The 114,505-nt window shown below is 72.8% G+C and carries 96 protein-coding genes, 1 pseudogene and 1 riboswitch (1 of these 98 cut by a window edge); of the genes and pseudogenes, 24 read left to right on the top strand and 73 right to left on the bottom strand.

Annotation, left to right across the window (positions count from 1 at the left end; all coding sequences use genetic code 11):
- The 4 genes from ACSLTV_RS18035 to ACSLTV_RS18020 form a co-directional block, all read right to left on the bottom strand.
- Positions 1-3,607 carry the 5' portion of a hypothetical protein gene (locus ACSLTV_RS18035; RefSeq protein WP_435612464.1) on the bottom strand. Its footprint begins 1,127 nt before the window's first position, so only the first 3,607 of its 4,734 coding nucleotides appear in the window; it begins with the start codon at positions 3,605-3,607; its stop codon lies off the left edge, out of view.
- A gap of 84 nt (positions 3,608-3,691) precedes the next feature.
- Positions 3,692-4,570, bottom strand: a complete 879-nt coding sequence (locus tag ACSLTV_RS18030; RefSeq protein WP_432157161.1) for a hypothetical protein — start codon at positions 4,568-4,570, stop codon at positions 3,692-3,694.
- 31 nt (positions 4,571-4,601) lie between these two features.
- On the bottom strand, positions 4,602-6,128 hold the full coding sequence (locus tag ACSLTV_RS18025; protein WP_432137591.1) for a hypothetical protein: 1,527 nt from the start codon (positions 6,126-6,128) through the stop codon (positions 4,602-4,604).
- A 117-nt stretch (positions 6,129-6,245) separates the two neighbouring features.
- Positions 6,246-6,944, bottom strand: a complete 699-nt coding sequence (locus tag ACSLTV_RS18020; protein ID WP_432137590.1) for a GntR family transcriptional regulator — start codon at positions 6,942-6,944, stop codon at positions 6,246-6,248.
- 176 nt (positions 6,945-7,120) lie between these two features.
- On the opposite strand from ACSLTV_RS18020, the gene ACSLTV_RS18015 reads away from it, so the two are divergent.
- The 4 genes from ACSLTV_RS18015 to ACSLTV_RS18000 all read left to right on the top strand — a co-directional run bounded on the left by ACSLTV_RS18015 (position 7,121) and on the right by ACSLTV_RS18000 (position 10,858).
- Entirely contained in the window at positions 7,121-8,425 is a 1,305-nt protein-coding gene (locus ACSLTV_RS18015) for an MFS transporter (RefSeq protein ID WP_432137589.1), read from the top strand.
- Between the two features lie 179 nt (positions 8,426-8,604).
- On the top strand, positions 8,605-9,363 hold the full coding sequence (locus ACSLTV_RS18010; RefSeq protein ID WP_432137588.1) for a LamB/YcsF family protein: 759 nt from the start codon (positions 8,605-8,607) through the stop codon (positions 9,361-9,363).
- Entirely contained in the window at positions 9,360-9,992 is a 633-nt protein-coding gene (locus ACSLTV_RS18005; RefSeq protein ID WP_432137587.1) for a 5-oxoprolinase subunit B family protein, read from the top strand. Before ACSLTV_RS18010 ends, ACSLTV_RS18005 begins: the two co-directional genes overlap by 4 nt.
- Complete coding sequence (locus ACSLTV_RS18000; RefSeq protein ID WP_432137586.1) at positions 9,989-10,858, top strand: biotin-dependent carboxyltransferase family protein; 870 nt, start codon at positions 9,989-9,991, stop codon at positions 10,856-10,858. The genes ACSLTV_RS18005 and ACSLTV_RS18000 overlap by 4 nt, the downstream gene beginning before the upstream one ends.
- Before the next feature lie 91 nt (positions 10,859-10,949).
- Here ACSLTV_RS18000 and ACSLTV_RS17995 read toward each other — a convergent pair whose 3' ends face one another.
- From ACSLTV_RS17995 to ACSLTV_RS17980, 4 genes are all read right to left on the bottom strand, one after another.
- On the bottom strand, positions 10,950-12,110 hold the full coding sequence (locus ACSLTV_RS17995) for a glycosyltransferase (protein ID WP_435612463.1): 1,161 nt from the start codon (positions 12,108-12,110) through the stop codon (positions 10,950-10,952).
- Positions 12,107-13,240, bottom strand: coding sequence for a glycosyltransferase family 4 protein (locus tag ACSLTV_RS17990; RefSeq protein ID WP_432137584.1), 1,134 nt, complete (start codon positions 13,238-13,240; stop codon positions 12,107-12,109). Before ACSLTV_RS17990 ends, ACSLTV_RS17995 begins: the two co-directional genes overlap by 4 nt.
- Before the next feature lie 179 nt (positions 13,241-13,419).
- On the bottom strand, positions 13,420-14,838 hold the full coding sequence (locus tag ACSLTV_RS17985) for a HEAT repeat domain-containing protein (RefSeq protein ID WP_432137583.1): 1,419 nt from the start codon (positions 14,836-14,838) through the stop codon (positions 13,420-13,422).
- Between the two features lie 336 nt (positions 14,839-15,174).
- The gene (locus tag ACSLTV_RS17980; protein WP_432137582.1) at positions 15,175-15,567 is read right to left on the bottom strand and encodes an ankyrin repeat domain-containing protein; all 393 of its coding nucleotides are present in this window, start codon (positions 15,565-15,567) and stop codon (positions 15,175-15,177) included.
- A 263-nt stretch (positions 15,568-15,830) separates the two neighbouring features.
- Between ACSLTV_RS17980 and ACSLTV_RS17975 the strand changes: the two genes are divergently transcribed.
- Both ACSLTV_RS17975 and ACSLTV_RS17970 read left to right on the top strand, forming a co-directional pair.
- Positions 15,831-16,025, top strand: a complete 195-nt coding sequence (locus tag ACSLTV_RS17975) for a hypothetical protein (RefSeq protein ID WP_432137581.1) — start codon at positions 15,831-15,833, stop codon at positions 16,023-16,025.
- Positions 16,026-16,092: 67 nt separating this feature from the next.
- Positions 16,093-17,706, top strand: a complete 1,614-nt coding sequence (locus ACSLTV_RS17970) for a hypothetical protein (RefSeq protein ID WP_432137580.1) — start codon at positions 16,093-16,095, stop codon at positions 17,704-17,706.
- Positions 17,707-17,911: 205 nt separating this feature from the next.
- Here ACSLTV_RS17970 and ACSLTV_RS17965 read toward each other — a convergent pair whose 3' ends face one another.
- Positions 17,912-19,411, bottom strand: coding sequence for a PLP-dependent aminotransferase family protein (locus ACSLTV_RS17965; RefSeq protein ID WP_432137579.1), 1,500 nt, complete (start codon positions 19,409-19,411; stop codon positions 17,912-17,914).
- Between the two features lie 34 nt (positions 19,412-19,445).
- Between ACSLTV_RS17965 and ACSLTV_RS17960 the strand changes: the two genes are divergently transcribed.
- The 4 genes from ACSLTV_RS17960 to ACSLTV_RS17945 all read left to right on the top strand — a co-directional run bounded on the left by ACSLTV_RS17960 (position 19,446) and on the right by ACSLTV_RS17945 (position 23,034).
- Positions 19,446-20,189 carry a YczE/YyaS/YitT family protein gene (locus tag ACSLTV_RS17960; RefSeq protein ID WP_432137578.1) on the top strand — a complete coding sequence of 248 codons (744 nt, stop codon included), beginning with the start codon at positions 19,446-19,448 and terminating at the stop codon, positions 20,187-20,189.
- Positions 20,186-20,953: a glycerophosphodiester phosphodiesterase gene (locus ACSLTV_RS17955; protein ID WP_432137577.1), complete on the top strand. Its 768-nt coding sequence runs from the start codon at positions 20,186-20,188 to the stop codon at positions 20,951-20,953. The genes ACSLTV_RS17960 and ACSLTV_RS17955 overlap by 4 nt, the downstream gene beginning before the upstream one ends.
- A 42-nt stretch (positions 20,954-20,995) precedes the next feature.
- Positions 20,996-22,381, top strand: a complete 1,386-nt coding sequence (locus ACSLTV_RS17950) for an MFS transporter (RefSeq protein ID WP_432137576.1) — start codon at positions 20,996-20,998, stop codon at positions 22,379-22,381.
- Positions 22,382-22,659: 278 nt separating this feature from the next.
- The gene (locus tag ACSLTV_RS17945) at positions 22,660-23,034 is read left to right on the top strand and encodes an RNA polymerase-binding protein RbpA (protein WP_010357981.1); all 375 of its coding nucleotides are present in this window, start codon (positions 22,660-22,662) and stop codon (positions 23,032-23,034) included.
- 184 nt (positions 23,035-23,218) lie between these two features.
- Here the strand turns inward: ACSLTV_RS17945 and fxsA are convergent, their stop codons facing one another.
- The 4 genes from fxsA to ACSLTV_RS17925 all read right to left on the bottom strand — a co-directional run bounded on the left by fxsA (position 23,219) and on the right by ACSLTV_RS17925 (position 27,381).
- Positions 23,219-23,788, bottom strand: coding sequence for an FxsA family membrane protein (gene fxsA, locus ACSLTV_RS17940; RefSeq protein WP_435612462.1), 570 nt, complete (start codon positions 23,786-23,788; stop codon positions 23,219-23,221).
- Positions 23,789-23,862: 74 nt separating this feature from the next.
- On the bottom strand, positions 23,863-24,675 hold the full coding sequence (locus ACSLTV_RS17935) for a polyprenol monophosphomannose synthase (RefSeq protein WP_432137574.1): 813 nt from the start codon (positions 24,673-24,675) through the stop codon (positions 23,863-23,865).
- Positions 24,676-25,270: 595 nt separating this feature from the next.
- Positions 25,271-26,872, bottom strand: a complete 1,602-nt coding sequence (locus ACSLTV_RS17930) for an amidohydrolase (RefSeq protein ID WP_432137573.1) — start codon at positions 26,870-26,872, stop codon at positions 25,271-25,273.
- 68 nt (positions 26,873-26,940) lie between these two features.
- On the bottom strand, positions 26,941-27,381 hold the full coding sequence (locus tag ACSLTV_RS17925) for an Lrp/AsnC family transcriptional regulator (RefSeq protein ID WP_432137572.1): 441 nt from the start codon (positions 27,379-27,381) through the stop codon (positions 26,941-26,943).
- A gap of 228 nt (positions 27,382-27,609) precedes the next feature.
- Between ACSLTV_RS17925 and ACSLTV_RS17920 the strand changes: the two genes are divergently transcribed.
- Positions 27,610-28,053: a hypothetical protein gene (locus tag ACSLTV_RS17920; RefSeq protein ID WP_435612461.1), complete on the top strand. Its 444-nt coding sequence runs from the start codon at positions 27,610-27,612 to the stop codon at positions 28,051-28,053.
- 558 nt (positions 28,054-28,611) lie between these two features.
- On the opposite strand, the gene ACSLTV_RS17915 is transcribed toward ACSLTV_RS17920, so the two are convergent.
- The 3 genes from ACSLTV_RS17915 to ACSLTV_RS17905 form a co-directional block, all read right to left on the bottom strand.
- Positions 28,612-29,784 (bottom strand): acyl-CoA dehydrogenase family protein, encoded by a 1,173-nt coding sequence (locus tag ACSLTV_RS17915; RefSeq protein WP_432137570.1) that lies wholly within the window; start codon positions 29,782-29,784, stop codon positions 28,612-28,614.
- A gap of 165 nt (positions 29,785-29,949) precedes the next feature.
- Positions 29,950-30,609: a TetR/AcrR family transcriptional regulator gene (locus ACSLTV_RS17910; protein ID WP_435612460.1), complete on the bottom strand. Its 660-nt coding sequence runs from the start codon at positions 30,607-30,609 to the stop codon at positions 29,950-29,952.
- Positions 30,610-30,749: 140 nt separating this feature from the next.
- Positions 30,750-32,198 carry a peptidase C39 family protein gene (locus tag ACSLTV_RS17905; protein WP_435612459.1) on the bottom strand — a complete coding sequence of 483 codons (1,449 nt, stop codon included), beginning with the start codon at positions 32,196-32,198 and terminating at the stop codon, positions 30,750-30,752.
- Between the two features lie 377 nt (positions 32,199-32,575).
- Between ACSLTV_RS17905 and ACSLTV_RS17900 the strand changes: the two genes are divergently transcribed.
- Together ACSLTV_RS17900 and ACSLTV_RS17895 are read left to right on the top strand one after the other, a co-directional pair.
- Entirely contained in the window at positions 32,576-33,196 is a 621-nt protein-coding gene (locus ACSLTV_RS17900) for a uridine kinase family protein (protein ID WP_435612472.1), read from the top strand.
- Between the two features lie 386 nt (positions 33,197-33,582).
- Positions 33,583-35,451, top strand: coding sequence for an AAA family ATPase (locus ACSLTV_RS17895; protein ID WP_432137567.1), 1,869 nt, complete (start codon positions 33,583-33,585; stop codon positions 35,449-35,451).
- 54 nt (positions 35,452-35,505) lie between these two features.
- On the opposite strand, the gene ACSLTV_RS17890 is transcribed toward ACSLTV_RS17895, so the two are convergent.
- The 9 genes from ACSLTV_RS17890 to ACSLTV_RS17850 form a co-directional block, all read right to left on the bottom strand.
- Positions 35,506-36,588, bottom strand: a complete 1,083-nt coding sequence (locus ACSLTV_RS17890; RefSeq protein WP_432137566.1) for a hemolysin family protein — start codon at positions 36,586-36,588, stop codon at positions 35,506-35,508.
- Entirely contained in the window at positions 36,585-37,910 is a 1,326-nt protein-coding gene (locus tag ACSLTV_RS17885) for a hemolysin family protein (protein WP_432137565.1), read from the bottom strand. The genes ACSLTV_RS17890 and ACSLTV_RS17885 overlap by 4 nt, the downstream gene beginning before the upstream one ends.
- 200 nt (positions 37,911-38,110) lie before the next feature.
- A complete protein-coding gene (locus tag ACSLTV_RS17880; protein ID WP_432137564.1) occupies positions 38,111-38,566 on the bottom strand; it encodes a PH domain-containing protein in 456 nt (151 codons plus the stop codon).
- Positions 38,567-38,581: 15 nt separating this feature from the next.
- On the bottom strand, positions 38,582-39,430 hold the full coding sequence (hisG, locus tag ACSLTV_RS17875) for an ATP phosphoribosyltransferase (protein ID WP_432137563.1): 849 nt from the start codon (positions 39,428-39,430) through the stop codon (positions 38,582-38,584).
- Positions 39,431-39,475: 45 nt separating this feature from the next.
- Positions 39,476-39,748, bottom strand: coding sequence for a phosphoribosyl-ATP diphosphatase (locus tag ACSLTV_RS17870; protein WP_406205959.1), 273 nt, complete (start codon positions 39,746-39,748; stop codon positions 39,476-39,478).
- Positions 39,749-39,782: 34 nt separating this feature from the next.
- Positions 39,783-40,268, bottom strand: coding sequence for a 6,7-dimethyl-8-ribityllumazine synthase (gene ribH / locus ACSLTV_RS17865; protein ID WP_432137562.1), 486 nt, complete (start codon positions 40,266-40,268; stop codon positions 39,783-39,785).
- A 40-nt stretch (positions 40,269-40,308) separates the two neighbouring features.
- The gene (locus ACSLTV_RS17860; protein WP_432137561.1) at positions 40,309-41,622 is read right to left on the bottom strand and encodes a bifunctional 3,4-dihydroxy-2-butanone-4-phosphate synthase/GTP cyclohydrolase II; all 1,314 of its coding nucleotides are present in this window, start codon (positions 41,620-41,622) and stop codon (positions 40,309-40,311) included.
- A complete protein-coding gene (locus ACSLTV_RS17855) occupies positions 41,619-42,260 on the bottom strand; it encodes a nicotinamide mononucleotide transporter family protein (RefSeq protein WP_432137560.1) in 642 nt (213 codons plus the stop codon). Before ACSLTV_RS17855 ends, ACSLTV_RS17860 begins: the two co-directional genes overlap by 4 nt.
- Positions 42,257-42,862, bottom strand: coding sequence for a riboflavin synthase (locus tag ACSLTV_RS17850; protein WP_432157170.1), 606 nt, complete (start codon positions 42,860-42,862; stop codon positions 42,257-42,259). The genes ACSLTV_RS17855 and ACSLTV_RS17850 overlap by 4 nt, the downstream gene beginning before the upstream one ends.
- A 146-nt stretch (positions 42,863-43,008) precedes the next feature.
- Positions 43,009-43,139, bottom strand: a riboswitch (FMN riboswitch).
- A 175-nt stretch (positions 43,140-43,314) separates the two neighbouring features.
- Here ACSLTV_RS17850 and ACSLTV_RS17845 point away from each other — a divergent pair.
- From ACSLTV_RS17845 to ACSLTV_RS17835, 3 genes are all read left to right on the top strand, one after another.
- Positions 43,315-45,693, top strand: a complete 2,379-nt coding sequence (locus ACSLTV_RS17845) for a chitinase C-terminal domain-containing protein (RefSeq protein WP_435612458.1) — start codon at positions 43,315-43,317, stop codon at positions 45,691-45,693.
- Positions 45,694-45,768: 75 nt separating this feature from the next.
- Positions 45,769-46,656, top strand: coding sequence for an RNA polymerase sigma-70 factor (locus ACSLTV_RS17840; protein ID WP_432137557.1), 888 nt, complete (start codon positions 45,769-45,771; stop codon positions 46,654-46,656).
- A gap of 111 nt (positions 46,657-46,767) precedes the next feature.
- The gene (locus ACSLTV_RS17835) at positions 46,768-47,511 is read left to right on the top strand and encodes an SDR family oxidoreductase (protein ID WP_432157173.1); all 744 of its coding nucleotides are present in this window, start codon (positions 46,768-46,770) and stop codon (positions 47,509-47,511) included.
- Between the two features lie 204 nt (positions 47,512-47,715).
- Here ACSLTV_RS17835 and ACSLTV_RS17830 read toward each other — a convergent pair whose 3' ends face one another.
- Complete coding sequence (locus ACSLTV_RS17830; RefSeq protein ID WP_435612457.1) at positions 47,716-49,182, bottom strand: ROK family transcriptional regulator; 1,467 nt, start codon at positions 49,180-49,182, stop codon at positions 47,716-47,718.
- Between the two features lie 280 nt (positions 49,183-49,462).
- On the opposite strand from ACSLTV_RS17830, the gene ACSLTV_RS17825 reads away from it, so the two are divergent.
- Positions 49,463-50,674 carry an MFS transporter gene (locus ACSLTV_RS17825; RefSeq protein WP_435612456.1) on the top strand — a complete coding sequence of 404 codons (1,212 nt, stop codon included), beginning with the start codon at positions 49,463-49,465 and terminating at the stop codon, positions 50,672-50,674.
- Here ACSLTV_RS17825 and ACSLTV_RS17820 read toward each other — a convergent pair.
- Positions 50,634-51,095 (bottom strand): acyl-CoA thioesterase, encoded by a 462-nt coding sequence (locus ACSLTV_RS17820; protein ID WP_435612455.1) that lies wholly within the window; start codon positions 51,093-51,095, stop codon positions 50,634-50,636. The genes ACSLTV_RS17825 and ACSLTV_RS17820 overlap by 41 nt on opposite strands.
- Positions 51,096-51,406: 311 nt before the next feature.
- Between ACSLTV_RS17820 and ACSLTV_RS17815 the strand changes: the two genes are divergently transcribed.
- A complete protein-coding gene (locus ACSLTV_RS17815; protein ID WP_432137615.1) occupies positions 51,407-52,093 on the top strand; it encodes a DUF5995 family protein in 687 nt (228 codons plus the stop codon).
- Between the two features lie 58 nt (positions 52,094-52,151).
- On the opposite strand, the gene ACSLTV_RS17810 is transcribed toward ACSLTV_RS17815, so the two are convergent.
- From ACSLTV_RS17810 to ACSLTV_RS17800, 3 genes are all read right to left on the bottom strand, one after another.
- Positions 52,152-53,864, bottom strand: a complete 1,713-nt coding sequence (locus tag ACSLTV_RS17810; RefSeq protein ID WP_432137552.1) for a flavin monoamine oxidase family protein — start codon at positions 53,862-53,864, stop codon at positions 52,152-52,154.
- A gap of 45 nt (positions 53,865-53,909) precedes the next feature.
- On the bottom strand, positions 53,910-54,698 hold the full coding sequence (locus ACSLTV_RS17805; protein ID WP_432157175.1) for a carbon-nitrogen hydrolase family protein: 789 nt from the start codon (positions 54,696-54,698) through the stop codon (positions 53,910-53,912).
- Positions 54,699-54,934: 236 nt separating this feature from the next.
- Positions 54,935-56,212, bottom strand: coding sequence for an MFS transporter (locus ACSLTV_RS17800; protein WP_432137550.1), 1,278 nt, complete (start codon positions 56,210-56,212; stop codon positions 54,935-54,937).
- Between the two features lie 308 nt (positions 56,213-56,520).
- On the opposite strand from ACSLTV_RS17800, the gene ACSLTV_RS17795 reads away from it, so the two are divergent.
- A complete protein-coding gene (locus tag ACSLTV_RS17795; RefSeq protein WP_432157177.1) occupies positions 56,521-56,979 on the top strand; it encodes a hypothetical protein in 459 nt (152 codons plus the stop codon).
- A 199-nt stretch (positions 56,980-57,178) separates the two neighbouring features.
- Here the strand turns inward: ACSLTV_RS17795 and ACSLTV_RS17790 are convergent, their stop codons facing one another.
- The 5 genes from ACSLTV_RS17790 to rpe form a co-directional block, all read right to left on the bottom strand.
- On the bottom strand, positions 57,179-57,631 hold the full coding sequence (locus ACSLTV_RS17790; RefSeq protein WP_432137548.1) for an Lrp/AsnC family transcriptional regulator: 453 nt from the start codon (positions 57,629-57,631) through the stop codon (positions 57,179-57,181).
- 17 nt (positions 57,632-57,648) lie between these two features.
- Positions 57,649-59,109, bottom strand: a complete 1,461-nt coding sequence (locus tag ACSLTV_RS17785) for an amino acid permease (protein WP_432137547.1) — start codon at positions 59,107-59,109, stop codon at positions 57,649-57,651.
- A gap of 379 nt (positions 59,110-59,488) precedes the next feature.
- Positions 59,489-60,931 (bottom strand): GuaB1 family IMP dehydrogenase-related protein, encoded by a 1,443-nt coding sequence (locus ACSLTV_RS17780; protein WP_432137546.1) that lies wholly within the window; start codon positions 60,929-60,931, stop codon positions 59,489-59,491.
- 435 nt (positions 60,932-61,366) lie between these two features.
- The gene (locus ACSLTV_RS17775) at positions 61,367-62,410 is read right to left on the bottom strand and encodes a sugar-binding transcriptional regulator (RefSeq protein ID WP_432137545.1); all 1,044 of its coding nucleotides are present in this window, start codon (positions 62,408-62,410) and stop codon (positions 61,367-61,369) included.
- A 78-nt stretch (positions 62,411-62,488) separates the two neighbouring features.
- Positions 62,489-63,175, bottom strand: coding sequence for a ribulose-phosphate 3-epimerase (gene rpe, locus ACSLTV_RS17770; RefSeq protein ID WP_432137544.1), 687 nt, complete (start codon positions 63,173-63,175; stop codon positions 62,489-62,491).
- A gap of 149 nt (positions 63,176-63,324) precedes the next feature.
- Here rpe and ACSLTV_RS17765 point away from each other — a divergent pair, with 149 nt between their 5' ends.
- Entirely contained in the window at positions 63,325-65,463 is a 2,139-nt protein-coding gene (locus ACSLTV_RS17765) for an MMPL family transporter (protein WP_432137543.1), read from the top strand.
- Positions 65,464-65,537: 74 nt separating this feature from the next.
- Here the strand turns inward: ACSLTV_RS17765 and ACSLTV_RS17760 are convergent, their stop codons facing one another.
- Positions 65,538-66,965, bottom strand: coding sequence for an RsmB/NOP family class I SAM-dependent RNA methyltransferase (locus ACSLTV_RS17760; protein WP_432137542.1), 1,428 nt, complete (start codon positions 66,963-66,965; stop codon positions 65,538-65,540).
- A gap of 120 nt (positions 66,966-67,085) precedes the next feature.
- Entirely contained in the window at positions 67,086-68,018 is a 933-nt protein-coding gene (gene fmt, locus ACSLTV_RS17755) for a methionyl-tRNA formyltransferase (protein WP_432137541.1), read from the bottom strand.
- A 249-nt stretch (positions 68,019-68,267) separates the two neighbouring features.
- Here fmt and ACSLTV_RS17750 point away from each other — a divergent pair, with 249 nt between their 5' ends.
- Complete coding sequence (locus ACSLTV_RS17750; RefSeq protein ID WP_432137540.1) at positions 68,268-68,810, top strand: hypothetical protein; 543 nt, start codon at positions 68,268-68,270, stop codon at positions 68,808-68,810.
- Positions 68,811-69,521: 711 nt separating this feature from the next.
- Here the strand turns inward: ACSLTV_RS17750 and ACSLTV_RS17745 are convergent.
- From ACSLTV_RS17745 to pyrR, 14 genes and pseudogenes are all read right to left on the bottom strand, one after another.
- Positions 69,522-71,624 (bottom strand): annotated as a pseudogene (locus ACSLTV_RS17745) (primosomal protein N'); the annotation flags it as partial.
- Between the two features lie 108 nt (positions 71,625-71,732).
- The gene (metK, locus tag ACSLTV_RS17740; RefSeq protein ID WP_432137539.1) at positions 71,733-72,956 is read right to left on the bottom strand and encodes a methionine adenosyltransferase; all 1,224 of its coding nucleotides are present in this window, start codon (positions 72,954-72,956) and stop codon (positions 71,733-71,735) included.
- 239 nt (positions 72,957-73,195) lie between these two features.
- Positions 73,196-74,398 carry a bifunctional phosphopantothenoylcysteine decarboxylase/phosphopantothenate--cysteine ligase CoaBC gene (gene coaBC / locus ACSLTV_RS17735; protein ID WP_432137538.1) on the bottom strand — a complete coding sequence of 401 codons (1,203 nt, stop codon included), beginning with the start codon at positions 74,396-74,398 and terminating at the stop codon, positions 73,196-73,198.
- A gap of 101 nt (positions 74,399-74,499) precedes the next feature.
- Entirely contained in the window at positions 74,500-74,772 is a 273-nt protein-coding gene (gene rpoZ, locus ACSLTV_RS17730; RefSeq protein ID WP_009187588.1) for a DNA-directed RNA polymerase subunit omega, read from the bottom strand.
- A gap of 52 nt (positions 74,773-74,824) precedes the next feature.
- The gene (gene gmk / locus ACSLTV_RS17725) at positions 74,825-75,382 is read right to left on the bottom strand and encodes a guanylate kinase (RefSeq protein ID WP_432137537.1); all 558 of its coding nucleotides are present in this window, start codon (positions 75,380-75,382) and stop codon (positions 74,825-74,827) included.
- Positions 75,383-75,442: 60 nt separating this feature from the next.
- Positions 75,443-75,766 (bottom strand): integration host factor, encoded by a 324-nt coding sequence (locus ACSLTV_RS17720; protein WP_003977346.1) that lies wholly within the window; start codon positions 75,764-75,766, stop codon positions 75,443-75,445.
- Positions 75,767-76,054: 288 nt separating this feature from the next.
- Positions 76,055-76,918 (bottom strand): orotidine-5'-phosphate decarboxylase, encoded by an 864-nt coding sequence (pyrF, locus tag ACSLTV_RS17715; protein WP_432137536.1) that lies wholly within the window; start codon positions 76,916-76,918, stop codon positions 76,055-76,057.
- Positions 76,915-78,021 carry a quinone-dependent dihydroorotate dehydrogenase gene (locus ACSLTV_RS17710; protein WP_435612454.1) on the bottom strand — a complete coding sequence of 369 codons (1,107 nt, stop codon included), beginning with the start codon at positions 78,019-78,021 and terminating at the stop codon, positions 76,915-76,917. Before ACSLTV_RS17710 ends, pyrF begins: the two co-directional genes overlap by 4 nt.
- A gap of 79 nt (positions 78,022-78,100) precedes the next feature.
- Complete coding sequence (gene carB, locus ACSLTV_RS17705; protein ID WP_432137534.1) at positions 78,101-81,418, bottom strand: carbamoyl-phosphate synthase large subunit; 3,318 nt, start codon at positions 81,416-81,418, stop codon at positions 78,101-78,103.
- Positions 81,411-82,568 carry a glutamine-hydrolyzing carbamoyl-phosphate synthase small subunit gene (gene carA / locus ACSLTV_RS17700; protein WP_432137533.1) on the bottom strand — a complete coding sequence of 386 codons (1,158 nt, stop codon included), beginning with the start codon at positions 82,566-82,568 and terminating at the stop codon, positions 81,411-81,413. The genes carB and carA overlap by 8 nt, the downstream gene beginning before the upstream one ends.
- Positions 82,565-83,143: a hypothetical protein gene (locus ACSLTV_RS17695; RefSeq protein WP_435612453.1), complete on the bottom strand. Its 579-nt coding sequence runs from the start codon at positions 83,141-83,143 to the stop codon at positions 82,565-82,567. The genes carA and ACSLTV_RS17695 overlap by 4 nt, the downstream gene beginning before the upstream one ends.
- Positions 83,140-84,426 (bottom strand): dihydroorotase, encoded by a 1,287-nt coding sequence (locus ACSLTV_RS17690; RefSeq protein ID WP_435612452.1) that lies wholly within the window; start codon positions 84,424-84,426, stop codon positions 83,140-83,142. Before ACSLTV_RS17690 ends, ACSLTV_RS17695 begins: the two co-directional genes overlap by 4 nt.
- Before the next feature lie 4 nt (positions 84,427-84,430).
- Positions 84,431-85,426, bottom strand: a complete 996-nt coding sequence (locus tag ACSLTV_RS17685) for an aspartate carbamoyltransferase catalytic subunit (protein ID WP_432157181.1) — start codon at positions 85,424-85,426, stop codon at positions 84,431-84,433.
- Positions 85,427-85,519: 93 nt separating this feature from the next.
- Complete coding sequence (gene pyrR, locus ACSLTV_RS17680; RefSeq protein ID WP_432137529.1) at positions 85,520-86,092, bottom strand: bifunctional pyr operon transcriptional regulator/uracil phosphoribosyltransferase PyrR; 573 nt, start codon at positions 86,090-86,092, stop codon at positions 85,520-85,522.
- Between the two features lie 311 nt (positions 86,093-86,403).
- Here pyrR and bldD point away from each other — a divergent pair, with 311 nt between their 5' ends.
- Positions 86,404-86,904: a transcriptional regulator BldD gene (gene bldD, locus ACSLTV_RS17675; protein ID WP_432137528.1), complete on the top strand. Its 501-nt coding sequence runs from the start codon at positions 86,404-86,406 to the stop codon at positions 86,902-86,904.
- Between the two features lie 42 nt (positions 86,905-86,946).
- Here bldD and nusB read toward each other — a convergent pair whose 3' ends face one another.
- The 18 genes from nusB to ACSLTV_RS17585 all read right to left on the bottom strand — a co-directional run bounded on the left by nusB (position 86,947) and on the right by ACSLTV_RS17585 (position 105,795).
- Positions 86,947-87,381 carry a transcription antitermination factor NusB gene (nusB, locus tag ACSLTV_RS17670; protein WP_435612451.1) on the bottom strand — a complete coding sequence of 145 codons (435 nt, stop codon included), beginning with the start codon at positions 87,379-87,381 and terminating at the stop codon, positions 86,947-86,949.
- A gap of 2 nt (positions 87,382-87,383) precedes the next feature.
- Positions 87,384-87,950, bottom strand: coding sequence for an elongation factor P (efp, locus tag ACSLTV_RS17665; RefSeq protein ID WP_006131211.1), 567 nt, complete (start codon positions 87,948-87,950; stop codon positions 87,384-87,386).
- 210 nt (positions 87,951-88,160) lie between these two features.
- Entirely contained in the window at positions 88,161-89,267 is a 1,107-nt protein-coding gene (locus ACSLTV_RS17660) for an aminopeptidase P family protein (RefSeq protein WP_432139825.1), read from the bottom strand.
- A gap of 130 nt (positions 89,268-89,397) precedes the next feature.
- Positions 89,398-90,321 carry a Pro-rich N-terminal domain-containing protein gene (locus tag ACSLTV_RS17655; protein WP_432139824.1) on the bottom strand — a complete coding sequence of 308 codons (924 nt, stop codon included), beginning with the start codon at positions 90,319-90,321 and terminating at the stop codon, positions 89,398-89,400.
- A 232-nt stretch (positions 90,322-90,553) separates the two neighbouring features.
- Positions 90,554-91,645 (bottom strand): 3-dehydroquinate synthase, encoded by a 1,092-nt coding sequence (aroB, locus tag ACSLTV_RS17650; RefSeq protein ID WP_432139823.1) that lies wholly within the window; start codon positions 91,643-91,645, stop codon positions 90,554-90,556.
- On the bottom strand, positions 91,642-92,157 hold the full coding sequence (locus ACSLTV_RS17645; protein ID WP_432139822.1) for a shikimate kinase: 516 nt from the start codon (positions 92,155-92,157) through the stop codon (positions 91,642-91,644). The genes aroB and ACSLTV_RS17645 overlap by 4 nt, the downstream gene beginning before the upstream one ends.
- Entirely contained in the window at positions 92,154-93,338 is a 1,185-nt protein-coding gene (gene aroC / locus ACSLTV_RS17640) for a chorismate synthase (RefSeq protein ID WP_432158836.1), read from the bottom strand. The genes ACSLTV_RS17645 and aroC overlap by 4 nt, the downstream gene beginning before the upstream one ends.
- A gap of 163 nt (positions 93,339-93,501) precedes the next feature.
- On the bottom strand, positions 93,502-94,353 hold the full coding sequence (locus tag ACSLTV_RS17635; protein WP_432139820.1) for a shikimate dehydrogenase: 852 nt from the start codon (positions 94,351-94,353) through the stop codon (positions 93,502-93,504).
- A 20-nt stretch (positions 94,354-94,373) separates the two neighbouring features.
- Positions 94,374-96,173 (bottom strand): endolytic transglycosylase MltG, encoded by a 1,800-nt coding sequence (mltG, locus tag ACSLTV_RS17630; protein WP_432139819.1) that lies wholly within the window; start codon positions 96,171-96,173, stop codon positions 94,374-94,376.
- Between the two features lie 125 nt (positions 96,174-96,298).
- Positions 96,299-96,763, bottom strand: a complete 465-nt coding sequence (gene ruvX, locus ACSLTV_RS17625) for a Holliday junction resolvase RuvX (protein ID WP_432139818.1) — start codon at positions 96,761-96,763, stop codon at positions 96,299-96,301.
- A 2-nt stretch (positions 96,764-96,765) separates the two neighbouring features.
- Positions 96,766-99,438 carry an alanine--tRNA ligase gene (gene alaS, locus ACSLTV_RS17620; RefSeq protein ID WP_432139817.1) on the bottom strand — a complete coding sequence of 891 codons (2,673 nt, stop codon included), beginning with the start codon at positions 99,436-99,438 and terminating at the stop codon, positions 96,766-96,768.
- Positions 99,438-99,800 carry a hypothetical protein gene (locus ACSLTV_RS17615; protein ID WP_432139816.1) on the bottom strand — a complete coding sequence of 121 codons (363 nt, stop codon included), beginning with the start codon at positions 99,798-99,800 and terminating at the stop codon, positions 99,438-99,440. The genes alaS and ACSLTV_RS17615 overlap by 1 nt, the downstream gene beginning before the upstream one ends.
- Before the next feature lie 9 nt (positions 99,801-99,809).
- Complete coding sequence (locus ACSLTV_RS17610) at positions 99,810-100,235, bottom strand: DUF948 domain-containing protein (RefSeq protein WP_432139815.1); 426 nt, start codon at positions 100,233-100,235, stop codon at positions 99,810-99,812.
- A gap of 195 nt (positions 100,236-100,430) precedes the next feature.
- Complete coding sequence (gene rpsD / locus ACSLTV_RS17605; protein WP_398863023.1) at positions 100,431-101,045, bottom strand: 30S ribosomal protein S4; 615 nt, start codon at positions 101,043-101,045, stop codon at positions 100,431-100,433.
- Between the two features lie 298 nt (positions 101,046-101,343).
- On the bottom strand, positions 101,344-102,699 hold the full coding sequence (locus tag ACSLTV_RS17600) for a replication-associated recombination protein A (protein WP_432139814.1): 1,356 nt from the start codon (positions 102,697-102,699) through the stop codon (positions 101,344-101,346).
- Positions 102,700-102,902: 203 nt separating this feature from the next.
- Positions 102,903-103,562, bottom strand: coding sequence for a vitamin K epoxide reductase family protein (locus ACSLTV_RS17595; RefSeq protein WP_435612450.1), 660 nt, complete (start codon positions 103,560-103,562; stop codon positions 102,903-102,905).
- A gap of 240 nt (positions 103,563-103,802) precedes the next feature.
- Positions 103,803-105,065 (bottom strand): histidine--tRNA ligase, encoded by a 1,263-nt coding sequence (gene hisS, locus ACSLTV_RS17590; protein ID WP_435612449.1) that lies wholly within the window; start codon positions 105,063-105,065, stop codon positions 103,803-103,805.
- 13 nt (positions 105,066-105,078) lie between these two features.
- The gene (locus ACSLTV_RS17585; protein WP_435612448.1) at positions 105,079-105,795 is read right to left on the bottom strand and encodes an MBL fold metallo-hydrolase; all 717 of its coding nucleotides are present in this window, start codon (positions 105,793-105,795) and stop codon (positions 105,079-105,081) included.
- 129 nt (positions 105,796-105,924) lie between these two features.
- On the opposite strand from ACSLTV_RS17585, the gene ACSLTV_RS17580 reads away from it, so the two are divergent.
- Together ACSLTV_RS17580 and ACSLTV_RS17575 are read left to right on the top strand one after the other, a co-directional pair.
- Positions 105,925-106,743: a peptidylprolyl isomerase gene (locus ACSLTV_RS17580; protein WP_432139810.1), complete on the top strand. Its 819-nt coding sequence runs from the start codon at positions 105,925-105,927 to the stop codon at positions 106,741-106,743.
- Between the two features lie 144 nt (positions 106,744-106,887).
- The gene (locus ACSLTV_RS17575) at positions 106,888-108,117 is read left to right on the top strand and encodes a DUF349 domain-containing protein (protein ID WP_432139809.1); all 1,230 of its coding nucleotides are present in this window, start codon (positions 106,888-106,890) and stop codon (positions 108,115-108,117) included.
- Between the two features lie 107 nt (positions 108,118-108,224).
- Here the strand turns inward: ACSLTV_RS17575 and ACSLTV_RS17570 are convergent, their stop codons facing one another.
- The 4 genes from ACSLTV_RS17570 to secD all read right to left on the bottom strand — a co-directional run bounded on the left by ACSLTV_RS17570 (position 108,225) and on the right by secD (position 114,367).
- Positions 108,225-110,762, bottom strand: coding sequence for a RelA/SpoT family protein (locus ACSLTV_RS17570; RefSeq protein WP_432139808.1), 2,538 nt, complete (start codon positions 110,760-110,762; stop codon positions 108,225-108,227).
- Positions 110,763-110,946: 184 nt separating this feature from the next.
- Positions 110,947-111,495, bottom strand: a complete 549-nt coding sequence (locus ACSLTV_RS17565; protein WP_432139807.1) for an adenine phosphoribosyltransferase — start codon at positions 111,493-111,495, stop codon at positions 110,947-110,949.
- Positions 111,492-112,580, bottom strand: a complete 1,089-nt coding sequence (secF, locus tag ACSLTV_RS17560) for a protein translocase subunit SecF (RefSeq protein ID WP_435612447.1) — start codon at positions 112,578-112,580, stop codon at positions 111,492-111,494. Before secF ends, ACSLTV_RS17565 begins: the two co-directional genes overlap by 4 nt.
- A 2-nt stretch (positions 112,581-112,582) precedes the next feature.
- On the bottom strand, positions 112,583-114,367 hold the full coding sequence (gene secD / locus ACSLTV_RS17555) for a protein translocase subunit SecD (RefSeq protein WP_435612446.1): 1,785 nt from the start codon (positions 114,365-114,367) through the stop codon (positions 112,583-112,585).
- Positions 114,368-114,505: the final 138 nt, after the last annotated feature.

The following is a 114,505-nucleotide window of genomic DNA, read 5'->3' as shown; positions in this document are numbered from 1 at the left end:
CGACCTCGTCGAAGCCGCCGGCCGCGTCCTCGGCGGCCCGGTGGGCGTCCAGCAGCTCGGCATGCGCCTCCCGGGCCTGGGCCAACGCTTCGGTGCGGGAGGACAGTTCGGCGGTGGCGGTGCGCAGCAGCGCCTGGGCGTGCTCGGCGTCGCGCGGCTGCAGCTCCTCGGGCAGCTCGGTGTGCGCCTCGCCGTCCTCGGGCGCGTGCCGTTCGGCTTCGCCGCGCAGCCGTCCGAGCTGCTCGCTCGCGGTGGACATCCGGGTCTCCAGGAGCTGCACCAGCTCCTCCGCGCGCGCGGCGGCGGCCTGCCGGGACGGTCCGTCCGATCCGTCGGGCGACTGGAGCAGCTGCTCGGCGCGCGTGCGGACCTTGTTGCTGAGCCGGTCCAGTTCGGCACGGGCCGCGCTCTCGTCGCTCTCCGCGCGGGCCTGCTCGGCGCGCAGGTCGGCGCCGACGCCGACCTTCTCGTACACCTGGGAGGCAGCGCGGTAGGCCTCGCGCAGCGCGGGCAGGGACGCCTCCGGCGCGTCATCGCTCACCGGTACGTCGTCGGGGGCGCCGGCGATCTCGGTGCGCTCGGCGCGCAGCGCACGCGCGGTGCGGCGGGCGTCGTCGGCGGCACGCTGGGCGGCGCGGCGGTCCTCGTCGGCGGAGCGGGCCCGCTCCAGGTACGCCTGGGCGCGGGCCTCCGACTCTGCTGCCTCGTCGGCGAGTTCCCGGAGCCGGGCCTGCCAGCCGGCGCGTTCGCGCAACCGGAAGGCGAGTCCCGCGAGGGCGTCGGCGGCACGCCGGGCCTTCTGCGCGGCCTCCTGGCGCTCGTCGCGGACCTGGGCGGCCTCGGCGGCGGCCTCCTCGGCCTCCGCGCGCACGGTCCGTGCCTCGGCCAGTTCGGCCTCGGCCTCCTCGGCGAAGGCCCCGGCCTCCTCGGCGGCCTGGGCCAGCTCGGCCAGCCGGCCGGTGGGGCAGCCGGTGCGCCAGGAGGCGAGCCGGGCGGCCAGCTCGCGGTCCTTGCCGAGGCGCGCGGCGAGCCGGCGGATCTCCTCGTCGCGTGCCGTGGCCCTGGCGCGCAGCGCCTGCCGCTCCTCGTCGGCGGCGTGCTCGTCGTGCATGGCGGGGTTCGGCGGGACGAGGAACACCTCGGCGTCGCCGTCGTCGGACAGCGGCGCCGGGGTGGGGGCGAGCAGGGCGGCGGCCGTGCCGACCGCGACGGCCGAGCGCGGCAGGAGGGCGGCGTCACCGAGCGCGGCACGCGCGCGTGCGTGCGAGTCCGGGTCGGTGATGATCACGCCGTCGACCAGTTCCGGCCGGGCGGCGAGCACCCGGGCGTGGTCGGCGGGGTCGACGGCCTGGGCGAGGTAGCGCCAGCCGGGCAGGGCGGGGATGCCGTGCTCGCCGAGGAACTCGACGGTGGCCAGGACGTCGGGGCCCGGCGGCAGCAGGCCGCCGTCGCCGAGGGCGCCGAGGATGCGGGCGTCGTCGGCGGCGGCGGTGCGCAGCTCGAACAGCTGGCGTTCGGCGCCGGAGACGGCCTCGTCGAGGAGTTCGCGCAGTTCAGCGGCGCAGCGGTCCAGGTCCTCGGGGGTGAGGGCGCCGACGGGGGCGGTGGGGACCGGGCCCCCGGTCCGCCCACGGGCGCCGCTCGGGCCGGCATCGCCGCTCCGGCTGTCGGTGGCCGCTCCGACGGGTGCCTGTCCGTCGGTGGCCTGTGCTTCGGACGCCGGCCGGGGTGCGGGCACACTCGACCGCTCCGCGTCCGAGGTGCCCGGGAGGCTGAGGAGTTCCGCCAGGCGCTCCTCGGCCGCGAGCGCCTCGGCGGTGCGGCGTTCGCCCTCGTGGGCCCGGCGGGCGGCGGTGGCCGCGTCGGCGGCGCGGGCGGCGGTCAGTTCGGCGCGGGACTCGGCGGAGGCCGCCTCGCGGGCGTGCTCGCCGGCCCGGCGGGACGCCTCGCGTGCGGTGTCCCAGGCGGCGACCGCGGTCTTCTCGGCGTCGCTGGCGGCGAGGGCGGCCCGGGCGGGGTCGGCGTCGGGGGCGCTGTCGTCGAGCCAGCCCGCGCGGACCGCCTCCGCGGTCTCCTGCTCGACCTCGGCGAGCCGCTGGCGCAGATGCCCGATCTCGCTGCGGGCCCGCTGCGCCTCGGTGGCGGCGGCGGTGGCGTCCCGGTGGGCGGTCTCGCCGGCCTCCTGCAGGGCGGCGGAGCGCTCCTCCTCCTCGTTGGCGAGGTGTTCGGCGCTCTCGGCGGCCGACTGCAGGACGCGCACCAGGTCGGTGGCGGCCTTGGCGCGGGCCGCGAGGGCCGGGGCCGCGTCCCGTTCGGCCTCCTGGATCGCGGCGGCCACGCGTGCGACCCGGTCGGCGGCGGCGCGGTGGCGCAGCACGGCCTCGGCGGCCTGCCAGGCGGCGTGCAGGGTGCGCGCGTCGGCGAGTTCGCGCTTCTGCGCGGCGGCCGCCTTCTCGGCGGCGGCGAGCGCCAGCGAGGCGTGCCGGAAGGCGAGTTCGGCGGCGATCAGGGCGCTGCGCTCGCGGCCGCCCTCGGAGTGGGTGACGGCGTACGCGGCGGCGGTGACGCGCTGGGCGAGGTCGCCGGCACGGGCCCGTTCCCGCACGGCGCGTGCGGAGAGGCGGCGGGCCAGGGTGCGGGTGCGGCGCTCGGCCCCGGCGTGGACGTCACGCGCGCGTGCGCGGGCGTCGGCGGCCTCGACGATCCGCCCCAGCAGGTCCACCGATCCGGCGGTGAAGTCCCGTTCGGCGATGAGTTCGGCGCGCCGCCCGAGCTTGTTGCCGAAGCCGCTGACGAGGTCGGCGAGGCCGTCGGTGTCACGGGTGTCGGTGACCGCGCGGAGCAGCAGGTCGGTGAAGTCGGAGTCCTTCTTGACCGCGAAGAGGCCGGCCGCCTCGCCCTCGTCGGCGTTCATCTCCCGCTGGTAGCGGAAGAGTTCGGGGTCGAGGCCGAGTTCGCCGAGGTGCTCGGTCCAGCGCTCGTGGGTCTCCTCCCAGTGCACCTCCAGGTGCGGGTACGCCTTGCCGGCGTCGGTGAGGGCGTCCCGGAAGCCCTTCATGGTGCGGCGGCGGCCCTGGGCCCCGGAGGCTCCCTCGACGGGCGGCCGGACGGCAGTGGACTCGGCGACGGGCAGGTTGTCCAGGGTGAGACCGGGGCCGGGGCGGAAGGAGTACCAGGCCTCGGCGAACTTCCGCGGGTCGTTGGACACCTGACGGCCGCGCCACTCGCTGACCTTGCCGACGACGACGCACTCGCCGGTCTGCACGTGCTGCCACTCCAGGGCGACGTGCCCGCAGTCGTCGGCGAGCAGGAACTTGCGCAGCACACCGGAGCTGGCGCCGCCGAGGGTGTTGCGGTGGCCGGGCAGCATGACGGAGAAGATCAGCTTCAGCAGGACCGACTTGCCGCCGCCGTTCTCCAGGAAGAGCACGCCGGCGGGGGCGGGCCGGCGCGGCGGGCCGACCGGCTCGTCCTCGAAGAACTCCGCCTGGGTGGGGGCGGGGTCGCGCACGACGGCGCCGACGCCGCGCAGGTCAAGCACGGTGTCGGCGTAGCGTGCACCGGCGGGTCCGATGGAGTAGAGGCGGACCCGGGACAGCTCGTACATGGCGGACTCTCGTAAGTCTTCGGAAGGGTGCGGTGGTTCGGGAGCGGCGGCGGACGGAGCGGACCCGGTGGCCGGACCCGGCGGTCAGGAGTGGAACGGCAGCCCGGCGTCGGCCGCCAGCTCCAGGTCGTCGGTGTCCTCGGCGGGCAGCAGGGTCGGTGTGCCGTCCGTGACCGGGACGACGCCCAGCTCCAGCAGCTCGGCCATGGCGGCGCCGCCCGCCATGTCGCGGACCTGGAGCTGGTAGCGGGCGGTGGTGCGGTAGGTGCCGCCGTTGTCGTCGCCGGTGCGCTGGAGGAAGCCGGAGTCGGTGAGGAAGGCGACGGCCTTGCCGACGATGCCGGTGGTGGAGCCGGCGAGGCGGCGGGCGTCCTTGGTGGCGCCGGTGGCGCTGCGTCTGGCCCAGACGCGCCAGGCGGTCTCCAGGCCGGGCGCGCCGGTCGCCGGGTCGGTGTTCTCGCCCTGTTCCTCGGCGCGCTCCTCCAGGCGGCGGCAGGCCTGGCGGACGAAGGCGTCCACGCCGTTGACGCTGACCCGGCCGATGTAGCCGTCGTCGGCGAGGTCCTCGGGGCGGGGGAACGCCAGGGCGGCCACGGCGAGATGGGCGAGCCCGTGCAGGAACCGGTCGCCGCCGTCGGCGGAGGTACGACGCGCGTAGTCACCCATGCGGACGGCGAAGACCGAGTCCTCGGCGGCGGTGACGGCCATGCCCGCGCGCGGGGAGACCTCCAGCACGACGAGTCCGAGCCCGGCGGCCACCGCGTCGGCGAGCCGGGCGAACGGCGGGTCCTCACGGTAGCGGCGCAGCAGGTCGGAGTACTCCTGGTCGCGCGCGGGCTGCAGTCTGGGCTGCAGCCCGAAGGCGACGAGCCTGGCCGCGTCCGCGGCGTCGGCCGGGGTGACGGCGCTGCTCACCGGCGTGGCGGCGGCCTCCGGCTCACTCCATTCGACGTGCTCGGTCACGGTGTCGGCTCCTTGCCTCGGTGTCGCTCGGTCATGCTGCCTCGGTCCGGTCCGCCGCCATCCCCGCGGCGTCCAGCAGGGCGGTGCCGACGATCAGGTCGGCGCCGCCGAACTCGGGGTCGTCCAGCTCCGTCCCGTCGTCCACGGCGAACAGCAGCTTCTCCTCGCCCTGCCGGTAGGCCGTGCCGACCGGGGGGCTGGCGGCGTGGACGGCGAGCAGCGCGACCAGGTAGGGCAGGTCCGCATCGCGGTCGCGGGCCTCGGCGAGGAGCCCGGAGAGCCGGCGCGGTGCGTCGGCGGGCAGGTCGAGCAGTTCCATGGCGGCGGCCAGTTGCCCGTCGCTGAACCGGCTGTCGGCGGGGGTGGCGATGAGGTCCGGCTCGGGCATCTCGGCGCCCAGGTGCTCGCGCTCCTGCGGCGGGGTCAGCAGTAGGTCGACGAGGTCGCCGACCCGCACGGACACCGGCGTGCGCAGCCCGGTCCCGCGCGCGAAGAAGGCGTCGGTGACCCGGACGGCCCGTTCGAGAGTCAGCGGCAGCACGGGGGCGACGAGGTGCCCGTAGAGGTCCAGCCCCGCGGAGGTCATCGGGGTGGCGAACGCCTGCCGGTCCTGCTCGGCGCGGAAGAGCGGGCCGGCCTCCAGCAGGCGGGACTGCAGCTGGGTGTGGCGGCGGATGCAGTCCTTGACGATGTCGACGAGCTCGGCGGCGCGCCGCTTGTGCTCGGGGTCCTCGGACTCGTCGCGGGCCTTGCGGATGTTGGTGAGGATCGCGTTCTCGTGGCGGTAGCGGTCGGCGACGTGGTCGAGCGCCTCGGCGATCATGTCGGGGACGGTGTTGAGCCAGTCGACCGCGCGGACGTTGCGCCGGGTGGCCTCCAGGGCGCGGCGCAGGGTCTCGGAGTACTGCACGGTCCGGTAGCGCGCCTGCTCGGCGGCGAGCTGCGCGTCGGCGAGGCGCCCGCGCCGGATGAGCACCTCCAGCTTGACCTCGGCGGCGATCTGGGCGCTGGTGACATCGGTGTCGAGGGCGCCGACCAGCACGTTGACGGCCTCGTCGGTGGTGCGGAGGTAGACGGCGCCGCCGTAGCCGGGGACCTCCTCGATCAGCTTGAAGTCGTAGTCGCGGCGCACATAGCTGCCGTCCGGCGCGAAGGTGCCGTACACGGCGCGGAAGCCGCGGTCGACGCTGCCGACGTTGATCAGGTTCTCCAGGACCCAGCGCGCCACGCGCTCGTGCTCGGCGGCGGAGCGCCGCGGGGCCTGGGCGGCGATGCGGGGGATCAGCCGGGCGACGATCTGGTCGTGGTCGGCGCCGGTGTCGAAGTCCATGTTGAGGGTGACGAGGTCGATCGCCGCCAGGGCGATCTCCGCCATGCCGTACACCGAGTACTCACCGGCGAGATTGGCCTTGCGCGCGTCGAGGTCGTGGATCGGCGCGGTGCACGCGAGCGCGCGCAGCCGCCGCGCCAGGCCCTCGTCGGCGGCCGGGCCCACAGCGGGGCGCGGCCCCGCGCTGAGCTGGGGCGGAACACGGTCCGTCGGTGCAGGCGAAGTCACGGTGCACAGACTAGGTCCTCGGTCTGACATCAACCCAAAACGGTGCGGTGGGAAGGCGTCGGCGGTGCCCGCGCGGTCCGTGCGCACCGCCCGGTGGGTGGCCGTGCGGCCCGTTCTCTACGGGGCACCGTCGGCGACCCTGCGCCGGTACACCTCGACCACGCGGTCCAGCGAGTCGGCCAGGTACCCGGCCAGCAGCTTCTCCGCTTCGGCGCGGTCACCGGCCTGGAGGGCCCCGAGGATCTGCTGGTTGCGGGTGAGGTAGGGCTCGTGCAGCCGACGGGGGTCGTCCACGATGTGGAACGCGAGCCGCAGCTCGGCGAAGACGCTGCGCATGAGCTCGTCGGTGCGTTCGCTGCCGGCGAGGGCGACGAGTTCGCGGTGGAAGTGGATGTTGGCGGTACCCAGCGATTTCCAGTCACCTTCGGCGACCGCGCGCCGCCCTTCGGCGACGGCCGCGGCGAGCGCGGCGAGCTCGTAGGGCGGGTTCCCGAGCCCCCGTACGACGGCGCACTCGACCAGTGCGCGGGTGCGGTAGAGGTCCTCGACGTCGTCGATGGTCAGCACCCGCACGAACACCCCGCGGTTCAGCTCGTGGACGAGCAGCCGCTCGTGGGTGAGCAGCCGGAACGCCTCGCGCAGGGTGTTGCGGGAGACGCCGAGCGCTCCCCCGATGCTGTCCTCCGAGAGCCGGGTGCCGGGCGGGAAGAAGCCCTCGGCGACGCGGCTCCTGAGGATGTCCGCGACCCGTTCGGCCGTGCTGGTGCGGCCCAGGAGGGCGCGGTCGTCGGCCAGTCCCGCCAGCTGCTCTGCCATGCCCGGAATTCAAGCGCAGACAACGGGGCGAGACAACGGGGGTATTGAAGGATCGTTCAACGATCCTCTACCTTTCTCGGCACGGCACCGCCCCGGAACCCCAGCGCGGTGCCGCGGCTTTCGCACGGCACGGCTCAGTCATCGCACCCTCCGTCACCCCTCAGCGAGGTGCCTCCATGAGCACGACCCCTCCACGCCGACTCCTGTCACCGGCCCCGGCAGCTTCCCGCCCGACGCTCGACGACGGCCCGTTCGCCTGGCTGCGCGCCCTCGGACCGCGTGGCCGACGCGCCTTCGGCGGCGCGTTCGGCGGCTACGCACTGGACTCCTACGACTACTTCACGCTGCCGCTGAGCATGGTCGCGCTGGCTGCGTACTTCGGGCTGGACAGCGGTCGGACCGGCCTGTTCACCACGGTCACCCTGGTCGTCTCGGCGGTCGGCGGCGCCCTCGCGGGCATGCTGGCGGACCGGATCGGCCGGGTCCGGGCACTGATGATCACCGTGGTCACCTACGCGGTCTTCACCGTCGCCTGCGGCTTCGCGCCCGACTACGAGACGCTGCTGGTCTTCCGGGCCTTGCAGGGCCTGGGGTTCGGCGGCGAGTGGGCGGTGGGGGCGATCCTGGTCGCCGAGTACTCGAGCGCCCGGCACCGGGGGCGCACGCTGGGCGCGGTGCAGAGTGCCTGGGCCGTCGGCTGGGGGCTCGCGGTCGTCGCGTACACGGCTGTCTTCTCGTTGTTCGGCGACGACATGGCCTGGCGTGTGATGTTCTGGACCGGCGCGCTGCCCGCGCTGCTGGTGGTGTGGGTCCGGCGCCGGGTGCAGGACGCCCCACAGGCGGTCGCGGCGCGGGAGCGCAACGACCGCAACGAGGGCGGGGGGTCGTTCACCGCGATCTTCCGAGGACCGCTGCTGCGCACCACCGTCTTCGCCGGTCTGCTCTCCACGGGTGTGCAGGGCGGCTACTACACGCTGGCGACCTGGATCCCGACGTATCTGAAGAACGAGCGCCAGCTCTCGGTGGTGGGCACCGGGGGCTATCTCGCCTTCCTCATCTCGGGCGCCTTCCTCGGCTATCTGACCGGCGGCCACCTCACCGACCGTCTCGGGCGCCGCCGCAACATCTGGCTCTTCGCCGTCGCCTCGGCGCTGTGCGTCGTGGCCTACGGGAACATCCCCAGCGGCGCGGACACGGCGCTGCTCGTGCTCGGCTTCCCGCTCGGCTTCTGCATGTCGGCGATCTTCAGCGGCTTCGGGTCCTTCCTGAGCGAGCTGTACCCGACGGCCGTGCGCGGCACCGGCCAGGGCTTCACGTACAACACCGGGCGCGCCGTCGGGGCCGTCTTCCCCACCACGGTCGGCTTCGTGGCCGACAGCTGGGGCGTGGGCGGCGCCCTGGTCTTCGGCGCGATCGGCTACGGCGTCGCCGCCCTGGCGCTGCTCGGGCTGCCCGAGACGCGGGGCAAGGAGCTGGTGTGAACCGTACCGACGACCTCCCCGTCCTCTCTCCTCCTCGCCGAGCCGCCCACGCGCGCGTGGGCCGGGAACCGCCCCGGCCCGCTTCGGGGACGGTCTGACGGGCGCCACGGCCGGGGCCGCGACCTGCCACCCCAGGACCGAACCGACAAGAGAACCGATACGAGACACCGGAAGGGTCCATGACCGCGATCGATCTGAACGCCGACCTCGGCGAGGGCTTCGGCCGCTGGCGGCTGACCGACGACGAGGAGTTGCTGTCCGTCGTCACCAGCGCCAACGTGGCCTGCGGCTTCCACGCCGGGGACGCGGCCACCATGCGGCGGGTGTGCGAGCTGGCGGCCGGTCGGGGAGTGACGATCGGCGCTCAGGTCTCCTACCGGGACCTCGCGGGGTTCGGGCGGCGCGCCATGGACGTGCCTCCCGCCGAACTGACCGCCGAGGTGGCGTACCAGATCGGCGCCCTGGAGGTGTTCGCCCGGGCGGCGGGCGCGCGCGTGGCCTACGTCAAGCCGCACGGCGCCCTCTACAACCGCGTGGTGCACGACGAGGAGCAGGCCGGCGCCGTCGTCCACGGGGTGCTGCTCGCCGACGCGAGCCTGCCGGTGCTCGGGCTGCCCGGCTCCCGGCTGCTGGACCTGGCCGAAAAGGCGGGGCTGCCCGCCGTCCCGGAGGCCTTCGCGGACCGGGCCTACACCGCCGAGGGCACTCTGGTGCCCCGCGGCAGGGACGGCGCCGTGGTGGAGGACCCGGACACGGTGGTGGAGCGGTCGGTGCGCCTGGCCCGCGACCGTACGGTCGTCTCGCACACGGGGGCGCCCGTCGAGGTGCGCGCACGTTCCCTGTGCCTGCACGGCGACACCCCCGGCGCCGTGGACCTGGCCCGGCGGGTGCGGCGGCGGCTGGCGGAGTCCGGTGTGCGAGTGGAGGCGTTCGCATGAGCCGCCGGGTCCTGCCGGTCGGTGACGACGCGCTGCTCGTCGAGGTGGCCTCCGGTCCGGAGGCCCAGGCCCTGCACGCCGAGCTGCTGCGCCGCCGGGCGGCCGGCCTGTTGACGGCCCGTGAGATCGTCCCGGGGGCCCGTACGGTGCTGCTGGACGGCGTGCCGGACCCGGCCGCGGTCGCGGACGAGCTGACCACCGCCGAGGTGCCGCCCACCGCGGCCCCCGCTCCGGATGTCATGGAGATCCCGGTGCGTTACGACGGCCCGGACCTGGCCGAGGTCGCCGCGCACTGGGGTGTCGGCGAGCACGAGGTGGCCCGGCTGCACGCGGGGGCCGAGTTCCGCGTGGCCTTCTGCGGCTTCGCGCCCGGCTTCGGCTACCTGACCGGCCTGCCGCAGCGCTACGACGTGCCGCGCCGGGCCACCCCGCGCACCTGTGTGCCCGCGGGGTCGGTGGCCCTCGCCGGGCCGTACACCGGGGTGTACCCCCGTTCCTCCCCGGGCGGCTGGCTGCTCATCGGCACCACGGACGCGGTGCTGTGGGACCACGCGCGCGTGCCCGCCGCGCTGCTGGCGCCGGGCACCCGTGTGCGGTTCGTGCCCGACTCCGCGAAGGGCTCCGCATGAACGACCGTGCGCTCGCCGTCGTCCGCGCGGGTTCTCTGACCACCGTTCAGGACCGGGGCCGGTTCGGTCACGCGCATCTGGGTGTGCCGCGCTCCGGGGCGCTGGACGCGCCGGCCGCCGCGCTCGTCAACCGGCTGGTCGGGAACTCCCCGGACGCGGCCGTCCTGGAGACCACCCTGGACGGGTGCGCCCTGCGGCCCCGCTCCACCGTGAGCGTGGCGGTGGGCGGCGCGCCCTGCCCGGTCACGGTGGACGGCCGGCCCGCCGCGTGGGGCGCGCCCCTGCGGGTGCCTGCCGGGGCGGTGCTGGACATCGGCCGTGCCGTCGCCGGGGTCCGGACCTATGTGGCCGTCGGCGGCGGCGTCGCCGTCGAGCCGGTCCTCGGCAGCCGCTCCACGGACCTGCTGTCGGGACTGGGCCCCGCGCCTCTCGCAGTCGGCGCGGTCCTGCCGGTGGGGGACGCCCGCGCACCCCACGCGCGCGTGGACGTCGCCCCGCAGCCGGCACCCCCCACAGAACTCGTCCTGCGCGTCACACCGGGTCCGCGCGACGACTGGTTCACCCCCGAGTCCGTCCGCACCTTCCTCACGCGCGCCTACCGCGTCTCCCCGACGAGCAACCGCATCGGCCTGCGGACCGAGGGTCCGGCCCTGACGCGGGCCCGGACCGGCGAACTCGCCAGCGAGGGCACGGTGCTCGGCGCCGTCCAGGTGCCCCCGGACGGCCATCCGGTCGTCTTCCTGGCCGACCACCCGACCACGGGCGGCTACCCGGTGGTCGCGGTGGTCCACTCCGCCGACCTGGCGGCGGCGGCCCAGGCGGCACCGGGCACCCCGCTCCGCTTCACAGCCAGGGGCCGCCGGTGAACGGCCGGGAACCGCGCGGCACGCCCACGCCGCGCGGGGGCGGGGACCTTCGCGACGGGCCACGACCTCGCGGTGGCCGCCGACCGCCGCGTCAGCTCACCCCGGTGGGCGCAGGGCTCGGGAAGGCGGCCGCGTCGTGCGCCGTCAGGAACGCCTCGACGGCCGCCGTCCACCCGAACCGCTCCGCACGCGCGCGTGCGGCCGCACGCCGGGCGGCCTCCGGCTGGGCCAGGAGTGCCGCAACCCCGTCCGCGAAGGACGCTCCGCGGTCGGCCGCGGTGGCCCCCGCCGACCCGATCACCTCGGGCAGCGCGGAGGAGGCGCTCACCACGACGGGCGTGCCGCAGGCCATCGCCTCCAGCGCGGCGAGTCCGAAGGTCTCGGCGGGCCCGGGCGCCAGGCACACGTCGGCGGTCGCCTGCAGCGCGCCCAGCGCGGCCCGGTCGCGGACGTGTCCCAGGAAGGCGACCGGCAGCCCCCGCTCGCGGGCGCGCTGCTCCAGGCGCGGGCGCAGCGGTCCGTCCCCGGCGACGACCAGCACCGCCGGGACGCCCCGGACCCGCAGCACCTCCAGGGTGTCCAGCGCGGTGCCGGGGCGCTTCTCCACCGACAGCCGGGTGCAGGTCAGCAGCAGAACCTGTTCCGGACGGGCGTACCGGGCACGCAGGCCGGGATCGCGCAGGGCGGGGTGCCGCTCGGCCAGGTCGACGCCGAGCGGCGCGCGCACCAGGTTGCGGGCACCGATGCGCACGAACTCGCGGGCGGCGAACTCGGTGGTGCAGACCACGCGCGCGTACGCGTGGGCGGTACGGGCGTTGAGCGCGTCGGCGGCGCGCCGGGCCGCGGTCTCCGGCACGCCCCAGGTGCGCAGCACGCCGTCGGCGGTCTCGTGGGAGACCATCACGGCGGGAACCCGGGCGCGCCGCGCCCATCTCCCGGTCCAGCGCAGGGTCGTGCGGTCGGAGACCTCCAGCCGGTCGGGCGCCAGTTCGGTCAACAGGCGGGCGACGCGGTGCCGGTCCATCAGGACCCGGTAGCCGCCGGTGCCGGGCAGCAGCGGCCCGGGCAGGGTGATGACGCGGCCCTGTCCCATGTCGCGGTCGGTGTGCCGGTCGCCGGGGACGATCAGTACCGGGTCGTGGCCGGCGGCCCGGTAGCCCCGGCCGAGTTCGCGCAGGGCGGTGCGCAGGCCGCCGGAGGCCGGGGCGACGAAGTTGGCCAGGCGCACGATCCGCAGCCCGTGGGTCCTCATGCGGCCACCGCCGGGGTGCGGGCGGCGAGGACGTCGGCGTAGTGGCCGATGAGGCGGTCGCCGACGGCGGCCCAGGTGCGGCCCTCGACCGCGGCGCGGGCGGCGCTGCCGTAGGCGGTGCGGCGGGCGGGGTCGGCGGCCAGGGCCCGCACCGCGTCACGGACGGCGGCCGGGTCGCGCGGCGGGACCAGGAGCCCGGTGCGACCGTGGTCGACCAGGTCCAGGGGGCCGCCGGCGGCGGGGGCGACGACGGGCACCCCGCTGGCCATGGCCTCCTGCACGGTCTGGCAGAACGTCTCGAAGGGCCCCGTGTGCACGAAGACGTCCAGGGAGGCGAAGATCCGGGCGAGGTCGTCGCCGGTGCGACGGCCCAGGAAGGCGGCGCCGGGCAGCGCGCCGGACAGCTGCGGCCGGCTCGGACCGTCGCCCACGACGACGACCTTCACGCCGCCGAGCGCGCAGGCGCCGGACAGCAGCTCCACCTGCTTCTCGGGGGCTAGCCGGCCGATGTATCCGACGACGACCTCACCGTTGGGGGCGAGGGTGCGGCGCAGGTCCGTATCGCGGCGGTCGGGGTGGAAGCGGGCGGTGTCCACTCCGCGGGGCCACAGCCTCACGCGGGGCACGCCGTGCGCCCGGAGGTCGTGCAGGGCGGCACTGGAGGGCGCGAGGGTGAGGTCGGCGGCGGTGTGCACGGACCGGATGCGCCGCCAGGCGGCGGCCTCGCCGGCGCCCATGTAGGTGCGGGCGTAGCCGGCGAGGTCGGTCTGGTAGACGGCGACGGCGGGGAGGCCGAGCCGGGTGGCGGCCGCCATGCCGCGCACGCCGAGGACGAAGGGGCCGGCCAGGTGGACGAGGTCGGCCCGGTGCTCGGCGATGGCCGCGGCGACGCGCCGGCTGGGCAGGGCGACCCGGACCTGGGGATAGCCGGGGAGCGGGAGGGAGGGGACGCGGACGACGGGGCACGGCGGCTCGGTCTCGGTGCCGGGCCCGGTTGCGGCGCCCGTGGCCGGTGCGACGACCAGCGGGGAGTGACCGCGTTCTGCGAGGTGCCGGGCGGTCTGGAACGCGCAGTGGGCCACGCCGTTCACATCGGGGGGAAAGGATTCGGTCACGATGACGACACGCATAGGGGTGTTGTCGCCGGGCTGGACGTGCCCGCGTCAAAGTGGATCTGTCCGGAGGCCGAACGCCCCGTGAGCGTTGTTCCGGTTGTACCGCGTACCCGGGCAGGTCAGATGGTGTGCACACGCCGCTGGCCGGTGGGCCGTCCCCCGTTCACCCGGTGGCCCCACGATGGTCCGGACGCTCACATGGCGGTCGGATCCGGTCCGATGCGGCTGCGGACGGCGGTCTGGACCTCGGCCTCCTCGGCCGGGTCGGCGGCGAGCCGGCGCAGCCGTTCCACCACGCGGGCGTCGCCGGTCTCGGCGTGCCGGGCGGCGATCTCGCGGGTGGCTTCCTCACAGTCCCAGAGGCACTCGACGGCGAAGCCGGTGGCGAAGGACGGGTCGGTGGCGGCGAGCGCGCGGGCGCAGCGGCCGCGCAGATGGGAGGAGGCGGTCTCGCGGTAGATGTGACGCAGCACGGGGGCGGCGCAGCCGATGCCGAGGCGTCCGGCGCCGTCGACGAGGGTCCACAGTGTGGGCGCGTCGCAGCTCTCGCCGCGCACCGCCTCGCGCAGGGCGGCGAGGACCAGGTCGCTGTCCTGGACCCCACCGCGGCAGGCGAGGAGGCGGCCGGCGGCGGCCCCGAGGGCGTCGGGCCGGTGGGCCCAGCCGCGGGCGCGGTCGACGGCCGCGATGCCGCGCATGCGCTCGAAGGCGTCGACGGCGGCGTCCACCACGAGCGCAGAGCCGGTTGCCACGGCCTGTTCGATCAGGTCCAGGGCGTCCGGGTCGTTGCTGTCGGCGAGGTAGCGCAGAGCGGTGCACCGGGCGCCCTCGGCACCGTCCCTGGCCGCCCGGACGATCTCCGGGCGGTCCTCCGGACCGGCGACGGCGACGAGACACCGCGCGGCCGGGACGTGCAGCGCGGCACCGCGCTCGACGCCCTGCTGGGCCCACTCGAACACGGCGCGCACGCTCCACCCGGGCCGGGGCCCGGAGGGTCGCATCTGCCGTTGCCAGCGGTCGAAGCAGCCGGTCTCGTGCGCGGCACGAACCCGTGCGGCGATGTACTCGCGCGGGTCCTCGGCCCACAACCGCCAGGGCCGTGGCTCGAAGGCGTCGCGGACGACGGCTGCCAGCTCCGCCTCGCCCTCGGGGTCGGTGGCGAACCGGGCCAGCACGGGTGCGGCCAGGGCGCGCAGGCCGGCGTCGTCGTCGCGCAGGGCGAGTTCGTCGAGGGCCCAGGCCCAGTTGGACCCGGAGGCGGCGTACCGGCGCAGCAGTTCCAGGGCGTCCCGCCGGCCGTAGGAGGCGAGGTGGCCGAGGACCGCGAGGGCGAGGCCGGTGCGGGACTCCTCGGTGTCGAAGGCGTCCTCGACGTCGAAGAGGTGCGCCTCGATCTCGTCCAGCTCGCCGTCCAGGTCGAGGAAGAGCCGGGCGTAGTAGAGGGAGCGGTTCTCCAGCTGCCAGTCGTGGCGGGGGTCGCGCAGCACACAGTGGTTGAGGGCCGCGAGCGCTTCGGCTCGCGGGGCGGTGAGCGCGTGCAGTGTGCCGTCGCCGCGGCCCCGCTGCAGCAGGCCGAGCAGCGTACCGCTGGGCGCTATGAACGGATCGAACATGGGAAACAGCCTCACATCAAGCGTCGACGCAACCGGGGACGTGCACTACCTGGCCGCGTGACAACACGTCGGGGCGCCCGCCGTTTCCTGCTTGCTGTAAGCCATCTTCCTCTGCCTCTCGTCAGTGGCCCATGCGGACCGCATCACGGCCCGCGCGGTGCGGCAACACCTGCCCAGCCATCGCGTCCGTGAATCACGACGTCATGATGACTCGGCAGTTCCGCCCGCCGCGACCGAAATTTCCGGCGGCCCGTTACCGCCTCCCCCGTGGTCGTCGTCGTACCTGGTCAGAAAATGTGTTCTACGTGCCCAGGAGCGCCGGCTCAAGGTGCCGGGTCACTCCGCGCCGAACAGTTCCACTAGTTCGGCCTTGCCGAACATCCGGGCGGTGTCGACGGCCGACGGGGTACCCGCGGCCGGGTCCGCGCCACCCTCCAGCAGGGCCCGGATCACCTCCGCCTCCCCCTTGAAGACCGCCCCGGCGAGGGGAGTCTGGCCTCGGTCGTTGACCTGGTCGCCGTCGGCGCCGCGGGCGAGCAGCGCGCGCACCGCCCCGGCGTGCCCGTGGTAGGCGGCGAGCATCACCAGGGAGTCGCCGCGGTCGTTGGTGAGGTCGGCCGGAACGCCCGCGTCGACGTAGGCGACCAACTCGTCGGTCCGACCCTTGCGGGCGAGATCGAAGATCTTCGTCGCCAGCTCCACGACCTCGTGGTCGGGGGCTTCGCTCATCGGTCGGACCGCCTCTCCATGCAACCGTTCAGGTGAATCGCCAGGGTACTGGCTCGGGGCGCCACATGACCGGGGCCGCCCGAGGCAAAGATCACCACGAGTCGCGTTCGACGCAACTCCCCGGCTCGGCCCGGCCCCCGAATGCTGCGCCACCCGGGGGAAATATGCCGCATTTCACCCAGTTGCACCTTTTATCGTATAGATACATCCTGTGAGCCTGGAAGTACTCATGGTGACTGTCCCCACCAACCAGGAGAGCTCAAATGATCCTTTCCATCTCAGGCGTGGTCCTGCTCGGCATCATCGTCTTCCTGTTCTTCCGCAAGGACGGGCTGAAGGCGTCACACGCCATGGTCTCGGCCCTGTTCGGCTTCTACCTGGCCAGTACGGCCATCGCGCCGAGCATCAAGGCCGGCGGCGAAAGCCTGGCCGGTCTCCTCGGCGGCATCAGGTTCTGACGCCGCCCGCCGTCCGACCCGCCGTCCGACACTCCGTCCCGTCCGTTCGCACCACCAGGAGACAGCAGTGGCCAGGCGTCCCCTCCCCCGCATCCTGAGCACAGGCAGCGCCCAGATCGCCCGGAGCCGGGAACTGGCCCGGACGGCGGCCGACAGCGCCACCGACGTCCTCCATCCGCTGATCACGATCACCCGCGGGCTGCGCCGGCTGGCCTCGGCCGGGCGGCGCAAGTGGGCCGAGACCCCCAAGGACAAGCGCGGACCGCTGCTGTTCCTGGTGGCCTCGGTGATCCTGGTCGTGGCGCTCGTGCCGTACGGCCCGCTGCTCGCCGTCATCACCCTGATGGCGGCGGCGGCCTGGCAGGGCAGGGACCGCACCCCACCGGCCCCGGACGGGCCCGACGAGTCGCAGACCCAGCGGCTCCAGGCACTGTACGAGGCCCTGGTCCCGTACTTCTCCACCGCGGAGGACCCCGCCCCGCTGTACACCCACGGCGGTGAGTGGGAGAAGGCCTTCCCGACGTACGAGTTCGACGCCTCGGGGCGGATCACGCAGCTGGTGATCCGCTACCCGGCCTACTTCCCGGACGGCGAGGCGGCGGAGCGCGCGCGTGTCGAGCATCTGCTCGCCGCCAAGGCCGGCCGCGGCCGCGAGTACCTCGTCTCCTGGGACGAGGAGGGCAACGAGCTCACCCTCGGCGTCCTCGACCCGCTGCCCACCGACATCGCCGTCCAGCCGTTCGTCACCGCGCCGGGCGAGACGGTCCTCGGGTTCACCGACCCCACGCACGTACGGCGCACGCTCCCGCTCACCCACGGCGAGGAGCAGCGCGACATGCCGCCGGTGGTGTGGCGCACCGGCATCCGCTCCACCGAGCCGCACCTGCTGGTGGTGGGGCAGCCGGGCAGCGGCACCTCCACTCTGCTGCGCTCGATCGCGCTGCAGGCCCTGAGCCACGGCGACGTCCTCATCGTCGAGGGCGGCGGCACCGGCGAGTACGCCTGTCTGACCGGCCGCGACGGCGTCCTCGGCGTCGAGCTGGGACTCGCGGGGGTGCTGGCCAGCCTGGAGTGGGCGGCGCACGAGACGGAACGCCGGCTGATCGCCGCGAACCGGGCCCGGCAGGCGGGACAGGCGCCGCCGGACGACACCAAGCGGCCGCTGTGGATCGTGCTGGACCGGCCGACCTTCTTCACCCATCTCGCCGAGGCCGACGGCCACAAGGATCCCCAGGCGCTGCTCCAGGTACCGCTGCGGCACGGGCGGGCGGCGCATGTGACGGTGGTCGTGGCCGAGCAGTTCGACGGTCTCGACACCCTCAGCGACGCGGTACGGCAGCACACGCGCGCGCGTGCCGTGCTGGGGCCGGCCACGGCCGCGCAACTGGAGGCGGTGCTGGGTACCCGGCCGCACACCACGCCCGTCGACGACGTCCCGCCGGGACGCGGCTACGCGCGGCTGGGCTCCGGGCCGGTACACCGCCTGCAGGTGCCGGCCACGCCGGATCCGTACGACGACGCGACGAGCGAGGCGCACCGGCAAGCGGTGCTGGACCTGCTGCCGCCGCGGACGACCCCGGCGGACGAGGAGGGCGTCGCGGTGCCGGCCGAGGCCGAGGTCCGGGTGGCCGAGGCCGAGGTCCCGGTGGAGGCCGAGCCGGTCGCGGCCGAGACCTCCTGAGCCGGCGGGGGCGGGTCCGCTCACCTGGTCCCGTCGCCGACCCCCGCCGCCGAGGCGAGCCGGTGCCGCGACCGGCCCGCACCCCCCGCGGCGGAAACGACACCGAGCCTCGACCGGGCGGCGCACTCCCCCGCCCGCGCCCTGATGACGCGGTGAGGGGCGGGGCCGGGTGCGCGGCTCGGGAGGGACCTCCGCGCCGGTTCCGTCAGGCCACGAACGTGCGGGGCGTGTCCCCTCCGGTGGTGCCACCGTCGCGGACGAGCCGCGCCGCCGCGGCGAGGCGGGTGGCGGCCTCGTCGGCGACGGCACCGCCGACGGTGAACGGCAGCCGCACATAGCCCTCGAAAGCCCCGTCGACGCCGAAGCGGGGACCGGAGGGCACCCGCAGACCGACCCGCTCCCCCGCCTCCGCGAGCCGGGACCCGGACAGGCCCCCGGCCCGGACCCAGAGCGTCAGCCCGCCCTGCGGCACCGAGAACTCCCAGTCCGGCAGCTCCCGCCGGACCGCGGCGACCAGGGCGTCCCGGTTCTCCCGGGCCTGGGCGCGGCGCAGCCGCACCGCCTGCTCCCAGCCGCCGGTCGAGAACAGCCAGTTCACGGCGAGCTGCTCCAGCACGGGGGTGCCCAGATCGGCGTAGGCGCGCGCCGCGACCAGGCTGCGGATGACGTCCGGGGCCGCGCGCACCCACCCGATGCGCATCCCGGCCCAGAACGCCTTGCTCGCGGACCCGACGGTGATCACCGTCGACCCGGCGGGGTCGAAGCCGCAGACCGGCCGGGGCATCCGGACGTCGCCGTCGAGCCACAGCTCGCTCATCGTCTCGTCGGCGACCAGCACCGTCCCCGCCGAGCGGGCCGCCTCCACCAGCGCGCGCCGCTGGTCCTCCCCGGCGAGCGCGCCGGTGGGGTTGTGGAAGTCGGCGACGACGTACGCGATGCGGGGCGCGGCGTCCCGCAGGACCTGACGCCAGCGGTCCAGGTCCCAGCCGGCGAGCCCGCCGGCCATGGCGACGGGCACCAGGCGGGCGCCTGCCTCCCGCATGAGCTGCAGGATGTTCGCGTAGGACGGCGACTCCACGGCGATGCGCTCGCCCCGGCCGCCGAAGAGGTGGCAGATGGCGTCGATGGCGCCCATCGCCCCGGTCGTCACCATGATCTGCTCGGGCATCGTCGGAATCCCGCGCGCGGTGTACCGCTCGGCGATCATGGAGCGCAGGGCGGGCAGCCCGGCCGGATAGTCCCCGTGGGTGTGGGCGTACGGCGGCAGCTCCTCCAGCGCCCCCTGGACCGCGCGGGTCAACCACGGCTCCGGCGCGGGCAGCGCGGCACAACCGAGGTCGATCATCGACCCGAGCGCCTCCGGCGGCAGCGGCTCCAGGCCACGGGCCGGCAGCGGATTGCCCGCCGGTACGGCCGTCCAGCTGCCGGCGCCGCGCCGGGACTCCAGGAACCCCTCGGTGCGCAGCGCCTCGTAGGCGGCGGCGACGGTGGTCCGGCTCACCGAGAGGGCGAGGGCCAGTTCTCGTTCGGCGGGCAGCCGGGCGGCGACCGGCACCCGGCCCTCCAGCACCAGCAGTCGGATGCCGTCGGCGAGCGCCCGGTAGGCGGGCGGGCGGCGCGAGCCGGGGCCGGCCGGCCGCTCCTGCTGGGAGGTGAGCAGCCGGGCGAGCTGCGCGGCACCCACCGCCGAGGTCCACTGCGCCATGATTACCAGTCCACCTTCCTCGAATTGGCCATGGATGGCGTCCACCGCCAAGCCACAGAGTGACACGGGTCAGTCCACCGTCACCACTTGGGGGGCACTCTTGCCACGCCTGGCACTCTTCTCGTCGTCGCACCGTCACCGGCTCGGGCGACGACTGGTCCGCTTGTACGCCGGTCTCGCGCTGTACGGCGCCAGCACGGCCCTCCTCGTCGAGGCGGGACTCGGACTGGAGCCCTGGAACGTGCTCCACCAAGGGCTCGCGGAACGCACCGGGCTGACGATCGGCGTGGTGTCGATCGTGGTCGGCGCGGTGGTGCTGCTGCTGTGGATCCCGCTGCGCCAGCGCCCGGGCCTGGGCACGATCTCCAACGTCTTCGTCGTCGGCCTCTCCATGGACGGCACGCTGGCCCTGCTGCCGGACGCCCGTTCCCTGGCCCTACGGGTGCCCCTGCTGGTGGCCGGGATCGTCCTCAACGGCGTCGCCACGGGCCTCTACATCGCGGCCGCCTTCGGCGCGGGCCCGCGCGACGGCCTCATGACGGGGCTGCACCGGCGCACGGGCCGGTCGATCCGGCTGATGCGGACGGCCGTGGAGGTGGTGGTCGTGGCCACCGGCTTCCTGCTGGGCGGCACGATCGGCGTCGGCACGGTCCTCTACGCGGTGTCGATCGGCCCGCTCGCGCAGTTCTTCCTGCGGCTCTTCGCCGCCCCCGCGGCACCGGCCGGCAGCACGGTGGTTGCCGCCGGGTCACCGCCGCGGGCCATACTGCGTCGGTGACCACGCTGACCCGCCACCCGTACCTGGACCACCCGGGTCCCATCCCCTTCGCGCACCGCGGCGGGGCCGCGGACGGTCTGGAGAACACCGTGTCGCAGTTCCGGCGCGCGGTGGAGGCCGGATACCGCTACATCGAGACCGATGTGCACGCCACGCTCGACGGCAGACTGGTCGCCTTCCACGACGCGACGCTGGACCGGGTGACCGACGGTACGGGCCGCATCGCTGACCTGCCGTGGTCCGAGGTACGGCACGCGCGCGTGGCGGGCGCGGAACCCGTGCCGCTCCTGGAGGAGCTGCTGGAGACCTTCCCCGAGGTGCGCTGGAACGTCGACATCAAGGCGGAGCCGGCCCTGCACCCCCTGCTCAACCTGATCGCGCGGGCGGACGCCTGGGACCGGGTCTGCGTGGGCTCCTTCTCCGAGGCCCGAGTGTGCCGTGCCCAGCGCCTGGCGGGCCCCCGCCTGGCAACCTCGTACGGCACCCGGGGGGTGCTGGGGCTGCGGCTGCGCTCCTGGGGGGTGCCCGCCGCGCCGCGCCGGCCGGCGGTCGCTGCCCAGGTGCCCGAGGCCCAGTCGGGCGTGCAGGTCGTCGACCGCCGCTTCGTGCGCGCGGCCCACGCGCGCGGTCTGCAGGTGCACGTGTGGACGGTCAACGAAGCGGAGCGGATGCACCGGCTCCTCGATCTGGGAGTCGATGGCATCATGACCGATCACATCGACACGTTGCGCAAGGTCATGCAGGACCGGGGCGTCTGGGCCTGAGCCCCCGGCCCCTCGCGCGGGAGACGGGGAAGCGAGGGCGCGGTGGGCACCGGGACCGTACGGGCGACGGCGGCCGACGAGGCGGCCGGGCGGCTGCGTGAGCAGCGCGGCTGGTACTTCTACGACTGGGCCTGTTCCGTCTACTCGACCAGCGTGCTCACGGTGTTCCTGGGGCCGTACCTCACGTCGGTCGCCAAGGCCGCCGCCGACGCCGACGGGTATGTGCACCCCCTGGGTGTCCCGGTGCGCGCGGGCTCCTTCTTCGCGTACGCGGTGTCCTTGTCGGTGATCGTCGCCGTGCTGGTGATGCCGCTGGTGGGCGCGGCCGCCGACCGTACGGGCCGCAAGAAGCCTCTGCTGGGCGCCGCCGCCTACACGGGGGCCGCGGCCACGACGGGCATGTTCTTCCTCGGTGGCGAGCGCTATCTGCTGGGCGGGGTGCTGCTGGTCGTGGCGAACGCCGCCCAGTCGGTCGCGATGATGCTCTACAACTCCTATCTGCCCCAGATCGCCGCCCCAAAGGAGCGCGACGCGGTGTCCTCGCGGGGCTGGGCGTTCGGTTACGCGGCGGGTTCGCTGGTCCTGGTGGTCAATCTCGTCCTCTATCTCGCCCATGACTCCTTCGGCCTGTCGGAGTCGATGGCGGTGCGGGTGTGTCTCGCCTCGGCCGGTCTGTGGTGGGGCGGCTTCGCGCTGATCCCGCTGGCCCGGCTGCGCGACCGGCCGGCGGCGGCCCCGGAGGACGGCGGGGGCTCCGCCGCTCCGGCGGAACGGGCACCGGCCGGGGCGGCCGGACTGCGGCAGCTGGCGGCGACGTTCCGCGACATGCGCCGCCATCCGCTCACCCTCGCCTTCCTGCTGGCGTACCTCGTCTACAACGACGGCATCCAGACGGTGATCTCCCAGGCCTCCGTCTACGGCTCCGAGGAACTGGGCCTCGGCCAGTCCACGCTGATCGCGGCGGTCCTGCTCGTGCAGGTGCTGGCGGTGGCGGGCGCCCTGGGAATGGGGCGGCTGGCCCGCCGGTACGGCGCGAAGCGGACCGTCCTCGGCTCACTGGTCGCCTGGACGCTCACACTGGGCGCCGGCTACTTCCTGCCGGCCGGGGCCCCGGCCGGCTTCTTCGGGCTGGCCGCCGCGATCGGGCTGGTGCTCGGCGGCAGCCAGGCACTGTCCCGCTCGCTCTTCTCCCACCTGGTGCCGCCGGGCAAGGAGGCCGAGTACTTCTCGGCGTACGAGGTGAGCGACCGGGGCATGAGCTGGCTCGGGCCGCTGCTGTTCGGGCTCACCTACCAGCTGACCGGGAGCTACCGGGACGCGATCCTCTCGCTGGTGGCCTTCTTCGTGCTGGGGTTCCTGCTGCTGGCCCGGGTCCCGGTCCGGCGTGCGATCGGTGAGGCGGGCAACGCCGTGCCGGAAAGGATTTAGCACTCTTGGCGAAAGGGCGGTAGTGTACGCGTTTGGCCTGCCAGGCGTACCGTTACTGCGCGTCAATGATGCCGAATCGCTGGGTGACATCTCATTGCAGATGTGACAAACCGGGCGCCGGTGGGTACTGCACTGGTTGACAAGGCTGCGGCTACGACGGCGACGCATTGCCCGGAACGGGACTCGGAACGGGAATCTTTACCGCCGACCGGACGTTGACCGGATGACGACGACAGCGACACCTGTCCTGTGGGCGACAAGCCCGGGAGGCACGATTCATGAGTGAGCGAGCTCTTCGCGGCACGCGCCTCGTGGTGACCAGCTACGAGACGGACCGCGGCATCGACCTGGCTCCGCGCCAGGCCGTGGAGTACGCATGCGAGAAGGGGCACCGCTTCGAGATGCCCTTCTCGGTCGAGGCGGAGATCCCGCCGGAGTGGGAGTGCAAGGTCTGCGGGGCCCAGGCACTCCTGGTGGACGGCGACGGCCCTGAGGAGAAGAAGGCCAAGCCCGCGCGTACGCATTGGGACATGCTGATGGAGCGGCGCACCCGCGAGGAACTCGAAGAGGTCCTCGAGGAGCGACTGGCCGTTCTGCGGTCCGGGGCGATGAACCTGGCGGTGCATCCCCGGGACAGCCGCAAGTCCGCGTAGCGGGGACCGGCAAGCAACGCACGCACATGACCGCGGGCGCCGTACGAAAGGTACGGCGCCCGCGGTCTGTGGTGTGTCTGTCGCGCTGTGGTGTGTCGTGAAGCCCGCGCCAGGTCACCGAGTGCCGCGCGCGGTGTGCCGCACGGGTGGACGGGGGCTTGTCAGGAGATGGACGGGGGGCTTGTCACGAGGTGAGGGGTGGACGCGGCCCGGTCTCCCGCGAGGTGTCCCCGGGGCGGCCGTCCTCCCTGATCACCTCGCCCTGCACCACCTTGCCGCCCGGGCGGTACATCCGGGCCTGCTGGAACGCGTCACCCAGAGCGCCCTCCGCGGTGGCCTCGCGGAGCTTGCGGTCGACGGTCCGCTCGGCGTAGCCACCGACGGCCTTCTGGACCGGTGGGAGCAGCAGGAGCAGGCCGAAGGCGTCCGAGATCAGGCCGGGGAGCATCAGCAGGAGACCGCCGAGCATCATCAGGCCGTTGCCGCCGCCCCGGGTGGGGGCGGTGCCGCGCTGCAACGCCTCGTTGAGGTTGCGGAAGGCGCGGCGGCCCGCCCGCTTGATGACCAGGGAGCCGAGCAGCAGCCCGGCGACCAGCAGCAGGAAGACGGTCAGCCCGCCCGCCGCGCCCGCGACCACGGTCAGCAGCCAGATCTCCAGCACGAGCCACGCCGCGATCCCCAGGGGGAGGAACGTGCGCAGCCGGGAACGCCGGGGCCGGACGGGGTGCGGGCGGGGGTCAACGCCTGTCGTCATGCCTCCAGTGTGCATGGCGCCGGCTCAGAGCGGGATAAGGCTGCCGGGCGGGGCAGGGCTGCCGGCCGACAGGGCTAGGAGGTGGGCCGCCCCGGCTCGGCGGAACCCCTGCCGGTGATCTTGCCGACGCGCTCGCCCAGGCCCCACGCCGTGACCCTCCACAGCGCCTCCACGACGATGTCGCGGCTCATCTTGGAGTCGCCCAGCTCCCGCTCGACGAAGGTGATGGGGACCTCGACGACGTGGTATCCGGCCCGGACGGCCCGCCGGGCCAGATCGACCTGGAAGCAGTAGCCCTGCGAGGCGACCTCGTCGAGGCCGAGGCCCTCCAAGGTCTCGCGGCGGAAGGCGCGGTAGCCGCCGGTCACGTCGCGGATCGGCACGTCCAGCATCAGCCGTGAGTAGGTGCTGCCGCCGCGGGAGAGGAACTCGCGCGACCGGGGCCAGTTCACCACCCGGCCGCCGGGCACCCAGCGCGAACCCAGGACCAGGTCGGCGCCCTTGAGGGCGGTCAGCAGGCGGGGCAGTTCCTCCGGCTGGTGGGAGCCGTCGGCGTCCATCTCGATCAGCACGCCGTAGTCGTGCTCCAGGCCCCAGCGGAAGCCCGCGAGGTAGGCGGCGCCCAGGCCCTCCTTGCCCTCGCGGTGCAGCACGTGGACGTGCTCGTCCTCGGCGGCCAGTTCGTCGGCGAGCTTGCCGGTGCCGTCGGGGCTGTTGTCGTCGGCCACCAGCACGTGGACCTCGGGCACAGCCTCGCGCACCCGGCCGACGATGCGCTTGATGTTGTCCGCCTCGTTGTAGGTCGGGATGATCACCAAGGCCGTGCCGAGCGGGCCGAACTCTCTCCCCCGGTCCTGTGCCGCGAGGGTCCCGTCGCCGTCGTTCACTGCTGCCCCTTCATGTCCGTACGCAAGGATCCACCATAGTGGGCTTTCGTCTGCGCAGACGTGACGGGATGTTCGGAGGGTGGTGTCGTTTCCAGGAGAACGGGGTAGGCATCCCGGGTTCCGGACGGTAGGCCCGCGTGTGCGGCAGGCACGCGGACGCGCGGGCCGCGAACGGGGTCCGCGACCGCTGCGGAGGGGGCCCGGCGCCCTTCGGGCCGGCCCGGGACCCGCCGGCTGCGGGTCGACCGTGAGCCGTTGTCTACTGAGCGCCGGGCCCCACCCGGGTCGCACCTCCCCGTCCGGACGGGACCTTCCCTCGCCGCTGCGCCGGCGCTGTGCCTGGCTCCCGTGACGGTGCTCCGATGCGGCACACCGTCCCTGACCCAGCGGCGTCGCGACGAGTCCCGGAGGTCCCCCGGCGGGGTGTCCGGTGGTGGACTCGGCCGAACCTACCGGCCACCCGCCGCCGCCTGTCAACAACCGCCCCACCTGCGGATCTCTCTTAGATTCGCAGGTCAGCGCAGTGGCTCGGGAAGCCGCACGGCGCGTCGGGCGGAGTGCGGACGGGTGATCCGGCGCGCCCGCGGCGCCGGGTTCACGCGCCCGGCCGGGCGAACACGGTCCGGCCGCCCACGACCGTGCGCAGACAGACGGGGAGTTCGCCGCCGGGCGTGAGGTCGGGCAGGCCGGGCGTGCCGGAGCGCGGGTCGGTGGACCAGCGCGCCACCCGGTCGTCGGGGGCCTGCACGACCAGTTCGCCGACGCGCCAGACGGCGTAGTCCGCGGGCGCTCCGGGCACCAGGATCCCCGCGTCGTCCCGGCCGATCGCCCGCCATCCGCCGCGGGTGTGGGCGGTGAAGGCGGCCCGCACGGAGACGCGGTGCTCCGCGGTGCGGTGGAAGGCGGCGGCCCGCACCGTGCCCCAGGGGTCGAAGGGGGTGACCGGGCTGTCGGAGCCGAAGGCGAGCGGGACGCCGGCCCGCAGCAGGGCGGCGAACGGGTTCAGGGTCGCCGCCCGCCGGGCGCCCAGCCGGCGGGCGTACATGCCGTCCGCGCCGCCCCACAGCGCGTCGAAGGCGGGCTGTACGGACGCGGTCAGCCCCAGTTCGGCGAGCGCGGCGACGGTCTCGGGGGTGAGCATCTCGGCGTGCTCGACGCGGTGGCGGGCGGCCCGGACGCGGGCGAGCCCCACCTTCTCGGCGGCCGCCCGCACACCGTCGACGACCGCCGTGACGGCGGCGTCCCCGATGGCGTGGAAGCCCGCCTGCAACCCGGACTCGGTGCACGCCACCACATGGGCGGCGACCTCCGCGGCATCGAGGTAGGCCGTGCCGGTGTGGTCGGCGTCGCCGTACGGCGCGTGCAGACAGGCCGTGTGGGAGCCGAGGGCCCCGTCGACGAAGAGGTCGCCGGCCGCGCCCAGGGCGCCCAGCTCGCGCGCCTTCGCCACGTCCCGCTCGGCCCAGTAGCCGATCACCCGGGGGCCCGGCTCCCCGGCGGCCAGGCCGAGCAGGCCGGTGAAGTCGTCCTCGGAGGAGATCTCGGGCCCGCCGCACTCGTGCACCGATCCGATGCCGAGGGAGGCCGCGTGCACGAGTGCGGCGCGCTGCGCCTCGGTGCGCTGCCCCGCGGTGATCGCGCCGAGCGCGGCGGCGCGGACGGCGTGGTGGGCGTCAGCGGTGAGCGGGCCGTCGGTGGTGGTGGCGCCGGGGGCCATCGCCAGCAGGGCCGTGGTCACGACCGCCGAGTGCACGTCGATCCGCGACAGGTACAGCGGTCGGCCGCCGGCCGCCTCGTCGAGCTCCGCGCGCGTGGGCGGGCGGCCGCCGGGCCACCGGGAGGCGTCCCAGCCGTGGCCGAGCAGCACGCGGTCGTGCGGGCGGGCGGCGGCGAACTCCCGCACCCGGGCCAGAGCGGCCTCCAGGGACGGCACGTCCGACAGGTCCAGGCCGGTGAGCGCGAGCCCGGTGGCGGTGACGTGCACGTGGGCGTCGGTGAACGCGGGGGTGACCAGGGCGCCGTCCAGGTCGACCACCTCGTCGACGCCGTCCGCGAAGGCGTCGGCGGCGCCTTCGGAGCCGACCCAGGCGACGTGGCCCGCCTCCACGACCATCGCCGTCGCGAAGGGGTCGGCGGGGCTGTGCACCTCACCTCGACGGAGGAGGACGGTACGGGGGCCGGAGGCACGTTCACTCATGCCGGACAGTTTCTCGCGGCGCGGGAACGGCGTGGCGGCGGGGGCCGGGGACGGGGGCGGGGCCCTCCTCAGATCCGGGGCGGGCGCGCCTCGTACGGGGTCGACAGCACGACCGTCGTCCGGGTCGAGACGCCCGCCAGCGCGCGCAGCCGCCCCAGCAGCTCCTCCAGCTCGTGGGGGGTGGCCACACGGACCTTGAGGATGTAGTTCTCGTCGCCGGCCACGCTGTGGCACGCCTCGATCTCGGGAACGCCCGCGAGACGTTCGGCGATGTCGTCGGGGGCGCTGGGGTCGAACGGTTTCACCGAGATGAAGGCGGTCATGGGCAGCCCGACGGCCTCGGGGTCCACCACGGCCGCGTAGCCGCGGATGACACCCCGCTGTTCCAGTCGGCGCACCCGCTGGTGCACGGCCGACGTGGACAGGCCGGTGGCCCTGCCCAGGTCGGTGTAACTCATCCGCCCGTCCTTGACGAGCAGCTGCACGATCTGCCGGTCCAGCTCCTCCATGACGCAGAACCTACAGGGCGCCCGACCCCTCGTATACCTATGCAGGGCAGGTCATACACCTTTCCCGAGGGCGAGGCCGGGCGCACCTGCGACTGGCATGTGACGAACGCCACACCACTCGACCCCGCTCCGTGATGTTCCCGTGATTACCGCCGGAATCGCATGGGAAGTGCTTGCTGTGGTCGAGGCCGCAGCGCCTACACGGCCCAGCCCGAGGGGGAGAATCCCATGCAGAGTCTTAAGCGCCCTGGTCGCACCGCGCCCAAGCGGCTCCAGTCGGTCGTCGAACCCGAGCCGGAGGGCGTCGAACCCGACGCCGACGGATACGACGCCGACGAGCTCGACGCGTACGACACCTTCGAGATGTACCGGGTGATCTGCCCGGACTGCGCGCAGCCCATCGCCCTGCTGGCGGACGAGGAGGTCCTGCCGGAGCACGCGCTGTGCGCCTCGCCGTGGAACCCGTTCGGGCTCACGGTCTGCGCGGGCACGGGCCGCGCCGCCGTCGACGCCCGCCCCGCGGACGAGTCCGTCACGCCCCAGGAGCAGGAGACCGGCCTGCTGCTGACGCTCCCTCAGGGGCTCGACTGGCGCACCCAGCCGTTCTCGCACGTCGGCGGCCCGGGTTCGCGTCCGATGCGCGTGCCGACGATGCGGCGTCACGCCGCCTGAGCCCGCCGCGCACACACCCACCGCCTTCCTCGCCCCCGCGTCACGGCACCCGCAGACCGCCGTGGTGCGGGGCCGGCGCGGACCCGAGCCGGACCTGAGCCGGCCGGCCCGGCCCGGGGCCGGCCGCGAGCGGGCAACGGGCCTCCGGTGGGGCGACGACCGACCTCCGCGGCGTGCGCCGCCGGGACCCCCGGCGGGCGGGGGCGCTTCGCACGCGCGCCGGGGCACGACGGGAACGCACGCGCGACTCCGTGCGCCGGTGACCCACCCGCGATCGCACGCGTTTCCCCGGTATGACCCGTACCTACCCGGCGCCCGCACCGCACCGCCAACTCTTCGTCCCCGCGCCCGTGCACGCCGGGGCAGAATCGGTTCCGCACGCCCCGCGGTACCTCCCCGTGCCGCCGCGCGCCCCCCGGCACGCCCCGCCGCCGCCCCAGGATCCGCCGATCTACCGGGCTCTGATGCGTGCCTGGGCCGACCACGGACGCACCCTGCCCGGCCGACGCGACCCCGAGTGGGTGCGGCTGGTAGCCCCCTTGGTGCGGCCGGGGCAGTTCAGCGCGTCTGCGGACCCACTAGGTGACGGGCGATGACCATCCGCTGGATCTGGTTGGTGCCCTCCACGATCTGCAGCACCTTGGCCTCGCGCATGTAGCGCTCGACCGGGAAGTCAGCGGTGCAGCCGTAGCCGCCGAGGACCTGCACGGCGTCGGTGGTGACCCGCATCGCGGTGTCGGTGCAGTGCAGTTTGGCCATGGCGGCCTGCCGGGCGAACGGACGCCCGGCGTCCTTGAGCCGGGCCGCCGCCAGATAGAGGGCGCGCCCCGCCTCGATCTGGGTCGCCATGTCGGCGAGCAGGAAGCGCAGCCCCTGGAAGTCGGCCAGGGGCCGCCCGAACTGCCGCCGCTCGGCCGCGTACGCCACGGCCTCGTCGAGGGCGGCCTGCGCCAGGCCGACGGCGCAGGCCGCGATGCCGAGCCGGCCGGCGTCCAGCGCGGCCAGGGCGATCGTGAAGCCCTGGCCCTCCTCGCCGATGCGCCTGCCGTCGGGGACCCGTACCCGGTCCAGGTGGAGCTGGGCGGTGGGCGAGCCCTTCAGACCCATCTTCTTCTCCGGCGTCGCGGCCGTGAGGCCCGGGGCGTCGCCGGGCACCAGGAAGGCGGTGATGCCGCCCGGTCCCGCCCCGCCGGTGCGGGCCATGACCGTGCAGAAGTCGGCGATACCGCCATGGGTGATCCACGCCTTCGTGCCGCTGATCAGCCAGTCGTCGCCCTCGCGTTCCGCCCGGGTCCGCAGGGCCGCCGCGTCGGATCCGGCGGACGGCTCGGAGAGGCAGTAGGCGCCCAGGAGCCCGCCGCCGAGCATGCCCGGCAGGTATGCGGCCCGCTGTCGTTCGGTGCCGTACGCGGCGAGCGCGTAGGACGCCAGGCTGTGGACGCTGACGCCGAGCCCGACGGTGAGCCGGGCCAGCGCCAGTTCCTCCAGGACCTGCAGGTACACCTCGTACGGCTGGTCGCCGCCGCCCAGGGCGGAGTCGTACGGCAGACCGAGCAGTCCCGACTCCGACAGCAGGGTGAACAACTCGCGCGGGAACCGGCCCGCTTCCTCCTCCCGGGCCGCGTGCGGGGCGATCTCGCGGCGGGCGATGTCCCTGACCAGAGCGATCAGTTCACGGGCCTCGTCCGAGGGCAGCGGGCGGTCCACCGGCTTCGGGGCGCGGTCGGGCATGGCGGGGTCCTCCTTCCGGGCCGGCCGGCGGGGTGCGCGCTGTGAGTATGCCCGCGTGCCCGGCCCCCCGCACGGCGGCGGACGGCACCGTCGCCCGGCCACGGCCGCCTTCGCGGCAGCACGGTCCGGTCGGCGCCCGGGTCGGCGTCTTGCGGGGTTCGGAAATCAGCCGTTGCGGCGGGCCGGCACGGGGGCGGGGCAGGTGGGGTCCATCTCCTCCACGGCCCGCAGGGAGCCCCCCAGGGTCTTCACGAGCAGATCGCGCACGGTGTCGCGGGGCAGCTCGGGGCGGGCGATCCAGTCGAGGGTCGCTCCCTCCACACCGCACACCCAGGAGAGCAGACCGGTACGGGCGAGCGGGGGGATGTCGGTACGGCCGTACGCCCCCTCGGCGATGGTCGCGACGATCGCCTCGCGCACCCCGTCCCGGATGGCGTGCACCTCGGTGTCGAAGCCGACGCCGCCGCTGACGATCGTGCGGTAGGCGGCCTGGTTGTGCTCGGCGTAGCGCAGATAGCCGTCGATCGTGCGGTGGGCCCGGTCCACCTGGGGCAGCTCCCGCCCGCTCGCAGCGAAGGAGACCAGGTCGGCGACCGAGTCCTGGATGATCGCCAGGTAGTAGCCGCGCTTGGACTGGAAGTAGTAGTAGATCAGCCCCTTGGCGACGTGCGCCTGCTTGGCGATGTCGTCCATCGAGAGGGCGTCGTACGACGTGTCGGCGAACAACTTCCGCCCGATGGCGATGAGTTCGGCTCGGCGCGCCAGTGAGCGTTCGGTTCCGCGCGCTCGGGGGCGGACGGCGTCGCGCTGTTGCGGGATGTTCAATGTCGACCCTGGTCTCAACGGTCGGTGGGACCTCCGCAGTATGTCAGGTCATGCATGCGTCATGTCACATCTGTCACATGACTCGTCAGATGATCACATCAGTCCCCGTCGGGGTGGAGACGTCGCCCACGGGGGCCGGGTCAGCGCACACCCACCGCGGCCAAGGCCGTGCGCTGCTCCGCGGCCGGGTGCGCCGGGAAGTACAGGTAGCAGACACCGCCCGTGCCGGAGGCGACCTTGCCGCCGGCGGCGTACCGCTTGGTGCGCAGCCAGACGTTCTCGAACTCCCGCCGCCGGTAGACCCGGCGCACCGCCGCGTCGCGGGGCGCGGCCGGGTCGTTGACGACCACGTCGCCGTCGCCGGTGAAGCCGACCACCGTCATCAGGTGCCCGGCGGTGCCGTACCCCGCACCGGTCAGCTCCCCCTTCAGGAAGGACTGGGAGGTGATGACCGGGATCCCCGCCGCGATCAGCGTCTCCAGGTCGGTGAGTGAGGTGAGCCGGGTGACCACGCCCTGCAGGCCGTCGAAGGTGGCCGCGTACGCCGCGTTGAACGGCCAGTTGCCGCAGCCGCCGTACCGGTGGTCGTAGGTGTGCCGCGCGGCATGGCACACCTGCGGGTCCGCGTAGTCGGTGTCCACCCAGGCGAGTTGCTCCGCGGTGAGCCGGCCGCCCCAGTACTCGATCACCATCTGCGAGGAGGTCGGGCTGCACCACGCCTCTCCGCCGCCGTCGTACTCCGGGTACTGGCCCTTGTGGATCTCCTGCGAGTAGCGCGGCACCTTCAGCTCCCGCCCCACCCGGCCGGGACGGGTGGCGGGGACGGTGAAACGGTCGGGGATGTCGGAGCCCATCGCGCCCAGCCGCCGGACGGTGGGGGTGAGCCGGGTGCCGGGGCGGCGGTACAGGGTCAGCCGCAGCCGGTACGCCACCAGCCGGAGGCCCGCCGTGGCGTCGTCGAGGGACAGGGTGTCCGTCCAGACGGTGCTGCGGCCGTCGCTCTGTCCGGCGACGGAGGTCCGCCGGATGTCCCGGTCGCCGGACGCCCAGCGGCCCATCACGTACCACGGGGTGTCCCGGTCGTCGGAGTACGTCCCCTTCAACTCGACCTGGAGCCAGGTGCCGGCCGGGGTGTGCGCGTTCCAGGAGGCGATGATCTCCGTGGCGGGCACGGTGAGCCGATGCGCCGGCGCGGTCCAGGTCGCGTACTCCCAGGCCGCGGTGGTGCCGGTGTGCGGGTCGCGGTAGTCGGTGGTGCCGCGGGGCACGTCGACGACCAGGCCCGGGCGGCTGCCGGCGACGGCCCGGGTCCCGCGCGCGGTGCCGCCGCACCACTCCGGGTACGTCGTCCACGAACGGTGGTCGACGGGCCGGGTCCGGGCCGCGCCGAGGCGCCCGCCGTCCGCGGCGCCCGTCCAGAGGTCCGGATCGGCCCCGTCGCCGGCCGTGGCGCTCGTCCCCGAGTCCGGACCGGACCGGCCGGCGGCCGCCGCCGTGGCCGGGACGGCGGCGGCACCGCCCGCCGCCGCGGCCACGGCGACGGCCAGGAGACGGCGTCGGGACGGCTGAGGCTGTTCGGCTTCGCTCATGGGCGGGTGACTCCCAGGGTGTCGTCCGGAACGGGGGCCGGCGGTGCACGGCTCGCGCCCACTATGACCGCGCGGGTCCCCCGCCACCAGCACACCGCGCCCCGCACCACACGCATGGCCGACCCACCGCGGGCGCCACCCCCACCCGCCACCCGGCTCGGCTCCCGGCGCCGCCGCCCGCGCCGCGGCACCACCCGGCTCGGCTCCCCGTGCCGCCGCCCCGAGCGGCACCCTCTGCCGGAACCCCGTGCCGCTACCGCCCCGAGCGGCACCACCCGGCCGGAACCCCGAGGGCGTCGAGCCACCGCCCCCTCCGCTGTCCGGCCCCCACTAGACTGGCCTACTCCCCCTCGTCCCCCTCCCCCCAGGACCCCGCCATCGACCAGCTCGCCGCCCGGCTCCGCCGTCTCCCCCCGTCGTGCGGGCCGGTCCGTCTCGTCGGGGTCGACGGGCACGCCGGGTCGGGGAAGTCCACGTTCGCCGCGCTGCTCGCGGAGGCGCTGGGCGGGGCACCTGTCCTGCATCTCGACGACATCGCCAGCCACACCGAACTCTTCGCGTGGACCGAGCGGCTGCGGGCACAGGTGATCGAGCCGCTGCGCCGCGGCGAGACGGCGCGGTACACGCCGTACGACTGGCCGGCGCGCCGCTTCGGGCCGGCCCGGTCGCTGCCTCCGGCCCCCGTGGTCCTGGTGGAGGGCGTCGGCGCCGGCCGCCGGGAGCTGCGTCCGGGGCTGGCGTGCCTGCTGTGGATGGAGCTGTCGGCCGAGGAGTCGTGGGCCAGGGGCCGCGCCCGGGACGGGGAGGAGCAGCGGGAGTTCTGGGACGGGTGGGTCGAGGCGGAGCGCCGGCACTTCGCCGCTGACCCCTCGCGACCCCATGCCGACTTGCTGGTACGGCAGTTGAGGCGGGGTTATGTGATGCTGCCGGGACCCAGCGCGGCGGGCACACAGGGGGAAGATGTCACGCAGGGTGATGGGCCACCCGCGATGTGGTGAACTTGTGAAGACCCCTGCGGAAGAAGTTTCCCCGGTGCCTCGCCTTCGCTTGACCCGTGGCCCGGGCAGGACTTACGTTCTCAATGTGCGGCGAGGGAAGCCGCCCCCCTACGCGAAGCCCCCGGTTGTTCCCCCGTGACCGGGGGCTTCGTTCTGCCCGCGCGGCGTCCCTCGGGCCGGGAGACGGACGCGCGACGGCGTGATCCCGTCACCCAGGGTCACCACCGCCGGTTGCGCCCCCCTCTGCTCCCACCTCGTCGAACGTGCCGTGCGGCACCCTTCGGCGGGCGACACCCCCGCGGGTACGATGCCCTCGGTGCGACCTAGGGACGGCTGCTTCACGCCCGTCGCAACTCCGGTCCGCGGCACGGTTTGTGGGGGACGTGATGGACTTCGGCACGCGGGGCCCCGAGGCCCCGGCCGACCTCGCCTGGCTGCGAGGCGTGGACGCCTACACCATGGGCGCCTATCCGCAGGCCGAGGAGGAGTTCCGCGCCGCGGTGCGGATCGATCCGGGGATGGCCGACGGCTGGCTGGGACTGCATGCGCTGCGCGTGGACACCACCACCGCCCTGCTCCGGATGTTCCGCCATCGCGAACGCTTCGGCGAGCAGCGCGCCCGGCACCGCCGCACCCTCAACTCCTGGTACTGGCTGGGCTGGTGGGTGCAGCCGGTGCTGGAGAGCCCGCGCGATCTGCTGCTCGCGCACGCCTCCCACTGGCTCGACGGGCGCCACGTCCCGGAGTTGGACCGTGCGCTCGCCGGGCTGCCCCCGGTCGACTCCGACCACCAGGTCCGCTTCCTGCACGCCTGCCGGGCCTATCTGGTCAAGGACTGGGAGCAACTGGTCCGGCACACCGACCCGTTGCTCGACGACCCGCTGCTGGGGATCGAGGCGGGGCTGTTCGGGGGCATGGCCCGGGTCCGGCTGGAGATGTACGGGCAGGCCGAACCGCTGCTGTCGACCGCCCTGATGCGCTGCCGCAGCGAGCAGCCGCAGCGCAAGGAGCTGCGCTACTGGCTGGCCCGGGCCCACGAGGGCACCGGCCGGTCCGCCGCGGCGCTGCCGCTGTACCGGGCGGTGCACCGCGTCGACCCGGCCTTCATGGACACCTCGGCCCGGCTCGCGGCCATCGCCGAGGGCGACGGGTACGACGACCCCGCCGACCTCGCGGCGATCACCCTCACCGGCCTGGGACAGGACAACGTGGACGGGCCCGACACCCTCGACCCGCTGTTCGGCACCGAGGGCCGTGATCTCAGGCTGGGCGACCCCGCCGAACCGTCGGCCGGGGGGCCGCTGCCGGCGGTCACGGATCCGGCGGCGCGCCACAAGACCCCGGTCGCCTCGCCGTCACTGCCCGCCGGGCCGACCGACCCCGGCTTATTGGAGGAGGCGCTCGCCGAACTGGAGCGCATGGTGGGGCTGGAGCCGGTGAAACGGCAGGTCAAGGCACTGTCGGCACAGCTGAACATGGCGCGCCTGCGGGCCGGGCAGGGACTGCCGGTGCAGCCGCCCAAACGGCACTTCGTCTTCTCCGGCCCGTCCGGCACCGGCAAGACCACCGTGGCCCGCATCCTCGGCCGGGTCTTCTACGCGCTCGGGCTGCTCGGCGGCGACCACCTCGTGGAGGCGCAGCGGGCCGACCTGGTCGGCGAGTACCTCGGGCAGACGGCCGTGAAGGCCAACGAGCTGATCGACTCCGCGCTCGGCGGGGTCCTCTTCGTCGACGAGGCGTACTCCCTGTCGAACTCCGGCTACGGCAAGGGCGACGCGTACGGCGACGAGGCGCTGCAGGTGCTGCTGAAGCGGGCCGAGGACAACCGCGACCACCTGGTGGTGATCCTCGCCGGATACCCGGAGGGCATGGACCGGCTGCTCACCACGAACCCCGGGCTCTCCTCCCGCTTCACCACCCGCGTCGACTTCCCCTCCTACCGGCCGCTCGAACTGACCGAGATCGGCAAGGTGCTCGCCGCGGAGAACGGGGACGCGTGGGACGAGGAGGCACTGGACGAACTGCGGTCGATCGCGGGGCACGTCGTCGACCAGGGGTGGATCGACGAACTGGGCAACGGGCGGTTCCTGCGGACCCTGTACGAGAAGAGCTGTGCGTACCGGGACCTGCGCCTGTCGACGTATGCCGGGACCCTGTCCCGGGAGGACCTGGCGACGCTCCGGCTGCCGGACCTGATGCAGGCGTACGGGGAGGTGCTGAGCGGCCGGTCGCCGCAGGGTCCCCCAGCGGCGTGAGGGACCCCGCGGGCGGGGCGGCGGTGACACCGTGTCCCGCCCCCGCGGCCGCCGCTAGGCCATCGCCTCCTCCGGCTCCCCGCTCGCCCTCGGTTCCGTCAGCCGCACCTGCGGGAACTCCCGGTGGGCGGGGTCGCGGACCTCACCCACCAGCAGTTCCAACACGTCCTCCAGCGCGACCAGTCCGAGCACCTTGCCGCTCGCGTCGGCGACCTGCGCCAGGTGGGTGGCGGCCCGGCGCATCACCGTGAGCGCGTCGTCCAGCGGCAGCTCGGAGCGGAGGGTCGTCATCGGGCGCCACACGTGCTGCGGCACGGCCCGCTCGGAGTCCTCCAGGTCGAGTACGTCCTTCACGTGCAGGTAGCCCATGAAGGCGCCGTTCCCGGCGGCGACCGGGAAGCGGGAGTACCCGGTGCGGGCGGTCAGGGCGACGATCTCGCCCGGGGTGACCGACGGACTCACCGTGATCAGGGCCTCGCGTCCCAGGAGCACGTCGGTGACCGGGCGCGAGCCGAGTTCCAGCGCGTCCTCCAGCCGCTCCCGTTCCTCGGGGCCGAGGAGGCCTGCCTCGCCGGAGTCCTCCAGCAGCCGGTTGAGCTGCTCGCTGGTGACGACCGCCTCGACCTCGTCCTTGGGCTCGACGCGGAACAGCCGCAGGATGCCCTGGGCGCAGGCGCCGAGGGCGACGGTGATCGGCCGGCACAGACGGGCGAACCAGACGAGACCGGGGCTGAGCCACAGCGCGGCCTTCTCCGGGGCGGCCATGGCCAGGTTCTTCGGGACCATCTCGCCGATGACCAGGTGGAAGAAGACCACCGCGGCGAGCGCGACGACATAGCCCAGGGGGTGGATCATGCCGTGCGGCAGGTGGATCCACTCGAAGACCGGCTCCAGCAGGTGCGCGACGGTCGGCTCGGCGACCGCGCCCAGGGTCAGCGAGCAGACGGTGATGCCGAACTGGGCGGCGGCCATCATCTGCGGCAGCCGCTCCAGGCCGTACAGCACCTGGCGGGCGCGGGCGGTGCCGAGCGGTTCGATCTGGCTGCGGCGCACGGAGACGAGCGCGAACTCGGCTCCGACGAAGAACCCGTTGGCGAGGACCAGGAGCGCGGCGAAGAGCAGTTGCAGGACGCTCATCGGGCGACCTCCACGACGGCGCCGGTGCGCACCAGCCGGACCCGTTCGGCCCGGTAGTGGCCGACCCGGCGCACGGAGAGCCGCCAGCCGGGCAGTTCCACGCGGTCGCCGACGGCCGGGATCCGGCCGAGCAGGTCGGCGACGAGGCCGGCCACCGTCTCGTACGGCCCCTCCGGGACCTGGAGTCCTATGCGGAGCAGGATGTCGACGCGGCAGCTGCCGTCGACGTCCCAGGCAGGCCTGCCGTCCTCCGGCGGGGCGGGGGCGAGCTCGGGGGTGTCCAGGCCGTCGTGCTCGTCACGGACCTCGCCGACGATCTCCTCGACGATGTCCTCCAGGGTGACGACACCGGCCGTGCCGCCGTACTCGTCGACGACGACGGCGATGGGCTGCTCGCTGCGCAGCCGGGCCAGCAGGGGCTGGACCGGCAGCGTCTCGGGGACGAGCAGGGCCGGGCGGGCGATCCGGCCGACGGGGGTGCGCAGCCGGTCGTGGACGGGCACGGCGAGGGCGTCCTTGAGGTGGACCATGCCGGCGATCTCGTCGATCTTCTCCCGGTAGACGGGGAAGCGGGACAGACCGGTGGCGCGGGTCAGGTTGACCACGTCCTCGGCGGTCGCCGACGACTGCAGGGCGCTGACCTTCACCCGCGGGGTCATCACGTGCTGGGCGGTCAGCTCGGCCAGGGACAGGGTGCGCACGAACAGGTCGGCCGTGTCCTGTTCCAGTGCGCCCGCCTGGGCGGAGTGCCGGGCCAGGGAGACCAGCTCGCCGGGGGTGCGGGCGGAGGCCAGCTCCTCGGTGGGCTCCACGCCGAGCGCCCGGACGAGGCGGTTGGCGACGGCGTTCAGCGTGGCGATCACCGGGCGGAACAAGCGGGAGAAGACGTGCTGGGGGCCCGCCACGAAGCGGGCGACCTGCAGGGGGCGGGAGACCGCCCAGTTCTTCGGCACGAGTTCGCCGACCACCATCTGGACGGCGGAGGCCAGCAGCATGCCGATCACGACGGCGACCCCGGAGACGGCTCCCTCGGGCACGCCGATCGCGCGGAACGGGCCTCCCAGCAGGTCCGCGAGCGCCGGCTCGGCGAGCATGCCGACGACGAGGGAGGTGATGGTGATGCCGAGCTGGGTGCCGGAGAGCTGGAAGGAGAGTTCCTTCAGGGACTGCACGACCGTGCGGGCGCGCCGGTCGCCGTCGGCGGCGGCCTTCTCGGCCTCCGGACGCTCCACCGTGATCAGGCCGAACTCGGCGGCGACGAAGAAGCCGTTGGCGAGGATGAGCAGGAACGCGGCCGCGAGCAGCAGCAGGGGGACGCTCATGATGCCGCCGCCTCGGTATCTCGGGAGGGGGCGGCGCAGGTACTACAGGACGATCCGTCCATCGCTGGAGGGAGTCACTCCTCGGGTAGCAGGAAGCCTCTGAGGGCCGGACGGCACCTCAGGGGCGGAGGCGACGTCGTCGCCTCCGCCAACAGATTAATCAAGACAGGGCCCGTTGCGGCAGGGTGGACGCCCCGGAGTCAGCCCTGATCCTTCTCGGGGTCCCCGATGGCGTGGGCCTCGGCGAGGGCGCGCAGGGTGCGCGCGTCCTCGATCGCCCTGGCCCTGGCGATGCCCGGCTGGATGCCGAGCGCGGGCAGGCTGGTGCCGTCGCTGAGGTCGAGGAAGACCCAGGGGTCGCCGGGGCGCAGGTTGACCCGGAGGATCTCGGCCCAGTGCAGGCGCCGCCGGCCGGCGATGTTCACCACGGTGACGCCGGTGTCGTCGGCGACGACCTTGACGCGGGCGAGCAGGGCCAGCACGCCGAAGATCAGTGCTCCGGTGAGGATGAAGCTCAGCCGCTCCCCCGGGCCGAGCTGCTCCAGCAGAAGAGCGATCGCCGTGATGACGGCGAAGATCGCGGCACCGGCGGTGAGCAGGACGGCGCGGGTGCGGCCGGGCCGGAAGGTGACGGGCAGGGCGGGAAGCTCGGACATCGCTGCGGGGGTTCCTCAGAGGCGGCAGGCGTGGATGGCCGTGGTCAGGATGGCCCGCGCGCCGATGGCGTACAGGTCGTCCATGATCCGCTGCGCCTCCTTGGCGGGGACCATGGCACGCACGGCGACCCAGCCCTCGTTGTGCAGCGGGGAGACGGTCGGGGACTCCAGGCCGGGGGTGAGCGCGACGGCCTTCTCCAGCTGCTCGACCCGGCAGTCGTAGTCCATCATCACGTAGGTGCGGGCCACCAGGACGCCCTGGAGGCGGCGCAGGAACTGCTGCACCTTGGGCTCCTCGGCGTCCGCCCCGGTGCGGCGGACCACGATGGCCTCGGACCTCATGATCGGCTCGCCGAACACCTCAAGGCCGGCGTTGCGCAGGCTGGTGCCGGTCTCGACGACGTCCGCGATGACCTCGGCGACACCCAGCTCGATGGCGGTCTCCACCGCTCCGTCGAGGTGGACGACGGAGGCGTCCACGCCCTGGTCGGCGAGGTGCTTGGCGACGATGCCCTCGTAGGAGGTGGCGACCGTCCGGCCGGCGAGGTCCGTGATGCCGGTCGCGGTGCCCGGCTTGCCGGCGAAGCGGAAGGTGGAGCGGGCGAAGCCGAGCGGGAGGATCTCCTCGGCGTTGGCGCCGGAGTCGACCAGCAGGTCGCGGCCGGTGATGCCGATGTCGAGGCGGCCGGAGGAGACGTAGATCGCGATGTCGCGGGGCCGGAGGTAGAAGAACTCGACCTCGTTCTCCGGGTCGACGATCCGCAGCTCCTTGGACTCGCGGCGCTGCTGGTAGCCGGCCTCATGCAGCATCTCCGCCGCAGGGCCGGACAGGGAACCCTTGTTGGGGACGGCGATGCGCAGCATGAGGTCGGCTTCCTTCGCTCGGTTCGGGAGGGGAACGGGTGCGGCTTACAGGTGGGCGTAGACGTCGTCGAGGGAGATGCCGCGGGCGACCATCATCACCTGGACGTGGTACAGCAGCTGCGAGATCTCCTCGGCGGCCGCTTCCTTGCCCTCGTACTCGGCGGCCATCCAGACCTCGGCGGCCTCCTCGACGACCTTCTTGCCGATGGCGTGGACGCCCTTGCCGACCAGTTCGGCGGTGCGGGAGGTGGCGGGGTCGCCGTGGGTGGCCTTGTGCTGGAGCTCGGTGAAGAGCTCCTCGAACGTCTTATTGGACATGGTGACGCTCAGCCTATGCCACACCCGGGCTTCGTCAGCGCCAGGGTTCGGATACTGAACGCAGGGTGGCCGCGGTGGCCACCGCCGCCGTCACCGCCTCGTGGCCCTTGTCCTCGTTCGAGCCCGGCAGCCCGGCCCGGTCCAGCGCCTGTTCCTCGTTGTCACAGGTGAGCAGGCCGAAGCCGACGGGGACGCCGGTGTCGACGGAGACCTGGGTGAGGCCCTGGGTGACGCCCTGGCACACGTAGTCGAAGTGCGGGGTGCCGCCGCGGATGACGACGCCGAGCGCGACGATCGCGTCGTAGCCCCGCCCGGCCAGCACCTTGGCCACCACCGGCAGTTCCCAGCTGCCGGGGACGCGGAGCAGCGTCGGCTCGTCGATCCCCAGCTCGTGCAGGGCGCGCAGGGCGCCGTCGACCAGACCGTCCATCACCTTTTCGTGCCACTGCGCCGCGATGACGGCGACCCGCAGGTCACCCACATTGCGTACGGACAGTTCCGGTGCGCCCTTGCCGCTCACGTGTCTCCTTCGGTGCTGTGCTCTGCTGTGCTGTGCCGTGTTACTGGTTGCCGCAGGTGGACGCGGACGGGGCCGCGGGGGGCGCGGCGGGGGCCGGGTCCAGCCAGGGCAGGTCGTGTCCCATCCGGTCCCGCTTGGTGCGCAGGTAGCGGATGTTGTGCTCGTCGGCCCGGACGGGCATGGGCTCGCGGGCCAGGACCCTGATCCCGTGCCGCACGAGGGCGTCGGACTTGTCGGGGTTGTTGGTCATCAGCCGTACACCGCGCACGCCGAGGTCGGCGAGGATCTGGGCGCCGGCTCCGTAGTCGCGGGCGTCGGCGGGCAGGCCGAGCTCCAGGTTGGCGTCGAGGGTGTCGCGACCGCGCTCCTGCAGCTCGTACGCGCGCAGCTTGGACAGCAGGCCGATGCCGCGCCCCTCGTGTCCGCGCAGGTAGACGACGACGCCGCGGCCCTCGGCCTGGATGCGCTGCAGGGACGCGTCGAGCTGGGGGCCGCAGTCGCAGCGCAGGGAGTGGAAGACGTCGCCGGTGAGGCACTCGGAGTGCAGGCGGACCAGGACGTCCTGGCCGTCGGTGAGGTCGCCGTGGACCAGCGCGACGTGTTCGACGCCGTCGACGGTGGAGCGGTAGCCGTACGCGGTGAAGGCGCCGTGGGCGGTGGGCAGGTGGACCTCGGCCTCGCGCCGGACGGTGGGCTCGGCGCTGCGCCGGTAGGCGATCAGGTCCTCGATGGAGATGATCGTCAGCCCGTGCTTGCGGGCGAACGGGATCAGCTCGGGCAGCCGGAGCATCCGGCCGTCCTCGCCGGCGATCTCGACGATGGCGCCGGCCGGCCGCAGGCCCGCGAGGCGGGCGAGGTCGACGGCGGCCTCGGTGTGGCCGTCGCGGACCAGGACGCCGCCGGAGCGGGCGCGCAGCGGGAAGATGTGGCCGGGCCGCACCAGGTCGGCGGGCTCGGCGGTGCCGCTCGCCAGCAGCCGGAGGGTGGTGGCGCGGTCGGCGGCGGAGATGCCGGTGGTCACGCCGTGGGCGGCGCCGGCGTCGACGGAGACGGTGAACGCGGTCTTCATGGACTCGGTGTTGTCCGTGACCATCTGCGGCAGCTGGAGCCGGTCGAGTTCCTCGCCCTCCATGGGGGCGCAGATCAGTCCCCGGCACTCGCTCATCATGAAGGCGACGATCTCGGGTGTGACCTTCTCCGCCGCGACGACGAGGTCGCCCTCGTTCTCTCGGTCCTCGTCGTCGACGACGACGATGGGGCGGCCGGCCGCGATGTCGGCGATGGCCTGTTCCACGGGGTCGAGGCTGAGGTCCTCGAAGCCGTCGGTGTCGTAGAGAACGGATGCCGTGGTCATGCGGGGGCTCCTTCCAGAGCGGGCCGCGGGCTCCTGCGGGAGCGCAGCCACCAGTCGCGCATGCCCCACAGGACGAGCGCGCCGTAGATGACGTAGACGAAGCCGGAGAAGGCGTAGCCGTTGGCGAAGTTCAGGGGGACGCCGACCAGGTCGACCAGGAGCCAGGCGAACCAGAACTCGACCATGCCGCGCGCCTGGGCGTACATGGCGACGACGGTGCCGACGAAGATGTAGGCGTCGGGCCAGGGGTCCCAGGACAGGGACGGGTGGGCCTTGAAGAGGAGGGCGACGGCGACGGTGCCGGCGGCGGCCGCGGTGAGCATGGCGGCGCGCTCGGGCCAGGTGGCGAAGCGGGGGGCGATGTGGCCGTCGTCGGCCTGGCCCTTGTTCCGGTTCCACTGCCACCAGCCGTAGACGGCGACGACCGCCACGACGGCCTGCTTGCCCGCGCTGCCCGCGAGATGCCCGTAGAAGGCGGAGAAGAGGATGAGGCCGGACCAGAACTGCACCGGCCAGCTCCACACGGAGCGCCGCCAGCCGAGGGCCAGGGCGGCCAGGCCGAACAGGTTGCCGATCATGTCGGTCCAGAGGATGCCCTTGCCGAACAGGACGAAGGCCTCGGAGTTGAGGGAGTTCACTTCCCGGCCCCCGGGCCGGTGGTGAGCAGCCGCTCGACGTACTTGGCGACGATGTCCACTTCCAGGTTGACCGGGTCGCCGGGCTGCTTGCGGCCGAGCGTGGTCAGGGCGAGGGTGGTGGGGATGAGGCTGACCGTGAAGTGGTCGGTGCCGGCCTCGACGACGGTGAGGCTGATGCCGTCGACGGTGATGGAGCCCTTTTCGACGACGTAGCGGGCGAGGTCGGCGGGGAGGGAGATCTTCACGATCTCCCAGTGCTCGGAGGGGGTGCGGGCCAGCACCTGACCGGTGCCGTCGACGTGGCCCTGCACGATGTGGCCGCCGAGGCGGGCGCCGACGGCGGTGGGGCGTTCCAGGTTGACGCGGGAGCCGACGGTGAGCGCGCCGAGGCTGGAGCGCTTCAGGGTCTCCGCCATGACGTCGGCGGTGAACTCGTCGCCCTCGTGTTCGACGACCGTGAGACAGACACCGTTCACGGCGATGGAGTCGCCGTGCTTCGCGCCCTCGGTGACGACGGGGCCGCGCAGCCGGAAACGGGAGGCGTCGCCGAGGTTCTCGACGGCGGTGACCTCGCCCAGCTCTTCGACGATTCCGGTGAACACTTCCCGGGTCCTCCTGCCTCGTTCGGGCACGGACTCCGGGGCTGTCGATGACGACAGAAAGTACGGGCGACGACACCGGGGGCGACGCCGGACAGACTCGTCCGCGGACGAGTACCTGTTCGGCGGCGCGCACGCATGCCCGCCCGCCGCGCACTGCCTCCCATCCGGACTTTAACCGTCGGTCCAGGAATTTCACCTGGTCAACCGGTCACTGGACGTGACCGGGTCGCGGACTGTAACCGCCGGTTCGGACTTTCACCGACCCCGGAGTGCGCTGCTTCTTGTACAGGGCCAGTGTGCCACGACCGCCATGCGTCCATGCGGGTGAACCATGTGGAGTGGCTCACAGGAATCCGTCACCGAACCCCCCTCCCGCGATTGGTCCATACCTATTGACGCATTGGTCTAGTCCTCTCTAGGGTCTGCCCAACTTCCGTGGAGAGGAACCGACTTTGCTGTCCCCCACACCGCACCGCCATCGCACCAGACCCACCCTGCTCGCCGGTGCCGCCGCAGTCGCCGGACTGCTGCTGGCCGGCCTTCCGGCGACCGTGTCCCAGGCCGCCGACCAGTCGTCCTGCCGCCCCGACGGGCTGTACACCACGCCCGGGGTGGACGTCCCCTACTGCTCCGTCTACGACTCGGCCGGCCGGGAGAAGATGGGCGCCGACCACCAGCGCCGGGTCATCGGCTACTTCACCGGCTGGCGCACCGGCAAGGACGGCAAGCCCGCCTACCTGGCCTCGGACATCCCGTGGGACAAGGTCACCCACATCAACTACGCCTTCGCGCACGTCGACGGCGCCCACAAGATCTCCGTCGGCACCGACGGCCCTGCCAACGCGGCGACCGGCATGACCTGGCCCGGCGTGGCGGGCGCCGAGATGGACCCGCAACTCCCCTACCAGGGCCACTTCAACCTGCTCAACAAGTTCAAGAAGCAGCACCCCGACGTCAAGACGCTCATCTCGGTCGGCGGCTGGGCCGAGACCGGCGGCTACTTCGACGACGACGGCACGCGGGTGAACTCGGGCGGCTTCTACTCGACGGCCACCAACGCGGACGGCTCGGTCAACCAGGCCGCCATCGACACGTTCGCGGCATCCGCGGTCGACTTCGTCCGCACGTACGGTTTCAACGGCGTCGACATCGACTACGAGTACCCGACGACCATGAAGGACGCGGGCAACCCGCTCGACTGGTCGCTGTCCAACGCCCGGCGGGCCGGTCTGGTCAAGGGCTACGCCGCCCTGATGAAGACGCTGCGCGAGGAGCTGGACCGGGCGGGAGCGGCGGACGGCAGGCACTACCTGCTCACGGTCGCGGCGCCCTCGTCGGGCTATCTGCTGCGCGGCATGGAGACCTTCCAGGTCCAGAAGTACCTGGACTACGTCAACATCATGTCGTACGACCTGCACGGCGCCTGGAACGAGTACGTGGGGCCGAACGCGTCGCTCTTCGACGACGGCAAGGACGCCGAACTCGCCGCGGCCGGCGTCTACTCCACCTCCCAGTACGGCGGGATCGGCTATCTCAACACCGACTGGGCCTACCACTACTTCCGCGGCTCCATGCCGGCCGGACGGATCAACATCGGGCTCCCCTACTACACCCGGGGGTTCAAGAACGTCACGGGCGGCACGGACGGTCTGTGGGGCAAGGCCGCCACGACCATCTGCCCGGCCGGCTCCGGACTGACCAAGTGCGGGGACGGCGCGGTCGGCATCGACAACCTCTGGCACGACCTGGACACCGACGGCAAGGAGTCGCCGGCCGGTTCCAACCCGATGTGGCACGCCAAGAACCTGGAGAAGGGCATCGTCGGCGACTACATCACGCGCTACGGCTTCCCCGCCGGCACCGAACTGACCGGCACCTACACCCGCAAGTACGACGCCGCCCTGGTCGCGCCCTGGCTGTGGAACGCCGAGAAGAGGGTGTTCCTGTCCACCGAGGACGAGCAGTCGGTGAACGCCAAGGCGGACTACGTCGTCGACCGCGGCATCGGCGGCACGATGGTCTGGGAGCTGGCCGGCGACTACGCCTGGAACGCGGCCAAGGGCCAGTACGAGCAGGGGTCGACGCTGACGACGGCCATGTACGAGAAGTTCAGATTGGCCTCCCCGTACGGCGCGAAGCGGTCCACGATCGACCTGCCCGCCGAGGCGCTGGACATCGGCGTGGACTTCGGGCAGTTCCCGCTCGGCGACTCCAACTACCCGATCAGCCCGAAGCTGAGGATCACCAACAACACGTCGGTGACCCTGCCGGGCGGCACGGAGTTCCGGTTCGACTACGCCACCTCGGCGCCCGGCAACGCCAAGGACCAGTCGGGGTGGGGCACTTCGGTGCTCCGCAGCGACCACACCGGCAGCAACGTGGGCGGCCTGAAGGGCGACTACCACCGCGTCTCCCTGAAGCTGCCCGCGTGGCAGACGCTGGCGCCGGGCGCGTCGGTGGAGCTGGACTTCGTGTACTACCTGCCGGTGTCGACGCCGTCCAACTGGACGGTGACGTTCGGCGGGAGGACGTACGCCCTCGCCGGTGACCTGGCGCGCGGGACGACCGTGGTGGAGCCGGGCACGGGTGGCGGCCCGAGCCCCAGCCCGACCCCCTCGGGATCCACCGGCCCGTCCCCGAGCCCCTCGCCCTCCCCCTCGGGATCCACCGGCACCTGCGCGAACCCCGCTTGGGACGCCGTCACCGCCTACACCGGCGGGAATGTGGTGTCCCACAACGGGCACTCGTGGAAGGCCAAGTGGTGGACGAAGGGCGAGGAGCCCGGCACCACGGGCGAGTGGGGGGTGTGGCAGGACCTCGGGTCCTGCTGACACGGACCGGGCCCGGCGGCGGTGACGACGGCCCTTGCCCGCCGCCGGGCCCTCACGTTCTGGCAGGCTGAGTGCATGACAACAGGCCTCGCCGACGAGTTCCAGGCCCAACGCTCCCGGCTGTTCGCACTCGCCTACCGCATGCTGGGCTCCGCTGAGGAGGCGGAGGACACCGTGCAGGACGCCTGGCTCCGGTTCCACGGGGCCGACCGCGACGGCATCGAGCAGTTGGGCGCCTGGCTGGCGAAGGTCGTCACCAACCTCTGCCTCAACCGCCTCACCTCGGCGCGGGCACGGCGCGAGGCGTATGTCGGGCCGTGGCTGCCGGAGCCCGTGGCCACCGCCGACGGTGCCCTCGGCCCGCTGGAGTCGGCCGAACAGCGCGACGCCGTGTCCCTGGCGGTACTGGTGCTGCTGGAGCGGCTCACGCCGGTGGAGCGCGCGGTGTACGTGCTGCGGGAGGCGTTCGGGTACGGGCACCGGGAGATCGCCGGGCTGCTCGACCTGAGCGAGGCCAACTGCCGCCAGCTGTACCGGCGGGCGACGCAGCGGGTGGCGGCTCCCGAGACGCGCTTCACGCCGGCCCCGGACCGGCAGGCGGAGCTGGTGGAGAGTTTCCTGACGGCGGCCCGGGAGGGCGACCTGGCCGGCCTGGAGAAGCTGCTCGCCGGTGACGTGACCTGGTGGAGCGACGGCGGCGGCAAGGTCAAGGCGGCGCTGCGGCCGATCGAGGGCCGGGAGAAGGTGGTGCGCTTCACGACCGGCGTCTTCGAACGGTTCGCGGCCGGCTACGTCCTCACCGTCGCCGAGGTCAACGGGGCGCCGGCCGTCCTCGCCTGGAACGGGGAGGAGCTCTGGGGGGCGGTCACGTTCGTCTACCGGGACGAGACGATCGTCGGGCTGCGGGCCGTGGTCAACCCGGACAAGCTGGGGTTCGTGGGCCGGCAGCTCGGGAGGCCCTGAGCGGGCGGCGGGCCGGAGTGTCACATTCCGGCGGGCTGTCCGGTCCCAGCAGGTGAGGGACGCCCGTCCGGGACGTCCGGCAGCACGCACCACCCGAAGGGGCTGAACGCCATGACCACGATCCTGGTGACCGGCGGTACCGGAACACTCGGCCGGCTCGTCGCCGAGCGGCTGCGCGCGGACGGGCACGAGGTACGGGTGCTCAGCCGGCACAGTCGGCCGTACGCCGTCGACCTGCGCGAGGGCGGCACCGCGCTCGACGACGCCGTGGCGGGCGTGGACGCCGTCGTGCACTGCGCGTCCACCCCGCGCGGCGGTGACGAGCAGGCCGCCGCCCATCTGATCGCGGCGGCGCGGCGGGCCGGGGTGGGGCATCTGGTGTACATCTCGATCGTGGGGGTCGACCGGGTGCCGTTCGGCTACTACCGCACCAAGCTGGCCGTGGAGCGGCTGGTCGAGGAGTCCGGGCTCGGCTGGACGATCCTGCGCACGACGCAGTTCCACGATCTGCCGGTCACGCTGTTCCGGACGCTGGCCAGGCTGCCGGTGCTGCCGCTGCCCAAGGGGGTGCCGGACCAGCCGATCGAGGTCGCGGAGGTCGCCGACCGACTCGCGGAACTCGCCGTCGGCGCGCCCGCCGGCCGGGTGCCCGAGATGGGCGGCCCCGAGGTCCGCACCCTCGACTCCCTGGCCCGCTCCTACCTGCGCGCCACCGGCAAGCGCCGCCGCGTCGTCCGGATTCCCCTGTGGGGCGCGACCTACCGGGCGTTCCGCGCGGGCGGGCACCTGACGCCGCACGCGGTGGGCAAGGGCACGTTCGAGGAGTACCTGGCGCACGCCGAGGGGCGGGGGTAGCCGCGTCGGGCAGGTCGTGCGGGTCGGGGCCGTCGTGACGACGCGTCCGGGGTGGGCGTGCGCGGCCCAGCCGGCGTCGCCGCCGGGTCCGACGGCCGGGGCGCGCCCGGACGCGGAGCCGTGCCCGCGCCCGCCCCGCCGGTCGGCGGCGCGGGGCCGTTCCGGGGGCGCCGAGTGCGCGGCTGCCCGGACGCCCGGGCGCGGTCAGTGCTCGTGGGGAGCGACAAGGTGGTCCTGGGCGGACTCCCGCGCGGTGAGCAGGGCCCCGCGCAGAACGGCCGGGCCGCCCAGAGTGCTGTGGCGGACCTCGGTCGCCAGAGGCGCCATCCGGCGCAGCCGCTCCCCCACCCGGTCGGCCAGCTCGGCACCGCCCGCCTGGCCGACCTCTCCGCCGAGCACCACACACCCTGGGTCCAGGACGGCGACGACGGAGGCGACGCCGAGGACGATCCGGTCGGCGAGGACGTCCAGGAAGCGGGCGGCCGCCTCGCGTGCGGGCCCGCCAGGCGGACCGACCTCCTCCCCCGGGCCCGCCCCGTCACGGGCCCCGGTCCACGCGCCGCCTCCGATCGAACCCTCGGTGTCCGCCGTACCGTCTGCGCCCCTCACTCCACCGCCTCCGATCGAACCGCCGGCGTCGGTCAGGTCACCGCGGCCCGGCTCGCCCGCCCCCGCGCCGCTCACGGAGTGGCCCGCCGGGCCGCCCGGCCGGGCATCGTCGGGGCCCTGTACGCGCAACGCCTCGGTCGCCGATCGCACCGCGGCCGCCGCGGCAGGAGCGTCGTCCCCGGGCGGTGCCGCGACGCCGTGCTCCCGTGCCAGAGCGACGACCGCCGCCGACCCGGCCAACGAGTGGAAGCCGCCGTCGCAGTCCTTGGCCGAGGGCAGTCCGCGCGTGCCCGGGACCGGCAGGAAGCCGATCTCGCCGGTGCCGCCGGAGGCGCCGCGCCGCAGGGCGCCGTCGAGGACCACGGCCGCGCCGGTGCCGTGACCGAGCCAGAGGAGGACGAAGGTGTCGCGGTCGGTGGCCGCACCCTCGCGCTGTTCGGCGACGGCGGCGAGGTTGGTCTCGTTCTCGACCGTCACCCGGGCGTCGGAGAACCGCCCCTGAAGTGCCGCCACGAGGCGGCGGTGCCACTCCGGCAGGCCGGTGGAGTCGCGGAGTTCGCCGGTCGCGGGGTCGATCAGGCCGGGCGCCCCGATGCCGACCGTGTGCAGCGTCCCCGGCACCCCCGGCTCCCCCGCCACCACACCGGCCTCCTCCGCCGCGCGCTCGACGAGCGTCACCGCCTGTTCCACGGCGGGCCCGGTGCCGAGGTGCCCGCCGATGGGCCGGGACGCCTCCGCCAGCACCCGCCCCACCAGGTCGGACACCAGCACGGACACCCCCTCCGTGCGCACGTCCAGCGCCGCCAGACGCGCGCGGTCGGCGGCGATGCCGTAGAGCTTGGCGTTGGGTCCGCGCCGCTGCTCGCCCGCCTCGCCGACGACCCCGACGAGCCCGGCGGCGGTGAGGCGCTCGACGAGGTCGGCGACCGTCGGCCGGGACAGCCCGGTGAGCCGCTTGAGCTGCGCGGCCGTCAGGGGGCCCTCCTGCTGCAGCAGCCGCAGGGCGAGCCGGTCGTTCATGGCCCGGGCGGTGCTCGGGGACGCTGGCTTCGGTGCGGACATGCCGCGCATCCTCCCAGATCGGCGGGGCGTGCGACCCGGTGGCCACTTCACCGTCTATCTATCAGGCAAGGTCCCTGATAGTTTACGGCGGCACCACGGAACCCACGACAGGGCACCGGACGACACCGCAACACCTCGTCGCACGCACGTCACCGCGCGACAACACGACACCCACGACACGTCGACGGCGTAAGACGACGTCGACACCCGAGTCCGTCGGCCCGAAGACGGACCCGGACCACGGCACGGACCGCGACGCGGACCAGGGAGGGGCCGGAGAATGACGGAGATGGCTGACGAACAGCGCGACGTCGTGCGCGCCCGGTACGCCGTGGCGGCCGTGTTCGCCGTGCACGGAGCGGTCACGGGCTCGTTCGCCACCCGCGTGCCGTGGATCCAGGACCACGCCGGGGTGAGCGCGGGCCAGTTGGGCTTCGCGCTGGCCTTCACCGCGTTCGGCGCGTCCTGCGCGATGCCGCTGGCCGGCCGGATCACCCACCGCTTCGGCAGCCGGCCCGCACTGCGCGGGCTGCTGGCGCTGTGGACGCTGTCGCTGGTACTGCCGGCCCTGGCGCCGAACCTGGTGACGCTCTGCCTGGCCATGTTCACCTACGGCGCCACGGCCGGCATGGCCGACGTCGCCATGAACGCGCTCGGCGTCGAGGTCGAGCACCGGCTCGACCGGTCGATCATGTCGGGTCTGCACGGCATGTGGAGCGCGGGCGCGCTGCTCGGCTCGGCGGGCGGCACCCTGGCCGCGCACCTCGGCTCGGACGCCCGCCTGCACCACGTGCTGGCGGCGGCCGTGCTCACCCTGCTGGGCCTGCTGGCCTGCCGCTGGGCGCTGGACCTGCGGCCCACCGAGGACGAGGAGCCGCCGCCACGGTTCGCCCTGCCGCCCCGCTCGGCGCTGCTGATCGGCGCGGTGGGCTTCTGCGCGGTGTTCGCGGAGGGCGCCAGCCTGGACTGGTCCGCCGTCTACCTGGAGGACGAGCTCGGCACCTCGGCCGGCCTGGCCGCCGCCTGCACCACCGGGTTCATGCTCACCATGGCGGTGGCACGGATCGCCGGCGACGCGCTGGTGAACCGGTTCGGTCCGGTGCGCACGGTCCGCGCCGGCGGGGTGCTGGCCGTGCTCGGCGGAGTGCTGATCGTCGCCGGCGGTCACCCGGCACCGGCGATGGCCGGCTTCGCCCTGATGGGGCTCGGCATCGCCGTCGTGGTCCCGCTGTGCTTCGCCGCGGCCGGGCACAGCGGCCCCAACCCGAGCCAGGCCATCGCGGGCGTCGCGACGATCACGTACACCTCGGGGCTGATCGCGCCGAGTCTGATCGGCGGTGTGGCGCAGGCGACCAGCCTGATGGTGTCGTTCGGCGTGGTGACGGTGCTGGCGTGCGGGCTGGTGGTGTTCGCGGGTGTGCTGCGCGCCGACCGCGGCACCGGCGCGAAGATCAGTCCGCCGGCCGCAGCAGTGCCCGACCGGCAGCCCTGAAGGTGTCGCTCCAGGGCGCGGGGCGCAGGGTGGCCGGGTCCAGCCGGACCAGCACCCGGGTGCCGCGCGCGTATGTGGTGAGACCGTCCGCCGAGCAGAGCCGGAAGCCGTAGGTCAGCCCCGTCGTGCCCAGGCGCTCCAGCCAGAGGTGGACGGCGTAGGTGCCGGGGCTGGTCACGGGGACCTCGTAGGTGACGCGGAGTTCCTTGACCGCGTTGCAGGCGTCGCCGGCCGCCACCCAGTCCCCGTCGAAGCGGACGCCGTGCTCCTGCCACAGCTCGGTCCAGGCCCGCTCCACGAGCAGCGGGTAGCGGGCGTTGTGCAGCAGACCGAGCGCGTCCAGGTCGTCGAAGTGGACGGTGACGGGGATCAGCCGGCCGTACGACAGGGGGGCGGGGGCGATCGGGGCTTCGGCGGTCACGGTGGGGACTCCTGGGTGCATGGGACACGTACCGCCATCCTAAGCGGATGCTCACCCCGGGTTCCGACCCAGAAGGCTCCGGACTCGCACGCACGACCGAAAGCGAAACCGCACCAAGGATCTTGGCGTCCGCCGGGCCCTGCACCGCGACGGTCGCACCCCGCGCCCGCGGCCGTGGTCCGCCCCGACGAACGGCTCATCAGGTGGCCCTCGGAGGCCGGCCCAAGCACGCGTTCGCTCGTTTCGGGGAAGCGCCGGGGCCGTCGCCGTATCGCCCGGCGCGGGGCTGCGACCCTTCCTCCATGCCCCCCATGGAACAGTTGGAAGACAGCGGCCCCGACGTCGGCGCGGTGCTGTCCCGGATGCGTGCCCTGGACTCGGCACTGCCCGCGCGGGACGGGATCGCGGTCTTCAACCGCGTCTATCTCACCGTGACGCGGGAGGTCGGCCGGCACATCGACGACGGCCGGTTCACGGACGCGCGGGCCGCGAACACCCTCGGCGTGCGGTTCGCCGAACGGTACCTGAGAGCGGTGGACGCGGCGGCGGCCGGCCACCGGCCGCCGGCCTGCTGGCGGCCGCTGTTCCAGTTCCGCCGCCATCCCGGCATCCGTCCGCTGCAGTTCGCGCTGGCGGGCATCAACGCGCACATCGGCCACGACCTGGCGCTGTCCGTCGTCGACACCTGCCAGGCGCTGGACTGCGAACCGGTCGCGCTGGAGGACGAGTTCGAGCGGATCGGCGATCTCCTCGTCGCGCTGGAGGAACGGATCCGCGAGGACCTGATGCCGGGCCCCGACCTGTTGCAGATCGCCGACCCGCTCACCCACTTCCTCGGCTCCTGGAGCCTGGAGCGCGCCCGCGAGGCCGCCTGGTCGGCGGCCCGCGCCCTGTGGGCCCTGCGCCGGCTGCCGGAGCTCGCCGAGGAGTTCACCGAACGCCTCGACGCGGCCGTCGGCTTCGCGGGCCGCATGCTGCTGACGCCGCTGCCCCGCTAGCCGGGCCGGGTCCCTCCGGACCGGCTGGCGGGGCCGCGGAGGAGCCCGGGTCGGGTCGTCAGTCCTCGGGGAGTTCGACCGGCGCGATCTCGTCGTAGACGTCGCCCGGGCCGGGGTTGGACGGGTCGGTGGTGCCGCCGAGGTGGTGCATCACGCCCCAGACCGCGTTCAGCGCGGTCTGCACGGCTCCCTCGGCCCAGCCCGCGGTCCAGGAGATGTCGTCGCCGGCGAGGAAGATGCCGCGCTTGTCGTCGGGCAGCCGGTCCTGCATGAAGTGCGTGAACAGGCGCCGCTGGTAGCGGTAGTGGCCCGGCAGGTTGGCCTTGAAGGCGCCCATGAAGTAGGGCTCGTTCTCCCAGGAGACCGTCACCGGGTTACCGATGATGTGCCTGCGGATGTCGACCTTCGGGTAGATCTCGCCGAGCGACTTCAGCATGACCTCCATCCGCTCGTTCGCGGACAGCGGCAGCCACTTCAGGCTGTCGTCGCACCAGGTGTACGAGAGGCAGATGACGGCCGGCTGGTCGGGGCCGTTGTCCAGCAGGTAGGTGCCGCGGGTCATCCGGTCCGTCAGCGTCATCGACATGGTGTCCCGGCCCGTCGGGTTTCCCTGGTCGTCGACGGCCTCGTCCAGCCAGAACGGCCGGTCGACCGGCACGAACAGTTTGGACGACTCCATGTAGTGGGTGCGCTCGATCGCCGTCCAGTGGTCGATCGGGAACAGCGAGTCGTCGCACTCGATCTTGGACAGCAGCATCCAGGACTGGGCGGTGAAGATCGCCGCGGTGTAGGTGCGGATGTCGCCGTCGGCGTCGGTGACGGTGATCCGGTTGCCCGCGGTGCGGTGCAGCCGGGTCACGGCCGGGCGCGGCCGGCCGTCGGCGTGCAGCTTCGCCAGCGAGGTGCCGTGCGGCCAGTGCACGATCTTCGCGGGTTCGCGCTCCCACAGGCGCAGCGGCAGCTGCTGGGAGCCGCCGACGATGCCGCGGTGGTGGTCGTCGGCCTCGGTGTAGACGACGCGCAGGATCTCCAGGATGGAGTTGGGGAAGTCGGTGTCCCAGCCCCCGGTGCCGAAGCCGACCTGGCCGAAGATCTCACGGTGCCGGAACGACCGGAACGCCTCGGAGTCGCAGAGGAAGCCGTAGAACGTCTGGTTGTCGAGCTTCTCGACGAGCTTCGCCCAGATCTCGCGGATGCGCGGGACGTCGCGCTCGCGCATCGCGCGGTTCATGTCGGAGAAGTCGGCGCCCTCGTCGAGGCACTTGTTCCAGGCCTCGGCGACGTCCCGGTAGACCTGCGGGAGATCGTCGATCGTCTCCGCGTAGTGGCTCTCGCCCTTGAGGTCGACGACGGTCGAGGGGGTGGCCTCGGCCAGCGGGTTCGGGAAGGGCCTGGTCTCCAGGCCGACGAGGTCGATGTAGTGCTGCAGGGCGGTGGAGGACGGCGGGAAGCGCATCGCGCCCAGCTCGCAGTTGAGCGACTCGTCGCAGCCCTCGAAGCCGACGGTGCGCAGCCGCCCGCCGAGCTGGTCGGCCTCGTAGACGACCGGCTTGAGCCCCATCTTCATCAGCTCGTACGCCGCGACGACGCCGGACAGGCCGCCGCCGATGATCGCGACCTCGGTGCCGTGCGCGGTCGCGGGTATCTGTCCGAGGCCCGCCGGGTGGGCGAGGAAGTCGTCGTAGGCGTAGGGGAAGTCCGGGCCGAACATGGTGATCGGCGGCTGCTGCTCGTCGGCGTGCTCGACGGCGTTGGGCACCGTGGACGTCATGGGGTACGGACTCCTTGCGCGGGGTGGTTCGGGGAGTGGCGGGTGTCAGACCAGGGACCCGTACAGGGCGGGGCGGCGGTCCGCGAGGTACGGGTTCGCCTCACGGGAGGCGGCCAGCGAGACGGGGTCGGCGTCGGCGAACACCAGTTGCTCGGCGCGGCCGGCGCGGGTGCGGGCGATGCCGTCGGGGCCGGCCAGTGTGGACAGCCCGACGAACTCGAACTCCCCTTCCCGGCCCACGCGGTTGACGTAGGCGACGTACATCTGGTTCTCGAAGGCCCGCACCGGGATCATCGACTCGGCGACGAACTGGAACGGGTGCATCTGCGCGGTGGGCACCACCAGGAGGTCGGTGCCGGCCAGCGCGTGCGCGCGGACGTTCTCCGGGAACTCGACGTCGTAGCAGATCAGCAGGCCGACGGTCAGGCCGTTCAGCTCGGCCTGGACGACCTGCCGCTCGCCCGGCGCGAAGTGGTCCCGCTCGAAGCAGCCGAAGAGGTGGGTCTTGCGGTAGCCGGCGAGGCGGGTGCCGTCCGCCGAGACCAGCTGGACGGAGTTGTACACCGTCTCGCCGGCGCGCTCCGGGTAGCCGTACGCGACGGCCACACCGTGCCGGCCGGCGATCTCCGCGACCGCGTCGGCGGCGTCACCGTCGGCGGGCTCGGCCAGGCGGGCGATGTCGTCGCCGATCGCGTAGCCCGTCAGGAACATCTCCGGCGTGATCAGCAGTCCGGCGCCCGCGGCGGCAGCCCGGCCCGCGGCCTCGTCGAGCACCTTCAGGTTCTCGGCGGGTGAGCCGGGGCGGCCGGAGCTCTGCAGCAGGGCGGTGCGCATACGGGTTCCTCAGCGGGCGGAAGGGGGTTCGGGGGGCCACGTAGACGGTACGGTCGGCTGACCAGGCCGGACAAGGAGGAGCCGTTGCGCGCCGGTGAGGGAATCGTTGCGTGCGGGGGCCGACCGGCGGTGATTCGTTGTGCGGGGCACGGAGGGCTTTCCGGGAGCGGGCGGGCGAGGCCGCTCGCGCGGTTCCCCCGCGAGCGTCGGCCGCGGCGCGGGTGCCGGTTGGGCGGTCAGTCGTCGCCGGTCCGGTCGCGCGCCCCCGGGTGCGGGTGCGCCGCGGGCGGGCCGAGCGGTCCCCCTCCCCCCGGATGCGCGGGGGCCCGTGCGGCGCGTCGGGCGGTGAGCAGGAGGGCCGTGAGCAGGTAGGGCACGGCGAAGAGGGTGAAGACCGTGCCGTGGGATGCGGTGGTGCCCAGGGTGGCGTACACGCCGTAGACGGCCATCGTGACCAGTTCGGTGCCGAGGCCGGCGAGCGAGGTGAGGGTGGCGCGCGCGGCGCCCTCGATGCGTTGCTGCAGGCGGGCGTCGGCGAGGACGGTGGCGAGCTGGAAGCCGCCGAAGGCGACGGCGACGAGCACCATGCCGGCCGGTCGGCCCCAGGACGCGCCGGCGGCCAGGGCGACGGCACAGAGCGTGAGCAGCGCGGCGAGGCCCGGGCGGCCGAGGCGGGCCGCGGGGCCGGCCAGCAGACTGCCGACGCTGACCCCGGCCCAGATCACCACCAGCAGGTAGGGCACCGTGGCCGCCGCCACGCCGGTGTCCAGGGCCAGCAGCGGCGTGTACTCGTCGAGCGCTCCCCACACCGCCGCGACGGCCGGAACCAGCAGCAGGGCCCCACGTACCGAGCGGTCGCGCCGCGCCTCGCGCAGGCCGGCGCGCAGGGTCGCGGCCCAGCCGTCCTCGTCACCGCCGCGCACCGGCGCCCGCCGTTCCGGGAAGCGGGTGGCGACGGCCGCGGTCAGCAGACACGCGAGCACGCTCGCCGCGCCGACGAGCCGGTACCCGCCGAGCGCGAACGCCGGTCCGGCCAGCGCCATGGCCGCCATCACGGCGACCTGTCCGGCCGCCTGGGCCCGGCCCATGAGTCCGGCGTAGCGGCGGCTCTCACCGAGCCGGTCCAGTTCCTCGTAGACGAGGGCCTCCAGCGCACCGGAGCCCAGGGCGCCGCGCGCCCCCCACAGCACGAAGCCGAGCGCGAACGTCCCGTACGACGGAGCCAGCACCCACAGTCCGAAGCCGGCCGCCGTCAGCAGGGGGCCGAGCCACAGCAGCATGCGGCGCGAGAAGGCGTCGGCCCAGGCTCCGGAGGGGACCTCCAGGAGAACGCCGGTGAGCGACCAGAGGACGAAGAGGGAGGAGATCTGCCACAGAGTGAGGCCGGTGTCGGCGAACAGCAGCGCGTACACCGGGTAGAGCAGGACGAACTCGTCGAGGAACGCGTGCGCGTGGAGCGTGACGGCGAGCCGCCGGACGCCGTCGGAGGGCGCGCGCGTGGGTGAGAGAGTCATGGGGCCTTCCCGCGGGATCGGATCGGATGCCGGAGGTACGGCGTCCGAGGCGGTCCTCGGGAGGCGTGGCCGGTGGATCAATGTCGCCAGGTCATGGCACCGATGGTAGGCGGCCCGGGGCGTCCGCGCGGGAGATTCCCACGGCGGGCCGTGGCGGGCGGGGTCCGCCGGGAGAACGAGGTCTTCCGGGCGTCTCCTCCCCCGCGCGGCCACCTCTGTCGGCCCGCCGCAGGAAGCCGGCGCTGATGAGGGCGGGCGAGGATACCGAGCGAAGCCGTTTTCCGGTCCGTCTGCCGAAAGGTGCCGTCATGGACACCGCCGAGATCCCTGTCCTGCCCTTCGTCGACGCGCACACCACGGTCGTCGCGGCCGGACCGGACGCCGTGTGGCGGGCCCTCGCCGAGGTGGTGGACCGTGGGTTCCGGAGCCCGCGTTCCGTCGCCGTCGCCCGTCTGCTCGGCTGCGCGGACCGCGTCGCCACCGGCCCCCGGCCGCCGGTTCCGGGATCGGCGCTGCCCGGGTTCCGCGTGGCCGGCGCGGTACCGGGTCGGGAGCTGACGCTCGTCGGCCGTCACCGCTTCTCGGCGTACGCCCTGATCTTCCACCTGGAAGCGGCGGGGGCGGGGCGCACACTCCTGCGGGCCGAGACGCGGGCGGTCTTCCCCGGGCCGCTGGGCCGGCTCTACCGGCTGCTGGTGATCGGGACGCGCGGGCATGTGCTGGCGGTGCGGCGCCTGCTGGCCGAGGTCCGCCGGCACGCGGAGTGAGCCCGGCGCGCGGAACGCGCGCGGTGACGGTTGCCGCTCCGCGCGGTACGGCCCGGCTCAGCGGGTGGCACACGGCCCACGGGAGGGGGCTCGGCACCGCTCACCAGCTCGGCACGGTGCACCGCCCCCGGCCCTGCGCTGCCGGCCCGCGCGGCACCCGGCCCATGCGGCGAGCAGCCCCCCGCGACGGCCGGCCCGCTCAGGTGGGCGAGCCGGAGGAGTAGCGGCGCAGCAGCGGTGAGAGCACCAGCACGGACCTGGTGCGCTCCACGAACGGCTCACCGGCGATGCGCTCCAGCACCCGTTCGAAGTGCCGCATGTCGGCGGCGAAGACCTGGGCGACGGCGTCCGCGTCCCCGGTGACGGTCGACGCGGACACCACCTCCTGGTAGCGCTCCAGGCCCCGCTGGATGGTCTCCGGCGAGGTGTTGCGCCGGCAGTAGATCTCGACGAACCCCTCGGTCTCCCAGCCGAGCGCCGCCGGGTCGACGCGGACGGTGAAGCCGGTGATGGCGCCGGTCGCCCGCAGCCTGTCCACGCGCCGCTTGACGGCGGGCGCGGACAGGCCGACCATCTGCCCGATGTCCGCGTAGGAGCGGCGGGCGTCCTCGGCGAGGGCGTGCACGATGCGTTCGTCGAGATCGTTCAGCACGGTGGGTCGATCACTTCTCAGATGTTCGCGAGTCGGGAACGGCGGTGGCCGTACACGAAGTAGAACACGAGCCCGACGGCCATCCAGACACCGAAGACCACCCAGGTGACGGCGGAGAGGCTGGCCATCATCCAGACGCAGAAGGCGAAGCCCACCGCCGGCAGCAGGGGCGACAGCGGCACCCGGAAGGTGCGCGGCATCTCCGGGCGGGTCCGGCGCAGCACCACGACGGCCACGTTGACGAGCGCGAAGGCGAACAGCGTGCCGATGCTGGTGGCGTCGGCGAGCTGGCCCAGCGGAACGGCCGCCGCGAGCACTCCGCAGAACAGGGACACGATGACCGTGTTGTGCCGGGGCGCACCCGTCTTCGGGTGGACCTTGCCGAACACCTTGGGCACCAGGCCGTCGCGGGACATCGCGAAGAGGATGCGGGTCTGGCCGTACAGCACGGTCAGCACGACGCTGGCGATGGCGACGACCGCGCACAGGGCGAGCACGGTGCCCCAGACCGTCTGGCCGGTGACCTCGCTCATGATCTTGGCGAGGGCGGCCTCGGAGTCGCCGAACCGCTGCCAGGGCTGGGCGCCGACGGCGACGGCCGCGACGAGGACGTACAGCGCGGTCACGATGACCAGCGAGAGCATGATCGCGCGGGGCAGGTCGCGCTGCGCGTTCTTCGCCTCCTCACCGGCGGTGGAGGCGGCGTCGAAACCGATGTACGAGAAGAACAGCGTCGCACCGGCCGCGCTGACGCCGGCCATGCCCAGCGGCATGAAGTGGTCGTAGTTGCCGGAGCGGAAGCCCTGCACGCCGATCGCGCAGAACAGCACCAGCGCGGCGATCTTCACGACGACCATGACGGTGTTGGCGCGGGCGGACTCGCGGGCGCCGCCGAGCAGGAAGGCCATGGCGAGCAGGACCACGATCAGCGCGGGCAGGTTGAAGACACCGCCGTCACCGGGCGGCGCGGACAGCGCGTCGGGGATGGTGACACCGATCGTGCCGTCGAGCAGCTCGTTGAGGTACTCGCCCCAGCCGACGGCGACGGCGGCCACCGACACGCCGTACTCCAGGACCAGGCACCAGCCGCAGATCCAGGCGATCAGCTCGCCCATCGTTGCGTATGCGTACGAGTAGGAGGAGCCGGCGACGGGGATGGTGCCGGCCAGTTCCGCGTAGGACAGGGCCGAGAACAGGGCGGTCAGACCGGCGATGACGAAGGACAGGGTGACCGCCGGGCCGGCCTTGGGCACGGCCTCGCCGAGCACCACGAAGATGCCGGTGCCGAGGGTGGCGCCGATGCTGATCATCGTGAGCTGCCACAGCCCCAGGGAGCGCCGCAGGGACCCTCCCTCCCCCTGGCCACCCTCGGCGACCAGGCGTTCCACGGGCTTGCGGCGCATGAGGCGGGCGCCGATCCCGGGGGACGGCGGGGTGGACAGGGGGCGCTGCTGCGGGGGTGCGCCTTGGTCGAGCACGCGCTGACTCCTTCGTCGCTGCGGTCGGGCGACGGGGACCGGTGGACACTGCGGGAACCCACCGAGCGGGGTCCCCGCCACGCCACGTACAGCGCAGAACCCTATGAGCTGGGACGTTGCCCCTGTAATGCAGCAACCTTGCGCGTATCCGCATGATCATTGCGTTCATCGCCAGGTCGCGGACATTCGTTGCACGGGGGCGATGGAGCGTTGCGGATGCCGACGGACCGGACGCCGGACGAGACCAGGGCGTCCGTCCCGGACACGCCGACGGCCCCCGTCCTCCACCGGAGCGGGAGGGACGGGGGCCGACGGGAGGAGCGGAGGCCGCCTCGGAGGGACTGGCCCTCTCGGGACGGACAGAGGCCGTCGCGGAGGGTCAGTTCCAGCTGGCGTGCAGGGGCTTGCCCTCGGCGTAGCCGGCGGCGCTCTGGATGCCGACCACGGCCTTCTCGGCGAACTCCTCGAGGGAGCCGGCCCCGGCGTAGGTGCAGGACGAGCGGACGCCCGCGATGATCGAGTCGATCAGGTCCTCGACGCCGGGGCGGGCCGGGTCGAGGAACATGCGGGAGGTGGAGATGCCCTCCTCGAACAGGGCCTTGCGGGCGCGGTCGTAGGCCGACTCCTCGGACGTGCGGTTGCGCACCGCGCGGGCGGACGCCATGCCGAAGGACTCCTTGTACGCACGGCCCTGGGCGTCGTGCTGGAGGTCGCCCGGCGACTCGTAGGTGCCCGCGAACCAGGAGCCGATCATGACGTTGGAGGCCCCGGCGGCCAGTGCCATGGCGACGTCGCGCGGGTGCCGGACACCGCCGTCGGCCCAGACGTGCTTGCCGTACTTCCTCGCCTCGGCAGCGCACTCCAGCACCGCGGAGAACTGCGGCCGGCCGACGCCCGTCATCATCCGGGTGGTGCACATGGCGCCCGGGCCGACCCCGACCTTGATGATGTCCGCACCCGCGTCGACCAGGTCCTTGACGCCTTCGGCGGAGACGATGTTGCCGGCGACGATCGGCACCTGCGGGTCGAGCGCCCGGACCACCTTGACGGCGCTGATCATCGACTCCTGGTGGCCGTGCGCCGTGTCGATGACGAGGGTGTCGACGCCCGCGTCGAGCAGTTGCTTGGCCTTGCCCGCCACGTCGCCGTTGATGCCGACGGCGGCGGCGACGCGCAGCCTGCCGTTCCGGTCGACGGCCGGCGTGTAGAGGGTGGCGCGCAGGGCGCCCTTGCGGGTGAGGATGCCGGCGAGCCTGCCGTTCTCGTCCACGGCCGGGGCGTAGCGCCGGTTGGCGGTGTCGAGGGTGTTGAAGGCCTCGCGGGGGTCCATGCCGGCGTCGATCAGCAGCAGGTCCTTGGACATGACCACTTCGAGCTGGGTGAAGCGGTCGACGCCGCTGAGGTCCCGGTCGGTGACCACGCCGACGGGCCGGCCGTCCTCGTCCACCACGACACCGGCGTTGTGCGCGCGCTTGGGCAGCAGGGCCAGCGCGTCGGCGACGGTCTGGTGCGGGGCGAGCACGATGGGGGTGTCGAGGACGAGGTGGCGGCTCTTGACCCAGGCAATCACCTCGGTGATCACCTCGAGGGGGATGTCCTGCGGGATCACGACGAGTCCGCCGCGCCGCGCGACGGTCTCCGCCATCCGCCGCCCGGCGATGGCCGTCATGTTGGCGACGACCAGCGGGATCGTGGTCCCCGTGCCGTCCGGGGAGGAGAGGTCCACGCCCTGACGCGAGCCGACCGCGGAGCGGCTCGGCACCATGAAGACGTCGTCGTACGTCAGGTCGTAGGCGGGCTGGATGTCGTTGAGGAAACGCACGTGCTGCACATCCCAGTCGATCAGAGGTGACCCCCTGACAGGTGTGCCAGGGGGAAAAGAGCACGTACTTCAGTGTCCCATGGCCAGGGGCCCGGCATACCCCGTCATAACATCCAGGCTGGTCAGGACCCCTCTAGGAGGAACCTCCAAGGGCCGGCGCCACCGAACGGCCGCGATGTCGCCCCGTCCGCCCGGGACCCGCGCGGTCGCGGCGGAGCGGCCGGACCCGCCGGGGAGCGGGTCGGCCCCCGTACCACGTCCCGCCGGCCCCGCAGGCCGTACCGCGTCCCGCCGGCCAGCCCGGCCCCCGTACCGCGTCCCGTCGGCCCGCCCGGCAGGACGGGGCCGCACCGGAGCGCCCGGCGGTCGAAGCGCGGCAGCGCGCCGGCGGTGCTGCCACGGCCCGTCCGGTCCAGCGGAACCCATCACACACCGTCAGGCGCCGTCCGGGTCAGCCCGGTTGAGCGCGGGACGGGGGGTCGAGCCGGCCGCCATCAGGAAGTCGGCGGCGGAGGTGTCCGTCACCAGGCTGGTGACGAGCCCCGACCGCAGGACGGCGTCGATCGCGGGAGCCTTGCGCTGCCCGCCCGCGATCGCGACGACCTCCGGAACACGGCGGAGCTGCTCCGCCTTCACGGTGATGCAGCGCTCCCCCAGGTCCCGCCCGATCCGGCGTCCTTCGGCGTCGAAGAGGTGCGCGGCCATCTCGGCGGCGACACCGAGCGAGGCGTAGTGCGCCCGTTCCTCGTCGCTGAGCATGTCGTGCACCGTCGAGATGCCCGGCTCCCAGGAGCCGATGGAGACGCAGGCGACCGTGACCTTGTCGAAGTACTCGAAGGCCCGGGCGATCCCGGTCTGGTGGCGCAGGGCGGCCGCGGTGGCGGCGTCCGGCAGCAGCATCGGCGCGTAGATGGGGTGGGCGTCCCCGCCGGACACCTGGGCGGCGCGGCGCACGGCCTCGACCGAGCCGCGCTCGGAGGTCCCGGCGTCGTACACGCCCGTCAGCTGCACGACCGTGCAGGGCGGCAGCCGGTCCAGCGCCGCCGCCATGTGGATGGTGGACCGGCCCCAGGCCAGCCCGAGCACGTCCCCCTCGTTGACCAGCTCGCCGAGCAGGTCGGCGGCCACCTCCCCCAGGTTCTCCGGATCCGGGGTCTCCTCCGCCTCGGCCGGGGACTCCACCACGACGGCGTGCCGGAGACCGTAGCGGGCGCGGAGCGCGTCGGAGCGCTCCGCGTCCAGTTCGGCCGGCACGCGGATCTCGATCCGTACGAGATCCCGTTCCAGGGCCGTCTCCAGCACCCGCGCCACCTTGAACCGGCTGACGCCGAACTCCTCCGCGATCTGGATCTTGGATTTGCCCTCTAGGTAGAAGCGGCGGGCCATGGCCGCCGCCTGCACCAGCTCAGCGGGTCCCATCCGCATGGCTGACCGGCCCGCCGACATACCCGACACGGCGATCTCCTCACTGCTGTTCACATTCTGGATTCGCCGTTCATCCTCGCAGATTCGGCGCCGTCGATCAGCCCTGGTGGGAGCCGTTCACTTTGCTGTGGCTCAGTGGTCGCACGCCCAGCTCGCCCCGGCGGTCGCCGCCTCCGCCCGCGCGCGCAGGGCGCGCACCGCCTCCGCCGGGTCCTCGGCACCGTACACGGCGGAGCCGGCGACGAAGACGTCCGCGCCCGCCTCGGCGCACCGCTCGATCGTCGAGGCGGAGACCCCGCCGTCCACCTGGAGCCACAGCTGCAGGCCGTGCTTGCTGATCAACTCGCGGGTACGGCGGATCTTCGGAAGCATGATGTCGAGGAACGCCTGGCCTCCGAATCCGGGCTCGACCGTCATGATCAGCAGCATGTCGAGTTCGGGGAGGAGGTCCTCGTACGGCTCGATGGGCGTCGCGGGCTTCAGGGCCATGGAGGCGCGCGCGCCCTTCGCCCGGATCTCCCGGGCCAGCCGCACGGGAGCGGCGGCGGCCTCGACGTGGAAGGTGACAGAGGAGGCACCGGCTTCCACGTACTGCGGAGCCCAGCGGTCGGGGGCCTCGATCATCAGGTGGCAGTCCAGCGGGGTGTCCGTCGCGCGGGCCAGTGATTCCACGACCGGAACGCCGAGCGTGAGGTTCGGGACGAAATGGTTGTCCATCACGTCGACGTGGAGCATGTCGGCTCCGGCGACCGCCGTCGCCTCGTCCGCGAGGCGGGCGAAGTCGGCGGACAGGATGCTGGGGTTGATCTGCGCGGCCATGTGCCAAGCCTGCCATGTCCCCGAGGGGTCCGACGCATCGGGCTCCGGCGGTACTGTCGTGCGGCGACCGCGGGTCGTCGGTGGCCTGGCGCACCGGCGCACCGGAGCCGCGCGTGTCCCGGTCCCGCGCCCCTCCCAGGGAGTTGCTCATGAGGCGTCTTGAGGCGTGGAAGCAGGCTTCGGTCGGGTTCGTGTGCGGGCGGCGGTCGAAGTGGGTCGTCGTCGGGTTGTGGGTGGTGGTGCTGCTCGTCGCGGCGCCTTTCGGGGCGAAACTGAACGACGCGCAGGACAACGACGCGCAGTCGTGGCTGCCGGGGTCCGCGGAGTCCACCCAGGTGCTGGAGGCGTCCGAGGAGTTCCGGCCGGAGCAGATCCCGGCGGTGGTGGTGTACGCCCGCGACAGCGGCCTCACCGCCGCGGACCGGGCGCGGATCGCCGAGGACGTACGGCAGCTGCGGACCCTGGAGGACCACGGCGTGCGCGGCGACGAGACCCGCGGCCCGGTCTTCGACCGGCCCGCCGATCCGCGCGCCGCCCAGGTCTTCGTACCGATCACCATGGACGCCAGCGGCTGGCAGCGCATCGCCCCCGCCGTCGACTCCATCCGCGCCGAGGTCGACGACGGCGCGCCCGGGTTGTCCGTGCACATCACCGGACCGGGCGGTACGTCCGCGGACTTCGCCGAGGCGTTCGAGGGCATCGACTCCACGCTGCTGTTCGCCGCGATGGGCGTGGTGATCGTGATGCTGCTGATCACCTACCGCAGTCCCACGCTGCTGCTGGTGCCGCTGCTCGGGGTGGTGGCCGCCCTGTTCACCGCGCAGGCGCTGATCTACCTCCTCGCCCGGCACGGCGGCCTGACCGTCAACGGCCAGAGTGCGGGCATCCTCACGGTGCTGGTCTTCGGCGCGGGCACCGACTACGCGCTGCTGCTGGTCGCCCGTTACCGAGAGGAACTGCGCCGCCACGAGGACCGGCACGAGGCGATGCGGCTGGCGCTGCACCGGGCGGGTCCCGCGGTGCTCGCCTCGGGCCTCACGGTCGTGCTGAGCATGCTCGTCCTGCTGGTGGCCGAGATGAACTCCACGCGCGGTCTCGGTCCCGTCGCGGCCATCGGCGTGACCGTCGCCCTGCTGGCCATGCTCACGCTGTTCCCGGCGCTGCTGCTGGTCTTCGGCCGCTGGATCTTCTGGCCGGTGGTACCGCACTACGGGACACCCGACCCCACGGAGCGCGGGCTGTGGGCGCGCATGGGCCGCCGGATCGCCCGCCGCCCGCGTCTGGTGTGGGGTGTCACGGCGGCGGCCCTGGCGGCGCTGTCCCTCGGTCTGTTCCAGCTGCGGGCGGAGGGCATCCGCAACGCCGACGCCTTCACCGACAAGCCCGACTCGATCGTCGGCCAGGAGGTGTCCGCGCGGTACTTTCCGGCCGGCACCGGCGATCCGCTGGTCATCGTCTCCGACGTCGGCAAGGCCGAGCGGGTGGGCCGTGTGGTGGCCGCGGATCCGGGCGTCGTGCCGAGCAGCATCCGGGTGCCGCCGGGTGCGGCGCCGGAGCACGACGGCCGGGTGCTCCTGGAGGCGACCCTGACCGACCCCGCCGACAGCGCCGCCGCGAAGGCGACCGTGGACCGGGTGCGCGACGCCGTGCACGCCGTGCCCGGCGCCGACGCCCAGGTCGGCGGCGGCACGGCGGCCCTGCTGGACATGGACAGGGCCCAGACCCACGACAACTATCTGGTCATCCCGCTCGTCCTGGCGGTGGTGCTGCTGGTGCTCGCGGTCCTGCTGCGCGCCCTGGTGGCCCCGTTGCTGCTGATCGGCACGGTCATGCTGTCCCTGGCGACGGCGCTGGGGCTGAGTGCGCTCGCCTTCCGGTACGTCTTCGACTACGCGGGCGAGGACGTGGCCTTCCCGCTGTTCGTCTTCGTGTTCCTGGTGGCCCTGGGCATCGACTACAACATCTTCCTGACCACCCGGATCCGTGAGGAGGCGATCCGCCAGGGCACCCGGCCGGGCGTGGTGACCGGGCTCGCCGCCACCGGCGCGGTGATCACCTCGGCGGGCCTGGTCCTGGCGGGCACCTTCGCCGCCCTCGGCACGCTGCCCATGGTCGGTTTCGCGGAGATCGGCTTCGCGGTCGCCCTCGGTGTCCTGCTCGACACCTTCATCATCCGCTCGGTCCTGGTCACGGCCCTCTTCCTGGACACCGGGAAGAAGGTGTGGTGGCCCCACCCGCTGGCACGGCGCGACGGGGCCGCCCGGCAGGACGCCCGGCAGGACGCCTGACAGGCGCCGCCACCAGGGCCTTCACCCGGTCGAGCACCCGGCGCGCCGGTCACCACCCTCCCCGGACAGAACACCTAGCCGGTCCGCCGGATCAGCGCCAGGTACATCGCGTCGGTCCCGTGGAGGTGCGGCCACAGCTGCACGTCGGGGCCCTCCCCCAGCTCCGGCACGCCCGGCAGCAGGGGCCGCGCGTCGATCAGGTCGGTCCCGGGGTACTGCTTGAGCACGTCCGCGACGACGGCCCGGGTCTCCGCGAGGTGGGGCGAGCAGGTGGCGTACCCGACGACGCCGCCGACCCGTACGGCCTCCAGTGCGGAGCGCAGCAGGCCGCGCTGCAGCGGGGCGAACCCGTCGAGGTCCTCCGGCCGGCGCCGCCATCTGGCCTCGGGCCGCCTGCGCAGTGCGCCGAGCCCGGTGCAGGGCACGTCCACCAGCACTCGGTCGAAGGAGCCGGGCCGCCACGGCGGGCGGGTGCCGTCGGCGGCGATGACCTGGTAGGGCCCCGGGTTCCCGGCGAGGGCCCGCGCGACCAGTCCCGCCCGGTGCGGCTGCTTCTCCGAGGCGAGCAGGGTGGCCCCGCGCGCGGCGGCGAGTGCTCCCAGCAGCGCCGCCTTGCCGCCGGGCCCCGCACACCCGTCGAGCCATCGCTCGTCGGGCCCTTCGAGGGGCGCGTCGGCCAGGGCCAGGGCCACCAGCTGGCTGCCCTCGTCCTGGACGCCGGCCCGGCCCTGCCGTACGGCCTCGACGGCGCCGGGCTCGCCGCCCTCGGTGAGCCGTACCGCGTACGGGGACCAGCGGCCGGGGGCAGCGGCGTCCTCGTCCAGCAGTTCTTCGGGGGTGGCGCGGCCGGGACGGGCGACCAGGGTCACCTCGGGCCGCTCGTTGTCCGCCGCCAGCAGCTTCTCGATGCCGGCCCGGCCGCCGCCGAGGGAGTCCCACAGCGCGGAGACGACCCAGCGGGGGTGCGAGTGGACGACGGCGAGGTGCTCCTCGGGGTCCTCGTCGTAGGGCGGCGCGACCCGGGCCAGCCAGCCGTCGAGGTCGTCCTGGGCGATCTTGCGCAGTACGGCGTTGACGAACTTGGCGCGCCCGTCCCCGAGCACCACCCGCGCCAGTTCCACGGTCGCGGAGACGGCGGCGTGGGCCGGGATCCGCGTCCCGAGCAGCTGGTGCGCCCCGAGGCCGAGCACGTCCAGCACCGGCGGGTCGACCTCCCGCAGGGGCCGGTCGACGCAGGCGGCGATGATCGCGTCGTACGTCCCCTGCCGCCGGAGCGTGCCGTACACCAGCTCGGTGGCCAGCGCCGCGTCCCGGCCGTCGAACCGCTCGGGGCCCTCCTGCTCGCGTGCCTTGCGCAGCAGCGGCGGCAGCACGAGGTTGGCGTAGGCGTCCCGCTCGTCCACCGCGCGCAGCGCCTCGAAGGCGAGGATGCGCACGGGGTCCTTCTGGGGCCGGCGGTAGGGCTTGCCGGGGCGGCGGGGACGGCGGGACTGATCGCTCACGAAAAAGGTGCTCCGGATCGCAGAACGGACTGGGCACCCAGCGTACGCCGGGCCTCGCGTGCCCCGTCGCGGTGCCCTGGCCCGCGCTCGCCCCACCGGAGCACAGGCGGGTCGCCGGCCCTAGCTGCCGACGTGCTCGCCCTCGGCGATGCGCACGCCGCGCGCCCAGTCGGCGGCCCGCATCGGCTTCTTGCCCTGCGCCTGCACCCACACCAGCTCCACGGCGTACGACCCGGTGCCGGCATGGACGCTGTTCTTGCCGACGGCGAGCTGCCCGGGAGCGAGGTCGGTCCGCTCGGGGACCGGGGTGACCTGGATCAGCTTGAGCCGCTCGCCGCGGAAGACGGTCCAGGCGCCGGGGGCCGGAGTGCAGCCGCGTACCACCCGGTCGACGCGCAGCGCCGGGGCTGTCCAGTCGACCTGGGCGTCCTCGACGGTGATCTTGGGGGCGAGGCTGATGCCCTCGCCCGGCTGCGGTACCGCCTTCAGGGAGCCGTCCTCGATGCCGTCCATGGTGGCGGCGAGCAGTCCGGCACCGGCGAAGGCGAGCCGGGTCAGCAGGTCGCCGCTGGTGTCGGTGGGCCGGATCTCCTCGGTGACGGTGCCGTAGACGGGCCCGGAGTCCAGACCCTCCTCGATGAGGAAGGTGGAGGCGCCGGTGATCTCGTCGCCCGCCATGAGGGAGTGCTGCACGGGCGCGGCTCCGCGCCAGGCGGGCAGCAGCGAGAAGTGCAGGTTCACCCAGCCGTGCGCGGGGATGTCCAGGGCGACCCGGGGCAGCAGGGCCCCGTAGGCGACGACGGGGCAGCAGTCCGGCGCGATCTCCCCGAGCCGCTCCAGGAAACCGGGGTCGCGCGGCCGGGCGGGCTTGAGCACCTCGATCCCGGCCTCCTCCGCCCGCTGCGCCACGGGCGACGCGATGAGCCGACGGCCCCGCCCCGCGGGAGCGTCGGGACGGGTGACGACGGCGGCCACCTCGTGCCGCCCGGAGGCGATCAGAGCGTCCAGAGCGGGAACGGCGACCTCGGGGGTACCGGCGAAGACAAGCTTCATGGAAGAGCACGGGCCTCTCGGACGGAAGGACGACGGGCGACACACCAGTTTATGATCCCCGGCACACGACCGGGGCCCCGGCCGGAGCCGGGAGGCACCGACCGGCGCCGGGAGGCCTCGTGGGGATGCCCGGCCGGGGGGCGTATGCATATGCCCATACGCCCCCTACCGTGACCAACACGAGCGGACGGGCGTTGGTCAAGAAAGAGTTGACCTCTTTCTCCCAACGCCGGTTCGAGAGGCTTGTTCATGGCCGACCACGCAACCCACGACGCCCAGGCCCGGGCCAGCCTGCACTTGCTGGTGCGGGACATCGAGCGGGTCCGCCGGCAGGTGGACGCGCTGCGTACCCTCACCGCCCAGCTGGGCAACGTCTACCGCCCGCGCCGCTCCGGCCCGTCCACGGGCTTCGTCGTCTACGGACGCGCGCCCGCTCCCACCGTCCGTCTCGCCCAGGAGCTGCGGGACAGCGTCGAAACCCTGGTCACCGCGGCGGTGGACTTCGACCGCTCGCTCGGCTTCTCGTGGGACGCCGTGGGCTCGGCCCTGGGCGTCACCAAGCAGGCGGTGCACCGGCGTTACGGCGCCCGGCGTGCCGCGGCCCAGGCGCCGGCCGAGCCGGACCGGACCGCGGAGCCGTCCAGCGCCCGCACGGTCAACGTGGGCACCGGCATCTCTCCGGTCCCCACCGTCCCCGCGGCCCGCTCCATGCCCACCCAGCCGACGGCGGGCAGCCCGGCCCTGCGCGACGACGTCAGGCCGACCGCGCTCCCCGGCCCCCGCAACGGCTGACCCGAGCAGTCCCCGACCTCACCCGCCCTCCCGGCTGACCGGGAGGGCGGTCCCCTCCCGGCTGACCGGGAGGGCGGTCCCCTCCCGGGCGCCCACCGCGAGAAACGCCCTCCCCGCCGAAGGGGATGCTGCGCCCGAAGTGCCCGCACCGGACCGGGAACCCACGCTCGAGACACTCCCGCCGGCCCCGGCGCACCAGCGCATGCACGGGCCGCAGCACCTGCACCTCCAGACACCCGCACCGGCAGCGGCACCTGCACCCGCACCGGCCGCAGCACTCGCATCCCAGACACACCCGCACCGGCCCGGCGCCTGCGCCCCCCACACCGGCAGCAGCACCCGGACCCCGGACACCCGCCCCGGGCCACACGACCGGCCGGAGACGCCGCACGGGCTCCAACCCCTGTGCCGGCGGCGCCCACGCCGCCACCGGTGCCGTCGCCCGCCCCCGAGCCGGGAACCGCCACTCCGGGACGGAAACCGCCACTCCGGCCACCACCCGCCCCGGCACCGCCGCCCGCCCCCGCCCCGTCACCCGATGTCCGGCGGATCCACCCGCACCCACACCCGCGCCGCCTCACCCCCGGCACCCGCACCCGCACCGGAACCCGCGGCCGGTGTCCCCGCACCGGTACCGGCACCCGCGGACCACCCGCCCCGACGACCACCCCCGACGCCCGTGTCGGCGCTCCGGACGCCGGCCGTGGGGCCTCCGCCTCCCCGGGCCGTGCGGGCCGCCTGAGCGGCCTTCAGGGCGGCGGCCAGGGCGGCGCCCCGTCCCGGTGGCACACGGATCAGGGCGCGCTCCCACTGTTCGCCGGGGGGCGGGGCGCCGGGCCGCCGGGGCCGGCCGGCCGGAGTGACCGGGAGCGGGACCGGCCCCAGCACCTCCGCCTCGGGCGGCAGCTCCACGGTGTCGAGGAACCCGGCGACCGCGTCCCCGGCCCCCGACACCGCCGCCATCCGCGAGACGGGTGGAAAGCCGAGCTCGGCGCGGTCCGCCAGCTCGCGCACCGCGTGTCCTACCGGATCCCAGCGCACCAGCGCCTGCACCGGCCGCAGCGTCGGCTCGGCCACCACCACCACGTTCCCGCCGGCGTCCTGCGGCCGGACCAGGGCTGCGGCCGCGATCCACCGGCGCAGCGCGTCCTCCCCGGCCCGCAGGTCGGGCCGTCCGAGCATGGCCCAGCCGTCCAGCAGCAGGGCCGCCGCGTACCCGCCCTCGGCCACGGGCTCCGCTCCGGGAGTGCTGACGACCAGCGCGGGGGTGTCCGGCACGGTGTCCAGCACGTGCTCCCGTCCCGAGGTGCGCACCGGCACGGCCGGGAAGGCGCGCCCCAGTTCCTCGGCGGTGCGCCGCGCGCCCACGATCTGGGCCCGCAGCCGGAAGGCCCCGCATTCCGGGCAGTGCCAGTCCGACTCCCCGCGTCCGCACCAGCCGCACGCCAGGGCGCCCGCGTCCCGTGCCTCCAGCGGGCCGGAGCAGTGCCGGCACCGGGCCGGCTCCCGGCAGCGGGCGCAGGCCATGCGCGGCACGTAGCCCCGCCGGGGCACCTGCACCAGCACCGGCCCGCCGCGCAGCCCGTCCCGGACCGCCTGCCAGGCCAGGGTCGGCAGCCGGGCGGCACGCGCCGCCTCGTCCCGCGCCAGGTCCTGGTCGCCGACCGTGCGCACCAGCGGGGCGGCCCGCCGGATCTCGTCCCGTGAGGCGACCAGCGGCCGCGCCCACCCGCTCTCCACCAGTTGGGCGGCCTCGACGGTGCAGCTCCAGCCGCCCGCCAGGAAGGCGCAGCCGTCCTGTGCGGCCCGCAGCAGCAGCACGTCGCGAGCGTGGGGCTGCGGCGCGTGCGGCTCGCTGTGGCTGTCGTCGCCGTCGTCCCACACGACGACCAGTCCGAGGTCGCGGACGGGCGCGAACATGGCGGCCCGGGTGCCCACGACCGCCCGCACCGACCCCCGTCGCACCGCGAGCCACTCCCGGTAGCGCTTCTCGGGCCCGGCGTCGGCGGTCAGCAGCGCGTGCCGCCCCTCCCCCAGCAGCGCCGTGAGGGCGGCGTCGACCCGCGCCGCGGCCCGCCCGTCCGGCACGACGACGAGCGCGCCGCGTCCCGAGGCCAGCGTGGCGGCGACAGTGCGGGCCAGTTCGTCGCTCCACCGCGGCCCGGGCAGCGCGTGCCACACGGCGCGCGGCGCGCCGCCCGAGGCGAGCGATTCGAGGAACGCCGTGCCGTGTTCGTACCGCGCCCAGGAGCCCGGTTGCGGAGCGGGCGGCGGCGGCAGCGGTGCGGGGGAGGGCCGCTGCTCGGCCCGTGCGTTGCGCGGCGGTACGGCCAGTTGCAGCACGTCGGCGAGGCTGCCGGCGTAGCGGTCGGCGACGGCGCGGGTGAGGCGCAGCAGCTCGGGGCCGAGCACCGGTTCGGGTGAGACCACCTGGGCGAGCGCGGCGAGCGGTCCGGAGTAGTCGCTCTCGGCGATCCGCTCGACGAGGAACCCGTCGATGAGCCCACCGCCCTCGCGCCGGCCTTCGCGGACGCGGTGCCGGCCGGCCCCGAACCGTACCCGTACCCGTACCCCCGGCTGCGCGTCGGCGTCCAGTTCGGCCGGCACTGCGTAGTCGAAGTAGCGGTCGAGGTGGAGTACGCCCTTGTCGACGAGCACCCGGGCCACCGGGAGCCGCTCCGCCAGCGCGGCCCCCCGCCAGGTGCGCGGCTTGGCGCGGGGTGCCTTGGCCTTGCGCAGGCTCTCCCGGATCAGCGCGAGCTGCTCGGGCGGCGCCCCGTCCGCGCCGTCACCGGTGCCGTTGTCGCTGCTCACGCTTGCATTCTTACCAAACGCCACTGACATCGGGTGCCGGGCGGAGCGGGCCGTGGAACGCCGAGGCCCGGCACCCCGAAGAGTGCCGGGCCTGCGAGGCTGCGGGGCCTAGAGTCCGGCGGCCTGGCGCAGGGCCTCCACGCGGTCCGTGGTCTCCCAGGTGAAGTCGGGCAGCTCACGGCCGAAGTGGCCGTAGGCGGCGGTCTGTGCGTAGATCGGGCGGAGCAGGTCGAGGTCGCGGATGATCGCGGCCGGGCGGAGGTCGAAGACCTCGTCGATGGCCTTCTCGATCTTCTCGGGGTCGACCTTGTGGGTGCCGAAGGTCTCGACGAACAGGCCGACGGGCTCGGCCTTGCCGATCGCGTAGGCGACCTGGACCTCACAGCGGGAGGCCAGGCCCGCCGCCACCACGTTCTTGGCGACCCAGCGCATGGCGTACGCCGCCGAGCGGTCCACCTTGGACGGGTCCTTGCCGGAGAAGGCGCCGCCGCCGTGGCGGGCCATACCGCCGTAGGTGTCGATAATGATCTTGCGGCCGGTCAGGCCGGCGTCACCCATCGGGCCGCCGATCTCGAAGCGGCCGGTCGGGTTGACCAGCAGGCGGTAGTCGTCGGTGTCGAGCTTGATGCCCTCGTCGAGCAGCGCCTTCAGCTCCGGTTCCACGACGAACTCGCGGATGTCGGGGGCCAGCAGCGAGTCCAGGTCGATGTCGCTGGCGTGCTGGGAGGAGACCACGACCGTGTCGAGGCGGACCGCCTTGTCACCGTCGTACTCGATGGTGACCTGGGTCTTGCCGTCGGGGCGCAGGTAGGGGATCGTGCCGTTCTTGCGCACGTCCGACAGGCGCTTGGACAGGCGGTGCGCCAGGAAGATCGGCAGCGGCATCAGGGTGGGCGTCTCGTCGGTGGCGTAGCCGAACATCAGGCCCTGGTCACCGGCGCCCTGCTGGTCCAGCTCGTCTCCCTGGTCCCCTCGGGAGGCACCTTCGACGCGCGCCTCGTAGGCGGCGTCGACGCCCTGCGCGATGTCCGGGGACTGCGCGCCGATGGACACCGACACGCCGCAGGAGGCGCCGTCGAAGCCCTTCTTGGAGGAGTCGTAGCCGATGTCGAGGACCTTGTTGCGCACCAGCGTCGCGATGTCCGCGTACGCCTTGGTCGTGACCTCGCCGGCCACGTGCACCAGACCGGTGGTGATCAGCGTCTCGACGGCGACCCGGGAGGTCGGGTCCTCGCGCAGAAGCGCGTCGAGAATGGTGTCGCTGATCTGGTCAGCGATCTTGTCGGGGTGACCCTCGGTCACGGACTCCGAGGTGAACAGGCGACGGGACACAACGCTCCCTGTGGTTGCAGCGGCTGCTGGCTGATCATTGGCGGACGCGACGGAGGCTGCGCCCGGCGTCGTCCGGGAACAGTTTATCGGTCGTGCCCGACCACGGGTCCCCCTGTCTCGCCTCTCGGGAGCGCTGTGACCTGCGGCACGGGCATTGTGTCAATGCTGTCTGCCGTTGGCCAGGGCCGCCACACCGAAAGCGGTGAGACCGGGGGGATCCTCGGAGCCGCATCAAAAGGTCACCCCAGCCGCCGTGTCACCAGGTCCCACACGATTTCGGCCAGGGCCTCCTTGGGTCCGTGCGGCACGGGGGTCTCGGTGCCGTCGGCGCCCAGGACGACCGCCTCGTTGTCCTCGGCGCCGAAGGTCCTGCGCTCCCCCACCTCGTTCACCACCAGCAGATCGCAGCCCTTGCGCTCCAGCTTGCGCCGCCCGTTGGCGAGCACGTCGTCGGTCTCGGCGGCGAAGCCGACGACGACCTGGCCGGGGCGGGCACGGTCGGCCGAGAGCTCCGCGAGGATGTCCGGATTCCGCACCAGAACGATCGGCTCCGGCTCTTCGCCGTCCCTCTTCTTGATCTTTCCGGTGGCGTAGACGGCGGGGCGGAAGTCGGCGACGGCGGCGGCCATCACCACCGCGTCGGCGTCGGCGGCGGCCTTGAGGACGGACTCGCGCAGTTGCACGGCGGTGCCGACCTGGACCACGTCGACCCCGGCCGGATCGGGCAGGCCGGTGTTGGCCGCGATCAGCGTGACCCGGGCGCCGCGGGCGGCGGCGGTGCGGGCGAGGGCGTAGCCCTGCTTGCCGGAGGAGCGGTTGCCGAGGAAGCGCACGGGATCGAGGGGTTCCCTGGTGCCGCCTGCGCTGACCACGACGTGCCGGCCGGTGAGGTCGGGTCGGCGGACTCCCCGGGCGAGGACCCGGCGGCAGGTGTCGAAGATCTCGGCCGGGTCGGGCAGCCGGCCCTTGCCGGTGTCGACGCCGGTGAGCCGGCCGACCGCCGGCTCGATCACCAGGGCACCGCGGCGGCGCAGCGTCGCCACGTTCTCCTGGGTGGCCGAGTGCTCCCACATCTCGGTGTGCATGGCGGGGGCGAAGACGACCGGGCAGCGGGCCGTGAGCAGGGTGTTGGTCAGCAGGTCGTCGGCGATGCCGTGGGCGGCCCGGGCGAGCGTGTCGGCGGTCGCCGGGGCGACGACGACCAGGTCGGCGTGCTGGCCGATCCGCACGTGCGGCACCTGGTGGACATCGTCCCAGACCTCCGTCGAGACGGGGTTGCCGGACAGGGCCGACCAGGTGGCCGCTCCGACGAAGTGGAGCGCCGAGGCGGTGGGCACGACGCGTACATCATGACCGGACTCGGTGAATCTGCGCAGCAGCTCGCACGCCTTGTAGGCGGCGATTCCGCCGCTGACCCCCAGAACGACCTTCGGCTTGGCCACCGTCTCTCCCCGGCCTCGGAAACATACGACTCCACTACACACCACAGGCCCGGCAGTCGCGCTGCCGGGCCTGTGGAAAAAGCTACTGCGAGCCGATCGTATTACTGCACCGGGCCCTCGATGGCCTCGGACGTCAGCAGACCCGCGTTGATCTCCCGCAGGGCGATCGAGAGCGGCTTCTCGTGGACGTGGGTGTCGACGAGCGGACCGACGTACTCGAGGAGGCCCTCGCCGAGCTGCGAGTAGTACGCGTTGATCTGGCGGGCCCGCTTGGCCGCGTAGATCACGAGGCTGTACTTCGAGTCGGTGGCCTCGAGGAGCTCGTCGATCGGCGGGTTGATGATGCCCTCGGGCGCGGAGATGGAAGAGGACACGCTCTACCTTCCGATGGGTGGGAAAAGATCGATCGTGATCACATGCTCGCGATCACACAACATCCATCAAGGCTAGCAGCTCGCGCGCCACATCCTCGACGGAGGTGTTGACCAGGGTCTCGTCGAACTCCGGCTCGGCCGCCAGCTCGACCTTGGCCGCGTCCAGACGGCGCTCGATGACCTCGGGCGCCTCGGTGCCCCGCCCGGTGAGTCTGCGCACGAGCTCTTCCCAGGAGGGAGGGGCCAGGAACACCAGCTGGGCCTCGGGCATGGACTCGCGGACCTGCCGTGCGCCCTGGAGGTCGATCTCCAGCAGGACCGGCTCACCTGCCTCCAGCCGTTCCAGCACGGCACGGCGGGGCGTGCCGTAGCGGTTGCCGGCGAACTCGGCCCACTCCAGCAGCTCGCCGTTGGCGATCAGCTTGTCCATCTCGTCGTCCGTGACGAAGAAGTAGTGGACTCCGTGCCGCTCGCCGGGGCGGGGCTTGCGGGTCGTCGCCGACACCGAGAGCCAGACCTCGGGGTGTTCCTTGCGCATATGGGCGACGACCGTGCTCTTGCCGACCCCGGAGGGGCCGGAGAGCACGGTCAGCCGCGGACGTTCACTCATGCAGCGATTATTCCAGCAATCCCGGAGTGCCCGGGACTCCCTTCCCGGCAGTGCCCGGGATCAGGAACCGGTGCTGCCGAACTCACGCTCCAGGGAGGCGATCTGGTTGGAGCCGAGGCCGCGCACGCGCCGGCTCTCGGAGATGCCGAGTCGCTCCATGATCTGCTTGGCGCGGACCTTGCCCACGCCCGGCAGGGACTCCAGCAGGGCGGAGACCTTCATCTTGCCGATGACGTCGTTCTCCTGGCCCTGCTTGATGACCTCGTGCAGGGAGGCGCCGGAGTGCTTGAGTCGATTCTTGACCTCGGCCCGCTCCCGGCGAGCCGCGGCGGCCTTTTCGAGCGCGGCTGCGCGCTGTTCGGGGGTAAGGGGCGGAAGAGCCACGCCTACGTCACCTCGGATGTCGAACTGTCGGATACGGACCGGTGAGGAACCTAGTCGCCCCACACCTGGGGAGCCACGAGCAACACGCTTGCCCGCCGACTCACGTCGGAGACTAGCGGTCAAGTCCGCCAGAGTCAGCGAGAACAGAGGAAAAGTCCTGGTCAGCCTCCGTCAGGACGGACATTTAAGACATATTGCCCCGGATTTGAGGGTGTATTCAGACTCGGGTCACCACGAGGCCGCCCGTCCGCCGGCCCGAGCGGCCGGTCGAACGGGCGGTCGAAGGGGTCAGGCGGACGCCACCGCGTCCCGCACCTCGTCGGCGAACCGGTCCGCGGCGTCACGCAGAGCGACCACGTCGGGACCGTGCCGCAGCACACCGCGGCTGACGTTCGGCACCACGTTGCGCACGGCCGCGCCGAAGACCCGGGGCAGATCGGCCGCCGTCGCCCCCTGGGCGCCGATACCGGGCGCCAGCAGAGGTCCGTTGATGTCCAGGTCGTACGACGACAGGTCACCCAGCGTGGCGCCCACCACCGCGCCGAAGGACCCCAGGGGCCGGTCGTCCCCGTTCTCGGCGGCCAGATGACGCAGCACGGTCGCGCCCACGTCCGGGCCGCCGCGGTCGTCCCCGCGCACCGCGTGCTGCACCTCGCCGCCCTCCGGGTTGGAGGTCAGCGCCAGCACGAACAACCCGGCGCCGGTCTCGCGCGCCAGCGACACCGCCGGTGCCAGTGATCCGTAGCCGAGGTACGGGGAGACCGTCAGCGCGTCCGAGAAGAGCGGGGCGTCCTCACGCAGGAAGGCCTCGGCGTACGCGGCCATGGTCGAGCCGATGTCGCCGCGCTTGGCGTCCATCACGACCAGCGCGCCGGCCGAGCGGGCCTGGGCGACCGACTCCTCCAGCACGGCCACGCCCCGGGAGCCGAAGCGCTCGAAGAAGGCGCTCTGCGGCTTGAGCACGGCGACCCGGTCGGCCAGCGCCTCCACGACGGTGCGGCTGAACCGCTCCAGGCCGGCCACGTCGTCGTCCAGGCCCCACTGGGCCAGCAGGGAGGCGTGCGGGTCGATGCCCACGCACAGCGGCCCACGCTCGTCCATGGCACGGCGCAGCCGGGCACCGAAGGGTTCCAGGACCGTCCTGCCGGTCATCGGGGCTTCCTCACGTCGGCGCCGACCGCGTCGGCGAGGGTGGCGTACGGGCTGTTGCGCAGGCGCGCGGCCAGGCCCTTGTGGACGGCGCGGCCCCAGAAGGGACCCTCGTAGACGAACGCGCTGTAGCCCTGGACCAGCGTGGCGCCCGCCAGGATGCGCTGCCAGGCGTCCTCGGCGTTCTCGACGCCGCCGACGCCCACCAGGGTGATGCGGTCGCCCACGCGCGCGTACAGGCGGCGCAGGACCTCCAGGGAGCGCTCCTTGAGCGGGGCGCCGGACAGCCCGCCGGCCTCCTTCACCAGCGCGGGGTCGGAGGACAGTCCGAGCCCCTCGCGCGCGATGGTGGTGTTGGTGGCGATGATGCCGTCCAGCCCGAGTTCGACGGCCAGGTCGGCGACGGCGTCGACGTCCTCGTCGGCCAGGTCGGGAGCGATCTTCACCAGGAGCGGGACGCGGCGGCCGGGGACCGCGCGGTCGGCCGCCTCGCGCACGGCCGTCAGCAGCGGCCGCAGCGCCTCGGTCGCCTGCAGGTCGCGCAGGCCCGGCGTGTTGGGCGAGGACACGTTGACGACCAGGTAGTCGGCGTACGGTGCCAGCCGCTCGGCCGACTTCACGTAGTCCCCGACGGCCTCCGCCTCGGGGACGACCTTGGTCTTGCCGATGTTGACGCCCACGACGGTGCGGAAGACGGGCGTACGGCCGGCCAGACGGGCGGCGACCGCCAGTGAGCCGTCGTTGTTGAAGCCCATGCGGTTGATCAGCGCCCGGTCGGCGACCAGGCGGAACAGCCGCTGCCTGGGGTTGCCGGGCTGCGGCTCGCCGGTGACCGTGCCGATCTCGACGTGGTCGAAGCCCAGCATGGACATGCCGTCGATGGCGACGGCGTTCTTGTCGAAGCCGGCGGCGAGCCCGAAGGGACCGTGCATGCGCAGGCCGAACGCCTCGGTGCGCAGTTCCCGGTAGCGGGGGGCCAGCGCGGCCGCGACGAAGGTGCGCAGCACGGGGACGCGGGCGGCCAGCCGGATCCAGCGGAAGGCGAGGTGGTGGGCCCGCTCCGGGTCCATCCGCCGGAAGACCAGGCGGAAGAAGAGCTTGTACATCAGTATGTCCTCGTCGAAAAGCTGTGGGAGAGCCTCATGAAGAGGGGGACACCGTTTCCGGTGTCCCCCTCTTCGGCTGCTAGTCGCGGGCCGCGGTCAGGTGTTCCGCGTGTTCCTGGAGTGAACGGACGCCCACCTCGCCGCGGTTCAGGGCGTCGATGCCCTGGACGGCGGCGGCGAGCGCCTGGACCGTGGTCAGGCACGGCACCGAGCGGGCGACGGCCGCCGTACGGATCTCGTAGCCGTCGAGGCGGCCTCCGGTGCCGTACGGGGTGTTGACGATGAGGTCGACCTCGCCGTCGTGGATGAGCTGGACGATGGTCCGCTCACCGTTGGGTCCGGTGCCCTCGGACTGCTTGCGCACCACGGTGGCGTTGAGGCCGTTGCGCTTGAGGACCTCGGCGGTGCCCGAGGTGGCGAGCAGTTCGAAGCCGTGGGCGACCAGCTCGCGCGCCGGGAAGATCATCGACCGCTTGTCGCGGTTGGCGACCGAGATGAAGGCCCGGCCCTTGGTCGGCAGCGCGCCGTAGGCGCCGGCCTGCGACTTGGCGTACGCCGTGCCGAAGACCGAGTCGATGCCCATGACCTCGCCGGTGGAGCGCATCTCCGGGCCGAGGACGGTGTCCACGCCGCGGCCGGAGGTGTCCCGGAAGCGGCTCCAGGGCATCACGGCCTCCTTGACGGAGATCGGCGCGTCCAGCGGCAGCTCGCCGCCGTCGCCGCTCTTCGGCAGCAGGCCCTCCTCGCGCAGCTGGGCGATGGTGGCGCCGAGCGAGATCCGGGCGGCGGCCTTGGCCAGCGGCACCGCGGTCGCCTTGGAGGTGAAGGGCACGGTGCGCGAGGCGCGCGGGTTGGCCTCCAGCACGTACAGGATGTCGCCGGCCATCGCGAACTGGATGTTGATCAGGCCGCGCACCCCGACGCCCTTGGCGATCGCCTCGGTGGAGGTGCGCAGGCGCTTGATGTCGAAGCCGCCCAGGGTGATCGGGGGCAGCGCGCACGCCGAGTCGCCGGAGTGGATGCCGGCCTCCTCGATGTGCTCCATGACGCCGCCGAGGTACAGCTCCTCGCCGTCGTACAGGGCGTCGACGTCGATCTCGATGGCGTCGTCCAGGAAGCGGTCGACGAGCACCGGACGGGTGGGGCTGATCTCGGTCGACTCGGCGATGTAGGCGGCCAGGCGGGTCTCGTCGTAGACGATCTCCATGCCGCGCCCGCCGAGGACGTACGACGGGCGGACCAGCACCGGGTAGCCGATCTCGTCGGCGATCGCCTTGGCCTCGGCGAAGGTGGTGGCGGTGCCGTGCTTGGGCGCCGGCAGACCGGCCTCCTTCAGCACCCGGCCGAAGGCACCCCGGTCCTCGGCCGCGTGGATGGCCTCGGGCGAGGTGCCGACGATCGGCACGCCGTTGTCCTTCAGCGCCTGGGCGAGACCCAGCGGGGTCTGGCCGCCCAGCTGCACGATCACGCCCGCGATCGGGCCGGCCTTGGCCTCCGCGTGGACGATCTCCAGCACGTCCTCCAGCGTCAGCGGCTCGAAGTAGAGCCGGTCGGAGGTGTCGTAGTCGGTGGAGACGGTCTCCGGGTTGCAGTTGACCATCACCGTCTCGTACCCGGCGTCGGACAGCGCGAAGGAGGCGTGCACGCAGGAGTAGTCGAACTCGATGCCCTGGCCGATGCGGTTCGGGCCGGAGCCGAGGATGATGACGGCCGGCTTCTCGCGCGGCTCGACCTCGCTCTCCTCGTCGTAGGAGGAGTAGAAGTACGGCGTCTGCGCGGCGAACTCGGCGGCGCAGGTGTCGACCGTCTTGTAGACCGGCCGGATGCCGAGGGCGTGCCGCACCTCGCGCACCACGTCCTCGCGCAGGCCGCGGATCTCGGCGATCTGCTGGTCGGAGAAGCCGTGCCGCTTGGCCTCGGCGAGCAGCTCGGGGGTCAGCTCGGCGGCCGCCGCGAGGTCGTCGGCGAGCTCCTTGATGAGGAACAGCTGGTCGACGAACCACGGGTCGATCTTGGTGGCCTCGAAGACCTCCTCGGGGGTGGCGCCCGCGCGGATGGCCTGCATGACGGCGTTGATGCGCCCGTCGGTGGGCCGGACGGCCTCGCGCAGCAGCTCTTCCTTGTCCCCGCCGGAGCCGGGCTCGCCGACGAAGGTGAACTGGCTGCCCTTCTTCTCCAGGGAGCGCAGCGCCTTCTGGAAGGCCTCGGTGAAGTTGCGGCCGATGGCCATGGCCTCGCCGACCGACTTCATGGTGGTGGTCAGGGTGGAGTCGGCCTGCGGGAACTTCTCGAAGGCGAACCGGGGCGCCTTGACGACCACGTAGTCGAGCGTGGGCTCGAAGGAGGCCGGGGTCTCGCGGGTGATGTCGTTGGGGATCTCGTCGAGGGTGTAGCCCACGGCGAGCTTGGCGGCGATCTTGGCGATCGGGAAGCCGGTCGCCTTGGAGGCCAGCGCCGAGGAACGCGACACGCGCGGGTTCATCTCGATGACGATCACGCGGCCGTCCTCGGGGTCGACCGCGAACTGGATGTTGCAGCCGCCCGTGTCGACGCCGACCTCGCGGATGATCGCGATGCCGACGTCGCGCAGTACCTGGTACTCGCGGTCGGTCAGCGTCATCGCGGGCGCGACGGTGATCGAGTCGCCGGTGTGCACGCCCATGGGGTCGAAGTTCTCGATGGAGCAGACGACCACGACGTTGTCGTGCTTGTCGCGCATGAGCTCCAGCTCGTACTCCTTCCAGCCGAGGATGGACTCCTCCAGGAGGACCTCGGTGGTCGGGGAGAGCGTGAGGCCCTGGCCGGCGATGCGGCGCAGCTCGTCCTCGTCGTGGGCGAAGCCGGAGCCGGCGCCGCCCATGGTGAAGGAGGGCCGCACGACGACCGGGTAGCCGCCGAGCTGCTCGACACCGGCGAGCACCTCGTCCATGGAGTGGCAGATGACGGAGCGGGCGGACTCGCCGTGCCCGGTCTTCTTGCGGACCTCCTCCACGACCTCCTTGAACCGGTCGCGGTCCTCGCCCTTGTGGATCGCCTCGACGTTGGCGCCGATCAGCTCGACGCCGTACTTGGCCAGGACACCGTTCTCGTGCAGCGAGATGGCGGTGTTCAGGGCGGTCTGGCCGCCCAGGGTGGGCAGCAGGGCGTCGGGGCGCTCCTTGGCGATGATCTTCTCGACGAATTCCGGGGTGATCGGCTCGACGTAGGTCGCGTCGGCGATCTCCGGGTCGGTCATGATCGTCGCCGGGTTGGAGTTGACCAGGATGACGCGCAGGCCCTCGGCCTTGAGCACGCGGCACGCCTGGGTGCCGGAGTAGTCGAACTCGGCGGCCTGGCCGATGACGATCGGGCCGGAGCCGATGACCAGGACGGACTGGATATCGGTGCGCTTAGGCACGCTGGCCCTCCATCAGGGATACGAAGCGGTCGAACAGGTAGGCGGCGTCGTGCGGGCCGGCTGCCGCTTCGGGGTGGTACTGGACGGAGAAGGCCGGCTGGTCGAGCAGCCGCAGCCCCTCCACGACGTCGTCGTTGAGGCAGACGTGGGACACCTCGGCGCGGCCGAAGGGCGTCTCGCTGACCTGGTCGAGCGGCGCGTCCACGGCGAAGCCGTGGTTGTGGGCGGTGACCTCGACCTTGCCGGTGGTGCGGTCCTGGACCGGCTGGTTGATGCCGCGGTGGCCGTACTTCAGCTTGTAGGTGCCGAAGCCGAGGGCGCGGCCGAGGATCTGGTTGCCGAAGCAGATGCCGAACAGGGGCGTCCCGCGCTCCAGGACGGCCCGCATCAGCGCGACGGGGCCGTCGGCGGTGGCGGGGTCGCCGGGTCCGTTGGAGAAGAACACTCCGTCCGGGTTCACGGCGTACACGTCGTCCGCGGTGGCGGTCGCGGGGAGCACGTGGACCTCGATGCCGCGCTCGGCCATGCGGTGCGGGGTCATGCCCTTGATGCCGAGGTCGACGGCGGCGACCGTGAACCTCTTCTCGCCGACCGCGGGGACGACGTAGGCCTCCCGGGTGGCGACCTCCTCGTAGAGGCTCGCGCCCTTCATGTGGGGCTGGGCCTGCACGCGCGCGAGGAGCTCGCTCTCGGCGGCGACGGCCTCGCCGGAGAAGATCCCGGCGCGCATCGATCCGCGCTCGCGCAGGTGGCGGGTCAGGGCGCGGGTGTCGATGCCGCTGATGCCGACGACGTCCTGGCGGACCAGTTCGTCGTCCAGGGAGCGCTCGGCGCGCCAGTTGGACGGCACGCGCGCGGGATCGCGCACCACGTAGCCGGAGACCCAGATGCGGCGCGACTCGTCGTCCTCGTCGTTCCAGCCGGTGTTGCCGATCTGCGGAGCGGTCGCGACGACGATCTGGCGGGCGTAGGACGGGTCGGTGAGGGTCTCCTGGTAGCCGGTCATGCCGGTGGAGAACACCGCTTCGCCGAAGGTCTCCCCCACGGCCCCGTAGGAACGGCCGCGGAAGACCCGGCCGTCCTCCAGGACGAGTACGGCGGGAGCCACCTTCTGCCTCTGCGAGGCGGATCCCCTGGTGGAGGTCGTCATCGTTCGGCGCCTTCCGTAGATTCCGTCTTGTTGTCGATCATGGAGTTGATGGCGTCGACCCACTCGGTGTGCTCGGCCGCGTGGTCCGAGCGGAAACCGGAGTCGATCAGCTTGCCGCCGTGGGCCCAGGTGACCACGAGCAGTCCGCCCTCGGTCAGGACCTTGCCGGCGATGCCCTTGTCGAGCCGGGCCTCGCGCAGCGCGGCCGCGGGGACGAAGAAGTCGCGTGCTCCGGGGCGTACGACGTCCAGTCCCGCGTCCGTCAGGGTGAGCTCGGCCCGGCTGCGGGTGCCCAGGCCGTGCGCCACGATGCGGTCGAGCCACTGCCCTGCGGTGGTGGAGCCGTGGTAGCGGCCGGTCGTGCTCAGTCTCGCCTCGCCGGGCTCGGCGGGCGCGGCGGGCAGGTCCGGAAGGTCGCCCTGGAGCGTTCCCCGCCATTTCCAGCCCTCGCGCATCAGCCAGTACACGAGCGCGACGAACAGGGCGAGTCCGACGACCCAGCCCAGGCGGGCGGCCCAGTCGGTCACTTCGGCCGATTCCTTCTCGGCCGCCAGCAGGAGTGCAGCAGATGTCACGTGAGCTTCCCGTCGACGAGCGTGGCCTTGCCCCGGAGCCACGTGTGCGTCACACGGCCCGGCAGCTCACGCCCCTCGTACGGGGTGTTGCGGCTGCGCGAGGCGAAGCCCGCGGGGTCCACCTGGCCACGGTATGCCGTGTCGACGAGCGTGAGGTTGGCGGGCTCACCAGCCGAGACGGGACGGCCGTGGCCCCGGGCCCGGCCGATCTCGGCGGGCTTGAAGGACATGCGGTCGGCGACCTGGGCCCAGTCCAGCAGGCCCGTCTCGACCATGGTCGCCTGGACCACTGACAGCGCCGTCTCCAGGCCGACCATGCCCATGGCGGCGGCGGCCCACTCGCAGTCCTTGTCCTCGTGCGGGTGCGGGGCGTGGTCGGTGGCGACGATGTCGATCGTGCCGTCGGCGAGGGCCTCGCGCAGCGCGAGCACGTCGCGTTCGGTGCGCAGCGGCGGGTTGACCTTGTAGACCGGGTTGTAGGTGCGCACCAGCTCGTCGGTGAGGAGGAGGTGGTGCGGGGTGACCTCGGCGGTGACGTCGATGCCGCGGGACTTCGCCCAGCGCACGATCTCGACCGACCCCGCGGTCGACAGGTGGCAGATGTGGACGCGGGAGCCGACGTGCTCGGCGAGCAGGACGTCCCGGGCGATGATCGACTCCTCGGCCACCGCGGGCCAGCCGCCGAGACCCAGCTCGGCGGAGACGACGCCCTCGTTCATCTGGGCGCCCTCGGTCAGCCGCGGCTCCTGCGCGTGCTGGGCGACGACCCCGCCGAAGGCCTTCACGTACTCCAGCGCCCGGCGCATGATCACCGCGTCGTCGACGCACTTGCCGTCGTCGGAGAAGACGGTCACGCCGGCCGCCGACTCGTGCATGGCACCCAGCTCGGCGAGCTTGCGCCCCTCCAGGCCGACGGTGACGGCGCCGATGGGCTGCACGTCGCAGTAGCCGTGCTGCTGGCCGAGCCGGTAGACCTGCTCGACGACGCCGGCGGTGTCGGCTACGGGGAAGGTGTTGGCCATGGCGAAGACGGCGGTGTAGCCGCCGGAGGCGGCGGCGCGGGTGCCGGTGAGGACGGTCTCGGAGTCCTCGCGGCCCGGTTCGCGCAGATGGGTGTGCAGGTCGACCAGGCCGGGCAGCAGCACCTTGCCGTCGGCCTCGACGACCTCGGCGCCGTCCCCGCTCAGCCCGGTGCCCACCTCGGCGATGGTGTCCCCGTCGATGAGCACGTCCTGCGGCGCGCCCCCGAGCACCTTGGCACCACGGATCAGGGTCTTGCTCATGGGGTCACTTCTCCTCGGGACGGTTCGGGGTCACGGCGGGGACGTTCTTCGAGTCGATCACGGCGCCGCCGAGCAGCAGGTACAGGACCGCCATCCGGATGGACACGCCGTTGGCGACCTGCTCGACGACGGTGCAGCGGTCGGAGTCGGCGACCTCGGCGGTGATCTCCATGCCGCGCACCATCGGGCCGGGGTGCATCACGATGGCGTGCTCGGGCAGCCGGGCCATGCGGTCGCCGTCCAGGCCGTAGCGGCGGGAGTACTCGCGCTCGGTGGGGAAGAAGGCGGCGTTCATGCGCTCGCGCTGGACCCGCAGCATCATCACCGCGTCGCACTTGGGCAGCGTGGAGTCGAGGTCGTAGGAGACCTCGCACGGCCAGGTCTCGACGCCGACCGGTACCAGGGTGGGCGGGGCGACGAGGGTGACCTCGGCGCCGAGGGTGTGCAGCAGGTCGACGTTGGAGCGGGCGACCCGGCTGTGCAGGATGTCGCCGACGACGGTGACGCGCCGGCCGGCCAGGTCCTGGCCGAGGCCGGCGTCCCGTCCGACCAGCCGGCGCCGCATGGTGAAGGCGTCCAGCAGGGCCTGGGTGGGGTGCTGGTGGGTGCCGTCGCCCGCGTTGACGACGGCGGCGTCGATCCAGCCGGAGTTGGCGAGGCGGTAGGGGGCTCCGGAGGCGCCGTGCCGGATGACGACGGCGTCGACGCCCATGGCCTCCAGCGTCTGCGCGGTGTCCTTCAGGGACTCGCCCTTGGAGACGCTGGACCCCTTGGCGGAGAAGTTGATGACGTCCGCGGACAGGCGCTTCTCGGCGGCCTCGAAGGAGATGCGCGTGCGGGTGGAGTCCTCGAAGAAGAGGTTGACGATCGTGCGGCCGCGCAGGGTCGGCAGTTTCTTGATGGGCCGGTCGGCCACCCGGGCCATCTCCTCGGCGGTGTCGAGGATCAGGACGGCGTCGTCGCGGGTGAGGTCGGCGGCCGAGATGAGATGACGCTGCATCTGTCAGGCTCCGTAAGGCAGTTCATTCGGGAGATTCGGGGCATGCCGGGGCGCGTGACGGCATGCGGCGGCGGCCGCACGCGCGGGAGGCTGCTACTGGGCGGCCGGCTTCACACCGAGCAGCACGGTGTCACGACCGTCCTCCTCGGCGAGCTGGACCTTGACCGTCTCCCGCAGCGACGTGGGGAGGTTCTTGCCGACGTAGTCGGCGCGGATGGGCAGTTCGCGGTGGCCGCGGTCGACCAGGACGGCGAGCTGCACGGCACGCGGGCGCCCGATGTCGTTCAGCGCGTCGAGGGCGGCGCGGATGGTGCGGCCGGAGAACAGCACGTCGTCGACGAGGACGACCAGCTTGCCGTCGATGCCGTCACCGGGGATCTCGGTGCGGGCCAGCGCGCGCGGCGGCTGCAGACGCAGGTCGTCGCGGTACATCGTGATGTCGAGAGACCCGACGGGCACCTTGCGGTCGGTGACCTGTTCGAGCTTGGCGGCGAGCCGCTGGGCGAGGAACACGCCCCGGGTCGGAATGCCGAGGAGTACCACGTCGTCGGCGCCCTTGGCGCGCTCGACGATCTCGTGGGCGATGCGGGTCAGTACCCGCGCGATGTCGGGGCCTTCGAGAACGGGCCTCGCGTCGGACGCTTGCGGATCAGCGTGCTTGTCCATACGAAACGGACCTCCTTCTCCGCCTCACGGGACGGACCTTAAAGGACGTCGGGATTGCGCCACCCACGGTATCAGGCGCACGGCACCCGCCGGATCCAGCCCCCGACACTCGCACGGTCACCCGTTCGGGCCCGCACGATCACACCCCTGGCGTAACCGGCCACCGCCGGCACGGAAGAGTCGGTGTGGACCATTCGGCTTGACGCAGAAGAATCACGCTGCGTAACCTCACAATGAGTTACCAGCCGCGCGGCGTGGATCGACAAGCATGGATCGACACCAGCCGCGTCGACACAGTGCCGGGGAGCTATATGTCCAGCGAATACGCCAAACAGCTCGGGGCCAAGCTCCGGGCGATCCGCACCCAGCAGGGCCTTTCCCTCCACGGTGTCGAGGAGAAGTCCCAGGGACGCTGGAAGGCGGTCGTGGTCGGTTCGTACGAGCGCGGCGACCGCGCCGTGACCGTGCAGCGCCTCGCCGAGCTGGCGGACTTCTACGGCGTTCCGGTGCAGGAGCTGCTGCCGGGCACCACCCCGGGCGGCGCCGCCGAGCCTCCGCCGAAGCTGGTGCTGGACCTGGAGCGGCTGGCCCACGTGCCGGTCGAGAAGGCGGGTCCCCTGCAGCGCTACGCGGCGACGATCCAGTCCCAGCGCGGCGACTACAACGGCAAGGTGCTCTCGATCCGCCAGGACGACCTGCGCACCCTCGCCGTGATCTACGACCAGTCGCCGTCGGTCCTCACCGAGCAGCTGATCAGCTGGGGCGTACTGGACGCGGACGCGCGCCGGGCCGTCTCCCACGAGGAGGTCTGACCGCCGAGCGGTTGAGCAGAAACGTACCGTCGGGGTGGTCACTCAGGCCTCTTCGCGGCGAAGCGTCGGCTTGAGTTCCTTCAGCCGGCCCAGCAGGCCGTTGACGAACGAGGGCGACTCGTCCGTGGAGAACTCCTTCGCCAGCTGCACCGTCTCGTCGAGGACGACGGCGTCCGGGGTCTCGTCGACCCAGATCAGCTCGTAGGCCCCGAGGCGCAGCAGGTTGCGGTCGACGACCGGCATGCGGTCCAGCGTCCATCCCACCGAGTACTGGGCGATCAGCTCGTCGATGCGCCGCGCGTGCTCGGCGTAGCCCTCGACCAGCTGCATCGTGAACTCGCTCACCGGCGGCTGCCGGGTGTCGTTCCTCGACAGCCGGACCCAGTCCGCGAGGACGGTCAGGACGTCGGCGCCGCGCTGGTCGCCCTCGAAGAGGATCTGGAAGGCGCGCTTGCGGGCCGTGTTCCGGGCAGCCACGGTTAGCTGTTCACCCGGCCGAGGTAGTCGCTGGTACGGGTGTCGACCTTGATCTTCTCACCGGTGGTGATGAAGAGCGGAACCTGGATCTGGTGGCCGGTCTCCAGGGTGGCGGGCTTGGTGCCACCGGTGGAGCGGTCGCCCTGGACGCCGGGCTCGGTCTCCTGGATGGTCAGCTCGACGGCGGCCGGCAGCTCGACGAAGAGCACCTCGCCCTCGTGCTGCGCGACGGTGGCGGTGAAGCCCTCGACGAGGAAGTTGGCGGCGTCGCCGACGGCCTTGCGGTCGACCATCAGCTGGTCGTAGGTCTCCATGTCCATGAAGACGAAGTAGTCGCCGTCCATGTACGAGAACTGCATGTCGCGCTTGTCGACAGTGGCCGTCTCGACCTTGACACCGGCGTTGAAGGTCTTGTCGACGACCTTGCCGGAGAGCACGTTCTTGAGCTTGGTGCGCACGAAGGCCGGGCCCTTGCCGGGCTTGACGTGCTGGAACTCGACGACGGACCAGAGCTGGCCGCCTTCGAGCTTGAGCACCATGCCGTTCTTGAGGTCGTTCGTGGAAGCCACGGTTGCGGAATCTCCTGGACTGACGTGGACGACCCCGGGGCCCGCACTGCCGACGGCGCCGGGGGTGTACGGGTGCGTTCCCGCGTCGTTCGGTGCGTGCTCTCGGTCGGCCGGGGGTAGGTCCTCGTAGCGGAGCTACCAGGGCCTTCGGCCGGTGCGGCGAGAGTGCGTGCCGGGCGGCGCGGGGATGTGCCTGTACTTCCCCGGATCCTAGAGCGCGAGCAGCTCCTTGGTCGTGATGGTGAGTAGCTCGGGTCCGCCGTCCGCCTCGGGGCGGACGACGAGCGTGTCATCGATCCGGACACCGCCCCGTCCCGGGAGGTGGACCCCCGGTTCGACGGTGACCGGCACGCAAGCGTCCAGTTTACCCATGGCCGCGGGGGCCAACTGCGGGTCCTCGTCGATTTCGAGTCCCACCCCGTGCCCGGTCAGTACCGGCAGGGCCGCCCCGTACCCCGCGGAGTCCAGCACATGCCGGGCGGCGCGGTCCACGTCACGGCAGGCCGCGCCGGGCGCCAGCGCCTCGCGGCCGGCCCGCTGAGCGGCGAAGACCAGGTCGTAGAGCTCGATCTGCCAGTCGGCGGGGGCCGTTCCGATGACGAACGTACGGCCGATCTCGCAGCGGTAGCCGCGGTACGTCGCACCCAGGCAGACGGAGAGGAAATCCCCCTCCTCCACCCGGCGGTCGGTGGGCCGGTGGCCGCGGCGGCCGGAGTTCGGGCCGGTGCCGACGGAGGTCGCGAAGGCCGGGCCGTCCGCGCCGTGGTCGACCAGGCGGCGCTCCAGCTCCAGCGCGAGATGGCGTTCGGTGCGGCCGACGAGGATCGACTCCAGCAGTTCCCCGAGCGCCTGGTCGGCGATCTCGGCGCCGATGCGCAGGCAGGAGATCTCCTCCTCGTCCTTGACCACCCGCAGCTGCTCCACCGCCTGGCCCAGGTCGGCCAGGCGCAGCCGTGGGGCGACCGAGCGCAGGGCGCGGTGGCGGGCGACCGTGAGGTGGTGCTCCTCGACCGCCAGGGAGTCGAGGTCCCGCCCGGCGAGCAGGCCGGCCGCGGCGACCGCCGGGTCGCCGCCGGCACCGGGCAGGGTGTGCACGGGGAGGTTGTCGTCGGGGCGGCCGTCGAGGCCGCGGGCGTCCGGGGGTCCGGTGCAGACCAGGACGTCCTCGTCGGCGGTGAGCAGCAGGGCGGCGCCCTCGGGGGCCGCGCCGGCCAGGTATCTGACGTTGGCGGGGCGCGAGACGAGCGCTGCCGCGCTGCCGGCCGCGGTGCAGCGTTCTTTCAGCCGGGCTCGGCGGGATGCGTACATCTCTGACATGTGTCGAGCGTAGGAGCCGTGGGCGATTTGTGCCGGTTGGGAAGGGCCGGTGGTGTTCCGGCACTCCGTCGGTCGGGGTGTGGGGGCGACCGGTGGCACCGAGCCTCGCAGGTGGGACCGTTTCTGCTCGTCACCACTTCGGGGGGCTGGCGATGGCCCTCGCCAATACCTCGTCCAGCACCCGGGCCGTCGCGGGCACGTCCATCTGGGAGTTGTCGATGATGGGGAGGCCCGAGCCGTACCAGCCGGCCATGCGGCCGTGGATGCGGGCGACCTCCTCGTCGGTGAGGCGGCGGTTGCCGGAGCGTTCCGCGTTGCGCTCCAGGACGACTTCCAGCCCGGGGAGCAGGACCACGGGGAGCAGACCGGGACCCACATGGCGTTTCCAGCCGCCGAGGCCGACGGCGGGCCGGTCGGGGAAGATCGCGTCGTCGAGAATGCAGGAGATGCCGTTGGCGAGGAAGTTGCGCGCTGCGAAGCCGCAGGTGCGTCGGGCCAGGCGGTACTGCGCCTCGGAGTGGTCGTTCCAGCCGCGCTGGGGGTCGGCGAAGCCGGAGCGGACCCACTCGCGGACGTCGTCGAGGCTGACGTGTGCGGTGGGCACCCGGCGGTGGTCGGCCCAGTACTTGGCGACGCTGGTCTTGCCGGCCCCCGCGGGGCCGATGAGCAGGACCGCCAGCGTGGTGGTCGCCGGGTCGGGGGCGGCCGGGGCGGGGGGTGCGCTGGGCATGCCGACCGGGCCGCCGGGCGGCAGCGGGAGGTGACCGGTGGTCTCGGGCGGCGGGGGTCCCTGCGCGGCCGGGTGGTGGACGACGGGCGGCACCGGGGGGTGCGGGCCGGGCTGGTGCGGGGCCGGGGGCGGCGGGGGCTGCGGCGCGGGCGGAACGGGGCCGCGCGGGGCGCCCGCGAACCCCGGCGGCGGGGCGTGGGCGGGCCGGGGCTGGATGCCCGGCTGGTGCGGACCCGGGTGGTGTGCGGCCGAGGACCAGTCGGCGGCCGGCCCGCGCCCCGGCTGATGGGGCGGCGGCAGCGGAGAACCCACTGCGTGCTGCATCCGGTGCCACTCCGTCTCGTCGTACTCGGCTCGCCGCAGGCGTCGGCAGTGCGGGACTCTCCCGCCTCCCACAGCGTAAAGGGCGCCGGAGACGCCCCTGTCGGAACCGTACCTTCCCAGGCCGTCGAATGATGAACGGCCAAAGGAGGCCGGAAGTGCCCCCGGTGAGGGGTGAGTTCGGGCGGCCGGGCCGCGCGGGCCCGGCCGCCCGGTGGCTGTGCGGTCCGCCGTCCTACTGGCCGACCTCGCCGTACGCGGCGAGGAGGACGGCCGGGTCGGGACCCTCCAGCACGGTCGGCTTGGCCAGGCCGTCCAGCACGATGAAGCGCAGCAGGTCGCCGCGCGACTTCTTGTCGACCTTCATCGTCTCCACCAGCTTGGGCCACTGGTCGTAGCGGTAGTGCAGGGGCAGCCCGACCGCTTCGAGGATCGTGCGGTGGCGGTCGGCGGTGGCGTCGTCCAGCCGGCCCGCGAGCCGGCCGAGTTCGGCGGCGAAGTGCATGCCGACGGCGACCGCGGCGCCGTGCCGCCAGCTGTAGCGCTCGTTCTTCTCGATGGCGTGGGCCAGGGTGTGCCCGTAGTTGAGGATCTCCCGCAGCCCGGATTCCTTCAGGTCCGAGGAGACGACGTCCGCCTTGACCCGGATGGAGCGTTCGATCAGCTCGGCCGTGTGCGGGCCGGCGGGGGTCCGGGCGGCCTCGGGGTCGGCCTCGATGAGGTCAAGGATCACCGGGTCGGCGATGAAACCGGCCTTGATGATCTCGGCGAGCCCGGAGACGTAGTCGTGGACCGGGAGGGAGTCCAGCGCGGCCAGGTCGCACAGCACCCCGGCCGGCGGGTGGAAGGCGCCGACGAGATTCTTGCCCTCGGCGGTGTTGATGCCGGTCTTGCCGCCGACGGCCGCGTCCACCATCGCCAGCACGGTGGTGGGGACGGCGATCCAGCGGACCCCGCGCAGCCAGGTGGCGGCGACGAAGCCCGCCAGGTCGGTGGTGGCGCCGCCGCCGACGCCCACGACGACGTCGGTGCGGGTGAACCCGGACTGGCCGAGCGCCTTCCAGCAGTAGGCGGCGACCTCGGCGGTCTTGGCCTCCTCCGCGTTGGGCACCTGGATGGCGACGGCCTCGTAGCCCTGCTCGGCGAGGTCGGCGCGCAGCGCCTCGCCGGTCTCCGCGAGCGCCTCGGGGTGGATGACCGCGACCCGCTTGGCCCGGTCGCCGATCAGTCCGGCCAGCTCACCCAGCAGCTGACGCCCCACCAGTACGTCGTAGGGGTCGCTGCCCGCGCTGCCGCCGACGTGGATCCGCGTCACCGACTCGCTCATGCTTCCTTCAACTCCAGTGCGTCCAGGACGGCCCGGGTGACATCCTCGGGGGTGCGGCCGTCCGTGGCCACCACGGCCGTGGCGACCTGCTCGTACAGATGGCGGCGGGCCTCCATGAGTTCCCGCCACTGCTTGCGCGGGTTGACCGCGAGGAGCGGGCGGGCCACGCCCAGGCCGGTGCGCCGGACGGCCTCCTCGACGTCCATCGAGAGGTAGACGACCCGGCGGCCGGCGAGCAGCGCGCGGGTGTCGGCGTCCAGGACGGCTCCGCCGCCGAGCGCCAGCACCCCGTCGTGCCCGGCGAGGGCCTCCCGCACGGCTTCCTTCTCCAGGGCCCGGAAGGCGGGCTCGCCCTCCTCCACGAAGATGTCGGACACGGGCCGCCCCTGCGCGACGACGATGTCGTCGTCGGTGTCGCGGTAGCCCACGCCCAGACGCTCGGCGAGGAGCCGGCCCACGGTGGACTTGCCCACGCCCATCGGGCCGACGAGGACGATCAGCGGACCGCTCACCGGATGTGCAGGTGGTCGAGGTAGGAGGTGACGTTGCGGCGGGTCTCGGCCACGCTGTCGCCGCCGAACTTCTCCGCCACCGCGTCGGCCAGCACGAGCGCGACCATGGCCTCGGCGACGATGCCGGCGGCCGGCACGGCGGAGACGTCGGAGCGCTGGTGGTGGGCCTGGGCCTCTTCCCCGGTGGTGACGTCCACGGTCCTCAGCGCGCGCGGGACGGTCGCGATCGGCTTCATCGCGGCGCGCACGCGCAGCAGTTCGCCGGTGCTGAGGCCGCCCTCGGTACCGCCCGCGCGGCCGGAGACGCGCCGGATGCCCTCGGGGGTGCCCACGATCTCGTCGTGCGCCTTGGAACCGGGCACCCGCGCCAGCTCGAAGCCGTCGCCGACCTCGACGCCCTTGATCGCCTGGATGCCCATGAGGGCGCCGGCGAGACGGGCGTCCAGCTTGCGGTCCCAGTGCACGTGCGACCCCAGGCCGACCGGGACGCCGTACGCCAGGACCTCGACCACGCCACCGAGGGTGTCGCCGTCCTTGTGGGCCTGGTCGACCTCGGCGACCATCGCCTTGGACGTGTCGGCGTCCAGGCAGCGCAGCGGGTCGGCGTCCAGCTTCTCGACGTCGGCCGGCGTCGGGTACACCCCCTGCGGGGCCTTCACCGAGCACAGCTCGACGACGTGGCTGACGATCTCGATGCCGGCCGTCTCCTTCAGGTACGACCGGGCGACGGCGCCGAGCGCCACGCGGGCCGCGGTCTCCCGGGCGGAGGCGCGTTCCAGGATCGGGCGGGCCTCGTCGAAGCCGTACTTCTGCATGCCGGCGAGGTCGGCGTGACCGGGCCGGGGGCGGGTCAGCGGGGCGTTGCGGGCCAGGTTCTCCAGCACGTCGGGGTCGACCGGGTCGGCCGCCATGACCTGCTCCCACTTCGGCCACTCGGTGTTGCCCACCATGATCGCGACCGGGGAGCCCAGGGTGCGTCCGTGCCGGACGCCGCCGAGGAAGGTCACCTCGTCCCGCTCGAACTTCATCCGCGCACCGCGTCCGTAGCCGAGCCGGCGCCTCGCGAGATGGTCCGCCACCATGTCGGTGGTGATCGGCACGCCGGCGGGAAGGCCCTCCAGCGTCGCGACGAGTGCGGGCCCGTGGGACTCCCCCGCGGTCAGCCAACGCAACCTGCTCAACGGTGCTCCTCCGTGTCCTCGCGTACGGCAACGGCTCGACCGGGCGTCGGCCCGGGTCCGTCTCCTACGATCCTCCCATGTCCGGCACGCCCTCCGGCCTCCGGTCCACAAAGCGGACGGCGGTCCGGCCGGCGCCCCGCGTTGCGGCAGCCGTGAGCGGTCCTCAGCGGGCGGCGAGCGCCTGCTCGCCCGCCTTGCGCATGACCTCGACCGGTGCGGGGGCGCGGCCGGTCATCTGCTCGACCTGGAGCACCGCCTGGTGCACCAGGAGATCGAGGCCGCTGACGACCGCGCCGCCGTACATGGACCAGCGGGCGGCGAGTGCGGTGGGCCACGGGTCGTACAGCACGTCGAAGAGGGTGGCGGGGCGTTCCGGCACGGCGTGGGCGAGGGCGTCGGTGGTGCCGGCCGGGGTGGTGGCGATCACCAGCGGCGCGCGCAGCGCCTCGGCGGCGTCGGACCAGTCCGCCGTGCGCACCTCGACGTCGAGCCGCTCCCCCCACTGCCGCATCTCGGCGGCCCGGGCCGCGCTGCGGACGTAGGCGACGACCTCGCCGGTGCAGACGCGGGCGAGTGCGGCGAGCGCGGAGGAGGCGGTGGCTCCGGCGCCGAGCACGGCCGCCGACTCGACCTGTTCGACGCCGCGTTCGCGCAGCGCGGCGATCATGCCGGGGATGTCGGTGTTGTCGCCGACGCGGCGGCCGTCCCCGGTGAACACCAGGGTGTTGACCGCCTCGACGGAGGCCGCGGTCTCGCTGATCTCGTCGAGCAGCGGGATGACCGCCCGCTTCAGCGGCATGGTCAGCGACAGGCCGGCCCACTCGGGGCCGAGCCCGTCGACGAAGCCGGGAAGTGCCGCCTCGTCGGTCTCGAAGCGGTCGTATGTCCAGTCGGTGAGTCCCAGCGCCTGGTACGCGGCACGGTGCAGCACCGGGGAGAGGGAGTGGGCGATGGGGCTGCCGAGCACGGCGGCGCGGCGGCGCCGGGCGGGGTGGTTCCCGGGTGTGTCGCTCATCAGTGGTCTTCCGGCTCTCGTCAGTTCCCGGTGTTCGCGTTGAACTTGTCCCTGAGCCGCTCGGCCTCGGCCAGGGTCTTGGCGAACTCCGTCTTGTTCATGCCGTCCGTCGCCACGAAGTAGAGCCAGCCCTCGTGGGTGGGATCCATGGTGGCGGCGAGCGCCTCTTCCCCGGGGTTGCCGATCGGCCCCGGCGGGAGGCCGGTGTGGGTGTAGGTGTTGTACGGATCCGGGTTGCTGTTGATCTCGGACGTGCTGATGTGGATGTTGCTCTCGTTGCGCAGGTAGTTGAACGTCGAGTCGAACTGCAGCTTCCGGTTGGTCTCGGTGTTGTCCGGCTTGAGCCGGTTGTAGATGACCTCGGCCATCTTGCGGTAGTCGTCGTGGGTCTTGCCCTCGGCCTGGACGAGGCTGGCGACCGTGATGACCTCCAGCGGGTTCTCCAGCTTCAGCTGCTCGGCCTTGGCGTCGAGGTCGAGCTTGCCGTAGGCCGCGGTGGCGCGGCCGACCATCTCCTTGAGCACCGCCTCGGGCTTCATGCCCTTGGCCGCGGGATAGGTGCCCGGGTAGAGGAAGCCCTCCAGCGGGTCCTTGATGTCCTCGTCGCTGTTGGCCCAGCTCGGCAGCCCGAGGTTCTTGTAGCCTGCCTCGGCGATCTTGCGGGTGGCGCCGGCGGAGAGGCCGAGTTTCTCGTCGATCGCCTTGTAGACCTGGATGTTGCGCTGGCCCGGGGTGACCATCACGTTGGCCTGGCTCTTCGGGTCGAGCATCATCGAGATCGCGCTCCTGGCGGACATCTGCTTGTGCAGGATGTACGCCCCGGCCTGGATCTTCTTGCCCTCGGGGTCGGCCGCGAACGCCGCGACGAAGGCGTCGACGCTCTTGACGACCCCGGCCTCCTTGAGGGCCCGGCCGATCTGGGCGCCGCCCGCGCCCTTGGGGATGGTGACGCTGACGCTCTGGGAGGTGCCGTCGCCCGAGTAGTCCGGCGCCGCGCCGTAACGGTCCTGGTAGAACTGGTAGCCCACGTACGTCACCCCGGCGAGGCCGCCGCCGAACACCAGCAGCACGACCAGGCAGGCGCAGCCGTTGCGGCGTTTCTTGGTGCCCTTGCCGCCTTTGGCGCCCTTGCCGCCGCGCCGGTCGCCGCGGCCGCGCCGGTTGCCCGGCGGTTCGTCGTCCTCGGTGTCGTCGGCGTCGTCGTCGCCGCCCGCGAAGAAGGCGTGCTCGCCCTGGTCGGGGCCGGGGTCCCAGTCGGGTTCGGGCTCGGGTTCGGCGCGTCGGCGGGCCGGTGGCTCCGGGGGCGGGTACGCCTCGGGGGTCTGGTAGAAGTCGGGCTGCTCGCTGCCGTAGGCGGCGGGCTGCCGGCCGTAGGGGTCGCCGGGGTCGGCCGCGTACGGAACCTGAGCGTGCGTTCCCGTGCCGTCCCAGCCGCCGCCCTGGGGGTAGTCCGGCCGGCCCTGCTGCCCCTGGCCGCCCTGGGGAGCCTGCTGCTGCCCGTACTGCTGATCGTACTGTTCGAATTGCTGGCCCTGGCCGGGGTACTGCTGCTGATGCTGCTGGGGGGCGTACTGCTGGCCGTAGGGCCGGCCGTACTCGTCGTACTGCCGGCCGTCCTGGCCGTAGGCGGACTGCTGGGCGCCGGTGCCCCAGTCACCGTACTCCTGGTACTGCGGCTGCTGCGGGTAGTGCTGCGGCCGGTCGCCGTAGGCAGACTGGCGGCCCGTGTGGGCCTGCTGCCCGTCCCATCCGCCGTCCCCGAACAACGGGTCCTCGGGAGGCCACGGTTCGGAGCCGGGGCTCCGGCCATACTCAGTCATCGATCCCCTAGAGCCGCGAGGCGGCGGTCGCCCGGCCGGTGCGGATCCTGGCTTCCGTTCCGCCTCTTTCTGTGCGTCGGCTGTTCGAACACCGGCGCATCGCGCGGAACGTTACCGTATCGCGATCAGATGACCAGTTCGACGCCCTCGCCGGGTGGTCTTCCTGACACCCGTTCGGATTCCAGTGCCTGCTGAAGGATGATCACTGCGGCGGCCTGGTCGATGACGGAGCGTCCCTTCTTGGCCTTCACGCCCGACGCCCGCAACCCCTGCCCGGCCGTCACGGTCGTCATCCGCTCGTCGACGAGACGCACCGGAACCGGGGCGACCCCCCTGGCGAGTTCCTGCGCGAAGCCGCGGACCTTGACCGCGGCCGGGCCCTCGCCCCCCTTGAGGGAGCGAGGGAGACCGACCACGATCTCGATCGGCTCGTACTCCTCGACCAGTTGGCGCAGCCGACGGTGGGCTGCGGGCACGTCCCGGCCCGGCACCGTCTCCACCGGCGTGGCGAGGATCCCGTCGGGGTCGCACGAGGCGACCCCGATGCGGGCGTCCCCGACGTCGATCGCGAGCCGGCGGCCCCTGCGCATCGTCACTTCGCGGTCTCGGCCACGAGGCGCTCGACGGCGTCGACGGCCTCGCCGAGGGCGGCCGGGTTCTGGCCGCCGCCCTGGGCGACGTCCGGCTTGCCGCCACCGCCGCCGCCGAGCGTCTTGGCGGCCGTGCGGACCAGGTCACCGGCCTTGAGGCCGCGCTCGCGGGCGGCGTCGTTGGTGGCGATGACCGTGAGCGGCTTGCCGTTGTTGACCGTGAACAGGGCGACCACGGCGGCCCGGCCGCCCTGGATGCGGCCGCGCACGTCGAGGACCAGCCGGCGCAGGTCGTCGGGGGTCGTGCCGTCCGGCACCCGGCCCGTGACCACGGCCACCCCGCGCACGTCCTTGGCGGACTCGGCGAGACCGGCGGCGGCCTGCAGCACCTTCTCGGCGCGGAACTTCTCGATCTCCTTCTCGGCGTCCTTCAGCTTGCCGAGCATGGCGGAGACCTTCTCCGGGAGTTCCTCCGGGCGGCCCTTGACGAGCTCCTGGAGCTGGGCGACGACGGTGTGCTCGCGGGCCAGGAAGTTGTAGGCGTCGACGCCGACGAGGGCCTCGATGCGGCGCACGCCCGAGCCGATCGACGATTCGCCGAGCAGCTTCACCAGACCGAGCTGGGCGGTGTTGTGGACGTGCGTGCCGCCGCACAGCTCCTTGGAGAAGTCGCCGATGGTGACCACGCGGACGCGCTCGCCGTACTTCTCGCCGAACTCGGCGATGGCGCCCTGCTTCTTGGCCTCGTCGATGCCCATGACCTCGGCGTGCACGTCGAGGTCGCGGGCCAGCACCTCGTTGATCTTCTGTTCGACGTCCGTCATCACGGCCGTCGGCACGGCCGACGGCGAGCCGAAGTCGAAGCGGAAGCGGCCGGGCTGGTTCTCCGAACCGGCCTGGGCGGCCGTCGGGCCGAGGGCGTCGCGCAGGGCCTGGTGGGTCAGGTGGGTGGCCGAGTGGGCGCGGGCGATGGCCTTGCGGCGCAGGTTGTCGATGGTGGCGTGGGCCGTGGCGCCGACGGTGACCTCGCCGACCTGGACGACGCCCTTGTGGACGTAGACGCCCGGGACCGGCTTCTGGCAGTCGCGGACCTCGATGACGGCGCCGGAGTCGACCTTGATGCGGCCGGTGTCGCCGATCTGGCCGCCGCCCTCGGCGTAGAACGGGGTGCGGTCGAGGACGATCTCGACCTCGTCGCCCTCGGTGGCGGCCGGGGAGGACACACCGTCGACGAGGATGCCGACGATTCTCGACTCGCCCTCGGTGTCGCCGTAGCCGATGAACTCGGTCTCACCGGCGGCGTCGGCGATCTCGCGGTAGGCGCCCATGTCGGCGTGGCCGGTCTTCTTGGCCTGGGCGTCGGCCTTGGCGCGCTCCCGCTGCTCCTTCATCAGGCGGCGGAAGCCGTCCTCGTCCACGGACAGCCCCTGCTCGGCGGCCATCTCCAGGGTGAGGTCGATCGGGAAGCCCCAGGTGTCGTGGAGCAGGAACGCCTTGTCGCCGGGCAGGACGGTGGAGCCGGTGGCCTTGGTCTCGGTGACGGCGGTGTCGAGGATGTTGGTGCCGGCCTTCAGCGTCTTCAGGAAGGCGTTCTCCTCGGCGAGGGCGACCTTCTCGATGCGCTCGCGGTCGGTGATCAGCTCGGGGTACTGCTGACCCATCATGCCGATGACGACGTCGATGAGGTCCTTGACGACCGGGCCGGTGGCGCCGAGCAGGCGCATGTTGCGGATGGCGCGGCGCATGATGCGGCGCAGGACGTAGCCACGGCCCTCGTTGCCGGGGGTGACGCCGTCGCCGATGAGCATCACGGAGGTCCGCATGTGGTCGGTGACCACGCGCAGGGAGACGTCCGAGGCATGGGCGTCGCCGTAGGCCACGCCGGTCAGTTCGGTGGCCTTCCTGATGACGGCCATGGAGGTGTCGATCTCGTACATGTTCTGCACGCCCTGCAGAATCATGGCGAGGCGCTCCAGGCCGAGGCCGGTGTCGATGTTCTTGCTCGGCAGCTCGCCGAGGATCTCGAAGTTGTCCTTGCCGATGCCCTCGCCGCGCTCGTACTGCATGAAGACGAGGTTCCAGATCTCCACGTACCGCTCGTCGTTGACGGCGGGGCCGCCCTCGACGCCGAACTCGGGGCCGCGGTCGTAGTTGATCTCGGAGCAGGGGCCGCAGGGGCCGGGGACGCCCATGGACCAGTAGTTGTCCTTCATGCCCAGGCGCTGGATCCGCTCCCTGGGCACGCCGACGACCTCGTGCCAGATGCGCTCGGCCTCGTCGTCGTCCTTGTAGACGGTGATCCACAGGCGCTCGGGTTCGAGGCCGTAACCGCCCTTGTCCTGGGGGCTGGTGAGCAGCTCCCAGGCGAGCTTGATGGCGCCTTCCTTGAAGTAGTCGCCGAAGGAGAAGTTGCCGCACATCTGGAAGAAGGTGCCGTGCCGCGTGGTCTTGCCGACCTCTTCGATGTCGGGGGTGCGCACGCACTTCTGCACGCTGGTGGCACGGTCGAACGGCGGCTTGACCTCACCCAGGAAGTAGGGCTTGAAGGGCACCATGCCGGCGGGGACCAGGAGCAGAGTCGGGTCGTCCGCGATGAGCGACGCCGAAGGGACGACGGTGTGCCCGCGCTCCTCGAAGAAGCTCAGCCAGCGGCGGCGAATCTCGGCCGACTCCATCAGTGGTCCTCATTCCGGTTGTACGAGTGCTTCGGTTGCGGTGAAAGGGGTGGCTCGATGTACTTCGGTGTGCTGCGGTCGTTCTCGATGGCGCTGTGGCGCCGGGGAGCGGGAAGTTCCGGGTTGTCGTGGATGCCCAGCGCCTCCCCCAGCTCGGCCTCCCTCCGCGCCATGTTGTCGCGGACGTCGACGGCGAAGCCGACCGCGCGGTCCTTGAGCCGGTGCCCCGTCTCCAGCGCCTTGTTGGCCGCGGTCGCGGCGAGGCTCTCGGGGGTGAGCTGCCTCAGCTTGCGGTTGACCTTGGTGGTGGCCCAGACACCGGCGGCGACGCCCGTGCTGAACCAGAACGTACGGCGGAACATCGCTGGCTCTCAGTCCCTCTTCCCACGGGCTCGGGAGACCGTCCGGCCCACGATCACGGTGCGCCGGGACGTCTTGGCGGGCGCGTCCTCCCTGCGGCCGCCGAGGGCGCGGCGGACGCCGTACCCGAACGCGGCGACCTTGACCAGCGGGCCGCCGAAGGTGGAGGCGACGGTGGTCGAGAGGGCGGAGGCGTTGGAGGTGACCTCCTGGACGTCGGAGGCGATCGCGTCGACCCGGTCGATCTGGGTCTGCGCGGAGCGCACGGCCGCGGAGGCGTCGGCGAGCAGCGGTACGGCCTGGTCGGTCACGTCCGCCACCAGCTTGGTGGTCGCCCTGAGCGTCTGGGCCAGCCTCACCAACGCGACGGCGAGGAAGGAGACCAGGATCGCCCAGAAAACGGCCACGAGGATTCCGGCCACCTCTCCACCGGACACCGCGCACCTGCTCTCTGAAGTGTGTGCAAACCCTAGGGTGCGAGCCTATCGCGACCGGCGTGGCACTCCGCACCGCATTACGGGCCCGCGGGGAGCAGGCCGCTCGCGGGTACGCGAGAGCCCGCCGCCCCGCCCGCCCGGGGAGGGCGGGGGGACGGCGGGCTCGGGCGCGGAAGTGCTACGACCGTCGAAGGATCAACGGGCGTAGTACTCGACGACGAGCTGCTCGTCGCAGATCACCGGGATCTCCTTGCGGTTCGGCTCGCGGTCCAGGCGGAACGCCAGGGCCTTGAGGTTCACCTGGAGGTAGCGCGGGGTCTCGCCGTCGGGGGCGAAGCCGCCCTCGCGGGCGATCGAGAAGAGGGTCTTCTCGCGGCTGCGCTCGCGGACCATCACGACGTCGTCCGGCTTGACGCGGAAGGACGGCTTGTCGACCTTCTGGCCGTTGACCTCGATGTGGCCGTGCACGACCATCTGGCGGGCCTGGTAGATGGTGCGGGCGATGCCCGAACGCAGGACCAGGGCGTCGAGACGGCGCTCCAGCTCCACGATCAGGGCCTCACCGGTCTTGCCCTGGACCTTGGACGCGCGCTCGTAGGCGCGGACCAGCTGGCGCTCGGAGATGTCGTACTGCGCGCGCAGACGCTGCTTCTCCAGCAGACGGACCTTGTAGTCCGAGTTCTGCTTGCGGCCACGGCCGTGCTCACCCGGCGGGTAGGGGCGGGCCTCGAAGTACTTGACGGCCTTCGGGGTCAGCGCGATGCCGAGGGCACGCGACTTCTTGACCTTGGGGCGGGACTGGTTCGCCACTTGTCTCTCATTTCCATGGTTCTCGGCTCGTCAGGGTTGAGGGAGGTCGCATCCGCAGCCGGGGAAACCCGCCGGGTCCGTTGCCGGTCCTGGTGGGCAGCCGCTCCCCTGGTCTGGGCACATACGTGCAGCACGCGAGTGGCCCACCGGCCGGTCCCGTCCTGCGACGGGTGGTGGTGGGCTGCCCGCGACACCGTTCGACGGTGCGCGACGCTCCTGGAACCCCTTGCGGGGGTCCGGCTGGATGTCCCGCTCTGACAGCGCGGGACTCAGCACTCCGGCCGAGTTTACAGGGTGGTCAGGGCCGCTTGCGACCGAGGTGCGTGCGGGTCCATTCCACGGCGTCCGCGTAGCGCGCCTCGGCACCGTGCCGGGTCGGGGTGTAGTACTCGCGGTCCTTCAGGGCATCCGGCGCGTACTGCTGCTCGGCGATGCCCTCCGCGAGGTCGTGCGGATACACGTACCCCTGGGCGTGGCCCAGTTTCGCCGCTCCCTTGTAGTGCCCGTCGCGCAGATGCGGCGGCACGGGTCCGGCCAGTCCCTTGCGTACGTCGTCCAGGGCGGCGCCGATCGCGGTGGTGGCGGAGTTGGACTTGGGGGCCAGGGCGAGGGCGATGGTGGCGTGGCTCAGGGTGAGGGCGGCCTCCGGGAAGCCGATCATGGCGACGGCCTGGGCGGCGGCCACGGCTGTGGGCAGGGCGTTCGGATCGGCGAGGCCGATGTCCTCGCTGGCGGAGATCATCAGGCGGCGCGCGATGAACCGGGGGTCCTCGCCGGCCTCGATCATGCGGGCCAGGTAGTGCAGGGCGGCGTCGACGTCAGAGCCGCGGATGGACTTGATCAGGGCGCTGGCGACGTCGTAGTGCTGGTCCCCGTCGCGGTCGTACTTCACCGCCGCGCGGTCGACGGTCTCCTCCAGCGTGCCCAGGGCGATCTCGGTCTCACCCTTGTCGAGCGCGGCGCCGGCGGCGGCCTCCAGGGCGGTCAGGGCGCGGCGGGCGTCTCCCCCGGCGATGCGCAGCAGATGGTTCTCGGTGTGCTCGGGGAGGGTGACGGCGCCGTTGAGTCCGCGCTCGTCGGTGAGGGCGCGCCGCAGCAGCCCGCGGACGTCATCGTCGGTGAGGGGTTCCAGGGTGAGCAGCAGGGAGCGGGAGAGCAGCGGGGAGATCACCGAGAAGTACGGGTTCTCGGTCGTCGCCGCGATCAGGGTCACCCAGCGGTTCTCGACGGCCGGGAGAAGGGAGTCCTGCTGGGCCTTGCTGAAGCGGTGGATCTCGTCGAGGAAGAGGACGGTCTCCTTGCCGTAGCCGCCGCTGGCCCGGCGGGCGCCGTCGATGACCGCGCGGACCTCCTTGACGCCGGCGGTGATCGCCGACAGTTCGACGAAGCGCTTGTCGGTGGCCTTGGAGACCACGTACGCCAGCGTGGTCTTGCCGGTGCCGGGTGGTCCCCACAGGATCACGGAGGACGGTCCGGCGGGGCCGCCCGCGCCCTCGCCGACCAGCCGGCGCAGGGGGGAGCCCGGCTTCAGCAGGTGCTGCTGGCCGACGACCTCGTCGAGCGTGCGCGGGCGCATGCGCACGGCGAGCGGACTGGCCGCCGGGTTCTTCTCCTGGCGTTCTTCGGCTGCGGCGGTGAACAGATCGGGCTCCACGCTGAAACCCTAGAACACCGCACCGACAACCCCCTCGGGAGCGCCGGCCGGTCCGCTCGCGTACGTCAGCGATGCGCTCGCGTACGTGAGCCGATGCGCTGGCGTACGTGAGCCGATGCGCTCGGGCCGCCGGCCGGTCGGCGCGGGTTCTCGGACGGCCGTCAGCGGGTCCGCTCGGGCCGTCAGCCGGTTCGCTCGGGCCGTCAGCTGGTCCAGAAGTCCCACCAGCGGGTCAGGATCAGCATGCCGATGATGCCGATGTGCAGCAGCGGCAGTACCCAGGTGAAGTCGCCGAAGAAGTTCCTCAGCCAGGGCGGCGCGGGCAGGAAGCGGTTCCTGACGTTGAACGAGGTCACGTACCAGAACATGATGATCGTGGCGACCCAGGCCAGGGAGCACCACAGGCACAGGGCGTTGATCCGGTACAGCGACTGGAACATCAGCCAGGCGCAGAAGCTGACGCCGAACAGGCAGCCGGCGTTGAAGGTGAGCCAGTACCAGCGCGGGAAGCGGGCCCGGGCGAGCAGGCTCATGCCGACGCCGATCACGATGCCGTAGGCCACCAGGCCGAGCATCGGGTTGGGGAAGCCGAAGACGGAGGCCTGGTCGGACTCCATGACACTGCCGCAGGACACCACCGGGTTCAGGCTGCAGCCCGGGGTGAAGGTCCTGCCCTCGACCTTGGCCTCGAGGAGCTTGAACTTGTCGATGGTGATGACCCACGCGGCGAGCAGTCCGGCCGCACCGGTGATCACCAGCAGCAGCGCGAAGGCTCTGCTGACGCCCACCGTCCGCGGAACGGCCGCCTCGCCGTGCTCCGGCTCGGGCTCCGTGGAGACGTCTTTCACTGTCGTCTTGCTCATCAGGCCGATTCCGTCTGCTTGAGAGTTGGACCTTCTTCGGGCAGGGGCCATTGTGCCGTACGAGGCTGTGCCCCCGCCGTTGACCGGAGATAAGGAGCCATCCCCAACGCCCCTTGCCTCACTCACGATCGTCTCTCCGCGGCCCGTCGGGTGGGAACCGTCTCCGCGGATGAATCGGCACGCACCCGGTTGACGGACGGGGGCGTCGAGGGCCCCGGCCCTCGCCGCCCCCGCGCCCGCTCAGCCCAGCCGGGACTCCAGTTCCGCCACGATCTCGTTGACGCCGACGGCCGTCTGCTCGCCGGACTCCATGTCCTTGAGCTGGACGACGCCCTCGGCGAGGTCGCGCTCGCCGGCGACGACCGTGTAGCGGGCGCCGCTGCGGTTGGCGCTCTTCATGGCGCCCTTCAGGCCCTTGCCGCCGTAGGCGAAGTCCGCCGCGACACCGAGCTTGCGCAGTTCGGTGACCTTGGCGAACAGCAGCCGGCGGGCCTCGTCGCCGAGCGCCACGGCGTAGACCGAGGTGGTCGAGGGCAGGTCCAGCTCCACGCCCTCCGCCTCCAGCGCCAGCACCGTGCGGTCGACGCCGAGCGCCCAGCCGACGGACGGCAGCGCCGGGCCGCCGATCATCTCGGACAGGCCGTCGTAGCGGCCGCCGCCGCCCACCGCGGACTGGGAGCCCAGGCCGTCGTGGACGAACTCGAAGGTGGTGCGGGTGTAGTAGTCGAGGCCGCGGACCAGCTTGGGGTCGTCCTCGAAGGCGACGCCGGCGGCCGTGATCAGGTCCCGGACCTCCTCGTGGTACGCCTTGCAGGCGTCGCACAGGTAGTCCCGCAGCAGCGGGGCGTCACCGAGCTGCTTCTGGACCGACTCGCGCTTGTCGTCCAGGACGCGCAGCGGGTTGATCTCCGCGCGGCGCAGCGTGTCCTCGTCGAGGTCGAGGCCGCGCAGGAAGTCCTGCAGCGCCGCCCGGTACACCGGACGGCATTCCTTGTCGCCCAGGCTGTTCAGCAGGATGCGGAAGTCGCGCAGGCCGAGCGAGCGGTACGCCTGGTCGGCCAGGATGATCAGCTCGGCGTCCAGCGCCGGGTCCTCGGCGCCGATCGCTTCCGCTCCGACCTGCGAGAAGTGGCGGTAACGGCCCTTCTGGGGGCGCTCGTAGCGGTAGTACGAGCCGGAGTACCAGAGCTTGACGGGGAGGTTGCCGCTCTTGTGGAGATTGGCCTCCAGCGCGGCGCGCAGCACGGACGCGGTGCCCTCGGGACGCAGGGCGAGCTTGTCGCCGCCCTTGGTCTCGAAGGCGTACATCTCCTTGGTGACGATGTCGGTGGACTCGCCGACCCCGCGCGCGAAGAGTTCGACGTTCTCGAAGCCGGGGGTCTCGATGTAGCCGTAGCCGGAGTTACGCAGGGGCGCGGCGATCGCCTCGCGGACCGCGAGGAACCTCGCGGAGTCGGGCGGCAGCAGGTCGTAGGTGCCCTTGGGGGCCTTGAAGGTGCTCACGGAAGGTCTCTCGTCACATTCCTCGTCGGGGAGCCTCGGCGGCGCCGCGTCCTTGGGCGTCCGCCGTCACCTGCCGCAGATAGGCGTTGGTGGCGCGCTCCTGGCCGATGGTCGTCTGGGGGCCGTGGCCGGACAGCACCACGGTGGAGTCGTCGAGCGGCAGGCACACGCGGGCCAGCGACTCGAGCATGTCCGCCATGGATCCGCCCGGCAGGTCGGTGCGTCCGACGGAGCCGGCGAACAGCAGGTCCCCGGAGAAGAACACCGACGGGATGTCGGCGCTCTCGGGCAGCCTGAAGGTCACCGACCCCCTGGTATGGCCCGGCGCGTGCGCGACGGTCAGCTCCAGACCGGCCAGTTCCAGCTTCGTGCCGTCGGTCAGCTCCCGGACGTCGTCCGGTTCCCCGATGGTCAGCTCACCCATCAGCTGCATGCCGATGGACCGGCCGAGCGCCTTCTCCGGGTCGCTCATCATGTAGCGGTCCTCGGGGTGGATCCAGGCCGGCACGTCGTGTGCGCCGCACACGGGGACGACCGAGGCCACGTGGTCGAGGTGGCCGTGGGTGAGGACGACGGCGGCGGGCTTGAGCCGATGCTTCTTCAGTGCTTCCTCGACTCCTGGGGCGGCCTCGTGGCCCGGGTCGATGATCACGCACTCCTCACCGGCGGCGGGGGCGACGAGGTAGCAGTTCGTCCCCCAGGCACCGGCAGGGAACCCGGCAATGAGCACGATCGTCCTTCGTTTGTGTCGATACGGGTGGCTACGGCTTCCGTCCGAGCCTACCGGCGCTGCCGATTCCTCAGCGAACCCATATACGGTACGGGGCACACACAGACGGACGTACAAGGAGACAACCCGGTGGTCACCCAGGAACAGCGGCGGCGGCAGCTCGCCCGGGAGAAGTTCTTGCGGCAGCAGCAGCGGCGCACCGAGGCGCGTCGGAAGGCCAAGGTCCGCAACTCGGTCATCGCGTCGGTGCTCGGCGTGGTCCTGGTGGGCAGCCTGGCGCTGTACACGACCGGGGTCATGAAGGACGACAAGGACGACAAGGCCAACGCGAGCGCGACGGCCGAGGCCAGTCCCAGCCCCAGCGCGGTCGAGGACCCCTGCGAGAAGCCCGCCGCCGGCGAGGTCAAGAAGCAGACGTGGCAGAAGGAACCGGCGCTGTCGATCGACAAGTCGGCGAAGTACACCATGAAGCTGTCGACGACGTGCGGCGAGATAGACGTCGCGCTGAAGGCGTCGGCGGCCCCGCACACCGTCAACTCGTTCGCCTTCCTGGCCGGAAAGGGCTACTTCGACCACACGAAGTGCCACCGGCTCACCACCATGGGCATCTACGTGCTGCAGTGCGGCGACCCGACGGCCACGGGCACCGGCGGCCCCGGCTACAAGATCGCGGACGAGAACCTGAAGGACGCGGCCCTGAAGAACAACACCTACCCGGCGGGCACGGTCGCGATGGCCAACAGCGGCCCGAACACCAACGGCAGCCAGTTCTTCCTGGTGTACGAGGACAGTGAGCTGCCGCCCAACTACACACCGTTCGGTACGGTGTCCGCCGAGGGCATGAAGGTGCTGAAGAAGATCGCCGCCGCGGGCGAGAACACGGGGGCCGGTGACGGGGCCCCGAACGCGACCGTGGTGATCGACAAGGCGACGGTCACCAAGTCCTGACCACCGGCGCGACCAGCAGCGGAATTTCGGTCGCGCTGGATGCGGACAGGCGGCCCGCCGGTCGCCTATGTTGGCCGTGACGAAACTGTGGACGATGCCCGGGGGAGCTGAGGCCCCCCGCAGGCATCATGTGGAGGAGGCGCTGTGAGCAGCGACCCGTGGGGCCGCGTCGACGAGGCGGGGACCGTGTACGTGCGTACGGCCGACGGCGAGAAGGTCGTCGGTTCCTGGCAGGCCGGCTCCCCTGACGAGGCGCTGGCCTACTTCGAGCGCAAGTACGAGGGCCTGGTTGTCGAGATCGGCCTCCTCGAGAAGCGTGTCCGGACGACCGATCTGTCGGCGAAGGACGCCCAGGTCGCCATCGACCACCTGCGCGAGCAGGTGGACGCACATCACGCGGTCGGCGACCTGGACGCGCTGCGGGCCCGTCTGGACAAGCTGGTGTCGACGGTCGAGGCGCGGCGCGAGGAGCGCAAGGCGCAGCGGGCCAAGCAGTCCGACGAGGCCCGGCGGGCCAAGGAGGAGCTGGTCACCGAGGCCGAGCAGCTGGCCCAGTCCGATCAGTGGCGGGCCGCCGGAGAGCGGCTGCGGGCCCTGGTGGACACCTGGAAGGGACTCCCGCGGCTGGACCGCAAGTCCGACGACGAGCTGTGGCACCGCTTCTCGCACGCGCGCTCGGCGTTCTCCAAGCGCCGCAAGGCCCACTTCGCCCAGCTGGACGCGCAGCGCGAGGAGGCCCGCCGGATCAAGGAGCGGCTGGTCGCCGAGGCCGAGTCGCTGTCGGGTTCGACGGACTGGGGTCCGACGGCCGCCCGGTACCGCGAGCTGATGGCCGAGTGGAAGGCCGCCGGCCGCGCCCAGCGCGAGCACGAGGACGATCTGTGGAACCGCTTCCGCGGGGCCCAGGACGTGTTCTTCGCGGCGCGCAGCTCGGTGTTCGCCGAGCGGGACGCGGAGCAGGCGGAGAACCTGAAGCTGAAGGAGGAGCTGGCCGAGGAGGCCGAGAAGCTGCTCCCCGTCGGCGACCTGAAGGCGACGCGGGCCGCGTTCCGTTCGATCAACGAGCGGTGGGAGGCCATCGGCCACGTTCCGCGGGACGCCCGGCCGAAGGTCGAGGGCCGGATGCACGCCGTGGAGCGGGCGATCCAGGACGCCGAGGAGACCGAGTGGCGCCGGACCAACCCGGAGGCGCGCGCACGTGCCGAGGGGCTGACCGGCCAGCTCCAGGCGGCCGTGGACAAGCTGACGGGCCAGATCGAGCAGGCTCGGGCCCAGGGCAACGCCTCGAAGGCCGAGAAGCTGGAGCGTGAGCTGGAGGGCCGCCAGGCCCTGCTGGACCAGGCGCTGAAGGGTCTGCAGGAGTTCGGCGGCTGACGCCGGCCGGACAGACGGCGGAAGGCCCCCGTACCCGAGGTACGGGGGCCTTCCGCCGTCTGCCGCTGTCCTGCTGAGGTCCTTCTGCCGTCCTCCCGGCGTCCCGGCTACGGCTTGCGCGCCGAGGTCACCCGGTACACGTCGTAGACGCCCTCCACGCCCCGTACGGCCTTCAGGACGTGCCCGAGGTGCTTGGGGTCGCCCATCTCGAAGGTGAAGCGGGAGATGGCCACCCGGTCGCGGGAGGTCTGGACGGCCGCGGAGAGGATGTTGACGTGCTGGTCGGACAGGACACGGGTGACGTCGGACAGCAGCCGGGAGCGGTCCAGTGCCTCGACCTGGATGGCGACCAGGAAGACCGAGGACTGGGTGGGGGCCCACGCGACGTCGAGGATCCGCTCGGGCTCGCGGGACAGTGAGTCCACGTTGACGCAGTCGCTGCGGTGCACCGATACGCCGTTGCCCCGGGTGACGAAGCCGATGATCGGATCGCCGGGGACGGGCGTGCAGCAGCGGGCCAGCTTCACCCAGACGTCGTCGACGCCCTTGACGACCACGCCGGGGTCGTTGTTGCTGCGCCGCTTGCGGCCGCGGCCGCGGGACGGCGGGACCGCCTCGTCGATCTCCTCGGTGGCGGCCTCCTCGCCGCCGAGGGCCTGGACCAGCTTCTGCACGACGTTCTGCGCGGCCACGTGGCCCTCGCCGATCGCCGCGTACAGGGAGGAGATGTCCGGGTAGCGCATCTCGTGCGCCAGGGTGACCAGGGAGTCGCCCGTCAGGATGCGCTGGATCGGCAGGTTCTGCTTGCGCATGGCGCGGGCGATGGCGTCCTTGCCCTGTTCGATCGCCTCGTCGCGGCGCTCCTTGGAGAACCAGGCGCGGATCTTGTTGCGGGCCCGGGGCGATTTGACGAAGCCCAGCCAGTCGCGGGAGGGGCCGGCGCCGGACGCCTTGGAGGTGAAGACCTCCACCAGGTCGCCGTTGTCCAGCGTGGACTCCAGCGGTACGAGGCGGCCGTTGACCCGTGCTCCTATGGTGCGGTGGCCGACCTCGGTGTGGACGGCGTACGCGAAGTCGACCGGGGTCGCCCCGGCGGGGAGCGCTATGACATCACCCTTGGGGGTGAAGACGAAGACCTCGTTGCGCGAGAGGTCGAAGCGCAGGGACTCCAGGAACTCGCTGGGGTCCTCGGTCTCCTTCTGCCAGTCCAGGAGTTGCCTGAGCCACGCCATGTCGTTGATGGCGGCCGAATCCTTGCCGGCCTTCCCGGCCGGCTTGGGGCCGTCCGTGCGCACCTTGGACGCCCCGGCGACGGCCTCCTGCTTGTACTTCCAGTGCGCGGCGATGCCGTACTCGGCGCGGCGGTGCATGTCGAAGGTGCGGATCTGCAGCTCGACCGGCTTGCCGTTGGGGCCGATCACCGTGGTGTGCAGCGACTGGTACATGTTGAACTTGGGCATCGCGATGTAGTCCTTGAACCGCCCGGGAACGGGGTTCCAGCGGGCGTGGACCGTGCCCAGCGCGGCGTAGCAGTCGCGGACGGTGTCCACCAGGACGCGGATGCCCACCAGGTCGTAGATCTCCGCGAAGTCACGGCCACGGACGATCATCTTCTGGTAGACGCTGTAGTAGTGCTTGGGACGACCGGTCACGGTCGCCTTGATGCGGGCGGCGCGCAGGTCGGCCTGGACCTCGTCGGTCACTATGGCCAGGTACTCGTCACGCTTCGGTGCCCGCTCGGCCACCAGCCGTACGATCTCGTCGTACATCTTGGGGTAGAGGATCGCGAAGGCGAGGTCCTCCAGCTCCCACTTGATGGTGTTCATGCCGAGGCGGTGGGCGAGCGGCGCGTAGATCTCCAGGGTCTCGCGCGCCTTCTTCTCCTGCTTCTCGCGCTTGAGGTAGCGCATGGTGCGCATGTTGTGCAGGCGGTCGGCGAGCTTGATGACCAGGACGCGGGGGTCCTTGGCCATGGCGACGACCATCTTGCGCACGGTCTCGGCCTGCGCGGCCTCGCCGAACTTGACCTTGTCGAGCTTGGTGACGCCGTCGACGAGGAGGGCGACCACGTCGCCGAAATCGCGGCGCAGGTCGTCCAGGCCGTACTCGGTGTCCTCGACCGTGTCGTGGAGCAGGCCCGCCATCAGGGTGGCCGGATCCATGCCCAGCTCGGCGAGGATGGTGGTGACCGCGAGGGGGTGCGTGATGTACGGGTCGCCGCTCTTGCGCTTCTGGCCGCGGTGCCAGCGCTCGGCGACCTGGTAGGCCCGCTCGATCTGGCGGAGCGTGGAGGTCTCGATCTTGGGGTCGTTGCTGCGCACTATCCGCAGCAGTGGCTCCAGGACCGGGTTGTAGGGGTTCGCGCGCTGGACGCCGAGCCGGGCGAGGCGGGCACGGACGCGGTTGGAGGAGCCGGAGCGGACAGGCGGCTGCGCGGCGGCCGGACGGCCGGCGGCGGTGACCGCGGGGTGCTCGGGAGGGGCCGGCTTGGGGCGGGGGCGCTCGGCCGGCTTGTCGACGGGCGGGGTACGGCCGTGTTCGGCCGTACCGCGGGTGTCGTTCTGCGCGTGCGACGCGGGCTTCGCCGCGGGGGCCGAGGCGGACTCGGGCTTGGCGGCGGTCAGGTGCTGGGCCTCGTCTGGCAAGAGGACTCCTCGTGCGCGATCCGGGTCCCCCGGTCAGGCTCCGGAGCACCCATCGTAGCGAGCCTGCGCCCCAGGATCGCCTTCAGGCCGATGTGAGGGCCTTGTACCGGAGAAACGCAAGGGGCGGGCTCCGGATTCCTCCGGGCCCGCCCCGATGCGGTCTGTCAGTCGGACGGCCAGCTTGTCACAGGGTCAGCAGGGATTCCAGCGGTGCTCCCTTGAGCGCCGTCTCCAGGCGGGGACGGCCCGCCAGGAAGCCCAGCTCCATGAGCACGGCGACGCCCGCGACCTCGGCGCCCGCGCGGTGGATGAGCCGGATCGACGCCTCGGCGGTGCCGCCGGTGGCCAGCACGTCGTCGACGATCAGGATGCGGTCGCCCGGGGCGAGGTCCTCGGCGTGCACCTCGATCTCCGCCGAGCCGTACTCCAGGTCGTAGGCCTGGCTGAGGGTCGCTCCGGGGAGCTTGCCCGCCTTGCGCACGGGGATGAAGCCGAGCCCGGCCCGGACGGCGACCGGGGCGCCCAGGATGAATCCCCGGGCCTCCAGGCCGACCACCTTGGTGGCGCCGGTGCGCTCGGCGATCTCCACGAACGCTTCGGTGAGGACGGCGAACGCGGACGGGTCCGCGAGGAGCGGGGTGATGTCCTTGAACATCACACCCGGCTCGGGGTAGTCCGCGACGTCCCGGATACGGCTGAGGAGCAGCGCCGCGTTGTCCACGAAGTCGGTCATCGGCGCTTCCCTGAGGGTCGGCCCCGGCCCCGGCCCCGCGGTCCGACCACGGCGGGGGCCGCATCGGCCCGGGCGTCGTCGGCGTCGGCCGGCGAGGAGCCGTACTCGGCCTCGGCGGCTGCCTGGGCGCGCTTGGCGAGGACGCGCTTGCGCAGCGCCTTCAGCTGCGGCTCGCGCTCCTTGAGGTCGGCGACGAGCGGCGTGGCGATGAAGATCGACGAGTACGCGCCGGCCGCGAGACCGACGAACAGCGACAGCGAGATGTCGTTGAGCGTGCCCGCGCCGAGGAAGCCGCCGCCGATGAAGAGCAGGCCGGCCACCGGGAGCAGCGCGACCACCGTGGTGTTGACCGACCGCACCAGGGTGCTGTTGATCGAGCGGTTGGCGACGTCGCTGTAGGTGAAGCGGGTCTGCTTGGTGATGTCCTTCGTCTGCTCCTTCAGGGAGTCGAAGACGACGACCGTGTCGTACAGCGAGTAGCCGAGGATGGTCAGCAGACCGATCACCGTGCCGGGGGTGACCTCGAAGCCGACCAGGGCGTAGATGCCGACGGTGATGGTGATGTCGTGGATCAGGGCGACGAGCGCCGCCACGGCCATGCGCCACTCGAAGGCGATGGCCAGGTAGATCACGACGAGGACCATGAAGATCGCCAGACCCTGCCAGGCCTTGTTGGCGATCTGGTCGCCCCAGCTCGGACCGACCAGGTCGGCGTTGATCTGCTCCGCGTCGACCTTGAAGTCCTCGGCGAGGGCCGTCTTGATCTTGTCGGACTGCTGGGTGTCCATGCCGGCGATCTGGATGCGCAGCGTGTCGTTGCCGAGCCGCTGGACGACGACCTCGTGGCCGGAGGCGTCGTGCGCGTACTCCTCCGCCTGGGAGACCGAGACGCTGGTCTTGGGCGTGGTGAAGACGGCGCCGCCCTGGAAGTCGATGCCCATGTTCAGGCCGCGCACCGCCAGGCCGACGAAGGCCGTGATGGTGATCAGGATCGAGATGCCGTACCAGAGCTTGCGGTGGCCGATGAAGTCGTAGCTGACCTCGCCACGGTGCAGTCGGGCGCCGAGGTTGCCGAGTTTCGACATCGCTACGCCTCCTTCGTCTCGACGGGGCCGGCGGCGGGTCCGGCGGGGCGGCGGGTCCGGCGCAGCGGCGGCTTGGCGCCGAGGCTCTTGGGGTCGAGGCCGGACCACTTGTGACCGCCGGAGAAGAACGGGCGGCGGGCGAGGATCGTCATCAGCGGCTTGGTGAAGAAGAAGACCACGACGACGTCGAGGACGGTGGTCAGACCGAGGGTGAACGCGAAGCCCTGGACCTTGCCGACGCTGACGATGAACAGCACGGCGGCGGCGAGGAACGACACGAAGTCGGAGACCAGGATGGTGCGCCGGGCGCGCGGCCAGGCCCGCTCGACGGCGGGGCGCAGGGTGCGGCCCTCTCGGATCTCGTCCCGGATGCGTTCGAAGTACACGATGAACGAGTCCGCGGTGATTCCGATGGCCACGATGGCACCGCACACGGCGGGCAGGTTCAGCGCGAAGCCGATGGCCGGGCCGAGCAGCGACATGATCACGTAGGTGAGTGCGGCGGAGACCAGCAGCGAGCAGATCGCGATGAGCGACAGCCCCCGGTAGTAGGCCACCAGGTAGATCACGACCAGGGCCAGGCCGATGGCGCCCGCGAGCAGACCGGCGCGCAGCTGCTCACCGCCGAGCGCGGCGGTCACCGTGGTCACGCTCTGCTCCTTGAAGGAGAGCGGGAGGGCACCGTAGGAGAGCATGTTGGCGAGGTTCTGGGCCTCGTCCTGGGAGAAGCTGCCGGAGATCCGGGCCTCGCCGCCGGTGATGGCGGAGCTCACGTACGGGCTGGAGACGACCTCGCCGTCCAGGACGATGCCGAACTCGTTCTGCGGGGGCTGGTTCTGCGCGAGCTTGCCGGTGACGTCGGCGAACTTGTCGGCGCCCTTGCCGGTGAAGGTCATGTTGACCTGCCAGCCCGACGCGCCCTGGGTGTCGAAGACCGCCTGGGCCTTCTTCACCTCGGTGCCGTCGACGCCGGCCGGACCGAGCAGGTACTTGTACCAGGTGCCGTCGACCTCGCCGCAGGCGACGATGGTGTCGGTGGGCTTGGTGCCCTCCGCGGCCTTCCTGCGGGCGGCCTCGTCGGTGCAGTCCAGGGCGGCGTACTTGGTCTGGAGGGCGGCGGCGTCGGTGGCCGTGGAGTCTCCGGCGCTCGCGGACGGCGAGGGGCTCGCGGCGCCGGAGGCGCTCGCGGAGGCGGACGGCGAGGCGGTGGCCTTCAGCGCGTCGGTGACGGGGCGGCCCTGCGAGGTCGCGGAGGCCGACGGGGAGCCGGTGGCGGACGGGGACGACGACGGCGTCGCCTCCTCGCCCGTGGCCGAGGCGCCCGGCGACGGGCTCGCGGAACCACTGGCGGACCCGCTCGGGGACGCGCTCGGGGCGGCGGCGCCGGTGGCCTCCTGGGACAGGACCGGGCGGAAGTACAGCTTGGCGGTGGTGCCGACCTGTGCCCGGGCCTCCTCGGAGTTGGTGCCCTTGGGGATGTTCACGATGATGTTGCGATCACCCTGGGTCTGCACCTCCGCCTCGGAGACGCCCAGGCCGTTGACCCGGCGGTGCATGATCTCCACCGCGGTGTCCATGTTGGCCTTGTTGATCGCGGATCCCTGGTCGGCCTTGGCCTCGAGCGTGATGCTCGTGCCGCCGGCAAGGTCGATGCCCAGACGCGGGGTGGTCTGGCCGGTGGCGAACATGCCTCCGGTGAGCCCCACGATGGCGATCAGGATCAGGGCCAGCGAGCGCCATGGCTTGCTCTGGGCGCTCGCGCTCCGGCCCTTTTTAGGTGCTGCCACCTTCTCGTACTCCCTCTCGGGCCGCTCCGCACCGGATCAGCGGGCGGGCGGCCATGACTGGTGTCGGGACCCCTGCGAGATCGGCAGGGTCCGGGGGGGGGGGGGGGGGGGGGGGGGGGGGGGGGGGGGGGGGGGGGG

The organism is Streptomyces sp. bgisy159 (assembly GCF_965341775.1).
Lineage (GTDB): Bacteria > Actinomycetota > Actinomycetes > Streptomycetales > Streptomycetaceae > Streptomyces.
This window is presented reverse-complemented; position numbering and strand designations above follow the sequence as displayed.

Excerpts from the sequence above, each read along its gene's own strand:
- ACSLTV_RS17690 (WP_435612452.1), bottom strand. The coding sequence starts at position 84,426 with ATGAGCAAGACCCTGATCCGTGGTGCCAAGGTGCTCGGGGGCGCGCCG.
- hisG (WP_432137563.1), bottom strand. The coding sequence starts at position 39,430 with ATGCTGCGCATCGCCGTCCCCAACAAGGGTTCCCTGTCCGGCCCTGCG.
- ACSLTV_RS17885 (WP_432137565.1), bottom strand. The coding sequence starts at position 37,910 with ATGAGCGTCCCCCTGCTGCTGCTCGCGGCCGCGTTCCTGCTCATCCTC.
- ACSLTV_RS17840 (WP_432137557.1), top strand. The coding sequence starts at position 45,769 with ATGACAACAGGCCTCGCCGACGAGTTCCAGGCCCAACGCTCCCGGCTG.
- alaS (WP_432139817.1), bottom strand. The coding sequence starts at position 99,438 with ATGGAGTCGGCCGAGATTCGCCGCCGCTGGCTGAGCTTCTTCGAGGAG.
- ACSLTV_RS17830 (WP_435612457.1), bottom strand. The coding sequence starts at position 49,182 with ATGTCCGCACCGAAGCCAGCGTCCCCGAGCACCGCCCGGGCCATGAAC.
- ACSLTV_RS17930 (WP_432137573.1), bottom strand. The coding sequence starts at position 26,872 with ATGAGTGAACGTGCCTCCGGCCCCCGTACCGTCCTCCTCCGTCGAGGT.
- ACSLTV_RS17805 (WP_432157175.1), bottom strand. The coding sequence starts at position 54,698 with ATGCGCACCGCCCTGCTGCAGAGCTCCGGCCGCCCCGGCTCACCCGCC.
- ACSLTV_RS17750 (WP_432137540.1), top strand. The coding sequence starts at position 68,268 with ATGGCCGACCACGCAACCCACGACGCCCAGGCCCGGGCCAGCCTGCAC.
- ACSLTV_RS17765 (WP_432137543.1), top strand. The coding sequence starts at position 63,325 with ATGAGGCGTCTTGAGGCGTGGAAGCAGGCTTCGGTCGGGTTCGTGTGC.
- ACSLTV_RS17860 (WP_432137561.1), bottom strand. The coding sequence starts at position 41,622 with ATGACCACGGCATCCGTTCTCTACGACACCGACGGCTTCGAGGACCTC.
- rpe (WP_432137544.1), bottom strand. The coding sequence starts at position 63,175 with ATGGCCGCGCAGATCAACCCCAGCATCCTGTCCGCCGACTTCGCCCGC.
- ACSLTV_RS17960 (WP_432137578.1), top strand. The coding sequence starts at position 19,446 with ATGGCGTCCACCGCCAAGCCACAGAGTGACACGGGTCAGTCCACCGTC.
- ACSLTV_RS17965 (WP_432137579.1), bottom strand. The coding sequence starts at position 19,411 with ATGGCGCAGTGGACCTCGGCGGTGGGTGCCGCGCAGCTCGCCCGGCTG.
- ACSLTV_RS17975 (WP_432137581.1), top strand. The coding sequence starts at position 15,831 with ATGATCCTTTCCATCTCAGGCGTGGTCCTGCTCGGCATCATCGTCTTC.
- fmt (WP_432137541.1), bottom strand. The coding sequence starts at position 68,018 with ATGAAGCTTGTCTTCGCCGGTACCCCCGAGGTCGCCGTTCCCGCTCTG.
- ACSLTV_RS18000 (WP_432137586.1), top strand. The coding sequence starts at position 9,989 with ATGAACGACCGTGCGCTCGCCGTCGTCCGCGCGGGTTCTCTGACCACC.
- ACSLTV_RS17795 (WP_432157177.1), top strand. The coding sequence starts at position 56,521 with ATGGACACCGCCGAGATCCCTGTCCTGCCCTTCGTCGACGCGCACACC.
- ACSLTV_RS17615 (WP_432139816.1), bottom strand. The coding sequence starts at position 99,800 with ATGTTCCGCCGTACGTTCTGGTTCAGCACGGGCGTCGCCGCCGGTGTC.
- fxsA (WP_435612462.1), bottom strand. The coding sequence starts at position 23,788 with ATGACGACAGGCGTTGACCCCCGCCCGCACCCCGTCCGGCCCCGGCGT.
- ACSLTV_RS17635 (WP_432139820.1), bottom strand. The coding sequence starts at position 94,353 with ATGAGCGACACACCCGGGAACCACCCCGCCCGGCGCCGCCGCGCCGCC.
- ACSLTV_RS17835 (WP_432157173.1), top strand. The coding sequence starts at position 46,768 with ATGACCACGATCCTGGTGACCGGCGGTACCGGAACACTCGGCCGGCTC.
- ACSLTV_RS17945 (WP_010357981.1), top strand. The coding sequence starts at position 22,660 with ATGAGTGAGCGAGCTCTTCGCGGCACGCGCCTCGTGGTGACCAGCTAC.
- ACSLTV_RS17595 (WP_435612450.1), bottom strand. The coding sequence starts at position 103,562 with ATGAGCAAGACGACAGTGAAAGACGTCTCCACGGAGCCCGAGCCGGAG.
- ACSLTV_RS17810 (WP_432137552.1), bottom strand. The coding sequence starts at position 53,864 with ATGACGTCCACGGTGCCCAACGCCGTCGAGCACGCCGACGAGCAGCAG.
- ACSLTV_RS17815 (WP_432137615.1), top strand. The coding sequence starts at position 51,407 with ATGGAACAGTTGGAAGACAGCGGCCCCGACGTCGGCGCGGTGCTGTCC.
- ACSLTV_RS17895 (WP_432137567.1), top strand. The coding sequence starts at position 33,583 with ATGGACTTCGGCACGCGGGGCCCCGAGGCCCCGGCCGACCTCGCCTGG.
- pyrF (WP_432137536.1), bottom strand. The coding sequence starts at position 76,918 with ATGACCGGCAGGACGGTCCTGGAACCCTTCGGTGCCCGGCTGCGCCGT.
- ACSLTV_RS17880 (WP_432137564.1), bottom strand. The coding sequence starts at position 38,566 with ATGTCCGAGCTTCCCGCCCTGCCCGTCACCTTCCGGCCCGGCCGCACC.
- secF (WP_435612447.1), bottom strand. The coding sequence starts at position 112,580 with ATGTCGAAACTCGGCAACCTCGGCGCCCGACTGCACCGTGGCGAGGTC.
- ACSLTV_RS18020 (WP_432137590.1), bottom strand. The coding sequence starts at position 6,944 with ATGGCAGAGCAGCTGGCGGGACTGGCCGACGACCGCGCCCTCCTGGGC.
- ACSLTV_RS17660 (WP_432139825.1), bottom strand. The coding sequence starts at position 89,267 with ATGTCAGAGATGTACGCATCCCGCCGAGCCCGGCTGAAAGAACGCTGC.
- ACSLTV_RS17925 (WP_432137572.1), bottom strand. The coding sequence starts at position 27,381 with ATGGAGGAGCTGGACCGGCAGATCGTGCAGCTGCTCGTCAAGGACGGG.
- ACSLTV_RS17710 (WP_435612454.1), bottom strand. The coding sequence starts at position 78,021 with ATGTACAAGCTCTTCTTCCGCCTGGTCTTCCGGCGGATGGACCCGGAG.
- mltG (WP_432139819.1), bottom strand. The coding sequence starts at position 96,173 with ATGACTGAGTATGGCCGGAGCCCCGGCTCCGAACCGTGGCCTCCCGAG.
- ACSLTV_RS17985 (WP_432137583.1), bottom strand. The coding sequence starts at position 14,838 with ATGTTCGATCCGTTCATAGCGCCCAGCGGTACGCTGCTCGGCCTGCTG.
- ACSLTV_RS17800 (WP_432137550.1), bottom strand. The coding sequence starts at position 56,212 with ATGACTCTCTCACCCACGCGCGCGCCCTCCGACGGCGTCCGGCGGCTC.
- carA (WP_432137533.1), bottom strand. The coding sequence starts at position 82,568 with ATGACGACCTCCACCAGGGGATCCGCCTCGCAGAGGCAGAAGGTGGCT.
- ruvX (WP_432139818.1), bottom strand. The coding sequence starts at position 96,763 with ATGCGCAGGGGCCGCCGGCTCGCGATCGACGTCGGGGACGCCCGCATC.
- ACSLTV_RS18005 (WP_432137587.1), top strand. The coding sequence starts at position 9,360 with ATGAGCCGCCGGGTCCTGCCGGTCGGTGACGACGCGCTGCTCGTCGAG.
- ACSLTV_RS17685 (WP_432157181.1), bottom strand. The coding sequence starts at position 85,426 with ATGCAGCGTCATCTCATCTCGGCCGCCGACCTCACCCGCGACGACGCC.
- ACSLTV_RS17565 (WP_432139807.1), bottom strand. The coding sequence starts at position 111,495 with ATGACCGACTTCGTGGACAACGCGGCGCTGCTCCTCAGCCGTATCCGG.
- ACSLTV_RS17655 (WP_432139824.1), bottom strand. The coding sequence starts at position 90,321 with ATGCAGCACGCAGTGGGTTCTCCGCTGCCGCCGCCCCATCAGCCGGGG.
- bldD (WP_432137528.1), top strand. The coding sequence starts at position 86,404 with ATGTCCAGCGAATACGCCAAACAGCTCGGGGCCAAGCTCCGGGCGATC.
- ACSLTV_RS17870 (WP_406205959.1), bottom strand. The coding sequence starts at position 39,748 with ATGTCCAATAAGACGTTCGAGGAGCTCTTCACCGAGCTCCAGCACAAG.
- ACSLTV_RS17915 (WP_432137570.1), bottom strand. The coding sequence starts at position 29,784 with ATGCCCGACCGCGCCCCGAAGCCGGTGGACCGCCCGCTGCCCTCGGAC.
- ACSLTV_RS17995 (WP_435612463.1), bottom strand. The coding sequence starts at position 12,110 with ATGAGGACCCACGGGCTGCGGATCGTGCGCCTGGCCAACTTCGTCGCC.
- ACSLTV_RS17920 (WP_435612461.1), top strand. The coding sequence starts at position 27,610 with ATGCAGAGTCTTAAGCGCCCTGGTCGCACCGCGCCCAAGCGGCTCCAG.
- ACSLTV_RS17990 (WP_432137584.1), bottom strand. The coding sequence starts at position 13,240 with ATGCGTGTCGTCATCGTGACCGAATCCTTTCCCCCCGATGTGAACGGC.
- ACSLTV_RS18015 (WP_432137589.1), top strand. The coding sequence starts at position 7,121 with ATGAGCACGACCCCTCCACGCCGACTCCTGTCACCGGCCCCGGCAGCT.
- ACSLTV_RS17980 (WP_432137582.1), bottom strand. The coding sequence starts at position 15,567 with ATGAGCGAAGCCCCCGACCACGAGGTCGTGGAGCTGGCGACGAAGATC.
- aroB (WP_432139823.1), bottom strand. The coding sequence starts at position 91,645 with ATGAGCGAGTCGGTGACGCGGATCCACGTCGGCGGCAGCGCGGGCAGC.
- gmk (WP_432137537.1), bottom strand. The coding sequence starts at position 75,382 with ATGAGTGAACGTCCGCGGCTGACCGTGCTCTCCGGCCCCTCCGGGGTC.
- ACSLTV_RS17890 (WP_432137566.1), bottom strand. The coding sequence starts at position 36,588 with ATGAGCGTCCTGCAACTGCTCTTCGCCGCGCTCCTGGTCCTCGCCAAC.
- ACSLTV_RS17905 (WP_435612459.1), bottom strand. The coding sequence starts at position 32,198 with ATGAGCGAAGCCGAACAGCCTCAGCCGTCCCGACGCCGTCTCCTGGCC.
- ACSLTV_RS17825 (WP_435612456.1), top strand. The coding sequence starts at position 49,463 with ATGACGGAGATGGCTGACGAACAGCGCGACGTCGTGCGCGCCCGGTAC.
- pyrR (WP_432137529.1), bottom strand. The coding sequence starts at position 86,092 with ATGGACAAGCACGCTGATCCGCAAGCGTCCGACGCGAGGCCCGTTCTC.
- ACSLTV_RS18010 (WP_432137588.1), top strand. The coding sequence starts at position 8,605 with ATGACCGCGATCGATCTGAACGCCGACCTCGGCGAGGGCTTCGGCCGC.